Source organism: Denitromonas halophila, from assembly GCF_007625155.1.
Classification (GTDB): domain Bacteria; phylum Pseudomonadota; class Gammaproteobacteria; order Burkholderiales; family Rhodocyclaceae; genus Nitrogeniibacter; species Nitrogeniibacter halophilus.
Window position 1 is genome coordinate 338806 of sequence record NZ_VMNK01000006.1, and the last position, 110539, is coordinate 449344.

The 110539-nt window shown below is 65.9% G+C and carries 122 protein-coding genes and 1 riboswitch (1 of these 123 cut by a window edge); of the genes, 75 read left to right on the plus strand and 47 right to left on the minus strand.

Annotated elements, in window-relative coordinates:
• The 12 genes from urtB to FHP91_RS08690 form a co-directional block, all read left to right on the plus strand.
• Positions 1-1591, plus strand: the 3' portion of a protein-coding gene (gene urtB / locus FHP91_RS08635) for an urea ABC transporter permease subunit UrtB (protein WP_144309178.1). The gene continues 29 nt to the left of window position 1, outside the view; 1591 of the gene's 1620 nt are visible here — the last part of the coding sequence; its start codon lies beyond the left edge, outside the window; it ends in the stop codon at positions 1589-1591.
• A 168-nt stretch (positions 1592-1759) separates the two neighbouring features.
• Positions 1760-2920, plus strand: a complete 1161-nt coding sequence (urtC, locus tag FHP91_RS08640; RefSeq protein WP_144309179.1) for an urea ABC transporter permease subunit UrtC — start codon at positions 1760-1762, stop codon at positions 2918-2920.
• A gap of 8 nt (positions 2921-2928) precedes the next feature.
• Complete coding sequence (gene urtD / locus FHP91_RS08645; RefSeq protein ID WP_246116268.1) at positions 2929-3741, plus strand: urea ABC transporter ATP-binding protein UrtD; 813 nt, start codon at positions 2929-2931, stop codon at positions 3739-3741.
• Positions 3742-3966: 225 nt separating this feature from the next.
• Entirely contained in the window at positions 3967-4671 is a 705-nt protein-coding gene (gene urtE, locus FHP91_RS08650) for an urea ABC transporter ATP-binding subunit UrtE (RefSeq protein WP_144309181.1), read from the plus strand.
• 172 nt (positions 4672-4843) lie between these two features.
• Positions 4844-5707, plus strand: coding sequence for an urease accessory protein UreD (locus FHP91_RS08655; protein ID WP_144309182.1), 864 nt, complete (start codon positions 4844-4846; stop codon positions 5705-5707).
• A gap of 8 nt (positions 5708-5715) precedes the next feature.
• Positions 5716-6018: an urease subunit gamma gene (locus FHP91_RS08660; RefSeq protein WP_144309183.1), complete on the plus strand. Its 303-nt coding sequence runs from the start codon at positions 5716-5718 to the stop codon at positions 6016-6018.
• A gap of 13 nt (positions 6019-6031) precedes the next feature.
• Entirely contained in the window at positions 6032-6337 is a 306-nt protein-coding gene (locus FHP91_RS08665) for an urease subunit beta (RefSeq protein ID WP_144309184.1), read from the plus strand.
• On the plus strand, positions 6337-8040 hold the full coding sequence (gene ureC, locus FHP91_RS08670) for an urease subunit alpha (protein ID WP_144309185.1): 1704 nt from the start codon (positions 6337-6339) through the stop codon (positions 8038-8040). Before FHP91_RS08665 ends, ureC begins: the two co-directional genes overlap by 1 nt.
• Before the next feature lie 10 nt (positions 8041-8050).
• The gene (gene ureE / locus FHP91_RS08675; protein ID WP_144309186.1) at positions 8051-8560 is read left to right on the plus strand and encodes an urease accessory protein UreE; all 510 of its coding nucleotides are present in this window, start codon (positions 8051-8053) and stop codon (positions 8558-8560) included.
• The gene (locus tag FHP91_RS08680) at positions 8557-9240 is read left to right on the plus strand and encodes an urease accessory protein UreF (RefSeq protein WP_144309187.1); all 684 of its coding nucleotides are present in this window, start codon (positions 8557-8559) and stop codon (positions 9238-9240) included. Before ureE ends, FHP91_RS08680 begins: the two co-directional genes overlap by 4 nt.
• 11 nt (positions 9241-9251) lie before the next feature.
• Positions 9252-9887 (plus strand): urease accessory protein UreG, encoded by a 636-nt coding sequence (ureG, locus tag FHP91_RS08685; protein ID WP_144309188.1) that lies wholly within the window; start codon positions 9252-9254, stop codon positions 9885-9887.
• Positions 9888-9905: 18 nt separating this feature from the next.
• Positions 9906-10094: a hypothetical protein gene (locus FHP91_RS08690; protein ID WP_144309189.1), complete on the plus strand. Its 189-nt coding sequence runs from the start codon at positions 9906-9908 to the stop codon at positions 10092-10094.
• A gap of 86 nt (positions 10095-10180) precedes the next feature.
• Here FHP91_RS08690 and cobA read toward each other — a convergent pair whose 3' ends face one another.
• The 6 genes from cobA to btuB form a co-directional block, all read right to left on the minus strand.
• On the minus strand, positions 10181-10966 hold the full coding sequence (cobA, locus tag FHP91_RS08695; RefSeq protein ID WP_144309190.1) for a uroporphyrinogen-III C-methyltransferase: 786 nt from the start codon (positions 10964-10966) through the stop codon (positions 10181-10183).
• A gap of 82 nt (positions 10967-11048) precedes the next feature.
• A complete protein-coding gene (gene cobO, locus FHP91_RS08700) occupies positions 11049-11657 on the minus strand; it encodes a cob(I)yrinic acid a,c-diamide adenosyltransferase (RefSeq protein ID WP_144309191.1) in 609 nt (202 codons plus the stop codon).
• Entirely contained in the window at positions 11654-12466 is an 813-nt protein-coding gene (locus FHP91_RS08705) for an ABC transporter substrate-binding protein (RefSeq protein WP_144309192.1), read from the minus strand. Before FHP91_RS08705 ends, cobO begins: the two co-directional genes overlap by 4 nt.
• An 8-nt stretch (positions 12467-12474) precedes the next feature.
• Complete coding sequence (locus FHP91_RS08710) at positions 12475-13254, minus strand: ABC transporter ATP-binding protein (RefSeq protein WP_144309193.1); 780 nt, start codon at positions 13252-13254, stop codon at positions 12475-12477.
• Positions 13251-14231: a FecCD family ABC transporter permease gene (locus FHP91_RS08715; protein ID WP_144309194.1), complete on the minus strand. Its 981-nt coding sequence runs from the start codon at positions 14229-14231 to the stop codon at positions 13251-13253. Before FHP91_RS08715 ends, FHP91_RS08710 begins: the two co-directional genes overlap by 4 nt.
• Positions 14232-14344: 113 nt before the next feature.
• On the minus strand, positions 14345-16180 hold the full coding sequence (gene btuB / locus FHP91_RS08720; protein WP_222105150.1) for a TonB-dependent vitamin B12 receptor: 1836 nt from the start codon (positions 16178-16180) through the stop codon (positions 14345-14347).
• A gap of 117 nt (positions 16181-16297) precedes the next feature.
• Positions 16298-16546, minus strand: a riboswitch (cobalamin riboswitch).
• A 61-nt stretch (positions 16547-16607) separates the two neighbouring features.
• Between btuB and cobU the strand changes: the two genes are divergently transcribed.
• From cobU to msbA, 6 genes are all read left to right on the plus strand, one after another.
• The gene (gene cobU, locus FHP91_RS08725) at positions 16608-17165 is read left to right on the plus strand and encodes a bifunctional adenosylcobinamide kinase/adenosylcobinamide-phosphate guanylyltransferase (RefSeq protein WP_144309195.1); all 558 of its coding nucleotides are present in this window, start codon (positions 16608-16610) and stop codon (positions 17163-17165) included.
• Positions 17166-17214: 49 nt separating this feature from the next.
• Positions 17215-18249 (plus strand): nicotinate-nucleotide--dimethylbenzimidazole phosphoribosyltransferase, encoded by a 1035-nt coding sequence (gene cobT, locus FHP91_RS08730; protein ID WP_144309196.1) that lies wholly within the window; start codon positions 17215-17217, stop codon positions 18247-18249.
• Between the two features lie 293 nt (positions 18250-18542).
• Positions 18543-19313: an adenosylcobinamide-GDP ribazoletransferase gene (locus tag FHP91_RS08735; RefSeq protein WP_144309197.1), complete on the plus strand. Its 771-nt coding sequence runs from the start codon at positions 18543-18545 to the stop codon at positions 19311-19313.
• Positions 19298-19846, plus strand: a complete 549-nt coding sequence (gene cobC / locus FHP91_RS08740) for an alpha-ribazole phosphatase family protein (RefSeq protein ID WP_144309198.1) — start codon at positions 19298-19300, stop codon at positions 19844-19846. Before FHP91_RS08735 ends, cobC begins: the two co-directional genes overlap by 16 nt.
• 103 nt (positions 19847-19949) lie before the next feature.
• Positions 19950-20612, plus strand: coding sequence for a tyrosine-protein phosphatase (locus FHP91_RS08745; RefSeq protein WP_246116261.1), 663 nt, complete (start codon positions 19950-19952; stop codon positions 20610-20612).
• Positions 20609-22366: a lipid A export permease/ATP-binding protein MsbA gene (gene msbA, locus FHP91_RS08750; protein WP_144309199.1), complete on the plus strand. Its 1758-nt coding sequence runs from the start codon at positions 20609-20611 to the stop codon at positions 22364-22366. Before FHP91_RS08745 ends, msbA begins: the two co-directional genes overlap by 4 nt.
• A 188-nt stretch (positions 22367-22554) precedes the next feature.
• Here the strand turns inward: msbA and FHP91_RS08755 are convergent, their stop codons facing one another.
• The 4 genes from FHP91_RS08755 to FHP91_RS08770 are packed head-to-tail and all read right to left on the minus strand — an operon-like array spanning position 22555 to position 26569.
• Complete coding sequence (locus FHP91_RS08755) at positions 22555-23220, minus strand: sulfotransferase family 2 domain-containing protein (protein WP_144309200.1); 666 nt, start codon at positions 23218-23220, stop codon at positions 22555-22557.
• Complete coding sequence (locus FHP91_RS08760) at positions 23221-24354, minus strand: glycosyltransferase (protein WP_144309201.1); 1134 nt, start codon at positions 24352-24354, stop codon at positions 23221-23223.
• Positions 24351-25460: a glycosyltransferase gene (locus FHP91_RS08765; RefSeq protein WP_144309202.1), complete on the minus strand. Its 1110-nt coding sequence runs from the start codon at positions 25458-25460 to the stop codon at positions 24351-24353. The genes FHP91_RS08760 and FHP91_RS08765 overlap by 4 nt, the downstream gene beginning before the upstream one ends.
• Positions 25457-26569 (minus strand): glycosyltransferase, encoded by a 1113-nt coding sequence (locus FHP91_RS08770; protein WP_144309203.1) that lies wholly within the window; start codon positions 26567-26569, stop codon positions 25457-25459. Before FHP91_RS08770 ends, FHP91_RS08765 begins: the two co-directional genes overlap by 4 nt.
• Positions 26570-26692: 123 nt before the next feature.
• Here FHP91_RS08770 and FHP91_RS08775 point away from each other — a divergent pair, with 123 nt between their 5' ends.
• From FHP91_RS08775 to FHP91_RS08800, 6 genes are read left to right on the plus strand one after another with little or no spacing between them, the layout of a single operon-like run.
• Entirely contained in the window at positions 26693-27775 is a 1083-nt protein-coding gene (locus FHP91_RS08775; RefSeq protein ID WP_144309204.1) for a glycosyltransferase, read from the plus strand.
• Entirely contained in the window at positions 27772-29061 is a 1290-nt protein-coding gene (locus FHP91_RS08780) for an O-antigen ligase family protein (protein WP_144309205.1), read from the plus strand. The genes FHP91_RS08775 and FHP91_RS08780 overlap by 4 nt, the downstream gene beginning before the upstream one ends.
• The gene (locus FHP91_RS08785; protein ID WP_144309206.1) at positions 29058-30092 is read left to right on the plus strand and encodes a glycosyltransferase family 9 protein; all 1035 of its coding nucleotides are present in this window, start codon (positions 29058-29060) and stop codon (positions 30090-30092) included. The genes FHP91_RS08780 and FHP91_RS08785 overlap by 4 nt, the downstream gene beginning before the upstream one ends.
• A complete protein-coding gene (locus tag FHP91_RS08790; RefSeq protein WP_144309207.1) occupies positions 30089-31171 on the plus strand; it encodes a glycosyltransferase family 4 protein in 1083 nt (360 codons plus the stop codon). Before FHP91_RS08785 ends, FHP91_RS08790 begins: the two co-directional genes overlap by 4 nt.
• On the plus strand, positions 31168-32238 hold the full coding sequence (locus FHP91_RS08795) for a glycosyltransferase (RefSeq protein ID WP_144309208.1): 1071 nt from the start codon (positions 31168-31170) through the stop codon (positions 32236-32238). Before FHP91_RS08790 ends, FHP91_RS08795 begins: the two co-directional genes overlap by 4 nt.
• Position 32239: 1 nt before the next feature.
• Complete coding sequence (locus FHP91_RS08800) at positions 32240-33010, plus strand: polysaccharide deacetylase family protein (protein ID WP_144309209.1); 771 nt, start codon at positions 32240-32242, stop codon at positions 33008-33010.
• A 1-nt stretch (position 33011) separates the two neighbouring features.
• Here FHP91_RS08800 and FHP91_RS08805 read toward each other — a convergent pair whose 3' ends face one another.
• The 3 genes from FHP91_RS08805 to FHP91_RS08815 all read right to left on the minus strand — a co-directional run bounded on the left by FHP91_RS08805 (position 33012) and on the right by FHP91_RS08815 (position 35471).
• Positions 33012-33209: a zf-HC2 domain-containing protein gene (locus tag FHP91_RS08805; RefSeq protein ID WP_144309210.1), complete on the minus strand. Its 198-nt coding sequence runs from the start codon at positions 33207-33209 to the stop codon at positions 33012-33014.
• Between the two features lie 143 nt (positions 33210-33352).
• Positions 33353-34537 (minus strand): lytic murein transglycosylase, encoded by a 1185-nt coding sequence (locus tag FHP91_RS08810; protein ID WP_144309211.1) that lies wholly within the window; start codon positions 34535-34537, stop codon positions 33353-33355.
• 85 nt (positions 34538-34622) lie between these two features.
• Positions 34623-35471, minus strand: a complete 849-nt coding sequence (locus tag FHP91_RS08815) for a DNA ligase (RefSeq protein ID WP_144309212.1) — start codon at positions 35469-35471, stop codon at positions 34623-34625.
• Between the two features lie 234 nt (positions 35472-35705).
• On the opposite strand from FHP91_RS08815, the gene FHP91_RS08820 reads away from it, so the two are divergent.
• Both FHP91_RS08820 and FHP91_RS08825 read left to right on the plus strand, forming a co-directional pair.
• Positions 35706-36182: a bacteriohemerythrin gene (locus FHP91_RS08820; RefSeq protein WP_144309213.1), complete on the plus strand. Its 477-nt coding sequence runs from the start codon at positions 35706-35708 to the stop codon at positions 36180-36182.
• A gap of 123 nt (positions 36183-36305) precedes the next feature.
• Complete coding sequence (locus FHP91_RS08825; RefSeq protein ID WP_144309214.1) at positions 36306-36743, plus strand: DUF2721 domain-containing protein; 438 nt, start codon at positions 36306-36308, stop codon at positions 36741-36743.
• Between the two features lie 20 nt (positions 36744-36763).
• Here the strand turns inward: FHP91_RS08825 and FHP91_RS08830 are convergent, their stop codons facing one another.
• Together FHP91_RS08830 and FHP91_RS08835 are read right to left on the minus strand one after the other, a co-directional pair.
• On the minus strand, positions 36764-37705 hold the full coding sequence (locus FHP91_RS08830; RefSeq protein ID WP_144309215.1) for a sensor domain-containing diguanylate cyclase: 942 nt from the start codon (positions 37703-37705) through the stop codon (positions 36764-36766).
• Positions 37706-37864: 159 nt separating this feature from the next.
• Complete coding sequence (locus FHP91_RS08835) at positions 37865-39754, minus strand: putative bifunctional diguanylate cyclase/phosphodiesterase (protein WP_144309216.1); 1890 nt, start codon at positions 39752-39754, stop codon at positions 37865-37867.
• Between the two features lie 331 nt (positions 39755-40085).
• Here FHP91_RS08835 and FHP91_RS08840 point away from each other — a divergent pair, with 331 nt between their 5' ends.
• The 3 genes from FHP91_RS08840 to FHP91_RS08850 all read left to right on the plus strand — a co-directional run bounded on the left by FHP91_RS08840 (position 40086) and on the right by FHP91_RS08850 (position 42372).
• Positions 40086-41396, plus strand: coding sequence for a hypothetical protein (locus FHP91_RS08840; protein WP_144309217.1), 1311 nt, complete (start codon positions 40086-40088; stop codon positions 41394-41396).
• A gap of 146 nt (positions 41397-41542) precedes the next feature.
• A complete protein-coding gene (locus tag FHP91_RS08845; protein ID WP_222105151.1) occupies positions 41543-41995 on the plus strand; it encodes a type VI secretion system amidase effector protein Tae4 in 453 nt (150 codons plus the stop codon).
• Complete coding sequence (locus FHP91_RS08850) at positions 41992-42372, plus strand: T6SS amidase immunity protein Tai4 family protein (protein WP_144309219.1); 381 nt, start codon at positions 41992-41994, stop codon at positions 42370-42372. The genes FHP91_RS08845 and FHP91_RS08850 overlap by 4 nt, the downstream gene beginning before the upstream one ends.
• A 231-nt stretch (positions 42373-42603) precedes the next feature.
• Here FHP91_RS08850 and FHP91_RS08855 read toward each other — a convergent pair whose 3' ends face one another.
• Together FHP91_RS08855 and polA are read right to left on the minus strand one after the other, a co-directional pair.
• Positions 42604-43440: a hypothetical protein gene (locus FHP91_RS08855; RefSeq protein ID WP_144309220.1), complete on the minus strand. Its 837-nt coding sequence runs from the start codon at positions 43438-43440 to the stop codon at positions 42604-42606.
• 186 nt (positions 43441-43626) lie between these two features.
• Positions 43627-46359: a DNA polymerase I gene (gene polA, locus FHP91_RS08860; protein ID WP_144309221.1), complete on the minus strand. Its 2733-nt coding sequence runs from the start codon at positions 46357-46359 to the stop codon at positions 43627-43629.
• Positions 46360-46424: 65 nt separating this feature from the next.
• Here polA and FHP91_RS08865 point away from each other — a divergent pair, with 65 nt between their 5' ends.
• The 12 genes from FHP91_RS08865 to FHP91_RS08920 all read left to right on the plus strand — a co-directional run bounded on the left by FHP91_RS08865 (position 46425) and on the right by FHP91_RS08920 (position 55414).
• A complete protein-coding gene (locus FHP91_RS08865; RefSeq protein WP_144309222.1) occupies positions 46425-47150 on the plus strand; it encodes an LOG family protein in 726 nt (241 codons plus the stop codon).
• Positions 47147-47998 carry a fumarylacetoacetate hydrolase family protein gene (locus tag FHP91_RS08870; RefSeq protein ID WP_144309223.1) on the plus strand — a complete coding sequence of 284 codons (852 nt, stop codon included), beginning with the start codon at positions 47147-47149 and terminating at the stop codon, positions 47996-47998. The genes FHP91_RS08865 and FHP91_RS08870 overlap by 4 nt, the downstream gene beginning before the upstream one ends.
• 99 nt (positions 47999-48097) lie before the next feature.
• Entirely contained in the window at positions 48098-48442 is a 345-nt protein-coding gene (locus FHP91_RS08875; RefSeq protein WP_144309224.1) for a DUF2782 domain-containing protein, read from the plus strand.
• A 48-nt stretch (positions 48443-48490) separates the two neighbouring features.
• Entirely contained in the window at positions 48491-49438 is a 948-nt protein-coding gene (locus tag FHP91_RS08880) for a homoserine kinase (protein WP_144309225.1), read from the plus strand.
• Entirely contained in the window at positions 49438-50193 is a 756-nt protein-coding gene (locus FHP91_RS08885) for a BPSS1780 family membrane protein (protein ID WP_144309226.1), read from the plus strand. The genes FHP91_RS08880 and FHP91_RS08885 overlap by 1 nt, the downstream gene beginning before the upstream one ends.
• Position 50194: 1 nt before the next feature.
• Positions 50195-50968: a BPSS1780 family membrane protein gene (locus FHP91_RS08890; protein WP_144309227.1), complete on the plus strand. Its 774-nt coding sequence runs from the start codon at positions 50195-50197 to the stop codon at positions 50966-50968.
• Positions 50961-51623, plus strand: coding sequence for a nicotinate-nucleotide adenylyltransferase (nadD, locus tag FHP91_RS08895; RefSeq protein WP_144309228.1), 663 nt, complete (start codon positions 50961-50963; stop codon positions 51621-51623). The genes FHP91_RS08890 and nadD overlap by 8 nt, the downstream gene beginning before the upstream one ends.
• A 4-nt stretch (positions 51624-51627) precedes the next feature.
• Positions 51628-51981: a ribosome silencing factor gene (gene rsfS / locus FHP91_RS08900; RefSeq protein ID WP_144175050.1), complete on the plus strand. Its 354-nt coding sequence runs from the start codon at positions 51628-51630 to the stop codon at positions 51979-51981.
• A complete protein-coding gene (rlmH, locus tag FHP91_RS08905; protein WP_144309229.1) occupies positions 51978-52448 on the plus strand; it encodes a 23S rRNA (pseudouridine(1915)-N(3))-methyltransferase RlmH in 471 nt (156 codons plus the stop codon). The genes rsfS and rlmH overlap by 4 nt, the downstream gene beginning before the upstream one ends.
• Positions 52449-52545: 97 nt before the next feature.
• Positions 52546-53181, plus strand: coding sequence for a Maf family protein (locus FHP91_RS08910; RefSeq protein ID WP_246116263.1), 636 nt, complete (start codon positions 52546-52548; stop codon positions 53179-53181).
• 24 nt (positions 53182-53205) lie between these two features.
• Entirely contained in the window at positions 53206-54660 is a 1455-nt protein-coding gene (gene rng, locus FHP91_RS08915) for a ribonuclease G (protein ID WP_144309230.1), read from the plus strand.
• Positions 54661-54712: 52 nt separating this feature from the next.
• Positions 54713-55414 carry a VIT1/CCC1 transporter family protein gene (locus FHP91_RS08920; RefSeq protein ID WP_144309231.1) on the plus strand — a complete coding sequence of 234 codons (702 nt, stop codon included), beginning with the start codon at positions 54713-54715 and terminating at the stop codon, positions 55412-55414.
• Between the two features lie 11 nt (positions 55415-55425).
• Here the strand turns inward: FHP91_RS08920 and FHP91_RS08925 are convergent, their stop codons facing one another.
• From FHP91_RS08925 to atpD, 9 genes are read right to left on the minus strand one after another with little or no spacing between them, the layout of a single operon-like run.
• Positions 55426-56319, minus strand: coding sequence for a F0F1 ATP synthase subunit gamma (locus tag FHP91_RS08925; protein WP_144309232.1), 894 nt, complete (start codon positions 56317-56319; stop codon positions 55426-55428).
• Positions 56316-57863, minus strand: coding sequence for an alternate F1F0 ATPase, F1 subunit alpha (locus FHP91_RS08930; RefSeq protein ID WP_144309233.1), 1548 nt, complete (start codon positions 57861-57863; stop codon positions 56316-56318). The genes FHP91_RS08925 and FHP91_RS08930 overlap by 4 nt, the downstream gene beginning before the upstream one ends.
• Entirely contained in the window at positions 57853-58671 is an 819-nt protein-coding gene (locus FHP91_RS08935; protein WP_144309234.1) for a F0F1 ATP synthase subunit B family protein, read from the minus strand. Before FHP91_RS08935 ends, FHP91_RS08930 begins: the two co-directional genes overlap by 11 nt.
• 3 nt (positions 58672-58674) lie before the next feature.
• The gene (locus FHP91_RS08940) at positions 58675-58956 is read right to left on the minus strand and encodes a F0F1 ATP synthase subunit C (RefSeq protein ID WP_144175011.1); all 282 of its coding nucleotides are present in this window, start codon (positions 58954-58956) and stop codon (positions 58675-58677) included.
• A 9-nt stretch (positions 58957-58965) separates the two neighbouring features.
• Positions 58966-59682, minus strand: a complete 717-nt coding sequence (locus FHP91_RS08945; protein WP_144309235.1) for a F0F1 ATP synthase subunit A — start codon at positions 59680-59682, stop codon at positions 58966-58968.
• Positions 59672-59965, minus strand: coding sequence for an ATP synthase subunit I (locus tag FHP91_RS08950; protein ID WP_144309236.1), 294 nt, complete (start codon positions 59963-59965; stop codon positions 59672-59674). Before FHP91_RS08950 ends, FHP91_RS08945 begins: the two co-directional genes overlap by 11 nt.
• Entirely contained in the window at positions 59958-60293 is a 336-nt protein-coding gene (locus FHP91_RS08955) for an AtpZ/AtpI family protein (RefSeq protein ID WP_144309237.1), read from the minus strand. Before FHP91_RS08955 ends, FHP91_RS08950 begins: the two co-directional genes overlap by 8 nt.
• Positions 60286-60675, minus strand: a complete 390-nt coding sequence (locus FHP91_RS08960) for a F0F1 ATP synthase subunit epsilon (protein WP_144309238.1) — start codon at positions 60673-60675, stop codon at positions 60286-60288. Before FHP91_RS08960 ends, FHP91_RS08955 begins: the two co-directional genes overlap by 8 nt.
• Entirely contained in the window at positions 60672-62090 is a 1419-nt protein-coding gene (atpD, locus tag FHP91_RS08965; protein ID WP_144309239.1) for a F0F1 ATP synthase subunit beta, read from the minus strand. The genes FHP91_RS08960 and atpD overlap by 4 nt, the downstream gene beginning before the upstream one ends.
• Before the next feature lie 126 nt (positions 62091-62216).
• Between atpD and FHP91_RS21610 the strand changes: the two genes are divergently transcribed.
• The 12 genes from FHP91_RS21610 to FHP91_RS09020 all read left to right on the plus strand — a co-directional run bounded on the left by FHP91_RS21610 (position 62217) and on the right by FHP91_RS09020 (position 70416).
• The gene (locus FHP91_RS21610) at positions 62217-62342 is read left to right on the plus strand and encodes a hypothetical protein (protein WP_260851509.1); all 126 of its coding nucleotides are present in this window, start codon (positions 62217-62219) and stop codon (positions 62340-62342) included.
• 104 nt (positions 62343-62446) lie between these two features.
• Positions 62447-63118 carry an HAD family hydrolase gene (locus tag FHP91_RS08970; RefSeq protein ID WP_144309240.1) on the plus strand — a complete coding sequence of 224 codons (672 nt, stop codon included), beginning with the start codon at positions 62447-62449 and terminating at the stop codon, positions 63116-63118.
• A gap of 30 nt (positions 63119-63148) precedes the next feature.
• Positions 63149-63757 carry a glutathione S-transferase family protein gene (locus tag FHP91_RS08975; protein WP_144309241.1) on the plus strand — a complete coding sequence of 203 codons (609 nt, stop codon included), beginning with the start codon at positions 63149-63151 and terminating at the stop codon, positions 63755-63757.
• A gap of 3 nt (positions 63758-63760) precedes the next feature.
• Complete coding sequence (ruvA, locus tag FHP91_RS08980) at positions 63761-64360, plus strand: Holliday junction branch migration protein RuvA (protein ID WP_144309242.1); 600 nt, start codon at positions 63761-63763, stop codon at positions 64358-64360.
• Positions 64360-64872 carry a DUF4442 domain-containing protein gene (locus FHP91_RS08985; protein WP_144309243.1) on the plus strand — a complete coding sequence of 171 codons (513 nt, stop codon included), beginning with the start codon at positions 64360-64362 and terminating at the stop codon, positions 64870-64872. The genes ruvA and FHP91_RS08985 overlap by 1 nt, the downstream gene beginning before the upstream one ends.
• Positions 64869-65294: a hypothetical protein gene (locus FHP91_RS08990; protein ID WP_144309244.1), complete on the plus strand. Its 426-nt coding sequence runs from the start codon at positions 64869-64871 to the stop codon at positions 65292-65294. Before FHP91_RS08985 ends, FHP91_RS08990 begins: the two co-directional genes overlap by 4 nt.
• A 23-nt stretch (positions 65295-65317) precedes the next feature.
• The gene (gene ruvB, locus FHP91_RS08995; RefSeq protein ID WP_144174991.1) at positions 65318-66370 is read left to right on the plus strand and encodes a Holliday junction branch migration DNA helicase RuvB; all 1053 of its coding nucleotides are present in this window, start codon (positions 65318-65320) and stop codon (positions 66368-66370) included.
• Between the two features lie 13 nt (positions 66371-66383).
• Entirely contained in the window at positions 66384-67046 is a 663-nt protein-coding gene (locus FHP91_RS09000; RefSeq protein ID WP_246116264.1) for a glycine-rich domain-containing protein, read from the plus strand.
• Positions 67047-67067: 21 nt separating this feature from the next.
• A complete protein-coding gene (locus tag FHP91_RS09005; protein ID WP_144309245.1) occupies positions 67068-67727 on the plus strand; it encodes an SGNH/GDSL hydrolase family protein in 660 nt (219 codons plus the stop codon).
• Positions 67724-68128 (plus strand): hypothetical protein, encoded by a 405-nt coding sequence (locus FHP91_RS09010; RefSeq protein ID WP_144309246.1) that lies wholly within the window; start codon positions 67724-67726, stop codon positions 68126-68128. Before FHP91_RS09005 ends, FHP91_RS09010 begins: the two co-directional genes overlap by 4 nt.
• A 146-nt stretch (positions 68129-68274) precedes the next feature.
• The gene (locus FHP91_RS09015) at positions 68275-69297 is read left to right on the plus strand and encodes a hypothetical protein (protein WP_246116265.1); all 1023 of its coding nucleotides are present in this window, start codon (positions 68275-68277) and stop codon (positions 69295-69297) included.
• A 69-nt stretch (positions 69298-69366) separates the two neighbouring features.
• A complete protein-coding gene (locus tag FHP91_RS09020) occupies positions 69367-70416 on the plus strand; it encodes a 2Fe-2S iron-sulfur cluster-binding protein (protein WP_144309247.1) in 1050 nt (349 codons plus the stop codon).
• Between the two features lie 66 nt (positions 70417-70482).
• On the opposite strand, the gene FHP91_RS09025 is transcribed toward FHP91_RS09020, so the two are convergent.
• Entirely contained in the window at positions 70483-70815 is a 333-nt protein-coding gene (locus tag FHP91_RS09025; protein WP_144174981.1) for a DUF2249 domain-containing protein, read from the minus strand.
• 237 nt (positions 70816-71052) lie between these two features.
• On the opposite strand from FHP91_RS09025, the gene FHP91_RS09030 reads away from it, so the two are divergent.
• Entirely contained in the window at positions 71053-72531 is a 1479-nt protein-coding gene (locus FHP91_RS09030; protein WP_144309248.1) for a glutamate--cysteine ligase, read from the plus strand.
• A 5-nt stretch (positions 72532-72536) separates the two neighbouring features.
• A complete protein-coding gene (locus tag FHP91_RS09035; protein WP_222105152.1) occupies positions 72537-73619 on the plus strand; it encodes a succinylglutamate desuccinylase/aspartoacylase domain-containing protein in 1083 nt (360 codons plus the stop codon).
• A gap of 28 nt (positions 73620-73647) precedes the next feature.
• Here FHP91_RS09035 and FHP91_RS09040 read toward each other — a convergent pair whose 3' ends face one another.
• The 7 genes from FHP91_RS09040 to FHP91_RS09070 form a co-directional block, all read right to left on the minus strand.
• Positions 73648-74373, minus strand: coding sequence for a spermidine synthase (locus FHP91_RS09040; protein WP_144309249.1), 726 nt, complete (start codon positions 74371-74373; stop codon positions 73648-73650).
• Positions 74374-74418: 45 nt separating this feature from the next.
• A complete protein-coding gene (locus FHP91_RS09045; protein ID WP_144309250.1) occupies positions 74419-75072 on the minus strand; it encodes a YhcB family protein in 654 nt (217 codons plus the stop codon).
• Between the two features lie 144 nt (positions 75073-75216).
• Positions 75217-76404: a class I SAM-dependent rRNA methyltransferase gene (locus FHP91_RS09050; protein ID WP_144309251.1), complete on the minus strand. Its 1188-nt coding sequence runs from the start codon at positions 76402-76404 to the stop codon at positions 75217-75219.
• A gap of 720 nt (positions 76405-77124) precedes the next feature.
• Entirely contained in the window at positions 77125-78042 is a 918-nt protein-coding gene (gene xerC, locus FHP91_RS09055; RefSeq protein ID WP_144309252.1) for a tyrosine recombinase XerC, read from the minus strand.
• Between the two features lies 1 nt (position 78043).
• Positions 78044-78694, minus strand: a complete 651-nt coding sequence (locus tag FHP91_RS09060; protein WP_144174963.1) for a DUF484 family protein — start codon at positions 78692-78694, stop codon at positions 78044-78046.
• Positions 78695-78728: 34 nt separating this feature from the next.
• A complete protein-coding gene (gene dapF, locus FHP91_RS09065) occupies positions 78729-79562 on the minus strand; it encodes a diaminopimelate epimerase (RefSeq protein ID WP_144309253.1) in 834 nt (277 codons plus the stop codon).
• An 84-nt stretch (positions 79563-79646) separates the two neighbouring features.
• Entirely contained in the window at positions 79647-80105 is a 459-nt protein-coding gene (locus FHP91_RS09070) for an Lrp/AsnC family transcriptional regulator (RefSeq protein ID WP_144309254.1), read from the minus strand.
• 270 nt (positions 80106-80375) lie between these two features.
• Between FHP91_RS09070 and FHP91_RS09075 the strand changes: the two genes are divergently transcribed.
• Complete coding sequence (locus FHP91_RS09075) at positions 80376-81929, plus strand: sigma 54-interacting transcriptional regulator (RefSeq protein WP_144309255.1); 1554 nt, start codon at positions 80376-80378, stop codon at positions 81927-81929.
• Position 81930: 1 nt separating this feature from the next.
• On the plus strand, positions 81931-82176 hold the full coding sequence (locus FHP91_RS09080; protein WP_246116266.1) for a hypothetical protein: 246 nt from the start codon (positions 81931-81933) through the stop codon (positions 82174-82176).
• 131 nt (positions 82177-82307) lie between these two features.
• Here the strand turns inward: FHP91_RS09080 and FHP91_RS09085 are convergent, their stop codons facing one another.
• Together FHP91_RS09085 and FHP91_RS09090 are read right to left on the minus strand one after the other, a co-directional pair.
• On the minus strand, positions 82308-83180 hold the full coding sequence (locus tag FHP91_RS09085; protein WP_144309256.1) for a lysophospholipid acyltransferase family protein: 873 nt from the start codon (positions 83178-83180) through the stop codon (positions 82308-82310).
• Between the two features lie 141 nt (positions 83181-83321).
• Entirely contained in the window at positions 83322-84182 is an 861-nt protein-coding gene (locus FHP91_RS09090) for a lysophospholipid acyltransferase family protein (protein WP_144309257.1), read from the minus strand.
• Between the two features lie 232 nt (positions 84183-84414).
• On the opposite strand from FHP91_RS09090, the gene metK reads away from it, so the two are divergent.
• The 9 genes from metK to FHP91_RS09135 all read left to right on the plus strand — a co-directional run bounded on the left by metK (position 84415) and on the right by FHP91_RS09135 (position 91711).
• Positions 84415-85581: a methionine adenosyltransferase gene (gene metK, locus FHP91_RS09095; protein WP_144309258.1), complete on the plus strand. Its 1167-nt coding sequence runs from the start codon at positions 84415-84417 to the stop codon at positions 85579-85581.
• A gap of 120 nt (positions 85582-85701) precedes the next feature.
• The gene (locus tag FHP91_RS09100) at positions 85702-86577 is read left to right on the plus strand and encodes a DMT family transporter (RefSeq protein ID WP_144309259.1); all 876 of its coding nucleotides are present in this window, start codon (positions 85702-85704) and stop codon (positions 86575-86577) included.
• Between the two features lie 44 nt (positions 86578-86621).
• Complete coding sequence (locus FHP91_RS09105; protein WP_144309260.1) at positions 86622-87254, plus strand: histidine phosphatase family protein; 633 nt, start codon at positions 86622-86624, stop codon at positions 87252-87254.
• Positions 87255-87323: 69 nt separating this feature from the next.
• Positions 87324-87644 (plus strand): heavy metal-binding domain-containing protein, encoded by a 321-nt coding sequence (locus FHP91_RS09110; RefSeq protein WP_144309261.1) that lies wholly within the window; start codon positions 87324-87326, stop codon positions 87642-87644.
• Positions 87645-87656: 12 nt separating this feature from the next.
• The gene (locus FHP91_RS09115; RefSeq protein ID WP_144309262.1) at positions 87657-88214 is read left to right on the plus strand and encodes a DinB family protein; all 558 of its coding nucleotides are present in this window, start codon (positions 87657-87659) and stop codon (positions 88212-88214) included.
• Complete coding sequence (gene ruvC, locus FHP91_RS09120; protein ID WP_144309263.1) at positions 88211-88765, plus strand: crossover junction endodeoxyribonuclease RuvC; 555 nt, start codon at positions 88211-88213, stop codon at positions 88763-88765. Before FHP91_RS09115 ends, ruvC begins: the two co-directional genes overlap by 4 nt.
• Positions 88766-88881: 116 nt before the next feature.
• Positions 88882-89661 (plus strand): (Fe-S)-binding protein, encoded by a 780-nt coding sequence (locus FHP91_RS09125; RefSeq protein ID WP_144309264.1) that lies wholly within the window; start codon positions 88882-88884, stop codon positions 89659-89661.
• Entirely contained in the window at positions 89661-91070 is a 1410-nt protein-coding gene (locus FHP91_RS09130; protein ID WP_144309265.1) for a LutB/LldF family L-lactate oxidation iron-sulfur protein, read from the plus strand. Before FHP91_RS09125 ends, FHP91_RS09130 begins: the two co-directional genes overlap by 1 nt.
• Positions 91067-91711, plus strand: coding sequence for a LutC/YkgG family protein (locus FHP91_RS09135; protein WP_144309266.1), 645 nt, complete (start codon positions 91067-91069; stop codon positions 91709-91711). Before FHP91_RS09130 ends, FHP91_RS09135 begins: the two co-directional genes overlap by 4 nt.
• Positions 91712-91934: 223 nt before the next feature.
• Here the strand turns inward: FHP91_RS09135 and FHP91_RS09140 are convergent, their stop codons facing one another.
• Positions 91935-92834 carry a LysR family transcriptional regulator gene (locus FHP91_RS09140; RefSeq protein WP_144309267.1) on the minus strand — a complete coding sequence of 300 codons (900 nt, stop codon included), beginning with the start codon at positions 92832-92834 and terminating at the stop codon, positions 91935-91937.
• A 99-nt stretch (positions 92835-92933) separates the two neighbouring features.
• Here FHP91_RS09140 and FHP91_RS09145 point away from each other — a divergent pair, with 99 nt between their 5' ends.
• The 3 genes from FHP91_RS09145 to FHP91_RS09155 all read left to right on the plus strand — a co-directional run bounded on the left by FHP91_RS09145 (position 92934) and on the right by FHP91_RS09155 (position 95404).
• Positions 92934-93710: a GDSL-type esterase/lipase family protein gene (locus FHP91_RS09145; protein ID WP_186301488.1), complete on the plus strand. Its 777-nt coding sequence runs from the start codon at positions 92934-92936 to the stop codon at positions 93708-93710.
• On the plus strand, positions 93707-94699 hold the full coding sequence (locus tag FHP91_RS09150) for an aldo/keto reductase (protein WP_222105153.1): 993 nt from the start codon (positions 93707-93709) through the stop codon (positions 94697-94699). The genes FHP91_RS09145 and FHP91_RS09150 overlap by 4 nt, the downstream gene beginning before the upstream one ends.
• A 252-nt stretch (positions 94700-94951) precedes the next feature.
• Positions 94952-95404 carry an Lrp/AsnC family transcriptional regulator gene (locus tag FHP91_RS09155; protein WP_144309269.1) on the plus strand — a complete coding sequence of 151 codons (453 nt, stop codon included), beginning with the start codon at positions 94952-94954 and terminating at the stop codon, positions 95402-95404.
• A 51-nt stretch (positions 95405-95455) separates the two neighbouring features.
• Here FHP91_RS09155 and putA read toward each other — a convergent pair whose 3' ends face one another.
• From putA to acuR, 8 genes are all read right to left on the minus strand, one after another.
• Positions 95456-99133, minus strand: a complete 3678-nt coding sequence (gene putA, locus FHP91_RS09160; RefSeq protein WP_144309270.1) for a trifunctional transcriptional regulator/proline dehydrogenase/L-glutamate gamma-semialdehyde dehydrogenase — start codon at positions 99131-99133, stop codon at positions 95456-95458.
• A 71-nt stretch (positions 99134-99204) separates the two neighbouring features.
• Entirely contained in the window at positions 99205-100716 is a 1512-nt protein-coding gene (locus FHP91_RS09165; RefSeq protein ID WP_144309271.1) for an alanine/glycine:cation symporter family protein, read from the minus strand.
• 56 nt (positions 100717-100772) lie between these two features.
• Positions 100773-101204, minus strand: a complete 432-nt coding sequence (locus FHP91_RS09170) for a universal stress protein (RefSeq protein WP_144309272.1) — start codon at positions 101202-101204, stop codon at positions 100773-100775.
• Between the two features lie 386 nt (positions 101205-101590).
• Complete coding sequence (locus FHP91_RS09175) at positions 101591-102184, minus strand: acyl carrier protein phosphodiesterase (protein WP_144309273.1); 594 nt, start codon at positions 102182-102184, stop codon at positions 101591-101593.
• Entirely contained in the window at positions 102181-103068 is an 888-nt protein-coding gene (locus FHP91_RS09180) for a LysR substrate-binding domain-containing protein (RefSeq protein WP_246116267.1), read from the minus strand. Before FHP91_RS09180 ends, FHP91_RS09175 begins: the two co-directional genes overlap by 4 nt.
• 81 nt (positions 103069-103149) lie before the next feature.
• Positions 103150-103731 (minus strand): peroxidase-related enzyme, encoded by a 582-nt coding sequence (locus FHP91_RS09185; protein ID WP_144309274.1) that lies wholly within the window; start codon positions 103729-103731, stop codon positions 103150-103152.
• Between the two features lie 60 nt (positions 103732-103791).
• A complete protein-coding gene (gene acuI / locus FHP91_RS09190; RefSeq protein WP_144309275.1) occupies positions 103792-104775 on the minus strand; it encodes an acrylyl-CoA reductase (NADPH) in 984 nt (327 codons plus the stop codon).
• 79 nt (positions 104776-104854) lie between these two features.
• Entirely contained in the window at positions 104855-105490 is a 636-nt protein-coding gene (gene acuR / locus FHP91_RS09195; RefSeq protein WP_144309276.1) for an acrylate utilization transcriptional regulator AcuR, read from the minus strand.
• 246 nt (positions 105491-105736) lie between these two features.
• Here acuR and FHP91_RS09200 point away from each other — a divergent pair, with 246 nt between their 5' ends.
• Entirely contained in the window at positions 105737-106963 is a 1227-nt protein-coding gene (locus tag FHP91_RS09200; RefSeq protein WP_144309277.1) for a GGDEF domain-containing protein, read from the plus strand.
• A 111-nt stretch (positions 106964-107074) separates the two neighbouring features.
• The gene (locus tag FHP91_RS09205) at positions 107075-107749 is read left to right on the plus strand and encodes an FKBP-type peptidyl-prolyl cis-trans isomerase (RefSeq protein WP_222105154.1); all 675 of its coding nucleotides are present in this window, start codon (positions 107075-107077) and stop codon (positions 107747-107749) included.
• Between the two features lie 43 nt (positions 107750-107792).
• On the opposite strand, the gene FHP91_RS09210 is transcribed toward FHP91_RS09205, so the two are convergent.
• Positions 107793-108134, minus strand: coding sequence for a zinc ribbon domain-containing protein YjdM (locus FHP91_RS09210; protein WP_144309278.1), 342 nt, complete (start codon positions 108132-108134; stop codon positions 107793-107795).
• Between the two features lie 92 nt (positions 108135-108226).
• On the opposite strand from FHP91_RS09210, the gene FHP91_RS09215 reads away from it, so the two are divergent.
• The 4 genes from FHP91_RS09215 (at position 108227) to FHP91_RS09230 (ending at position 109687) form a co-directional block, all read left to right on the plus strand.
• The gene (locus FHP91_RS09215; protein WP_144309279.1) at positions 108227-108466 is read left to right on the plus strand and encodes a VF530 family protein; all 240 of its coding nucleotides are present in this window, start codon (positions 108227-108229) and stop codon (positions 108464-108466) included.
• Positions 108467-108478: 12 nt separating this feature from the next.
• The gene (locus FHP91_RS09220) at positions 108479-108676 is read left to right on the plus strand and encodes a hypothetical protein (protein ID WP_144174875.1); all 198 of its coding nucleotides are present in this window, start codon (positions 108479-108481) and stop codon (positions 108674-108676) included.
• Between the two features lie 360 nt (positions 108677-109036).
• Positions 109037-109399 carry an RNA recognition motif domain-containing protein gene (locus FHP91_RS09225; protein ID WP_144309280.1) on the plus strand — a complete coding sequence of 121 codons (363 nt, stop codon included), beginning with the start codon at positions 109037-109039 and terminating at the stop codon, positions 109397-109399.
• Positions 109400-109501: 102 nt separating this feature from the next.
• Positions 109502-109687 carry a hypothetical protein gene (locus FHP91_RS09230; RefSeq protein ID WP_144309281.1) on the plus strand — a complete coding sequence of 62 codons (186 nt, stop codon included), beginning with the start codon at positions 109502-109504 and terminating at the stop codon, positions 109685-109687.
• Between the two features lie 34 nt (positions 109688-109721).
• Here FHP91_RS09230 and FHP91_RS09235 read toward each other — a convergent pair whose 3' ends face one another.
• Positions 109722-110453, minus strand: coding sequence for a S1 family peptidase (locus FHP91_RS09235; protein ID WP_144309282.1), 732 nt, complete (start codon positions 110451-110453; stop codon positions 109722-109724).
• Positions 110454-110539 lie beyond the last annotated feature (86 nt).

Below are 110539 nucleotides of genomic sequence, written 5' to 3' on the forward strand. Positions count from 1 at the left end.
CGTGTTCTTGCTTGCCGTGTGCTGCACCCTCGGCAGCGCCCACGCCGCGCCCTCGACCGAGACGCTGGCCCGGCTGGCAGACGACGACTCCGACACCCGCATCGCCGCCATCGCCGAACTCGGCGCCGAGGGCAGCGCGCAGAGCGTCGCCCTGCTCGACGCGCTGGCCGACGAGGCCCTGGCGCTGACCGGCGACGGCCATCTGGTGATCCTCACCGACACCGGCGCACTCGACGCGGCCAGCGGCGAGGCAATTGAGCCCTACCCGGACGACGCCGATCCGCTGATGATCAACAACCGCGTGCGCAATGCCTTGCAAAGCGCCAAGGCAGCCACCAACATCCGCGCCAGCGACCGCAGCACCCGGCTGGCCGCTGCCCAGCTGCTGCGCGACAGCGCCAGCGAGCTGCTGATGCCGATCCTCGAGCCGGCACTGGCCACCGAGCAGGACAAGGAGATCCGATCCATCCTGGCGCTGGCCGTGGCGCGGGTGAACCTGGCCAGCGCGGAACCGGCCAAGCGCATCCTTGCCGCACAGCGCCTCGGCGACTCGTCCGACGCCTCGGTCAAGGCCATGCTCGCCACACTGCTGGACAAGGACGCCAAGGGCCAGTTTATCGAGCCCGACGCCGAGGTGCGCGCCGCCGCCAAGGCCTCCGTGCAGGCCATCGAGCGCCGGCTGGCCATGGCCGACCTGGCCAGCACCGCCTTCACCGGCCTGTCGCTCGGCTCCATCCTGCTGCTCGCCGCGCTCGGCCTGGCCATCACCTACGGCGTGATGGGCGTGATCAACATGGCGCATGGCGAGCTGCTGATGGTCGGCGCCTATGCCACCTATGTGGTGCAAGGCCTGTTCCGCAGCTACCTGCCGGACTATGTCGACAGTTATGTGCTGGCCGCCGTGCCAGTGGCCTTCCTCGCCGCGGCCGCGGTCGGCATGCTGATGGAGCGCACCGTGATCCGCTGGCTCTACGGCCGTCCGCTCGAAACCCTGCTCGCCACCTGGGGCCTGTCGCTGGTGCTGATCCAGACGGCGCGCGTGATCTTCGGCCCGCAGAACGTCGAGGTGGCCAACCCGGCATGGATGAGCGGCGGCGTCAGCACCTATGCCGACATCGTGCTGCCGTGGAACCGGCTGGTGATCATCGGCTTCGCCATCTTCGTGCTGTTGCTGGTGTGGCTGATGATGCAGAAGACCCGACTGGGCATGTTCGTGCGTGCGGTGACGCAGAACCGCGCCATGGCCGGCTGCGTCGGCGTACCCACCGCGCGCATCGACACCCTCGCCTTCGGCATCGGCGCCGGCATTGCCGGCCTGGGCGGCTGCGCGCTGTCGCAGGTGGCCAACGTCGGCCCGGCCATGGGTCAGGGCTACATCGTCGACTCCTTCATGGTGGTGGTGCTCGGCGGCGTCGGCCAGCTCGCCGGGGCGGTCACCGCAGCCATGGGCCTGGGCCTGATGACCAAGATCCTCGAAGGCTGGGCCGGCGCCGTGGTGGCCAAGATCCTGGTGCTGGTGTTCATCATCATCTTCATCCAGAAGCGCCCGCAGGGCCTGTTCGCCCTCAAGGGGCGGTTTGTGGAGGATTGAAGCCATGGCCAGCACCGCATGGCGGGTTTCAACCCGCCACATCCGACCCGCCAGCCGCGTAGGTTGGGCTGACGAAGGAAGCCCAACACCCAGCCGCCCGGTCTGGCACACCGCATGTTGGGCTTCGCTTCGCTCAACCCAACCTACGAACATCCACGGGGCCACCCAATGAGAACACCCCTATCCGTCCGCCTTTTCCAGAGCCTGCCGCGCACCGGCTGGCTGGCACTGGCGATCTTTGCCGCCATTGCCTGGATCGCCATCCCCGCTGCGCACCTGCTGCTGCCCGAGGGGCACGCGCTGTATGTGTCGGCCTACACCGTCACGCTCATGGGCAAGATCCTCTGCTACGCCGTGGTGGCAGTGGCGATGGATCTGATCTGGGGCTACGCCGGCATTTTGTCGCTCGGCCACGGGGTGTTCTTCGCGCTCGGCGGCTACGCTTTCGGCATGTATTTGATGCGCGGCATCGGTACCGACGGCAGCTACGGCGTCGCGCTGCCCGACTTCATGGTCTTCCTCGACTGGAAGGAGCTGCCGTGGTTCTGGGTCGGCTCCGACTCCTTCCTGTGGGCGCTGATCATGGTGGTGGCGGTGCCGGGGCTGCTGGCCTTCGTGTTTGGCTGGTTCGCCTTCCGCTCGCGCATCAAGGGCGTGTATTTCTCGATCATCACCCAGGCGCTGACCTACGCCACCATGCTGCTGTTCTTCCGCAACGAGACCGGTTTCGGCGGCAACAACGGCTTTACCGACTTCAAGCGCATCCTCGGTTACGACATCACCTCGCCGCAGATGCGCCTGGTGCTGTTCGGCCTGTCCGCCGCCTTGCTGATCGCGGTGCTGATCCTCGGCCGCTACCTGGTCACCTCCAAGTTCGGCCGCGTGCTGGCGGCGATTCGTGACGCCGAATCGCGGGTGCGCTTCATTGGCTACCAGCCGACGCAGTACAAGCTGGCCATCTGGACGCTGTCGGCCGTGCTGTGCGCGCTGGCCGGCGCGCTCTACGTGCCGCAGGTGGGCATCATCAACCCGTCCGAGATGAGCCCGGCCAACTCCATCGAGATCGCGGTGTGGGTGGCCGTGGGCGGGCGCGGCACACTGATCGGCGGCGTCATCGGCGCCTTCATCGTCAATCTGGCCAAGAGCTTCTTCACCGTCAGCTTCCCCGACTACTGGCTGTTCTTCCTCGGCTTTCTGTTCATCGGCGTGACCCTGTTTCTGCCCGATGGCGTGGTCGGCCTGTGGCGCAAGCTGCGTGGCCGCCGCCCGGCCGCCACCGAAACTGCAACCCCAACACCGGCCGCCACCCCCCAAGGAGCCAAGGCATGAGTACCACCATGCATGACGGCATCGCCTCTTCCGGGCGCGCCGGCGACAGCCATGTGCTGCGCCCCGGCGAGCTGGACCTGTCGCACAAGGTCATCCTTTATCTGGAAGACATCTCGGTCAGCTTCGATGGCTTCAAGGCGCTCAACAACTTGTCGCTGACCATCGACGCCGGCGAGCTGCGCGCCATCATCGGCCCCAACGGCGCCGGCAAGACCACCATGATGGATGTCATCACCGGCAAGACGCGGCCCGACAGCGGCAAGGCCTTCTTCGGCCAGACGCTGGACCTGACGCGCATGAACGAGCCCGAGATCGCCCATGCCGGCATCGGCCGCAAGTTCCAGAAGCCAACCATCTTCGAAAACCACAGCGTGTTCGAAAACCTCGAACTGGCGATGAAGACCGACAAGCGCGTGTGGAAGAGCCTCTTCGCCCAACTCAGCGGCGAGGAACGCGACCGCGTGTCCGACACCCTCAAGCGCATCCGCCTGCAGACGGAAGCCGACCGCCCGGCCGGTCTGCTCTCGCACGGCCAGAAGCAGTGGCTGGAGATCGGCATGCTGCTGATGCAAGAGCCCAGGCTGCTGCTGCTCGACGAGCCGGTTGCCGGCATGACCGACGAAGAAACCGAACGCACCGCCGAGCTCTTCGTCAGCCTCGCCGGCCAGCACTCGCTGGTGGTGGTCGAGCACGACATGAGCTTTGTCGAGGCCCTCGGCGGTCAGGTCACCGTGCTGCACGAAGGCTCGGTGCTGGCCGAAGGCAGCCTCGCCAAGGTGCAGGCCGACCCGCGCGTGATCGAGGTGTACCTTGGTCGATAAAACATGCCTCCGTGGGCCGGGCTTCAACCCGCCAACCGATCATCCCCGCGACCGATGGACGGATAAATTGGACACCACACACCGAGCACCGCGTAGGGCGGAAAACCCGAAGGCGCCTTCCGCCGGTCGTCCCTCTCAAGGCGCATGCGCCTTCAAATCATGCCAAGCGGTGGATGGCGCTTCGCTTATCCGCCCTACGACACCTCAAGCACCGCAGGCCTCCCCATGCTGACAGTCGACAATCTCAACCAGTACTACGGCGGCAGCCACATCCTGCGCAACCTCGGCTTCGAGGTGCCGATGGGCAAGGTCACCTGCCTGCTCGGGCGCAACGGCGTGGGCAAGACCACGCTGCTCAAGACGCTGATGGGTCTGGTGCCCAGCGCCACCGGCAGCATCCGGCTCGAGGCCGGCGGCACCACGCACGATCTCACCCGCACGCCGTCCTACGCCCGCGTCAAGGCCGGCATCGGCTATGTGCCACAAGGGCGCGAAATCTTTCCGCGGCTCACCGTTGAAGAGAACCTGCAGATGGGTCTGGCCACCTGCTCCGCCCGCACGCCCCTGCCCGACCGCATCTTCGAGATGTTCCCGGTGCTGCTGCAGATGATGCGCCGGCGCGGTGGCGACCTCTCCGGCGGCCAGCAGCAACAACTGGCCATTGGCCGCGCGCTGGCGATGGGACCGAAGCTGCTGATCCTCGACGAGCCCACCGAGGGCATTCAGCCGTCCATCATCAAGGACATCGAACGCGCCATCCGCACCCTCGCCGCCACCGGCGAAATGGCGATCCTGCTGGTCGAACAGTATTACGACTTCGCCGAATCGCTGGCCGACCACTACCTGCTCATGGAGCGCGGCGAAATCATCATGCGCGGGCGCGGCGACGAGATGGTGGCCCATGGCGTGCGCGAAGCGCTGTCGGTGTGAGCACCGTTGTGGACCGCACCACGATGGTGCGCACCGCAGCGGTGCATTCACCCGGCCGCCGCATCGCCGCCACCCGCTACGCGGATCGCACCAAACGGCGCCGGCCGCGGCCATCCCTCCCGATTTCTCCCCTGCCCACCCCAGCTGGCCCGCATGTTGCAATAGCTCTAGCATGAACGCCCCACTGCCCCGCATCGACCTGCCGCCCGACACCGCCGCACCGGCCTGGCAAGCCCGGCTGTCGCTGGCTTTCGCGCAGCGCGACGCACGCACCGTACTGACGCGGCGTGAGCATCTGGGCCCCTTGCGGCTGCAAAAAGCGCTCTACCCGGAAGGCGAGGCCATCTGCCACGGCATCGTGCTGCACCCGCCGGCCGGCATTGCCGGGGGCGACCAGCTGAGCATTGAGGTCGAGGTCGGCACCGGCGCCCACGCTCTGTTGACCACCCCCGGCGCCGGCAAGTGGTATCGCAGCAATGGCGCCGACGGCCGTCTGACCCAGCATCTGTCGGTGGCCGCCGGCGGCGTGCTCGAATGGCTGCCGCAGGAGAACATCGTCTTCGACCGCGCCCAGGCGCACATGGACACCACGGTCCGCCTGAGCACCGGCGCCACGCTGATCGCCATGGACATGACCGCCCTCGGCCGCCACGGCAGCGGCGAGCGTTTCGACGCCGGCACGCTGGCCCAGACCCTGCGCGTCGAGTGCGACGGCCGGCCGCTGTGGCTTGAGCAGATCCGCCTGCACGGCAGCGACCCGCTGCTGCACGCGGCCTGCGGCCTGGCCGGCCGACCGGTGTTCGGCAGCCTGATCGCCATCGGCAACGGTCTCGACGACGCCCTGCTCGCCGCCTGCCGCGCGCTGCCGGTGACCCACGGTGACGGCGTCATCACCCGCCTGCCCGAGCTGCTCGTCGCCCGCTATGTCGGCGCGCGCTGCGAAGCCGGTCGCGCCTGGTTCAGCCAGCTGTGGCAGTTGCTGCGCCCGGCGCTGACCGGCCGCGCCGCCCAAACCCCCCGTATCTGGAACACCTGAGGACGCCCATGGAACTGACGCCCCGCGAGAAGGACAAGCTGCTCATCTTCACCGCCGGCCTGCTGGCCGAACGCCGTCTGGCGCGCGGCCTGCGGCTGAACTACCCGGAAGCGGTCGCCTACCTGTCGGCCGCCATCCTCGAAGGCGCCCGCGACGGGCGCACGGTGGCCGAGCTGATGAGCCATGGCACCACGCTGCTGAACCGCGAGCAGGTGATGGACGGCGTGCCGGAGATGATTCCGGAGATCCAGGTCGAGGCGACCTTTCCCGACGGCACCAAGCTGGTGACCGTTCACCACCCGATCATCTAGAAAGGACGCGCCCATGATTCCCGGTGAAATCGACACCCAGCCCGGCGAGATCGACCTCAACGTCGGCCGCGAGACGCTCACCCTCGAAGTCACCAACACCGGCGACCGGCCGGTGCAGGTGGGCTCGCACTACCACTTTTTCGAGACCAATCCGGCGCTCAGTTTCGACCGCGCGGCGGCCCGCGGCTTCCGGCTGAACATCGCCGCCGGCACCGCGGTGCGCTTCGAGCCGGGGCAGCTGCGCACGGTCGAACTGGTGGCACTGGCCGGCGATCGCAAGGTGTTCGGTTTCAACGCTCAAGTGATGGGGGCGCTCTGATGACCGCAAAAATTTCCCGCCATGCCTACGCGGAAATGTTCGGCCCCACCGTGGGCGACCGGGTGCGTCTGGCCGACACCGAGCTGTGGATCGAGGTCGAGAAGGACTACACCATCCATGGCGAAGAGGTGAAATTCGGCGGCGGCAAGGTGATCCGCGACGGCATGGGCCAGAGCCAGCGCCTGTCGGCCGAGGTCGCCGACACGGTGATTACCAACGCGCTGATCCTCGACCACTGGGGCATCGTCAAGGCCGACATCGGCATCAAGGGCGGGCGCATCAGCGCCATCGGCAAGGCCGGCAACCCCGACATCCAGCCCGGCGTGACGATCCCCATCGGGCCGGGCACCGAGATCATCGCCGGCGAGGGCAACATCATCACCGCCGGCGGCATCGACGCGCACATCCACTTCATCTGCCCGCAGCAGATCGAAGAGGCGCTGATGAGCGGCGTCACCACCATGCTCGGCGGCGGCACCGGCCCTGCCACCGGCACCTACGCCACCACCTGCACGCCGGGGCCGTGGCATATCCAGAAAATGATGCAGGCGGCCGACGCCTTTCCGATGAACCTCGGTTTTCTCGGCAAGGGCAACGCCAGCCTGCCCGGCGCGCTCGAAGAGCAGGTCACCGCCGGGGCCATCGGCCTCAAGCTGCATGAAGACTGGGGCACCACCCCGGCGGCCATCGACACCTGCCTGTCAGTGGCCGAGGCGATGGACGTGCAGGTGGCGATCCACACCGACACGCTGAACGAATCGGGCTTTGTCGAACACACCGCCGCCGCCTTCAAGGACCGCTGCATCCACACCTTCCACACCGAGGGCGCGGGCGGCGGCCATGCGCCGGACATCATCAAGCTGGCGGGGCTCCCCAACGTGCTGCCCAGCTCGACCAACCCGACGCGGCCGTACACGGTCAACACCATCGACGAGCATCTCGACATGCTCATGGTCTGCCACCACCTCGACCCGGCCATTGCCGAGGACGTGGCCTTTGCCGAGTCGCGCATCCGCCGCGAGACCATCGCCGCCGAAGACATCCTGCACGACCTGGGCTGCTTCTCGATGATGAGTTCCGACAGCCAGGCCATGGGCCGGGTCGGCGAGGTGATCATCCGCACCTGGCAGACCGCCCACAAGATGAAGGTGCAGCGCGGCGCGCTCGCCGAGGACACCGCACGCCACGACAACTTCCGCGCCAAGCGCTACATCGCCAAATACACCATCAACCCGGCCATCAGCCACGGCATCAGCCACCTGGTCGGCTCCATCGAGCCGGGCAAGCTGGCCGATCTGGTGGTGTGGAAACCGGCCTTCTTTGGCGTCAAGCCCAGCCTGATTATCAAGGGCGGCATGATCGCCGCGGCCGCCATGGGCGACCCCAACGCCTCCATCCCGACCCCGCAGCCGGTGCACTACCGGCCGATGTTCGGCAGCTACGGCGGTGGTCTGAAAACCGCCGTCACCTTCACCTCGCAGGCCGCATTGGCGCAGGGCGCACTCGACGGCCTCGGGCTCACCCGCCCGCTCGAGGCGGTGCGCAACATCCGTGGCATGCGCAAGACCGACATGGTGCACAACGCCTGGATGCCTCAGCTGGAGGTCGACCCGGAAACCTATGAGGTGCGCGCCGACGGTCAGCTGCTCACCTGCGCGCCGGCCGACATCCTGCCCATGGCGCAACGCTACTTCCTGTTCTGAGGGCTCGCATATGCTGCTGATCGAACACCGTTACACCGGCACCGACGAGAGCACCAAGACGCTCACGCTGAACTTCGACCTCCGCACCAAGAGCCGGCTGCGCACCACCCTGGACAGCGGCGAAGACGCCGGCCTGTTCCTGCCGCGCGGCACCATCCTGCGCGGTGGTGACCGCCTGCTGGCCAGCGACGGCGACATCGTCGAAGTGTATTCATCGCCCGAGTCGCTGATCGAGGTGCGCTGCGAAAACCTGCTCGATCTGGCCCGCGCCGCCTACCACCTGGGCAACCGCCATGTGCCGGTGCAGGTCGGCGGCGACATGCGCGGCGGCTGGTTGCGCCTGGCCGATGACCATGTGCTGGCCGACATGCTGCGCGGCCTGGGCTGCATGCTGAGCCACCTCGAAGCACCGTTCGAACCCGAAGCCGGCGCCTACGGCGGCGGCCATTCGCACGCAGGCGACGACAGCTCGGCCGAGCGGCGCGGCCCGCGCATCCACGAATACCGCAGCCCGGCATGAGTCTGGCCCGCATCCGCCTCCTGCAGCTGAGCTCACCCACCCTGCCGGTGGGCGCCTACACCTATTCCCAAGGCCTGGAATGGGCGGCCGAGGCCGGCACGGTGACCGACGAGGCCAGCGCCAACGCGTGGATAGGCGGCCTCATGCACAGCGCGATGGCGCGCTTTGAAGCCCCGCTTGCCGCCCGCCTGCTGGCGGTCTGGAATGCCGGCGACGATGCCCGCGTCGCACAGCTCAATACCGACTTTCTGGCCAGCCGCGAAGCCGCCGAACTGCGAGCGGAAACCGTGCAGATGGGCTATTCGCTGGTGCGCCTGCTGCGCGACCTGCCCGCCTTCCGCGACCTGCCCGGCATGAACGACCGCCTTGCCGCCATCGACACCCCGGCCTTTCCCACCGCCTGGACCGCGGCCGCCAGCGCCTGGCAGATCCCGGCCCGCGAAGCGTTGCCCGCCTACCTGTGGGCCTGGCTGGAAAACCAGGTGATGGCCGCGATCAAGGTCGTGCCGCTGGGCCAGTCTGCCGGGCAACGCCTGCTGGCCGCGCTCGGCGACGACATCCCCGCCCTGGCCAGCACGGCGCTGACGCTCCCCGAAGCCGAATGGAGCAATTTCACCCCCGGACTCGCGCTGGCCAGTTGCCATCACGAGACCCAATATTCCCGACTCTTCCGATCCTGAAGCGAGACCTCATGAACCCTGCCAACAAGACCCCTCTACGCGTGGGCATCGGCGGCCCGGTCGGCTCCGGCAAGACCGCCCTCACCCTGGCCCTGTGCTGCGCCCTGCGCGAGCACTACAACATCGCCGTGGTCACCAACGACATCTACACCGCCGAAGACGCGCAGTTTCTGGTGCGCAATGACGCACTCGAGCCCGAGCGCATCATCGGCGTCGAGACCGGCGGCTGCCCGCACACCGCGATTCGCGAAGACGCCTCGATCAATCTCGAGGCGGTGGACCGGCTCAACCAGCGCTTTCCGGGGCTGGACGTGATCTTCGTCGAGTCCGGCGGCGACAATCTGGCCGCCACCTTCTCGCCCGAGCTGTCGGACCTCACGCTGTATGTGATCGACGTGTCGGCCGGCGACAAGATCCCGCGCAAGGGCGGGCCGGGCATCACCAAGAGCGACCTGCTGGTGATCAACAAGATCGACCTCGCCCCCCTGGTTGGCGCCAGCCTGGAGGTGATGGACCGCGATGCACGCAAGATGCGTGGCACCCGCCCCTTCATCTTCAGCAACCTCAAATCCGGCCAGGGGTTGGCCGAGATCATCGATTTCATCAAGACTGAAGGCCTGCTGCAGTCCCCTGCGGCCGCTGCCTGACCCTCACAGGAGACCGCCATGTTCCGCAAGATTCTCATGTCCGCCAGCCTCTTCGCGCTTAGCTGCGCACCGGCGCTGGCCCATCCCGGCCACGCCGATCAATCCATTCACTGGTCCGAATGGCTGGCCACCGCCGTGCTGCTCAGCGCCATCGGCGGTATCGCCATCGCGCGGCGCACCGCCCGGCGTCGTCAGTCCCGGCGGTGAACACCGCCCGGCACCCATCTGCCAGAACCATGAAAAACGCCCTGCAAGTGCAGGGCGTTTTGATTTGTGTCGGGCGCGATCAATGCTCAATCGGCGTCTACCGCGGCCCCCTGAAACCAGGCCAGCTTGTCGGCCAGCGTAATCACCGTCCCCACCAGCAGCAACGCGGGCGGCTTGATGTTGGCGGCGGCAGCCTTGTCCTCGAGGTCGGCCAGCGTGGCGGTGATGACCTGCTGGGCCGGCAGCGTGCCGTGGCGCACCATGGCGGCGGGGGTGTCGGGCGACAGCCCATGGCGGACGAGCTCGCGACAGATCTCGCCGATGCGCGACACACCCATGTAGATCACCACGGTCTGGTTCGGCCGCGCCAGCGCCGGCCAATCGAGATCAACCGCGCCTTCCTTGCCGTAACCGGTGGCGAACACCACGCTCTGCACATGTTCACGATGAGTGAGCGGAATGCCGGTGTAGGCCGACACGCCGGAGGCGGCCGTGATGCCCGGCACCACTTCAAACGGGATACCGGCCTCGACCAGCGCTTCGGCCTCTTCGCCACCGCGACCGAAGATATACGGATCGCCGCCCTTGAGCCGCACCACCCGTTTGCCTTCGCGCGCCAGCGACACCAGCAGGGCACAGATCTGCTCCTGCGGCAGCGCGTGATCGGCGGCCTTCTTGCCGACGTAACGCTGCTCGGCGGTGTCCGGCAACAAGGCCATGACCTCCGGGCCGACGAGGTTGTCGTAGACCACCACATCCGCTTCGGTCAGCAGGCGCGCCGCCCGCAAGGTCAGCAATTCGGCATCGCCAGGGCCGGCGCCCACCAGATAGACCCAGCCGGGACGCGCGGGATTGTCGATCACTTTACGCATGTGTTTCCAGAATTCGCTCAATGGAACGAAGTATGCCGACCCGCCGCCGCCGGCGCCAGTGCGGTGAGCTGCCGCGAGGGGTTCAAAACTCCATGCCGGCCATGGCCTGTATGCCAGCGGCAAAGGCGTGCTTGGTGAGGCCCATCTCGGTCACGGTGTCGGCAGCAGCCACCAGCTCGGGTGGGGCGGCACGGCCGGTGACCACCACATGCTGGTCGACGGGGCGGGCGAGCAGATCGGCCACCACGGTCGCCACGTCCAGATAACCGTACTTGAGTGCGATATTCAGTTCATCCAGCACCACCAGCCCGATCGCCGGGTCGGTGAGCAGCTGCTTTGCCACGGCCCAGGCCGCTTCAGCGCTGGCCACGTCGCGGGCGCGATCCTGGGTCTCCCAGGTGAAGCCGTCACCCATCACATGCCACTGGACCTGAGGCTGGCGGCGGAAGAAGGCCTCTTCGCCGGTGTCGGAGCGCCCCTTGATGAACTGCACCACGCCGACCTTCATGCCATGGCCGAGCGCCCGGGCCACCAGGCCGAAGCCGGCGCTGGACTTACCTTTACCGTTGCCGGTATTGACCAGCAGGACGCCGCGGGCGGTGTCGGCCGCGGCGATTTTTTCATCCACGACGGCCTTCTTTCGGGCCATGCGATCGTTGTGCCGCGCGTCGCGCTCGGAGTTATCGGTCATTGTGTGCGCTGTGCCCGCATGATGCGGGTCACTTCATCGAGGCCGTCGATCATGCGATGGCCGGGGTTGAGAAAATTGTCGCCATCGAGCGGGATGATCTTGACGCCGGGCTTCTCCTCCAGCACCACCTTGCATTCGGTGTCGGCGGCGCGGTTGAAGGTGAACACGATATCGGGCTGCGTCCTGGCGATCAGCGCGGCCAGATCGGGCACCGCCTCGCCGGCACGCACGGCGCGCACCCGTACGTCTTCCTCGACCACGTTGAAGCCGGCAGCGTAAAACAGATCGCCCAGCACATGCTTGCGACCATACGAGTACGGCGTACCGGAGCAGGCCGTCAGCAGCAGCACGCGTTCGCCGCGTGCGCCGGTGTTTTTGGCGCGGGTGAACCAGCCTCGGCGAAAGCTCGCCACCTTGCCGCCTTCGGATGATTGAATGAGCAAGGCGATGTCTTCGAGCATGGACTCGACCTCGAACATCGAGTTGAAGCCGCCCATCCGCGCCGCCTTGGCGCCCTTGGGCACGGCAGCGGCAAACGCCGCCTCGTCGGCCATGTCGGAACCGATCACCACATCGGGTTTGAGCGCAGCAATGGCCTTGGCATCCGGGTCCATCACCCCGCCAGTGCGCGGCAGTTTCGGCTTGAAACTGTCGTAGCGCGACACGCCGACAATGCACTCGCCCTGCCCCAGCCACTCGATGGCCATGGTGAGATAGGGCGACTGGCTGACGATGCGCGGGCACTCGGCGGCCTGCACACTCGCCATGGCCAGCAGCCAGACGGCAATCAATCGCGACACATAACGCATGAAACACCTCATTCGAGCAAGAAGGCCACCTGACCTTCGATCACATGACGGCGGAGCGGATGCCCGAACGCCGCACTCAATACATCGGCCTGCAAGACCTCGTCGGCCGTACCACAGACCATCTTGCCGCTGCCATCCAGCAGCACCACATGGTCGGCAAAGCGCGCCGCCAGATTCAGGTCGTGCAGCACCATCACCACCCCGGCGCCTCCCTGAGCGAGCGCGGAGAAGTGCGCCAGCACCGCCACCTGGTAATGCAGGTCAAGATGCGACAACGGTTCGTCGAGCAGATACAGGTCCGGCTGCTGCGCCAGCAAGCTGGCGATGGCCAGACGCTGCCGCTCACCGCCCGACAGGGTGAGGATATTACGCTCCCCCATGTGGTCGAGACCCATACAGATCAATGCTTCGTGCGCAATGCGCACATCGTCGCCACTTTCCCAGGCCCAGCGCCCCAGATGCGGATGACGCCCCACCAGCGCGGTTTCCATCACCGTGGCGGCGAACCAGTCCGGCTGCGACTGCGGCTGCACGCCGCGCACCTGCGCCAATTCGCGGCCCGGCCACTCCGCCAGCGCTCGGCCCTGCAAGCGCACCTCGCCACGCTGCACCTCACGCAAACCGGCCAGCGCATGCAGCAAGGTGGTCTTGCCGGCACCATTGGGGCCGAGCAAGACCAGCCGCTCACCAGGCATCAGCCGCATCGACAAGTCGCAGCAGATCCAGCGCTCGCCGATCTGCACCGCCAGATTGTCCGCTTCGAGCAGGGGCGTGGCGTCGGTTTTCATCGCGGGTGACGCACCAGCAAAAACAGGAAGACCGGCACGCCGATCATGGCGGTCAGCACGCCGACCGGCAGCTGGATCGGCGCCACCAGCGTACGCGCGGCGGTATCGGCCAGCGTCAGCATGGCCCCACCGGCCAGTGCCGAGGCGGGCAGCAGAATGCGCTGATCGTTGCCAGTGGCCAGACGCACCAGGTGCGGCACGATCAAGCCAACAAAACCGACCAGCCCGACCAGCGTTACCGCCGTGGCGGTGAGCAGCGAGGCCAGCAGATAGACCAGCAAACGGAGACGCTTGGTGCGCACACCCAGTGCCCGCGCGCTCAGCTCGCCACGCGCCAGCACGTTCAGGTCGCGCGCAAACGGCAGCGTCGCCAGCAGACCGGCCACCAGCACCGCCAACGCCGGCCACGGCCGCGATGCGCCGGACACATCGCCGGTGAGCCAGAACAGCATCGATTGAACTCGGGTGTCGGTCGCCATCACCAGCATGAACACCACCACGGCCCCACAGCCCGCAGCCACGATCACACCGGTGAGCAGCAAGCGGGTTTGCGTCCAGGAACCATCGCCACGCGACAGCCCGAACACCACCAGCATGGCCAGCGCCGCGCCGGCAAAGGCCGCGCCATCGATCAGCCAGGTCGCCGCGCCGAGCAGGATCGCCGACAGCGCGCCCACCGCCGCACCACCGGAGATCCCCAGCACATAGGGATCGGCCAGCGGATTGCGCAGCAAGACCTGCATCAGCGCCCCCGACAGCGCCAGCAACCCGCCGCTGGTAAAGGCGGCCACGGCACGTGGGAGGCGCAGCTCGCGGATGACGACACCGAGCGTGCCATCGACCTGACCGCCCAGCACGGCGAACACGTCGCCCCATGCCGCGTCCAGACTGCCCGCGCGCAAGGCGAGCAGAAAGGCGAACACGCTGACGACGAGCAAGCCGGCCAGGGTCAGGAAGGCGGATTTTCGGGCGAACATCCGGTTGTGCAAGGCTCGGGCAGTCAAAACCGCCCTAGTGTCGCCCGAAAACGGCACTGCCGCACGCGGATGAACCGCAGTGCCCGACGAGATCGGCAGCGCCTTGGTGCGCATCAGCGCTTGGGTTGGTACTTCAGGGTCACGAACACGCTGCGACCTTCCTGGTTGTAGAAGCGCGCGGTCTCGTATTCGTGGTCGAACGCGTTGCCGATCGTGCCCTGCAGACGCCAGTCGGCGGCGAGCTTGTATTCGGCACGCAGATCGAGCACCCCGTAACCGCCCAGACGATGGGTGTTGGCCACCTCGTCGTAGCGATGGCTGGCCGCCAGCAGCGAGGCCCCCACGCTGAACTTGCCGTAGTCGCGATCGGCATCGACACGCAAGGTCTGCTTGGCGCGACGCGGCAACAAGTTGCCATCGTTCTTGTCACCCGACTGATCACGTGGGTCGAGCAGGGTCACGCTGGTGCGCAAATCCCACTGGGCCAGGCGCGTACCGATCACGCCCTCGATGCCGCGAATGCGTGCTTCGCTGATGTTGTTGGCCAGAAAAATGCTGGCGTCGTAGCCAATCAGGTCTTCCACGTGCGTCTGGAACACATTGGCCGACCAGTACCCCCAGCCGCCCCGACCCGACAGACCGAACTCCACGGTGCGCGAACGCTCGGGCTCCAGATCGGTATTGCCATAGAACGGAAAGTACAACTCGTTGAAGGTCGGCGCTTTGTAGGCCGTGCCATAGCTCGCGGTCAGACGCAGCGCGTCGGACACGGTGTAGCCCCAGGCGATGGCACCAGTGTTGTGCCGTCCGTAGCGCTCGTCGTCGTCGCTGCGCAGGCTGACCTGATAGTCATGCTGGCCCAGCGCGCCCTGATAGAGCGCGAACACACCGTCGTTGGTGCGTGAAGTTTCCGGGTAGGCCGTGGTGCTGATGATCTCATCGTCCTGGTGATCCAGACCGAGGGTCAGCATCGTGTTGGCGCCCAGCGCGATATCGTTTTGCCACGACAGTGTGGTGCGCTCGGTGTCGAAGCTGCTCTTGAACAGGTCGTCCTTGTAATTATTCGAGTCGTCCGTGCTCACCCCGGCGCTGAACGACATCTTCCAGGCCGCAACCGGCGAGAACGAGAAACGGCCGCCAAACACTTCCTGCACCGTATCACTTTCATTCTGGGATGAACCGTCGAAGTCGGACTTGGCCTGAGTACGCATCCAGTTCACGTTGAGCTCGGCTCCGCCCGTAAAGCGGTAGCCCGCCCGAACCGAACCGGACAGATTCTGGTAGCCGTCGCGATCAGGTTCGTTGTTGAAACAACCGCCAAAACCGTCCGCCTCTGCCCGGCACGAATCGAAACCATCCGTCGCGTCATGCGACAGGTTCAGACTCACCCAACCCTGCTCGCCACCGCCATCCAGGCCGATGCTCGCCTTGCGCGCGCCCTTGCTGCCAAAGCCAATGCTGCCGCTGGGGCGAAACTCACCGCCACCACGCTTGGTGAAAATCTGGATCACACCGCCAATGGCTTCCGAGCCGTACAGGCTGGAGCGCGGGCCGCGGACAATTTCGATGCGCTCGATCATATCGACCGGCATGTCCTGGAAGGCCGCCGAACCGGAGGTTGCCGAGCCCACCTTGATGCCATCGATGAGCACCACCAGATGGTCCGACTCGGTGCCGCGCATGAACACCGAGGTCTGCTTGCCGCGACCGCCGTTGTTGGTTAGCGAAATCCCCGGCTGACCGCGCAGCAGATCGGGCACCGAGCGCGCCTGCAGGCGCTCGATATCGGCCTGGGTGATCACCGTCACTGCAGCCAGCGACTCATCGACCGTACGCGCCGTGCGCGTCGCGGTCACCACCACCGTATCGCCAACCGAATCGGCCGCCATCGAAACCAAAGGAAAAGCACAGAACACCGCCAGCGCGGCGGCAGACAAACGAAGTCGCACGAGAACACTCCCAGGCACGCCGGACGACCCCGTCCAAACATGCCAACGCAAAGAAAATGGCGTACCGAAGAGAGTGAAACAGGCGTGCTGCACCCGTGACCGCCCCCCGCGGCACTTCCGCTTGTGCAGTTCCGGGCCGGTATCCGGGCTCATGGTTGGCGCGCAGTATTGCTTGCGCCGGGGGCATCGCCTTCCCAGATCCGAAGATCCAGTGGCGGTTGGATGCACCTTGTCACCACTTACCGTTGCGGGGGCAGCACAGGCCTTGCGACCGTTCCAGAGGAACGTTTGATATCGTCGCGCACCTGTTTCCCGTTTATCCCGCGAATGGATGCATTCGCAGGCACCTGAAACATGCGTTTGCCCGCAGCAGCGGGCAGTCGTGAATAATACACCGGTTATCACTGCTTGTGCGACGCACCATCCCATGCCCACCGAACTCATCCTAGGCGGCGCCCGCTCCGGCAAGAGCCGGCTTGCCGAACGACGCGCGCTGGACCACGGCGGCCCGGTCACCGTCATCGCCACCGCCGAAGCCGGCGACGCCGAGATGGCCGCGCGCATTGCCCGCCACCGCGCCGACCGACCCGAGCACTGGCACACCATCGAAGCGCCCACCGCGCTGGCCGACACACTACAAGACGCGGCCCGCGCTAATGGCTGCGTGATCGTCGACTGCCTCACCCTGTGGCTGTCGAATCTGCTGATGCAAGACGCGGCCGAGCTGCGCGCACCGCATGTCGCCAACGCCCTGCCCGACTGGCAGCGAGAACACGCCGCGCTGCTCGCCAGCCTGCCCGAACTGCCCGGGCTGACGATCCTGGTGGCCAACGAGGTCGGCCTTGGTCTGGTGCCCGACTCGCCGCTGGGCCGGCTGTTTCGCGACGAAGCGGGCCGGCTCAACCAGTCGGTCGCCGCCGTGTGCGACCGCGTCACTTTCGTCGCCGCCGGCCTGCCGCTGACGCTCAAGGCGCCCCCGGCCTGAGCCGGGCTGCGTGCTACCATCCGCCCGACTTTTGACGGATTTTTCTCCCATGTCCTACGACATCGCCCCACTCGACACCGCCTTGGTTGACGCCCTGCAAGCCAAGGTCGATGGCAAAACCAAACCCCTCGGCGCACTCGGCCGGCTGGAGCTGCTGGCCATGCAGATCGGGCGCATCCAGCAGACACTGACGCCGTCACTGACCCAGCCGCACGTGCTGGTATTTGCCGGCGACCACGGCGCCGCCAAGGCCGGCGTGTCGGCCTACCCGCAGGACGTGACCTGGCAGATGGTCGAGAACTTCCTCGCTGGCGGTGCGGCCATCAACGTGTTCGCGCGCCAGATGCGCCTCGGCCTGCGGATTGTGGACGCCGGCGTAGCACATGACTTCGGCCCGCGCGAGGGGCTGATCAACGGCAAGATCGCCGCCGGCACCGCCAACTACATCGAACAGCCGGCCATGACGCCGGCGCAATGCGACAAAGCGATCCGAACCGGGCGCAAGCTGGCGCACAGCCTCGCCGAACGCGGTTGCAACGCGGTCGGCTTTGGCGAAATGGGCATCGGCAACACCGCTTCGGCCTCGCTCATCACCCATGGCATCACCGGCGTTCCGCTGCCGCAGTTGGTCGGCCGCGGCACCGGGCTGGACGACGCCGGCCTCGACCGCAAGCAGGCGCTGCTCGGCACCGCCCTGGCCCGCGGCGGCCGGCCGAGCGACCCGCTGGACGTGCTCGCCGAATACGGTGGTTTCGAAATCGCCATGATGGTTGGCGCCATGCTCGGCGCCGCCGAGAAGCGCATGGTGCTGGTGATCGACGGTTTCATCGTCACCGCCGCCCTGCTGGTCGCCCATGCGATGAGCCCCGCTGTGCTCGACTACTGCGTGTTCGCCCATCGCTCGGAAGAGGCCGGCCACCGCGCCCAGCTGGCCCACCTCGACGCCGCCCCGTTATACGACCTGGGCCTGCGCCTGGGCGAAGGCACGGGCGCGGCGCTGGCTTGGCCGCTGCTCCAGGCGGCGGTGAACTTCCTCAACGAGATGGCCAGTTTCGAATCTGCCGGCGTCAGCGGTAAAGAGTGATGAGCCCCCACGCTCACTACCGTTCTCTGCCCCCCGGGGGGGCCGCGCCCTCCTTGGGGCGGCCCGGAGGGTGGAGCCCCCACGCTCACATCCGTTCGCTGCCCCCCGAGGGGGCCGCGCCCTCCTTGGGACGGCCCGGAGGGTGGAGCCCCCACGCTCACATCCGCTCGCTGCCCCCCGAGGGGGCCGCGCCCTCCTTGGGACGGCCCGGCGGATGGCGGTGGGCCGCGTGTGCCGTTCGCGGTGGCGTTCATCGCCATGGCGCCGCCCGGTGACCCGGAGACGCTGACCTCGTGCGCTATCAGCTCGAACTCTTCTTCACCGCGCTCGGCTTCTTCACCCGCATTCCGGTGCCAGGCTGGGTGCCGTATTCGCCCGAGCGGCTCAACCATGCCGCGCGCTACTTTCCCTGGGTCGGCCTCGTTGTCGGCGCGGCGGGCGCGGCGGTGTTCTGGTTTGCCCGCCAGTGGCTGCCCGCCAGCCTGTCGGTGATCCTGTCGATGGCGGCCACCATCCGCCTCACCGGCGCCTTCCATGAAGACGGCTGGGCCGACGCCTGCGACGGCCTCGGCGGCGGTTGGGAGAAGTCGCAGGTGCTCAGCATCATGAAAGACTCGCGCATCGGCAGCTATGGGGCGACCGGTCTGGTGCTGATGCTGCTGGCCAAGGCGGCCGCGCTGGTCGAGATCGCCGCCCATGGCATTCCGCATGCCATCGTCGCCATGATCGTCGCCCACACCCTCTCGCGCCTCGCTTCCACCAGCCTGATCCACACCCTGAGCTATGTGCGCGAGGACGACACCAGCAAGTCCAAGCCGCTGGCCAAGCAGCTGAGCAGCATGGAGCTGTCGATTGCCGGCGCCGGCGGTCTGCTGCCCCTGCTACTGCTCGGCCCGGCCGAAGCGCTCGGCGCCGTAGTCGCGGTCCTCATCGTCACCGCCTGGGCGGCGCGCCTCTTCGTGCGCCGCATCGGCGGTTATACCGGCGACTGCCTCGGCGCGGTACAGCAAGTCAGTGAACTGGCCACTTATCTTGGAATATTGATCGCATGGAACTCTATCTGATCCGCCACCCGCGGCCGGACGTGGCGCAAGGCGTGTGCTACGGCCAGACCGATGTCGGCCTCGCCGAATCCGCCACCGAGGTGGCAGAACGCCTCAAGCCCCTGTTGCCAGCAGACTACACGCTGCACAGCAGCCCGCTGCAACGTGCCCACCGTCTGGCCACCGAACTGGGCGCGCCGGCGGTCGATGCGCGCCTGCAAGAGATCAGCTTCGGTCAGTGGGAAGGGCAGACATTCGAATCCCTGGGCAGCGCGATCGATGACTGGTCGAAAGACCCGATGAATTTCCGCCCACCCGGCGGCGAAACCCCGCTGGAGATGGCCGCCCGCGTGCGCGACTGGATGGCGGCCGCGCTCGACCCGGAGGCCGCCGCGCATGTGGTGGTCGGCCACGGCGGCCCGTTGCGAGTCATCGCCGGGCAGTTGCTGGGGCTGGCGCCCGAGCGTTGGCTGGGGCTCGATTTCGCCTGCGGCCAGGCCACCCGACTGGACATCCATGCCTGGGGCGTGACGCTCAAGTGGTTCAACCGGTAGGCGATCCGCCACGGGCGTCCGGTATACTCCGCCCCTGATCCGCGCCGATTGCCGGCGCCACGCGGCCAGCGCTGTCGCGTGCCAAACGCCTTTTGAGCACCGAGTGGCTAAAGATATTTCCACCCCGATGGGTCGTTTCCTCGCCTGGCTCGACATGCATGTGGTCGACCACGGCTTCGTCCGTGCGATTTACAACAACTTTCACGACCTCGGCGGCGGCATGTTCCGCAGCAGCCAGCCCAGCCCGGCGCAGATCCGCCGCTACCACCGAAAATACGGCCTGCGCACCATCCTCAATCTGCGCGGCGAGAGCGAGTTCGGCTCCTACACGCTGGAGCGCCAGGTCTGCGACGAGCTCGGCATTGCCTTCATCGACGCCAAACTGTTCTCGCGTGGCGCCCCGAGCCGGGCGCGCATTCACATGCTCAAAGACCTGTTCGCCTCCATCGAGTACCCGGCGCTGATGCACTGCAAGTCCGGCGCCGACCGCGCGGGCATCGCCGCCGCGCTATACCGCATCCTCCATCTCGGCCACCCCGTCGCCGACACCATGAGCGAGCTGCACTGGCGCTACGGTCACTCCAAAAAGGCGCGCACCGGCGTGCTGGACTTCTTCCTCGCCAGCTATGTGGCCTACAACGCCCACACACCGATCGACTTCATGGCATGGGTCGATACGGTGTATGAAGATGAGGCACTCAAGCAGCAATTCCGCTCGGATGGCTGGTCGAGCCTGATCGTCGATAAGGTTTTGCATAGAGAATGAAAGAAGGCATCGCCCTCTACCGCCGCCTGCTCGGCAGCATCCTGCCCTACCGCAAGGTGGTGGCGCTGTCGGTGATCGCCATGATCGCCGCCGCCTCGCTCGAGCCGGTGCTGCCCGCGCTGCTCAAGCCGCTGATCGACGAGAGCCTGATCGGCAAGAGCGAAAGCGCACAGTGGAAGGTGCCGCTGCTGCTGATGCTGGCCTTCCTGGGCAAGGGCATTGCCGAGTACCTGTCGAGCGTATCCAGCCAGTGGGTGGCCAACAAGGCCATCACCGATCTGCGCCAGCAGGTGTTCCGCCATCAGATGCATCTGCCGGTGTCGGCGCATCAGGCCGAGGCGCAGGGGCGCATGCTCTCGCGCATCTTGTACGACATCCCGCAGGTCGGCAGCGCGCTGTCCAACGCCTGGATCATCGTGGTGCGCGACACCCTGGTGGTGATCGGTCTGACCGGTTACCTGGTGTGGACCGCCTGGGAGCTGACCCTGCTGCTGCTGATCGTCGCGCCAGTCATGGCGATCATCATCCGCCAGGCCAGCCGCAAGCTGCGCGGCGGCAACCGCGCCATGCAGGCCACCACCGGCCACATGACCGGTGCGGTTGAAGAGAGCCTGAACGGCGTGCGAGAAATCAAGATCTTCGGCGCACACGATCACGAAAACAGCCGCTTCGCCGAAATCTCCGAGCGCCTGCGCAAGGAAACCATGCGCACCGTGCGCGTGTCCGCGGCCAACGTGCCCATTGTGCAGATCGTCGCCGCCACGGCGGTGTCGCTGGTCATCTGGGCCGCCTCCGCACTGTCGGCCGAAGACCGCCTCACGCCCGGCACCTTCGTCTCGTTTGTGGCCGCCATGGCCATGCTCTTCGAGCCGATCCGCCGGCTCACCAACGTGAACAACGTCATCCAGAAAGGTCTGGCCGGCGCGCAAAGCATCTTCGAACTGCTCGACAGCCCGGCCGAGCCGGACACCGCCGTCGGTACCGTCGAGCGCGGACGCGGTGCGCTGCGTTTCGAGTCGGTCGGCTTCCGCTATACCGGCCAGAGCCAGCCGGCGGTCAGCGACTTCACGCTCGACATCCCGCCCGGCAAGACAGTCGCCCTGGTGGGTGCCTCGGGCAGCGGCAAGACCACCATCATTCAGCTCATCGCGCGCTTCTTCGACCCCGCCAGCGGCCGCATCCTGCTCGACGGCACGCCGCTGCCGGAATTGCCTCTGGCTGCGCTACGCGCGCAGATCGGCTGGGTTGGTCAGCAAGTCGTGCTGTTCGACGACACCATTGCCGCCAACATTGCCTACGGCCGGCCGGATATCTCCGCCGACGACATTGAAACCGCCGCCCGCCATGCCCACGCCATGGAGTTCATCGCCAAGCTGCCCGACGGCCTGGCCACCCGCGTCGGCGCCAACGGCAGCCAGCTCTCCGGCGGCCAGCGCCAGCGCGTCGCCATCGCCCGCGCCTTCCTCAAGGACGCGCCGATTCTGCTGCTCGATGAAGCCACCTCGGCCCTCGACAACGAGTCCGAACGCGCCGTCAAGGACGCCCTTGCCGAACTGCGCCAGAACCGCACCGTGCTGGTCGTGGCGCACCGCCTGTCGACGATTCGTGACGCGGATTTGATTGTGGTGATGGAGCACGGCCGCATCGTCGAACAAGGCACCCACGCCGAACTCGCCAACGCGGGCGGCGCCTATGCGCGGCTGCTGGCGAGTGGTGAAGGGGTGGTGGTCGACGAGGACACGCCGGCGTCGTAGGGCGGGCTTTAACCCGCCAACAACCTTAATGCGAACACCGCTGGCGGGTTGAAACCCGCCCTACGCAAGGTCGTAGCCCGGATGCAGCGCAGCGGAATCCGGGAGCAGTGGTAGATCACACAAGAGGCCGCGTTGTTCCATCGACGCGCCCCACCCCGGATTTCGCTGCGCTGCATCCGGGCTACGGCTCACGCCGCCGGATCGAAGGTATACCCGAAAATCTCGATATCCCGCGCAAAGTGCTTGGCCACCGCCTCGGCGATCTCGTCGGTGTAATAACTGCGGTAGTCCTTCTTGCGATCCTTGGCCTGGCGCTTGTGCTGCAGTTCCGGCGCGCGCACGCCGATGCGGCGGCAGGCTTCTTCGAAATCCTCGTGCAGGTTCTCGTAGCGCCCCATGAAATCGACCAGCACCTTGCCGTGCAGATCGACCACGTAGTCGCTCTGCAACTCGATGCTGGTGTCCACATGAAACTGGTAGGGGCGCTCGGGGTCGAGCTTCCAGCGGATGAACTCGTCGAAGGTTTCGATGTGGCTCATCAGGTGCGGCCGCTCGCGGCGGATGTGGTGGAAGGAGCTGACCTGCAGGTCCCAAGGGTTGCGCACGAAAACAAACTTGAACAGATTGTCAAAAGTCTCGGCCGGCAGCATTTCCTTGGCGGCGATGATCTTGGAGTGGCGCGGAAACTTGATGCCCAGCCGATGCCCGGACAGCGACGACAGCCGCGAGCACAGAAACTGCGCGACAAACCACGGGTCGCGCAGGCGCAGCGGGCGCAGCGAATCGCGCACCGAGGTGCCGCCGGTCTTGGCGATGTGTACGAACAGAAAGTTGTGTTTCAAAGACAGCAGCATTCAGGTTTCTCCTCGGCCGCTATTGTCGCCCGCTTCGGCATTCAGGCCCAGCGCGGCGAGATAGGCGCTGGCCGAGGCCTCGCGCGAATACTCAGCCACTGCCGATTTGAGCACCTCGGCCGGCAACGGCGCGGCCAGCGTGTCGATCATGGCCTGCCCCAGCCCGGCCGCGTCGCCGACCGGCACCAGCGCACCAAAACGCCCGGCTGCCAGCACCTCGCGTGGGCCACTCGGGCAGTCCGTCGCCACGCTTGGTACGCCCAGCGCCAGCGCTTCGGTCAGCACATTCGGCGAGCCCTCCCAGGCGGAGCTGAGCACAAACAGATTGGCCTTGGCCATCCAGGCATAGGGGTTGGGCGTGAAGCCCGGCAGGTCGATATCGTCGGCCACGCCGAGTTCGGCGGCCAAGGCTTCGAGCTTTTTGCGTTGTCGGCCGTCGCCGAGAATCACCAGGCGAGCGGGTTGTGCGCGGCGCAGCACGGCAAAGGCGCGCACCAGGGTGGGGAAGTCTTTTTGCTCGGTGAGCCGGCCAGCGGCCAGCACCAGCGGCACCGAGGGGTCGGCAAGCCACGGATGCGCCACCGGCTCGGCGGCCATCGCACTCAGGCGCGGCGTCACCACCGGGTTGCGAATCACCTGCAGTTGCTCGCGCGGCAGGCCAGTGAGGTGCACGGTGTCGTCGAGCACGCCTTGCGACACGCACACCACGCGATCCACCGACGGATAAAACCAGCGCATCGGCGCCACCCGCAGCCAGCGCGACAGGCCGGCGCGATCTTCCAGCGCGGCCGACAGATTGGTCCCCAGCCGCCCGACGATGCGTACCGGCACCCGCGCCAGCGCCCGCGCCAGCACGGCGGCGCGAATGGCCCGATCCTTGGCCACCAGCATGGCTTGCGGCCGATGCTTGCGCAAATAACGCATCAGCGGCCACACCGCCAGACCGCTATGGCGAACGCCCAGATCAATCAGCCGCACGCCCTCGGGCAGGCTGCCGAGATGGGCGCTGTCGGCACGGATCGCCAGCAGATCGACCCCAAAGCCCTGCGCGGCGAAGCCTTCAACCAGATTGAGCACCATGCGCTCGACCCCGCCTTCGCCGGAAAAAGAGATGAATACCGCAAGCCGGGTCATTGAAATGCCTTGAAACCGAGCGCCGCCAGATAGGCGCGCGCGCTCGCTGAATCGGAATAGCCCGCCACCGCCGCACGCGACTGCGCGCCCGGCACAGGTTGCTCGAGTTGCCGACACAGGCCGTCCGCCAGTGCCGCCACATCGCCTACCGGCACCAGCGGGCCGACCGCGCCACCGGCGAGCACCTCGCGTGGGCCGCTCGGGCAGTCGCAGGCCACCGAGGGCGCGCCCAGCGCCAGCGCTTCGATCAGCACCACCGGCATGCCTTCCCAGCGCGAACACAGCGCAAACACCGCGGCGCGCGCCATGTAGGGATAGGGGTTGGCCGTGAAGCCTGGCAGCGCCACATCATCGGCCACACCCAACTCGGCGGCGAGGCGTTCCAGCTCGCCACGACGACGCCCTTCGCCGAGGATCATCAATCGACACGACCGCGCCCCACGCACCTGCGCGAAGGCGCGCAGCAGCGTCGCAAAGTCCTTGCGCTCCGACAGCTCTCCAACACCGAGGATCACGGGCACCTGCCCCTCGGCAAACCACGGATGATCCAGCGGCTGGGCGGCGCGTATCGACAGCGCGTCGGTAAGAATCGGGCTGGGCACCACATGAATACGCGCTCGCGGCAGCCGGGCGAAGGCGGCCAGATCGTCCGCCGCGCCAGCCGAAGGTACCAGCAGCGCGTCGGCCGCCGGGTAGCACCAACGCATCGACAGCGTCTGCACCCAGCGATCCATCACCCCGCGACTGGCCAGATTGACCGACACCGTCGTGCCCTGACGCAGGCCGATGCGCGTCGGCACCCGCGCCACGACACGTGCCAGCAAGGCCGCGCGATTGACCCGGTCCTTGTCCGACAGCATGGCCTGCGGACGCTCGCGGCGCAGGTAGCGGATCAGCGCCGGGATGGCCGAATTGACATGGTGAGCGCCCAGCGGCAGATGTCGCGCGCCCTCGGGGAGTTGATCGAAATGCGGGCCGTGGCCCTCGATGCCAAGCACATCCACCGTTACGCCCAGACGCGCGATCGCCGGCACCAGATTGCGCAGCACCCGGTCGACGCCGCTGTGTCCGGAGGTGGCGGCAAAGATGGCCAGATCGGTGCTCATGGGCTCGCCTCGGCCAGCAGGGTGTCGAACAGCGCGTGATAGCGCTCGGCGCAGGTAGCGGCGGAATACTCTTGCACCGCCTCACGCCGGCGGTCGGCATCGCCCGGCGCATCCAGCGTCGCCAGCATCGCCGCCGCCATGGCCTCGGCGTCATCCACCGGCACCAGCGGCGCCACTTCGCCGCCGCGCAGCACCTCGCGCGGCCCGGCCGGGCAGTCCGTCGCCACCACCGGCACACCGAGCGCCAGCGCTTCGGTCAGCGCATTGGGCGAACCTTCGCGCCGGGACGAGAGCACGAACAAGGCCGCGCGGGCCAGGTAGCGATAGGGGTTGGCGTCGAAGCCCGGCAGGGCGATATCCTCAGCGACGCCAAGGCGCGACGCCTGCGCTTCGAGCTCGCCGCGCAGACGCCCCTCGCCCAGAATCATCAGCCGCGCCGGGCGCTCGGCACGCACACGGGCAAAGGCATCGAGCAGCACATCAAATCCCTTGACCTGCCCAAGCCGGCCGACGCCGAGAATGACCGGCGGCTGGCCCGGCGCAAACCACGGATAATCGAGCGGCGCCTCGGCCTGCGACAGGAGTTGCGGCGTCACCACCGGATTGCGGATCAGGTGCATGCGGCTGGCGGGCAGACCGGCAGCGGTCGCCACATCGGCCACCACCTCGGCCGAATTGCCGACCACCGCGTCGGCGCCCTGATACACCCGACGCACCCGCGCCCGGGCACGCCAGCGGCTGAAGGGGCGCAGCTCGGCAAAACGCGCGCTGTAGCTGGTGCCCGGCCGCATGACGATGCGCAGCGGCACGCCGGACAGCCGGCGGGCGAGTTGCATCGACAGGCCGGCGCGGTCCTTGCCACACAGCACGACATCGGGCCGTTCGCCGCGCAGGTACCGCCGTAACTGAAGCTGCTCCGCGAACGCACCGCCGCGTGATGTCTCAATCAATCGCACGGCGGGCGCAAGGCTGTCCACATACGGCGCCTCGCGGCTGCGGGTCAGGAAATCCACCGACACCCCGCGCGCGCTCAGTGCACTGGCCAGATTCACGAGCATCCGCTCGGCACCGCCGTCACCGAACGAAGGAATGAAAATGGCAACACGCATGCAGGGCTCCGGAACAAGGCTGCGAGTATAGCCGAGGCCGGCGCCAGCCCCGAAGCATGGCGGGCCGGCGATCACGCCATCAGAGCGCGATATACTTGCCGCTTTCATTGCACACCGGGCGTCATGCCGGACTTCATCTACCTCGCCCGCGGCCGCCCACAGCGCCCCCGAGCCAACCTGATCCAGACCCTGCACACGGTCGAGGCCATCGCCAAAGCCGGCGTCTCGGCACGTCTGTACGTCCCGCCACTGCCGCGCGGCTTCGACACCGCCGGCTTTCTGGCCGGCATGGGCATCCGCCACCCCATCGACTTGCGCGGGGCGCTGACCCTGCATAGCAAATGGAAGGGCTGGCCCTTCGTGCTCACCCACCGCCGCGAGCTGCGCGAGGCGAAAACCGTTTACACCCGGGTGCCTGATTTCTCGGTACTGCTCGCCCGCACCGGCCTGCGCCATTTTCTCGAAGTGCATGACACCGAATCGCTGATCGCCGACGGGCTGATGACGCCCTTGCTGCAGGCCCACCAGCACGGCCTGCTGCGCGGCCTGGCCGCCATCACCGCCGCCGGGCGCGATGCGCTGGTCGAGGCCGGCTTCGACCCCGCGCGCATCGTCGTCCTGCCCAGCGGGGTCGACCTGCCGGCCTTCTCCGCCGTGCCAACCGCCACCGAGGCCGACTTGGCCCAGCCGCACGCACTCTACGTCGGGCGCATCAGCCGCGATCGTGGCCTGCCACTGTTCGAGGCCATCGCCGCGGCCGGTTTCCAGGTCACCCTGATCGGTCCGCGCGATCACGAGCCCGTCCTGCCGCACGAAAACCTCCGCGTAGAGAATGCCGTGCCGCACGCCGAGGTGCCCGCGGCGCTGGCCCACGGCGCCGTCGCGCTGATGCCCTACCAGGCCGATCTGCGCCACGCGGCGACGATCAGCCCGATCAAGCTGTTTGAAGCCATGGCCGCCGGCCGGCTGGTGATTGCCTCGGATCTGGCCCCCATCCGCGAGGTGGTGCGCCACGGCGAAAACGGCCTGCTCGTCCCTGCCGGCGATTCTGCCGCCTGGCTTGCAGCCATGCGCCAGGTACAAAGCGACCCGGCAGCTGCGCTGGCCATGGCCGAGGCCGGCCGAATCACCGCCCGCGACTACGGCTGGGACGCACGCGCCGCCAAGCTGCTTGCCTTTGCTCACAACACGGACGCGCACGCATGAACTGGGTTCACCGGATCGGCGTCTTCGGCCTCGGCCTGTTCGCCCTCACCAGCGTCTGGAAAACCGCGCCCGGCCATATCGGTATCGCCCTGTGCCTGCCCGCCATCGCGCTCGCCCTGTGGCAGCGCCGCCGTGTTCCCTGGGATACCGCCAGCGCGCTCGCCGCCGCCGTGGCCCTGTGGCTGTGCGCCCGCTACGCGCTGCAAAGCTGGGGCGGCCTGGCCGAACCGGGGCTACTCACACCCAAAGAGGTCTTCATCGACTGGCTGTTCGTGCCCATGTTCGCGCTGCTGGCAATCCTGCCCTGCGAGGACCCAGTGCGCCGGCTGCGACGGCTATGGATGCTGGCCATGCTCGGTTTTACGCTCGGCGTCATCAGCTTCCTCTGGCAGCGCGGCCTCGCCGTGTTGTGGTCAGGCGAGCGGCTCGGCTTTCATCTGAATCGCGCGCTGGGTGTCGGTCTCTACGCCGGCGCCTTCGCCGTGGCACTGACCGCCACCGCACGCCTGTGGTGGTCGGTCACCGGCGCGCTGCGCTGGCCGGCGCGTATCACCGGCATCGCACTGATCGCGCTGAACCTCGAAGTGCTGCTGACCGCCCAGAACCGCAGCACCTATCTGGCCTTGGCCCTCGTCGCCGCCGGCGCCGTCGCCAGCGCCGTGTGGCGCACCCTGCGCAACCGCAACGCCCGACCGGGCCAGCGTCGCCTGGCGCTGGGGCTGATCGGCGCGCTGGTCGCTGGCTTGCTGCTGGCGGGCAATCTGGATGCCGTGCAGCAACGCATCGAGGCCGAGCGCGCCACGATCGAAACCGTCCTCACCGAGGGGCTGGATGCCGCCCCCGCCGCCTCGGTCACCGTCCGACTGCGCCTGTGGCGCTACGTGCTGCAGCGCATCCCCGACGCCCCCTGGATCGGCCATGGTTTTGGCGACGTCAAAGACATCATCGACCGCGATGTACGCCCGCATGCCGCGCTGCTCGAAGGCGAGCGCTACGACCAGGTGCATAACAGCTACCTGCAAACCCTGTGGGGTCAGGGCCTGATCGGCACCGCGCTGTGGATCGCGCTGTCGCTGGTGCTGATCCGCGATGCCGTGCGCGCAGCCCGCACCGATCACCAGCGCCAACTGCTGCTGCCGGCGATGTGGGCGGTGCTGGCCTTCACCGCCGTGTGGGCCATTTTTGACTACCGCCTCTCGCACCCCGACATGCGCTTCTTCTCGATCCTGCTGCTGCTCTCGCTGCGCCTGCTCGGCCAGCGCCCATCAACGGCGGTGCGCGCATGAAACGCATCCTCATCGTCCGCGCCTCGGCCATCGGCGACGTGGTCTTCGCCTCGCCCTTCGCCGCTGCGCTCAAGGCCACCTGGCCGGATGCTCACGTCGCCTGGCTGGTGGAACCGGGCATCCACACCCTGCTCGAAGCCGATCCGTGCATCGATGAGCTGATTCTGTGGCCCAAGGGCGAGTGGAAAAAACTCTGGCAGGCCAAGCGTTTCGGCGCCTTCTTCAGCGCGGTGCGGGCCTTCTCGCGCGAACTGAAGTCACGCCGGTTCGACACCGCCATCGACATGCAGAGCCTGCTCAAGAGCGGGCTGCTGACCTGGCTGTCGGGCGCGCCGCGGCGCATCGGGTTGGGCTCGCGCGAGGGCAGTCAGCATCTGATGACCGAGGTGGTGCCCAAGGGCGGTGACGCCGGGCGGATCAGCTCCGAATACCTGTATCTCGCGCAGCAACTCGGCCTCGACACCGGCGAATTCCTGCCGCGCCTGTGCGTGGCCAGCGAAACGGCTGCGCGGGTCGACGCCCTGCTCGCCGAGCGTGGCCTGACGCGTGGTGGCTATGCCGTGTTCGCACCCTTCACCACCCGGCCGCAAAAGCACTGGTTCGAAGACGCCTGGGTGGCGCTCGGCCCGCAGGTGCAGGGCGAGCTCGGCCTCACGCCCGTGATTCTCGGCGGCCCGGCGGAGCGCGACACCGCCGAACGCATGGCCGCCGCCATCCCCGGTGCGGTGTCGCTGGCGGGGCAAACCGGCCTCGCCGACGCGGCGGCGATCATCGAGCGTGCCGGCCTGCTCATCGGCGTCGACACCGGCCTGACGCACATGGGCATCGCCTTCAGCACGCCGACCGTGGCGCTGTTCGGCTCGACCCGCCCCTATCTCGACACCGGCCGCGCCAACGCCAAAGTGATCTGGCTGGGGCTCGAATGCTCGCCCTGCCGCCGCCGTCCGACCTGCAACGGCGCCTTCACCTGTTTGCGCGACATCCGGCCTGACCGCGTCATGAGCGTCGCCCGCGAGGTGCTTTCCCGATGAAGGTGCTGCACATCGAAGCCGGCCGCCATCTTTACGGCGGCGCCAAACAAGTGCTCTACATCATGCAGGGGCTGGCCGCGCGCGGCGTGAACAATCTGCTCGCCTGCCCCACCGACGCGCATATCGCCGCCGAAGCGCGCGCCTTTGCCGAGGTGCTCGAGATGCCCATGGGCGGCGACGCGGATCCAGGCATGGTCTTGCGACTCAAGCAGGCGATTCGCACCCACCAGCCGGACATCGTGCACATCCACAGCCGCCGCGGCGCCGATATCTGGGGTGGGCTCGCAGCGAGGCTCGCCGGTGTGCCCTGCGTGCTCTCGCGCCGGGTGGACAACCCCGAGGCGCGCTGGGCGGTGTCGCTCAAATACCGCTTGTTCGACCATGTCATCACCATCTCCGAAGGCATCCGTCAGGTGCTGCTGGCCGAGGGGCTGGCCCCCGAAAAGGTGAGCTGCGTGCGCAGCGCGGTCGACCCCGCGCCCTATCTGCACGATTACGACAAGGCCGCCTTCCGGGCCGACCTCGGCTTTGAGGCCGACACGCCCATCGTCGGCATGGTCGCCCAGCTCATCCAGCGCAAGGGCCATCGCTACCTGCTGGCAGCGCTGCCCGCCGTGCTGGCCGAGCACCCAACACTTCAAGTGCTGATCTACGGCCGCGGTCCGCTGGAGGCCGAGCTGCGCCAGGCGGTTGCCGATCAGGGGCTGGCCGACAATGTGCAACTCATGGGTTTTGCCGACGACCTGCCCGCCCAGCTCGGCTGCCTCGATCTGCTGGTGCACCCGGCCGACATGGAAGGCCTGGGCGTGTCGCTGCTGCAAGCCTCGGCCGCGCGGGTGCCGATCATCGCCAGCCGCGCCGGCGGCATGCCCGAGGCGGTCATCGATGGCGAAAACGGTTTGCTGATTGACGTGGGTGATGTCGCCGGCCTGGCCGCCGCCATGAACCGCCTGCTCGGCGACACCGATGAACGCAAGCGCATGGGTGACGCAGGTTGGACCATGGTGATGCACGCGTTCTCGATCGACACGATGTGCGAGGGCAATCTCGCCATCTACGAAAAGGTGCTGGCGCAATGAAGTCGCTACACATCCTCGGCAGCAAGGAGATGGGCGGCGCCGAACGCTGGCTGGTGCGCTTCGTGCGCGCCATGGCCCGCCACGGCGAATCGGTGGAAGTCATCGTACGCCGCGACTCCGACCTCGCCCGCCATCATCTCGACGGCGTCGACATGCGCGAATCGCCCATGCGCACGGTGTGGGACCCGCTCTCGCGCTGGGAGCTCTCGCGCCTGATCGCCGCGAGCGGCGCGCCCATCGTGCAGACCTACATGGGCCGCGCCACCCGCCTCACCCACCTCAAGCGCGGTCGCGGCAAGGTGCATCTGTCGCGCCTGGGCGGCTATTACAAGCTGACGCCCTTCCGCCACGCCCACGCCTGGATCGGCAACACCAAGGGCCTGTGCGACTGGATGATCCAGGGCGGCCTGCCGGCCGAGCGGGTACATCACATCACCAATTTTGCCGACCCGGCCAAGCCACTCGACCCCGAGGAGCAGCACGCGCTGCGCCAGCAACTCATGCTGCTGCCCGAGGACTGGCTGATCGTCACCGCCGGCCGGCTGATCGACGTCAAAGGCCAGGCCACGCTCATCGACGCCTTCAGCCAGTTACCGGCCGAACTCGCCGGCAAACGCCTGCGCCTGGCCATTCTCGGCGATGGGCCGCTACGCGAGGCGCTCGAGACGCAAGCACGCCAACTCGGCATAGCTGATCGGGTGCATTTCGCCGGCTGGCAACACGACCCGGCGCCGTGGTTCCATCTCGCCGACATGGTGGCCTTCCCCTCGCGCGATGCCGAAACACTCGGCAATGTGATTCTCGAAGCCTGGGCCTATGGCAAACCGCTGGCCTGCACGGCATTTCGCGGCGCGCGCGAGATTGCCCACCACGGGCAGGACGCCTGGGTGTCGCCCTGCGACGATGCCGACGCACTGGCGGCGGGCATGCGCGAGATCATCACCAACGACGACTTGCAACGCGACATGATCCGCGCCGGCGCCGGGCGCATCGAGGCCGAGTTTGGCGAGGCCGCGGTGATCGGCCAATATCGTGCGCTCTACGCCCAATTGCTGGACAATCGCTGACATGAGCACCGGCATCAACATCCTGATGTATCACCAGGTCGGCGACTTTGCGCCGATGAAGGGACATCGCTCGACCTACTGCCATCACAAGCGCTTTGCGCGCCAGATGGCCTACCTCGCCCGCTTTGGCTACACCGTATTGTCGATGGACCAGGTGCTCGCCTGTCTGCGAGGCGAGATGCCGATGCCGCCCAAGGCCGTGGCGCTGACCTTCGATGACGGTTACGAGAATTTCTACGAATACGCCTGGCCGGTGCTGCAAAAGCATGGCTTTCCGGCGCTGGTGTATCTGATCTCCGACCTGCTCGGCCAGCCATCCAGCTGGTTCGCTGCCGACGGCCGTGACACCCCGCCGCTGATGAGCGCGGCGCGGGTGCGTCAGCTGCACGGCGAGGGCGTCATCTTCGGCTCGCACACGGCCACGCACGCCAAACTCTCCGAGCAGGAAACCCCGCGCATTCGCGAGGAGGTCACCCGCTCCAAGGCCACGCTCGAAGACGTGCTGGGCGCGCCGGTCCATCACTTCTGCTACCCCTTCGGCAGCCACGACCGCCGGGCGGTGGACGCCGTGGCCGATGCCGGCTACCTCAGCGCCACCACCTGCATCCGGGCGCCGGCTACGGTGGCCGACGACCCGCTCACCCTGCCGCGCAAGGCGATTTCCTACGGCGACAACCTGCTGGGCTACTTCTGGCGCCTGCACGTCAAGAACGCGCCCAAGCGCGCGTCCATTCGCCGAGCGGGCGAAACCTTCGACGCGCTCACGGCCTGAGTCAACGATCCTCCCGGTCGGGTGTCTCGCCACGCGAGAACCGCGACATCGCCGTGCGCATGAACTGCATCTGCGCATCAAAACGGCTGCACGCCGCGCACATCATCAAGTGCATCCGAAACGACAAGCGCTCGCGCAGGCTCAAGGAGCGATCGCGTTTTTCTGACGCCAGTCGCGTCACCTGCTTGCAGCTCAACATTGCCCCTCCTTCGATCCGATCGCTTCTCCGATCGCAGGCGTGAAAGCCCGCCCTATTGCGCACGCTCGCCAGCCACGGTGAACCGCGGCTGCACCTGCGTGTGATGCATAGACGTTCGAAGCTCGGCTGTTCTTACAGGTGAATCATCGCCCCGCCTTCAAGGCGTCCAGAATCTTGCGCCCGGCGCGGCCGTTGGCCTCGAAGCCGAGGCGTGTCTGCTCGTCGGCAATGGCCGCACGGCTGCGGCTGCCGATCATGCCGTCCACCTCGCCGATATCGTGGCCGCGATCGAGCAGCAATTGCTGCAGCTCGCGCCGCTCGTTGCGGCCGATGCCGGGGTCGTCGGTCGGCCAGGCGGCGACAAAGGGCGCACCGCCACGCAGCCGGTCGGACAGGTGCGCAATCGCCAGCGCGTAACTCTCCGCCGCGTTGTAGCTGTAGATGGCGTTGAAGTTGCGGAAGACGAGAAAGGCCGGCCCCTCAGCCCCCGCCGGCAACAGCACCGCCGCCGAGCTGTCGTCGGGCGTGATCGCACTGCCGTCGATTCGCTTGAGGCCCATACGCACCCACTCGGTCAGCGGACGACGCGCCTTGCGCCCGGCAATGCCCTCGTCAAACCCGGCCGGCAGGCGGATCTCGTAGCCCCAGGTCTCGCCGGTGCGCCAGCCGGCGCGCTTGAGGTAGTTGGCCGTCGAGGCCAGCGCGTCGGGCACACTGTCGATCAGATCGCGGCGACCGTCGCCATCAAAATCTACCGCCACGCGCATGAAGGTCGAGGGCATGAATTGCGTGTGGCCAAAAGCGCCTGCCCACGAGCCGGTCAACCGGTCTGCCGCGATATGCCCTTCCTGCACGATGCGCAAGGTGGTGAAGAACTCGCCCTTGAAGTAGCTCTGCCGCCGCCCCTCGCAGGACAGCGTCGCCAAGGAGGCGATCAGCGGCCGGCTGCCAAAATTGCGCCCGAAGTTGCTCTCCACGCCCCACACCGCGACCACCGTGGCCGGATCGACGCTGTATTCGGCGGACACTTGCTCCAGCACCTCGGCCCATTCCTTGAGCCGGGCCGTACCGTCGTCGATGCGCTCCTGATCAACCAGCGCGGCGAGGTAGTCCCAGATCGGAGTGACGAACTCGGGCTGACGGTCCAGCGCTTCGAGCACCGTCGGGTCGGGCACGAGACCGGCGGTGAGGCGGTCGAAGGTGTCGGTCGACACTTGCTTTGACGCCGCCTCGCCGCGCAAGCGCGCAAGGCAGGCGTCAAAATCGGCATCGGCATGAGCGGTCGGGGCAGCGACCAGCAAAAACAGGGGCAGGAGCAGTTTTTTCATGGCGCCATTCTATTCACTGGCGGCTCACAAAGCAGTAACGAATCGTAGGGCGGGTTTCAACCCGCCAGCGCCACGCCCGCCAAGCCTACAGCGGCTCGCGCACCCGCCAGAAACTGGCGAAGCGCGGCAAGCCGGTCGCCGTCAGGCCGCGATAGCGGAAGCTGATCTGCGCGCCGATGGCCGGTGGCGCGCGCCGCTCGTCATCGGAGAGTCCCGTCCCGATGCGGAATTTCCGCCCGTCTGCCATACGCACTTCCAGCGCCCCGAGCATGCCGACAAACCGCCCCTGCCCCGGCACATGCGCAGTCACGATCGCCTCAGCGTCCTGCCAGGGCTTGAGCTTGAGCAGCGCATCGCTGCGCCCCGTAAGATAAGGCGCGTCGGCCCGGTGCAGCATCAGCCCCTCACCCCCGGCCGCGAGCACCTCGGCGAGCTGAGCCGTCAGCACCGCACGGTTGGGCACCCGCGCTTGCGCCACGACGCCAAGCCACGGCACATCGGCCGAGGCCACCAACGCCCGCATCGCGCTCACCCGCTGCGAAAAGTCGCCCGGCGCATCGGGCAATTCGAAAATCATGTAGCGCACCCGCCGCCACTCGGCATCGACCGGCATCTGCTTGCGCACTAGCCCCGACAGCTCGGCAAAACGTCCGCGCCCCAGCCACAACTCGCCATCCATGGCCTGCGCCGGCAGCGCCTGTACGAACCAATCGGGTGCGTGCACCGGTCGACCACTGCGAAAACGCAGCGCGCGGCCATCCCAGATTGCCCGCACGCCGTCGAGCTTTTCGCTCACCCAGTAGGGCGCCGGATCGATGTCCTCGGTCGCCTCGCGCGCCAGGACCACCGGCGGCACCACCGGATCAAGCGCAACCCCGCCAGCGCAAACAGCCTGGCTCAACCACAAAAACAGCACAACACATGTCTTTTGCATAAAACAAGTATAGGGCGTTCTGCGCCATTCCGTGTACAGCCCTCTCGCAGCGCGGCTGACGTTCGGGCGATCATGCTTTTCTCATACGCCCCGCACGGGACCGAAGCCGGACCATTAAAGTTCGGCAACCCGGGTGACGTTGACCAACTCGGACATCCACGGCAACTATCACGTTGTCGTCGCGGCCCCGATCAGCCAGCTGCGTATCATTGAATCAATTCGAAGGAAGCCAACATGAGCGAAACCTCAGACAAAAGACCCGCATTCGTCGTCGAATGGCGCGACGGCTTCAAGATCAACGTTGATCAGGTCGACAGCGAACACAAACATCTTTTCACTCTGGTCAAGCAACTCGACCTGGCGACGGTCAATGAAACACTCGACGAATTGCTCGACTACGTCGTGACCCATTTTTCCAACGAGCAACAGCTGATGGAAAATAGCGGCTACCCCGGCTTTTCAGATCACCTGAAGCTACACGAAGCGTTCAGCTCGACGGTCGCCGACTTCCTGAGCGCAGAAGACTCCTGGGACGACGAACGCATCCAGCAACTTCGGAAGTTCCTGAACAAATGGCTCATCGGTCACATCATGACCCACGATCTGCGCTTCGGAAACTGGTACCGGGAGCACCACGGCGAAACACCGGCCGCGGCGGTCACCGCGAACAAAAAAGTGGGCTGGTTCGATCGCTTGCTCGGCCGCGGCTGACCTGCACAGGTGGCGTTCGCTGCGGAGCGGCACCGCCGCGGTAGCGCCAACATCCGGCGGATCACGCTTCGCTGATCCGCCCTGCGGGCGCTATGCTATCCGTCCACTCAGCGGATCCGTGCCATGCCCGAACACCTCACCGACCTCTCCCACGCTATTCAGCTCGCCGTCGCCCCAGTGTTCCTGCTCACCGCGCTGGCCACGCTGATCAACGCCATGAGCGGGCGCCTCGCGCGCGTGGTGGACCGCCGTCGCGTCGTCCGCCGTCGCCTGCAAGAAAAAGCCGCGCCCGACCAAAAAGAGGCGCTCGAACGCGAACTGAGCCTGCTCGCCCGCCGCGGCACCCAGATCTACCAGGCCATTTTCTTTCAGGTGCTCAGCGCCTTGCTGGTCTGTCTGGTGGTGGCCGGCGCCTTTGTCGGCACCCTCATTCGCGTCGACCTCACCGCCACCATTGCGACACTATTCATTCTTGCCATGCTGTCGATGATCTGCGGGCTCGGCCTGTTCTTGCGTGAGGTGTATATCGCGGTGCGCCGGCCCACGCATTGGGAGCCGTAACCCGGCCAGCGCCCGACCGGTCAGAGCGCACCAACGATGCAATTGCGACCGCGTTGCTTGGCTTGGTAGAGGCGCTGATCGACCATCTCGACAAAGTCGATGGCCGTCTCGTGACGCGCGGGAATGGTCGTGCCCACGCCAAGGCTGATCGTCAGCAGCTGGCCCACCGGTGAGGCGTCGTGCGGGATCTGCGCCTTGAAGATCAAACTTCGACAGCGCTCGGCCACCGTCAATGCTGACGCGGCATCGGTACCCGGCAGGATCAGAACGAACTCTTCCCCGCCAAACCGGGCAAAGCCGTCCCGGCTTCGGGTCGCCGCACTGGCGAGCACCTGAGCCACCTGCTTGAGGCAGGTATCGCCCTGAATGTGGCCATAGCAGTCGTTGTACTGTTTGAAGTAGTCGATATCGATCAGGATCAACGACAGCGCCTGGCCCATGCGCCGCGCCTCGACCCATTCGGCGTCGAGGATGGAATCGAACATGCGCCGGTTGGACACTCCGGTCAGCCCGTCCTTGAACGACAGCGATTCGAGCTCCTCTTGCAACGCGAGCAGTTTCTGCTCGGCTGCCTTGCGCTCACTGATATCGAACATGAAGCCGATCAGCGACTCCACGTCACCGGCCTCGTTGCGTTTCACGTGCACAACATCCCGAATCCACACGGCCTCGCCATCCTTGGTCAGCGCACGATAGTCGGCCTCGTGGTCGGTGCCGGCCTGCGACTGCGCCACGCAGAAATCAACCACCCGTTCGCGGTCTTCCGGGTGCATGCGATCAGCCCAATCCTGCACCGTCACCCAGCTCGATGGCGTCCAGCCGAGCAGCTGCTCGATCTGCGGGCCAATATAGGTGAACTGCAGGGTCTTCCAGTCGATCTGCCAGGGAATGGCCTTGGTCGATTCAAGCAAGGTTTTGTAGACCGTACTGTCAGCCGGGACATCATCGGCGGCGTGAGTCATGAAGGGATCCGTTGAAAACAATGGCAAAGGGGGCCGGCGCATCACATGCGGCGGGCTGGCGGGCCGGGGTTTCGCAAACACGGGTCAGCGCATGGGCGGCCACTTCACCCAACGATACCGCAAAGCCAGGGGGCGTTCATCTCCCATTGCAACGCCTGTTCACCGCAGCTCACGAGTCGGCGCGATATCCTGCGCCGGCTTGATCGCCAGGCAATGGTCTGCAAAATCCTCGGCAGCAAGCGGCGGGCTGAACAGGTAGCCCTGGCACACATCACACGACAGCGCCTGCAAGGCCGCCAGTTGCGAGGGCCGCTCGACCCCTTCGGCCACCACCTGCATGTCGAAGGCGCGCGACATGGCGATCGTCGCCTTCAGGATCGCGTCGCCGCGCGCATCATCTGGTGCATCGACGGTCGCAACGAAACTGCGGTCGATCTTCAGCGTATCGAAGGGCAGCACGCCCAGATAGGACAGCGATGAATAGCCGGTGCCAAAATCGTCCAGTGCGAGCCGGATACCGCGTCGGTGCAACTGGCGCAACTCGCCCAGCGCAGCAGCTTCCGGATGCAGGAAAATCGACTCGGTCACCTCCACCTCCAGCACCTCGGCTGGCAGTGCGCGCTGGGCCAGCGCCGCCAGCACCATGGCCGCAAAACCCGGCTGGACCAGCTGGCGTGCCGACACGTTGATGGCCACCCGCGGCGGCGCCAAGCCGTCGGCCCGCCAGGCGGCAATGTGATCGAGCGCCCGGCCGACCACCCACTCACCAATCGGCAGAATCTGGCCGGACGCCTCCGCCACCGGGATGAAACGATCCGGCGGCACGCAGCGCCCCTCGCCGTCACGCCAGCGCAGCAGCGCCTCGCAGCCGACCAGCGCGCCCGTGGCAATACTTAACTGTGGCTGGAAATGCAGCGACAACTCCTCACGCGCAATGGCCTGACGCAAGCCGCTCTCGATCGCCACCCGCTGACACACCGCATCGTTCATCTCGCGGGTATAGAAACGCGCCACGTTGCCCCCCGAACGCTTGGCGTCATACATCGCCGTATCGGCATTGCGCAGCAATGTCTGTGCATCGGCCGCATCATCCGGAAACAGGCTCACCCCGATACTGGCACTCACGCACAACTCCACCTCACCGGCGGTGAGCGGCTGGCGCACGGCCTCAAGCAGTTTGGCCACCACCGGCGGCACGGTCGTTGCCGCATCAACAGCCGACATCACCATGATGAACTCGTCCCCGCCCTGGCGCACCAGCGTATCGGACTCGCGCACACAGCCGTGCAGGCGCCTGGCCAGTTCAACCAGCAACACGTCGCCAGTGGCATGACCATGCACATCGTTCACATCCTTGAAGCGATCGATATCGATGAACAACACCGCCACACCGGCAGGTTTTCCCCGGGATGCCTGGGCAATGGCCAGATCCAGGCGATCGTTCAGCAACGCCCGATTGGCCAGGCCGGTAAGCTGATCGTGATACGCCAGATAATGAATACGCGCCTCGGTCTCCTTGCGCTTGGTAATGTCCGACACCGACCCGGCCATCAGCACCGCACGACCGCGCCGGTTACGCACCGCCTCGCCGCGCGAGGCAATCCAGCGGTAACTGCCATCGCGCGCGCGAACCCGGTACTCGAAGTAGAAAAACGGCGTCTCGCCCTTGAGATGCCGAGCCACCGCCTGGTTGTAGCCGGCCCGATCATCCGGATGCACCAGGTCCAGCCAGCCGTGCGTATCGACCAGGAAATTGCTCGAATACCCGAGAATCGCCAATAACCGGTCACCCACCCACAGCCGCTTGCTCACTGGGTCCCACGACCACAGCCCATCGTGTGCCCCGCGCATCGCCAAGCCGTGCGCACGAAAGATCTCGTGCAGACGGCGCAACTCCTGCCAGCCGAGCATCAAAGTCACCGCCAACAGGGCCAATCCTGCCATCAAGGCCACATCGGACGCCCACTGCGCACCGACCGCGAGGCAAGCCGCCGCCCCCAGCCCAACCACCAGCAGCCGCATCCGGTTATCCCGCAGGACCTTCTTCACCGACACCACTCGATCGCCTCTCCACAACCCCACCACTGGCTATCCACCTACTACGAACGATCTACGGCGGAATCTAGACAGTCTTGAAGTCCCAAGCGTCCAAACGCCAACAAGTACCGCAAATCGGCGGGTGAAGCAGCGGGGCAGACCGTCGCTGCAACGACGGCGTGCGGCAGATTCATGACACGATTCGTGGGCGCCCACCCCGGTGCAGGCCGAAGGCCGAAGTTCGCGATGTGTGCTTGAGCCACCGACAATTCCCGGATTCCACTGCACTGCAGCCGGGCTGCAATTGCTAGACTCAAACTCCGGAAGCCATCGGAGTCCCCGCATGGAAACGCCAGCGCCGCCCGCCCCCGACAGTCCGGTGCGCCGCAGCCGCCGACGCGCGGCAGGCGTGGCGTGTTACGTCCTCGGCTGCCTGCTCGGTGTGGTGTCGGTGGCCGTTGCGTTTGCCGCCTTTGGTCAGGCACTCCACTGGCTCGCCGGCGCGATTATCGCCACCGTGCTGCTGCTGATGGCGGTCGCCTCGCTGGTCGCGGCCGAACACTTTTTCGTGCCCAGCGTCGCCGACGTACTCGCACGCGACCCCCGCCCACCGGTGGTCTATCTGCGCCCCTTCGGCGAAGACCAGGCGCTCACCTACGACATCGTCAGCACCGGCGAAACCACCACCGCCATCACCGCCAAAGCCGAAGACTTTCTGCTCGCGCTCAACGCCATCGGCCCGCTGGTCTCCATCGCCGAACCCAATCGCTGGGCACGCGTCGGCATACACCCGCACGGCGCCTACCGCGACTTCATCGGCGAGGGCGACTGGCAGGCGCGTGTCCAGACCTGGCTCGACCAGGCCGGCATGGTGGTGCTGGCCATGGGCGACTCGCCCGGTATCGAATGGGAAATACAGCAAGTGCGCCAACGCGTCGCGCCGCAGTCGCTGCTGCTCTACCTGCCCCCACGCCCCGCCGACGCCTTCACCCGCAAGGGGCGGCACAAAAAAGAACAAGCCATCTACGAACACTTCAGCCCGCTGGTCGAAAAACACTTCGGCCTCGCCATGCCGCCCTTCAGCGCATCGACCTACCTCATCGGCTTCGCCGCCGACGGCACTCCGGTCATGGCGCCCGACGCGCCGCGCAAGCGTTGGGTATTTACCGAACACGGCCGCGTCGCCAACGCCATCCGCAGCCAACTCGGCGCCGTGCTCGCCAAGGTCCGCCCCGACGCCCAACTCGACACCTACCAAATCGCCGGCCGCCCCGGCCTGTGGACACGCGCCATCGCCGCCACCACCACGCTCATCCTGGCCAGCATCGGTATCGGCCTGCTCGGCGGGCCGACCGGTGCAGTCGCGAGCCTCGCGCTGCAAGCCTTCCCCGGCCTCATGCTCACGGCCGGCTGGGTGCTGCTCGCGCGTTATTTTGGAACACGGTGGGTGTGGATCGTGCCGATCGCGCTCGGGATCTCCGTCGCGCTCAACATTGGCGTCCAGGTTTATGTGCAGATTGATCCGGCCGCTGGATTCATGCTTCTGCGCTCGCCGTGGCACCAACTGGCCGGATCGCTGGTGAATTGGATCTACGCGGGGGCCGTGCTGGCGATCGGGGTGGCGTTGGCGGGACGGCGGGCGGGGAATTGTTGAGCTACGCTGATCGGCAGTCCGGATACAACGCAGCAACCGGGGAAAAGCATCGCTTTTTTCGATTGCACGGATTATGATTTCGTCATTTTTAACACACCCCCATTTCCATGCAAAGACCATCATTCCAAAGCGCCTGGGCAAGCTTCATGGCAGTCCGCCTCTCCGTCAAGGCCGTCGGAAAGAAGATCGGAGGCCGGGTCCAGGAAAACATCGAACTGCCCGTAGGCGGATTCGAGAACGCCTGCCCAATCCGGATGAGCTATGTTCTTAACAAAACGGGCTTCCCCATCCCCAAGAGCAGCCGGTACGCCATGGTGAGCGGTGGCGACCGGATGCAATACATCTACCGGGTGCGCGACATGATGCGCTACCTCGATGACAGCTTCGGCGCCCCAGACAAGAACGCCTCCGCACCGACGCCGGATGACTTCAAGCACATGCAGGGCATCGTCGTCATCAAAGGCCACGGCTGGGGCAATGCAAGCGGGCATGTGACCTTGTGGGATGGCACACTATGCGCTGATAGCTGCCATCTGCTGGGCGACCCAGACAACGGCAGCTTCGTGCCCGAATCGGGCGCCCTCTGGGTACTGCCATGAAATACGCTGCCATCGTGCTCGCCGCGCTCGCCCTCCCCGCCTGCGCCACCGACACCTCGTCGGAAGCCATGCCCCAAACAGCCCGCTATTCGCAGCGGGAACTGCTCAAGAACTGGGCCCTGAGCGCCTGCCTGGCGACGATCGCCAAGAGCCCGGCGGACCGCGACGACGCCAACGCCACCGCCAGCGCCTACCTCGAATTTGGCAACCAGCCCATCGAGGCCTACGAGACGCTTGGCAAGTTGGCGAAGCAATACGCGGGGCGCACGTACTCGGGCTCCATTGCATCGAAATTCAACACGATGAAGTGCATTGACCTCTACCACAGCGAGGCGCTTGAGAGCTTGGTCGAGACTTGGGTGAAACAGGCGCCGTAGCCCGGCCGAGCGAAGCAACGCCGGGGTCAGCGTTGTCAGTCGGGCACGTTTCCCCGGCGTCGGGCCTGCGGCCCTCGGCCGGGCTACGCTTGCTGCGGACGACTCGTCGGCATGACACCGCATCGCATCTGCGGGCGGCAAGCCATGTAGGGCGGATAAGCCGAAGGCGCCATCCGCCATATCGGCTTACCGAACGAACACATACGGCGGATGGCGCTTCGCTTATCCGCCCTACGAGTTCTGACCGAGTCTTACGGCGTAGATCGCGAGTTGCCTCAGATGGGCACTACCAGTCGACAAAACGTAAACGGCCAGATCTTCGCTAGGGGCCACCGGCTCAATAGCTGCCTGCCCGTGACGGTAAAGATGGAGAGCATTGACCCACTCCCCAAGCCCATCGAAGAAACCACGTACTACTTTCTGCTCTGTCTCGTCACCCCCCGCTACATTCAAGCACACTTCCTTTAGCGTGTTCTTGGCAAGCCATTGGTTCAAATTTTTGGCATCAGGGACGCAAAGCCGTGAAAGTATTTCCATAGCTTCAAATATCGAACGAACCGACGCTTTCGTGTCTTGTGGCTCGCTGTCGAGATGTCGGTATGCGTCCTCGAACGCTGCGCGAACAGCAGCGAACTGAGGCAATTGAAGGACGGCCAGCGTGGCGGCCCTATTACGCTCAAACTCTTGATCAACATGAAAGTGCACGACCCCTGCATCATCGATCGCGTACCCCATATTCTCTTCATGCATTGCGCGTCGGACAAAGCTCAGCCAAGCATCACGGGCTAAATGATCGTAAGCCTCAGCAAGTACGCATTGAACAAACGTCACCGCATCCAATACGTCTCTCAATTCGGACTGACGAAATACTTCTGCAAAGACTTGATGGACGCCGCGAAACGGCACACGTGTTCCAGTCTCGGCCTCGAATATTTTGATAGCTCTATGGCTGTAGGCAGGGCGTAGGTTGTCCCAAACGTAGGCCGCCAGTCGATTCCGGAAGCGCTCACTATCCCGTGAGGGCACCCCACGCTCAAGATATAGCTGGCTAAAACGTTGAGATGTCACCACCACTCCAATATGCAAAATGCTTCCACATAGTGCGTCCAAAGCTCAAAATCTTCAAGATGGCATTTTGGATGAAATCGACACTCACTGAGCGCAGTTTGTGTGGGTGGGTGGGCTCTTTCCAGCCCCCCCACCGGGCGAAAATTTGCATTGCAATTGCCAAATGAAGAGCCTCCCCCTGCGGGATCAATGCGCCTCATCCCAATTCGCCCCATCCCCCACTTCGGCCACCAGCGGCACCGACAGCTTGGCCACGCCGGCCATCAGCTTCGGTAGCTGTTCGCGTACCAGGGCCAACTCCGCATCCGGCACTTCGAGCACCAGTTCGTCATGCACCTGCAGGATCAGCTTTGATTTGAGCTGTTCTTTCTTGAGCCAGGCGGAGACGGCGATCATGGCTTTTTTGATGAGGTCGGCGGCGGTGCCCTGCATGGGGGCGTTGATGGCGGCGCGTTCGGCGCCCTGGCGGCGGCCGGCCTGGCTGGCGTAGATGTCGGGCAGATGCAGGCGGCGGCCGAAGGCGGTTTCGACATAGCCCTTGTCGGCCACTTCGGCGCGGGTGCGGGCCATGTAGTCGGCGACGCCGGGGTAGCGGGCGAAGTAGCGGTCGATGTAGCTGGCGGCGGCGCTGCGGTCGATGCCGAGGTTTTTGGCGAGGCCGTGGGCGCTCATGCCGTAGATGAGGCCGAAGTTGATGACCTTGGCGTAGCGGCGCTGCTCCTTGTCGACTTCGAGCGGGGTGAGCCCGAAGATTTCGGCGGCGGTGGCGCGGTGCACGTCTTCGCCGTCGGCAAAGGCTTGCAGCAGGCGCTTGTCGCCCGACAGGTGGGCCATGATGCGCAGCTCGATCTGCGAGTAGTCGGCGCTGACCAGGCGGTGCCCTTTGGGCGCAATGAAGGCGGCGCGGATGCGGCGGCCCTCTTCGCTGCGGATAGGGATGTTCTGCAGGTTGGGGTCCGAGCTGGCGAGACGGCCGGTGACGGCGACGGCCTGCGAGAAGCTGGTGTGCACCCGGCCGGTGTGGCGATTGACCATCAGCGGCAGCTTGTCGGCGTAGGTGTTCTTGAGCTTGGCGAGGCCGCGGTAGTCGAGCAGCAGCTTGGGCAGGGGGTAGTCTTCGGCCAGCTTTTGCAGCACTTCTTCGTCCGTCGAGGGCTGGCCGGTGGCGGTCTTTTTGACCACCGGCAGGCCGAGCTTGCCGAACAACAACTCACCGAGTTGCTTGGGGGAGTTGAGGTTGAAGGGTTGCTCGGCGAGCTTGTGGGCCTCGGCTTCGAGTTCGACCAAGCGGCGGCCGAGCTCTTCGCTGTGCTGAGCGAGCAGGAAGTCATCGATGAGCACGCCGTTGCGTTCCATCTCGAACAGCACTTCCATGCTCGGCAACTCGATGTCGCGATACAGCGCCTCGAGTTTCGGCTCGGCGGCAAGCTGGCCGGCAAAGTGTTGCTGCAGGCGCAGGGTGATGTCGGCGTCTTCGGCGGCGTATTCGGCGGCTTGCTCCAGCGCTACCTGGTCGAAGCCAATCTGCTTGGCGCCCTTGCCGCAGATGGCGGTGTAGGGAATGGTCTCCAGGCCGAGGTGGCGCTTGGCGAGGCTGTCCATGTCGTGCGACTTGTCGGACTCGAGTACATAGGAGGCGAGCATGGTGTCGTCGGCGACGCCGCGCAGGCGCACGTCGTAGTTGGCCAGCACATGTTTGTCGTACTTGAGGTTCTGACCGACCTTTTTGTATTTGTCGCTCTCCAGCCAGGGGCGCAGGGCGAGCAGCACGGCGTCGATGCTGAGCTGATCGGGCGCGCCAGCATAGTTGTGGGCGACGGGCACATAGGCGGCGCCCCCGCCCGGCACGGCAAAGGACAGGCCGACCAGCGTGGCGGCCATCGGGTCGAGACTGGTGGTTTCGGTGTCGAAGGCGGCGATCGGTGCGGTGCGCAGCTTGACCACCCAGGCGGCCAGCGATTCGGCGTCGAGCACGGTGTCGTAGCCCTGACGGTGCATGGTCGGGTCGTCGGGGTGTTCGACGGCGGCAGGCGCGGCGGGGGTGGCGGTCGCACCTTTGGCGGGCGCGGCGCCAGCTTGCTGCACTTCGCGCAGCCAGCTCTTGAATTCGAGATGCGAGAACAGCTCGATCAGCTTTTCGCGGTCTTCTTCGCGCGGGGCGAGATCGGTGGGGCCGAGGCCGAGGTCGAGGTCGGTGGCCACGGTCACCAGCTTGCGACCCAGCGGCAGAAAATCGAGATGTTTGCGCAGGTTCTCGCCGACCTTGCCGCCCACTTCGTCTGCGTGGGCGACGATCTCGTCCAGCGAACCGAACTGGTTGAGCCATTTCACCGCCGTCTTGGGGCCGCATTTGTCCACGCCGGGGATGTTGTCGACCGTGTCGCCAACCAGCGCGAGGTAGTCGATGATGCGCTCGGGCGGCACGCCGAACTTGGCTTCGACGCCGGCCGGGTCGAGCACTTCGTTGCTCATGGTATTCACCCAGCGCACGCGCTCGTCGACCAGCTGGGTGAGGTCCTTGTCGCCGGTGGAGATGACCACGTCCATGCCGGCGGCGCTGGCCTGGCGGGCGAGCGTGCCGATCACGTCGTCGGCCTCGACGCCCTCGACCATCAGCAGCGGCCAGCCGCGCGCCTGCACGGCGGCATGCAGCGGCGCGATCTGCACCGCGAGGTCTTCAGGCATGGGCGGGCGATGCGATTTGTAATCGGGGAACCAGTCGTCGCGGAAGGTCTTGCCCTTGGCGTCGAAAATGCAGGCGCGGTACTCTGCCTTGTAGTCGGCATCGAGCCGACGTAGCATGTTCAGAACCCCATATACCGCGCCGGTTGGCTCGCCTGCGGCATTTCGCAGATCGGGCATGGCATGGAAGGCGCGGAAGAGATAACTCGAACCATCAACGAGCAAAAGCGTGGGCATGGGGATGTCACCGGCAAAGGTTGTCGGAAGGCGGACCCGCCACTACGCACTGCACACGAGGCCACATGAACGTCAAGGACAAACTCCCCGCCGACCTGCCCAATGCCGCCGTGCCGCAGTACAACGCGCGCGAATCCTGGCGAATCTTCGGAATTATGTCAGAGTTCTTCGAGGCCACCGAACGGCTCAGCGCGATCCGCCCGGCGGTCTCCATCTTCGGCAGCGCCCGCACGCCGGCGGACCACCCCTATTACATGCTCGCCGAACAGATCGCCCGCAAGCTGTCGGACGCTGGCTTTTCGGTCATCTCGGGCGGCGGCCCGGGCATCATGGAAGCGGTCAACAAGGGCGCCTTTTTCGGCAAGAGCCCGTCCATCGGGCTGAACATCCAGCTGCCGCACGAGCAGCAGGCCAACCCCTATCAGGACATCTCGCAGACCTTCCAGCACTTCTTCGCGCGCAAGTTCATGTTCGTGAAGTTCGCCTCGGCCTACGTGGTGATGCCCGGCGGTTTCGGCACGCTCGACGAGTTGCTCGAAGCGATGACGCTGATGCAGACCGGCAAGACCCGCAACATTCCGATCATTCTGGTGCACACGCCTTTCTGGGAAGGGCTGCTGGCGTGGTTCAAGGAGCGGCTGGTGAGCGAGCGCATGATCAACCCCGAAGACCTCGACCTGATCCAGCTCATTGACGATCCGGATCAGGTGGTCGAGGCGATCTTCAAGCATTACGAAACCCGCGGCTTCCTGCCGCTGCCCGATGAACACGAGTTGATGCTCAATCTATGAAACTGCTGCGCTACGGCCCCGCAGGCGAAGAGCGCCCCGGACTGCTCGACGCGCAGGGCGAGCTGCGCGATCTGTCTGGCGTGATCGGTGACATCACGCCGGCCACGCTCGCCCCCGAGGCGCTGGCCGCGCTATGCGCACTCGACATCAGCAGCTTGCCCGTCGTGCCCGGCACCCCGCGCCTTGGCGTGCCATGGGCGGGCTGCGGCAAGTTCGTGGCCATCGGCCTCAATTATTCCGATCACGCCGCCGAAGCCGGCCTGCCCGAGCCGGCCGAGCCGGTGATGTTCCCCAAATGGACCAGCTGCCTGTGCGGCGCCAACGACGACATCGTGCCGCCACCGGACTTCACCCGGCTCGACTGGGAGGTGGAGTTGGGCATCGTCATCGGCCGGCAGGCGCGCTCGGTGAGCGAGGCCGAGGCGTTGGACCATGTGGCCGGCTATTGCGTGGCCAACGACGTCTCGGAGCGCAGCTACCAGTTCGACCGCTCCGGCGGCCAGTGGGGCAAGGGCAAGGGCTTCGACACCTTCGGCCCGGTCGGCCCCTGGCTGGTCACCGCCGACGAAGTGCCCGACCCGCAGGCCCTCGGTCTGTGGCTGAGCGTCAACGGCGAGCGCATGCAAAACGGCCACACCGCCACCATGATCTTCTCCTGCGCGCGCCTGGTGGCCGAGTGCAGCCGGGTGATGACGCTGGAACCCGGCGACCTGATCATCACCGGCACGCCACCCGGCGTCGGCATGGGTCAGAAGCCGCCGCGCTACCTGCAGGCAGGCGATGTGGTCGAAGCCGGCATCGACGGGCTGGGGGTGCAGGTGCAGCGGGTGCGGGCGCCGGCCACTTGAACCACAGGTCTGGCCGCGGCAGCAATGTAAGCAAACGCTAAAACCAAGCGATGGCGCAGAGGTCAAACTGCTAGAATCGCGCCAATCAAGGAGAACCCCATGCGCAAGACGACCTTTGCCCTGCTGATTGCCGCCCCGCTGTTTGCCTTCACCCTGTCCGCCAGCGCGCAGGATCGACCGGCCAAGCTCGAAGACGTCCCCGCGCCGCCGCCGATTCCGGCCGGCGTGACCGAGGAAGACTTCGAACCGCAGGTCACCATCGTCAAGCGCGGCGAAGACGTGGTCGAGGAGTATCGTTCCCACGGCAAGCTCTACATGGTCAAGGTCACGCCGCCGCATGGCACGCCCTACTACATGATCGACCGCCGCGGCGACGGCACCTTCGAGCATGTCACCGGCGAAAAGCCGTTGTCCGTGCCGATGTGGATCGTCAAGTCCTGGTAAGTTCAATTCTCTCGCCGGCCGGGCCACGGTCCGGTCGGTGATATCACTATGTCTGTTTTCACGCCCGTCACACCCGACGCCCTCGATGAGTGGCTGTCCAACTACGCCATCGGTCACTTGATCGAGTTGCGCGGCATCTCCGAAGGGGTGCAGAACAGCAATTTCTTCGTCACCACCAGCCTCGGCCGCTATGTGCTGACGCTGTTCGAAACCCTGTCGCACGCCGAGCTGCCCTTCTATCTGCACCTGATGGCGCATCTGGCGCGCCACGGTCTGCCCGTGCCGGCGCCGATTGCCGACCTCGACAATGAATACCTCGGCACCCTCTCGGGCAAGCCCGCTGCGCTGGTGCGTCGCCTCTCGGGCGCCTCCGACATGTCGCCGAATGCTGCCCGCTGCACCAAGGTCGGCACCATGATGGCCGGGCTGCATCTGGCCGGGCAGCGTTTCGGCCGCCGTCAGGAGAACCCACGCGGCCCCGAGTGGCGCGCCCGCACCGCGCAAGCCGTGCGCCCCTATCTGAGCGCCGACGAGCAAGCCCTGCTCGACGCCGAGCTCGCCTTCCAGGCCAGCATCGACGTCGCAGCGCTGCCCAGCGGCGCCATCCACGCCGACCTGTTCCGCGACAATCTGCTGTGGGACGGCGACGAGGTCGGCGGTGTGATCGACTTCTACTTTGCCGGCAACGACGCGCTGCTCTTCGATCTGGCCGTCACGGTCAACGACTGGTGCGCCGACGCCACCGGCGGGCTCGACCCGGTCCGCACCCGCGCCCTGCTCACCGGCTACCATACCGAGCGTCCGCTGACCGACGCCGAACACGCCGCCTGGCCGGCCATGCTGCGCGCTGCGGCGCTGCGCTTCTGGCTGTCGCGCGCCGAAGACTTCCACCTGCCGCGCGACGGCGAAATGGTGCTGGTCAAAGACCCCAACGAATACCGCGACATCCTCCGCCAGCGCATCGTCGCGGGTGACACGCTGCCCTGGCACGACTGATGACCGACACCCGCCCCGACCTCCCGCCCGCGCACGCCCTGCGCCCCGGCGCCTGCCTGGGCTGGCTGGCCCATGGCTGGCGCCTGTTTTTGCGCGACCCGGCACGCTGGGCGGTGATCGCGCTTATTTTTGTGCTGATCCTGGCTGCGCTCGGCTTCGTGCCGCTGGTCGGCTGGGCGTTCAGCCTGGTCGGGCTGCCGGTGCTCACCGCCGGCCTGCTGATGGTCGCCGACGACGCAGCGGCCGGCCGGGCAGTGCGCATCGACGGCCTGTTCGACGGCCTGCGCCGCGACGCCGGCAAGCATGTGATGGTCGGCATCTGCTATCTGGTCGGCGGTTTGCTGTCGGCCTTCATCGCCGCGGCCATTGGTGGCAGCGCCGCGCTCACCGGCGCGTTGATCGGCCCGCTGGCGGCCGCCGGACTCACCGCCGGCGGCGTGATGATTGCCAGCATCGTCTTCATGGCGCTGTGGATCGGCCTGATGATGGCGCTGTGGTACGCCCCGGCGCTGGTGGTGTTTCACCAGGCCGAGCCGGTCGCCGCCCTGCGCCACTCGGCCAGTGCCTGCCTGCACAACCTGCCGGTGTTCTTCGTGCTGGCCCTGTGCCTGTATGTGCTCGGCTGGCTGGCCATGCTGCCGGCCGGTCTGGGCATGCTGGTGCTGGTGCCGGTCGTCGCCGGTGCGCAGCACGCCGCCTACCTCGAAACCTTTGGCGATCGCCCCGCGCTGCCGCCCCCCACCGAGTCTGTCTGACATGCAAGCGTACAAACGCAGCCCCACCCGCGGCTTTGCCTGGATCGCCGAAGGCTTCCGCCTGTGGAAGCGCAGCCCGGCCCTGATCACCTATCTGACCTTCGGCTATCTGCTGATTCTGGTGGTGCTCAGCGTCATCCCGCTGGTTGGTCAGGCCGTCGCCTCGCTGATTCTGCCGATCATCTCGCTCGGCGTGCTCAACGGCACCCTGGCCGTGCACGAAGGCCGCAAGGTCGGGCCGGATGTGCTGCTGTCGGGCTTCAAGAGCAATGTCGCCGGTCTGATCACGGTCGGCGGCCTGTACCTCACCGGCACCCTGCTGGCGCTGGGCGCCACGGCGCTGTTCGACGGCGGCATGCTGCTCAAGATCATGGTCGGCAACCACCCCCTCAATGAAGAAGCCATGGCCACCCCGGGCCTGATGAACGCCTCGCTGTTCGGTACGCTGCTGACCACCCCGCTGATGATGGCCTACTGGTTTGCCGCCATGCTGGTCGGCTGGCACGGGCTGTCGGCGCCCAAAGCCATGTTCTTCAGCCTGATCGCCTGCTGGCGCAGTTTCGGCGCCTTCAGCATGTATTTGCTGGGGATCTTTTTCCTGGTCGTCGGCGGCCCCGCGCTACTGGTGGCGACCATCGCCCAAAGTTCACCGGCGCTGGCCAGTCTGCTCACCGTGCCGCTGCCGCTGATCACCATCCCGATCGTGTTCGCCTCCTTCCTGCCCAATGTGCTCGACATCTTCGGCCACGAACCGCCGCCCGCCGCCCATGGCTGAGGGACCGATCGGGCTGCTCGGCGGCACCTTCGACCCCATCCACATCGGCCACCTGCGTCTGGCCGAAGAAGCGCGCGAAACCCTCGGCCTGGCCGAGCTGCGACTGATACCGGCCGGCGAACCGCCGCACCGAGGCACGCCGCGCTGCCCCGGCGAGCATCGTCTGGCCATGGTCCGACGAGCGGTCGCCGACAATCCGCAATTGACGGTCGACGACAGCGAGGTGCACAGCGACGGCCCCAGCTACACCGTGCTCACCCTCGAGCGACTGCGCGCCCGCCTCGGCCCCGCCCGGCCATTGGTGTTGATCCTCGGCGCCGATGCCTTCGAAGGCCTGCCGCTCTGGCATCGCTGGGAAGAATTATTCACGCTGGCGCACATCGCCGTCGCCAACCGGCCCGGCTACGCGCCGCACGGCCGGCGCTGGCCGTCGGTTTTATCACCCGAACTCGACGCCGCCTGCCAGGGTCGCCGGCTGAGCCACCCCGATCAGCTGAGCGCCGCGCCAGCCGGTGGTCTACTGCCTTTTGACATGACCCCGCTGGCCATTTCGGCCACCCACATTCGGGAACTGCTGGCGCAAGGGCACAGTGCCCGATATTTGCTCCCCGCTCCGGTTCTCGACTATATTGCCGCGCATTCCCTCTATAGCTGACCCCATGGAACTCGACCAACTCCAACAGATCGTTATCAACGCACTCGAAGATGTCAAAGCGATCGACATCGAAGTCATCGACACCACGAAACTCACCGCGCTGTTTGATCGCATGATCATCGCCAGCGGTAATTCGGGTCGTCAGACCCGCGCCCTCGCGCGCAACGTGCAGGACGAGGTCAAGAAGGCCGGCGGCACCGTGGCCAGCGTCGAAGGCGAAGACAGTGGTGACTGGGTGCTGGTCGACCTCGGCGGCATCGTGGTGCACGTCATGCAGCCCGCCGTGCGCGCCTACTACAACCTCGAAGAGCTCTGGAAGGCCACCCCCAAAAATCCGAAGCCCGCGCCCAAAGCGTGAAGCTGCTGATTGTCGCCGTTGGCACGCGCATGCCCGACTGGGTCAGCGCGGGCTACGACGACTACGCCCGCCGCATGCCGCGCGAGGCAAGCATCGAACTGATTGAAGTCAAGGCCGAGCCGCGCACCACCGGCAAGACGGTGCCGGCCATGATGGCCGCCGAAGCCGCGCGCATTGAAGCCGCGCTGCCCGAGCGCTGCCACCGCGTCATTCTCGACGAGCGCGGCACTGAGCTGACCACCCGAAAGCTGGCCGAGCGCTTCGAGCGCTGGTTGGGCGACGGGCAGGATGTGGCCTTCATCGTCGGTGGCCCCGACGGTCTCGACCCGACGATCAAAGCCACCGCAAACGATACCGTGCGTCTGTCCGGCCTCACGCTGCCGCACGCGCTGGTGCGCCCCTTGCTGGCCGAGGCGCTCTACCGCGCCTGGAGCCTCACCCGCAACCACCCCTACCATCGCGAGTAGGGCGGCTTTCAAGCCGCCACCCCCCTCACAAGACATCTTGCCGGCAAAGGCCGGCCCGACGAAGCCCATCGGCCGTGCGGGGACCGAATCCCGTAAAATGGCGCAGATCCCACCCGACGCCGCCATGCAAAACGCCATCTACCTCGCCTCGAACAGCCCCCGCCGCCGCGAACTGCTCCGCCAGATTGGTGTGCGTTTCGACGTGCTGCTGTTCCGCGACATGGCCCGCGGCGACCACGATATAGACGAAACCCCGCTGCCGGACGAGATCCCGGCCGACTACGTGCAGCGCATCGCACTGGCCAAGGCCGAGGGCGGCATGGGGCGCGTGCAGTGGCGTCACCTGCCGCACCGCCCTGTGCTGGCGGCAGACACCACGCTGGAAGTCGACGGCCAGATCATCGGCAAGCCCGACGACGCCGAACACGCCACCCAGATCCTGCGCACACTGTCAGGGCGCGAACACGTGGTGCACACCGCCATCGCACTGACCGACGGCCAGCGCACCGAACATCGACTGAATACCAACCGGGTGCGTTTCCGCACCCTGAGCAACGCCGACATCCGCCGCTACATCGCCACCGGCGAGCCCATGGACAAAGCCGGCGCGTACGGCATCCAGGGCCGCGCCGCGATGTTTGTCGAACACATCGAGGGCAGCTACACCGGCATCATGGGCCTGCCCCTGTTCGACACCGCTGCGCTGCTCGAGCGCTTCGGCCTCGCCCCCTGAATTCTCACTCTTGCCGACCCGTCCATGACCGAAGACTTTCTGATCAATTTCACCCCGCAGGAAACCCGCGCCGCACTCATGCAGCAAGGCGTGGTCCAGGAGCTCCACGTGGAGCGCACCGCCAGCCGCGGAATCGTCGGCAATGTGTATCAGGGCCGCGTCGTGCGCGTGCTGCCGGGCATGCAGTCGGCCTTCATCGACATCGGCCTGGAGCGCACCGCCTTCTTGCATGTGGCCGATATCTGGAGCGATCGCCACAACGGCGACCACGCCCGCCCGATCGAAAAGATTCTGGTCGAGGGCCAGAGCCTGATGGTGCAAGTGCTCAAGGACCCGATCGGCACCAAGGGCGCGCGCCTGTCCACACAGGTCAGCATCGCTGGCCGCCTGCTGGTGTATCTGCCTCAGGAAAAGCACATCGGCATCTCCCAGCGCATCGAGGACGAAGCGGGCCGAGAGGCCCTGCGCGAGCGTCTCGCCCGCCTGATGGGCGAAGACGAAACCGGCGGTTTCATTGTGCGCACCATGGCTGAACAAGCCAGTGACGCGGAACTGGCCGCCGACATCGCCTACCTGCGCAAGCTGTGGCAAGAAATCATGAGCCGTGCCAGTGGCGCCAAGCCCCCGCTGGTGCTGTACCAGGATCTGACGCTCGGCCAGCGCGTGCTGCGCGACCTGGTGACCGACTCGACCTCACGCATCATCGTCGACTCGCGCGAAAACTTCCTCAAGCTCACCGCCTTCGCCAAGGAATACATGCCGCGGGTGCTGCCGCTGATCCACCACTACACCGGCGAGCGGCCGCTGTTCGACCTGCACAACGTCGAAGACGAAATCGAAAAAGCACTGGCCCGTCGGGTCGATCTGAAGAGCGGTGGCTACCTGATCATCGACCAGACCGAGGCGATGACGACCATCGATGTGAACACCGGCGGCTTCGTCGGCGCCCGCAGCTTTGATGACACCATCTTCAAGACCAACCTCGAGGCTGCGCAGACCATCGCCCGCCAATTGCGCATGCGCAACCTCGGCGGCATCATCATCATCGACTTCATCGACATGGAAACGATGGAGCACCGCGAGGCCGTGCTCGGCGAGTTCAAGCGCTCGCTGGAGCGCGACCACACCAAGATGACCGTCAACGGCTTCACCGCGCTTGGCCTGGTCGAGATGACCCGCAAGCGCACCCGCGAGTCACTGGCCCACACCCTGTGCGAACCCTGCCCGACCTGCGACGGCCGTGGCGAGGTGCAGACCGCCCGCACCGTGTGCTACGAGATCCTGCGCGAACTGCTGCGCGAAGCCCGCCAATACAACGCCCGCGAGTTCCGCGTACTCGCCGCGCCGAATGTCTGCGACCTCTTCCTCGACGAAGAATCGCAGTCACTGGCCATGCTCTCGGACTTCATCGACAAGACCATCTCACTGCATCCGGAAGCCAGCTACACTCAGGAACAGTACGACATTGTTCTGCTCTGAAGAAACCAGCCAGCGCCGTTCCGACCACATCGTCCCCAGGCCAACGCACCGCATGCCACACACGCGCCACACTTCGGAAGTGCATCACTCCCATCGCGCCGGCTGGCTGCGTGCGGCGGTGCTCGGCGCCAATGACGGCATCGTGTCGACCGCCAGCCTGATGCTCGGCGTGGCTGCGTCCGACGCCGGACACAGCGCACTGCTGATCGCCGGCGTGGCCGGACTGGTGGCCGGCGCCATGTCGATGGCTGCAGGAGAATATGTTTCTGTCAGTTCCCAGGCCGACACCGAACAGGCCGACCTGCGCCGTGAGCGCGCCGAACTGGATGCCCACCCGATCTACGAACACCAGGAGCTGGCCGCCATCTACGTCAAACGCGGCCTGAGCCCGGCGCTGGCCGACCAGGTGGCGCACCAACTGATGGACCACGACGCCCTCGGCGCCCATGCCCGCGACGAGCTGGGCATTACCGACACCTTGAGTGCCCGCCCCGTTCAAGCGGCACTGACCTCGGCAGCCACCTTCGCCGTTGGTGCAGCGCTGCCGCTGGCGGTGGCGCTGATCGCACCAGCCGCACACCTCGTACCAACGGTATCCGGGGCATCGCTGGTAGTGCTTACGGCTCTGGGCGGGCTGGCCGCACGCGCCGGCGGGGCGCCGGTCCCCCGCGCAGCGCTGCGGGTGGCCTTATGGGGGGCGCTGGCCATGGCACTCACCGCAGGCGTCGGTCATCTGTTCGGGACGGTGCTCTGACCCCTCGCCGATCAGCGCTCGCCGCGCCCCTCGGCCAAAGCCTCAAAGCCCGCAACCACATCAAACAGCTCGGCGTCGATGCCGCTCTGGCGCAGGCGGTGGAAGCGGCGCCGCAAGACGTCCAGCAGCTCACCGATGTTTTTCTCGGCCCGCTGCATGGCCGCCAGCCGGCTGGCGTTTTCACTGGCCAGCGATTCGGCACAGGCACGAAACAACGAGATGAACAGATATTCGCGCACGAAGGCCGGTAGCGTCCGGGCCGGCCCGTTCATCAGCTCGGGCAAGTTGCGGGTGGGCCAAGGCGTCTGCGCCCATTGCTGCCGCCACGCCGCATCCAGCGGCAGCAGACGCTGACCGACGGGCCGGTACAGTGCACCCGGCTTCGGCTGGTTGTGGAACAGCCAGACAGCACCGACCTCGCCCGCGTCACGCCGTTGCTCCAGCGCGATCAGAACGCGCCCCACCAGTGCGGTGATGGCCGCGATGCCATTGGGCAGCGCAAAGGGCGCGCCCGCCGCCAGCCCGACGTCGGCCAGACGCGCCTGAATGCGCTCGCCCACCGCCCACACCACGGCCCCGTCCGGCGGCGCGCCCAGTGTTTCGACCACATACGACAGCATGACCTCGTTGAAACGGCCAACCAGCCCCTGATCGGAACCGAACACCACGGCGCCGATCGGCGCGTCGCGCCCCGACGCGGGCGCGAGCAGCGCGGTGGTGTCGAGCGGGCGCAAACTGGCGGCCAGCCCCAGTTGCACGGTGCGGGCGTATTCGTCGAGCGAACGCACTGCGTTCTCGTACTGACCGATGCTGGAAGCCGCCATGGCCTTCATGGTGCGCACCACCGTGGCCAGCTCGCCGGCCCCGGCAATCTGGTGGCGCAGGCCGGCGACGCCGTCGCTCACCCGCCGGCTCCCTGTTCGTCGGTCGCGACAAACCCGGCCAGCGCCTCACGGGCCCGGGCCACGATGTCTGCACGGTCGGCGTCGCTCAAGGTATCGGCCGCATCGAGCCGCGCACACAGCGCATCGGGCAGCGCCACCGCGACCGCGCGCACGGCGGCCTCGGCGGTGGGCATGTCAGACAAGGGCACCGCGTCAAACAAGCCATCGCTCAAGGCGAGCAGCACGGCAATCTGCGCGGGCATGGGGATCGGCGCGCCATCGGGCTGCTTGAGGCAGGCGCGGATGCGTCGGCCATGGTCGATCATGCGCACGGTGTCCTCGTCCAGCCGGGCACCAAAACGGGTAAAACTCTCCAGCTCTTCGAACTGGGCATAGGCCAGCTTCAGGTCGCCGGCCACTGCGCGGTAGGCAGCACGTTGCGCCTTGCCGCCGACGCGCGACACCGACATGCCCACATCGACCGCCGGCAGCACGCCCAACTCGAACAGGGTCGGCGACAGGTAGATCTGCCCGTCGGTGATCGAAATCAGATTGGTCGGGATGTAGGCTGAAATGTCCTGCGCCTCGGTCTCGATGATCGGCAGCGCGGTCAGCGAGCCGCCACCGAGGTCTTCGCGCAAGTGGGTGGCGCGTTCGAGCAGGCGCGAGTGAATATAGAAAATGTCGCCCGGAAAGGCCTCCCGCCCCGGCGGCCGACGCAACAGCAAGGACAACTCGCGATAGGCGCGCGCATGGTGGGTGAGGTCGTCGTACACCACCAGCACATCCCGCCCCTGGGCCATGAAATGCTCGGCAATGCTGGTGGCTGCATAGGGCGCGATATAGCTCAGCCCGGGCGCGTCATTACCCTCGGTGACCACTGCCACGGTGTAGGCCATGGCCTCGTGCTCACGCAGCATGGCGACCACCTTGGCCACCCCGGCGGCGCGCTGGCCGATGGCGCAATACACGCACAGGACGTTCTTGCCGCGCTGGTTGAGGATGGTGTCGACGGCAATGGCTGTCTTGCCGCTTTGCCGGTCGCCGAGAATCAGCTCGCGCTGACCGCGCCCGATCGGGATCAGCGCATCGATGACCTTGATGCCGGTCTGCAGCGGCACGGTCACCGGCGCGCGGTCCATGATGTGCGCCGCCGGGCGTTCGACCGGCAATCGCGCATCGCTCAGCAGCGGCGGGCCACCATCCAGCACCCGCCCGGTGGGGTCGATGAGCCGGCCGATCAGGGCATCGCCCACCGGCACGTCGACCACATGCCCCAGCCGCGTCACCCGGTCGCCGGCACGAAGTGGCCAGTAGTCACCCAGCAGCACCACACCGATCTCGTCTTCGTCCACATTGAAGGCGATGCCAGTCAGCCCGCCGGGGAAGGCCAGCACCTCCTCGAAGGCTACGCCGGGCAGGCCCGAGACGCGTGCGACGCCGGCGGCGACATGCGTCACCGTGCCGGTTTCTTTCGGCGCAAGCGGCGGCGCAAAAGCCTCGCGCGCCTGGGCGACGATGTCTAAGCGCTGCGCGAGGGCCGAGGCGAGGCTGTCACCCGGCATCGGTCGGGACCTTGAGTTTGATGCTGGGCTTTGCCTCGCCCGCCGGGGGCGCCGGCGCCGCCAGCAGTTCGGACACACTCGCCTGCAGCGCATCGAGGTAGTCTGCAATGCTCCAGCCCAGCGTCTGGCCGGCCGAGGCGATTTCGATCCCGGCCACCCGATCGGACGCAATCTCGAATTGCGGCGCCTGGGCGATGCCCAAATCGTCCTTCAAGGCAGCCTGCACGGCGGCGCGATCCGCGTCGGACAAGGCGAAGGCGCTGCGCACCACCAGGGGCGCGGCCGACGCCTTGAAGTCCGCCAGCAGCGTCGCCTCGTCCGCCGCACGGGCCGCCTGTAGCCGACGCACGAAGGTGGCCACCATGCGCGACTCCAGCCCGGCATCGGCCAGGTCGCCCAGGGCCTTGCGGCACACTGCAAACACTTCGTGTTGCGTGCGCTCGGCGAGCGCCTGCCTGAGCGCCGTCGCCTGCGTGGCCAGTCGCTGCGTCTGGTGGGCCTCCAGTTCGGTCGCACGCTGACGCGCAGCCTCGATCAGGCGCTTTCCTTCGGCATCGGCCTCGGCCGTCGCGGTGGCGAGCAGTGCCTCGCGCTGTGCGTCCAGCGCCGCCTGCTGCTCACGAAAATGCGTCTGCTCGGCCTGGGCCGCATCGCGCGTGGCATCGGCCTGCGCCAGTTCCTTGGCAATGCGCTGCTCGCGCGCGTCGATTGCGTCGAGCACCGGCTGATACAGGAAGCGCTTGAGCAACCACACCAGAATCAGAAAATTGAGCAACTGCGCGACAACGGTAAACCAGTCGATGAGCATGGCTCAACTTCCTGCACTCTGGGCAATGGCGTGCGACCAGAACGGGTTGGCAAAGAGCAGGATCATCGACACCACGAAGCAGTAGATCGCCACCGACTCGACCATCGCCAGGCCAACGAACAGGGTGCGGGTGATGGTGGCTGCGGCGTCGGGCTGCTGGGCCAGCGAAGTGAGCGCCGACGACACCGCCCGCCCCTCGCCCAGCGCCGGCCCGATGCTGCCGATCGCGATGGTGAGTCCGGCGGTGATGATCGACACCACAGCAATGATGGTTTGACTATCCATGATGACTCCTCAGGGGGTATTTGCAGACGCTGTGTCAGCCGCAGCGCCGCCCGGGAGCGGGGGGCGAATGCGCGTGGCGGCGGCGATATACACCGCCGCCAGGACACTGAAAATATAGGCTTGCACCATCCCGGTCAGCAGCCCGAGGGCGCTGAGCATGATGGGGAAGATGAAGGGGGTGATGGTAAGCAAAATGGCCAGGATCATGGTCCCGCTCATCATGTTGCCAAACAGGCGGGCCGCCAACGCCAGGGTGCGCGACAGCTCGCTGATGATATTGAATGGCAGCATGATGACGGTCGGTTTCACATAGGCAGCGAGGTATTCGCGCAATCCGCATTCGGCAATGCCGAACATCGGCACCGCGACGAACACCGCCAGCGCCAGCGCAGTGGTGGTCGACAGCGAGCCGGTGGGCGGCTCGTAGCCGGGCACGATGGTGAACAGGCTGGCCGTGGCAACGAACAGGAACAAGGTGCCGAGAAAGCCCACATAGTTGCGCGGCGCGACCAGGCCGATATCGGCAATCTGCGTTTCGATGCCGGTGACGATGATCTCGAGCAGGTTCTGCCAGCGCGAGCGGGCCAGACCGCGCGACAGCCGCCGCGTGACCGCCCAGGCACCCACCGTCAGCACCGCCATCAGCGCCCAGGTGAAGGCGATGGTGGCGTTGATCTTGAAGAGGCCAAACTGCCACAAAATGATGTCGTCGGGGCTAAGGTGCATGGCTCGTCTCCGCATCTGCCGATCGGGTCAGCCGAGTGACCGCCACACGCGCCAGCACAAAGCCGACCAGTGCGGCCAGCCAGCGCCGCCAGTCGCTGCCACACACGGCAAAGAACCCGGCCAGCACGATCCCCATGCGCAGCACCAGACTGCCGAAAAACCACAGCGCCACCCGCGGCGATGAGACCGCCCGGCGCACGGTCCACCACAGGCCACCGAAAAAGATCGCGCCCAGCACACCGCCCACCCCCAGCGGCAGCATCAGCGCCAGCGCTTCATGCATCATCATCATCCTCCCGATCGCGGATTTCCTGCCCCTCGCGCAGCACCCAGTGCCAGGCGCTGAAGCAGCCCAGCACCAGCCCGATCGGCATCAACACCAGCACCCAGGAGTGCCCGGCCGGATGGCGGGCGTCGAGCCACCAGCCGATGCCCACCGCCACCAGGGTTGGCATGGCCACCGACCAGCCCACCAGGCCCATCATCCCCAGCCCGAACCAGATGGTGTGATTCACCTGCCGCTGGGCCTTGAGCTTGCGCGCCGCCTTGCGGCCGACCTCACGGCTGAATTCGCTCTCAGGCGACGGGCGTTCCTGGCGCGGCTCAGTCATGGCTGAACTCCGCCAGCCGCCGCACCAGCGTACCTTCGAGCTTGTTCAGCGCGTCGCGCAGGGTCTTTTCCTGCGCGTCGAGCGCGAGAAACTCCCGATCCACCGCCTCGCGCAAGCTGCCCAGATCGGTTCCAGCCATGGCGTTGCGCACCGACACCCGCACCTCGGCACCGGCCTTGACCAGCACCCCCTGATCCACCGCCACACACACCTCCCCGTCGGCCTCGGTCTCGTACAACAAAATGCCCGGCGCCAGCGCCACCGCGCAATCGAGCCGACGCGGCAACAGGCCAAACGCGCCATCGACCGATTCGGCCACGATGCGCGACACCCCGCCGATGTCGGCGAAGATGCGATCGGGGAGGAGGATCTTCAGCTTCATGGGGCCGTCGCCGTTTCCGGCGCCGGAACGGTCTTGCGCCGGGCCTCGTCGATGGCACCGATCATGTACAGCGAGCGCTCCGGCACGTCGGCGAACTCGTCATTGAGAATCCGTTCGCAGCCGTCGAGCGCGTCGGCCAGGCTGACCAGCCGCCCCTTGAGCCCCGAGAACTGCTCGGTGGTGAAGAAGGGTTGGGTCAGAAAGCGCTCCAGCCGGCGTGCGCGCGCCACCACTTTTCGGTCTGCCACCGACAGCTGCTCCAGCCCGAGCATGGCGATGATGTCTTTCAGGTCGGCGTATTGCGCCAGCGTGCGGCGAATGGCCTGCGCCAGCGCATAGTGACGCTCGCCGACGACGCCCGGCGTGGCCATGCGCGAGCTCGACTGCAAGGGATCGATGGCCGGATACAAGCCCTCGCTGGCGCGCTTGCGCGACAAGACAATCGAGGCAGACAGATGAGAAAAGGTGTGCACCGCAGCCGGATCGGTGAAGTCATCGGCCGGCACATACACCGCCTGGATCGAGGTGATCGCACCGCGATCGGTGTTGGCGATGCGCTCCTCGAGCTGCGACAACTCGGTGCCCATGGTCGGCTGATAGCCCAGGCGCGAGGGCATCTGGCCGAGCATGCCGGAGATCTCCATGCCGGCCTGGATGAAACGGAAGATATTGTCGACCAGCAGCAACACGTCGCGATGCGTGTCGTCACGAAAATACTCGGCCATGGTCAGCGCCGCATGGCCCACCCGAAAGCGCGCGCCCGGCGGCTCGTTCATCTGGCCGAACACCATCACCATGTTGTCCAGCACGCCGGCCGCCTTCATGTCGCGGTAGAGCTCCTCGCCCTCGCGACAGCGCTCGCCGATGCCGCAGAAGATGCTCACCCCGGCGTGCTGGCCGACCATGTTGTGAATCATCTCGGTCAGCAGCACCGTCTTGCCCACGCCGGCGCCGCCGAACAGCCCCGCCTTGCCCCCACGCTCCAGCGGCATCAGCACGTCGATCATCTTGATGCCGGTCTCGAACACCTCCGAACGGGTCGAACGCTGCGCCAGCGCCGGTGGCGCCCGATGCACGCTGCGCCAGCTCACTTCGGGTGGCGCCTGGCGATCAATCGCCTGACCGAACACATCGAACATCCGCGACAAAATGCCCGGCCCGACAGGTGCCTGCAAGGGCGCCCCGGTGTCGGTCACCGGCATGCCGCGCGCCAGCCCCTGGGTCGGGGTCAGCGCAATGCAGCGCACACGATGGGCATCCAGGTGCGCCATCACCTCGATGGCAATCTCGCTGGACGCGCCCGAGCGCAACAGCGTCCGAATGGGCGGCACGCCGCCCTCAAAACGCACGTCGACCACGCTCCCCCGCACCGCCAATACGGCGCCGGACATGCTGAATGCTGATTGAATCTGCATACGCGGCCCTCCAAAGCACCATCGTACGCCCCCCGGCCAATTGATGTCGTCGGGCGGCACCCGACGTCGGGACGGCCTATACTGAACCAGCAGCGGCATTTGCCGACGCGTCTCGGGAGTACGATCATGGGCAAGATAAAGCAGAGCAACAAAGAACAGCGAAAACAGCCGCTGCTCAGCCCCAAGGAAAAGAAAGCCGCCAAGCAAGCCAAAAAGCATGCCGTTGGTCACACACCGATCATCCCTCACTGAATAGACACTGCCACCTGCGCCACCACGGCGCAGGTGGCGCATCCCGCGGGCGCAAATCGCCCCCTCGGCCGCCACACCCCGCCCGAGCGAGCTCAGCTTCCACAATGAACCCCTTCAATCCGACCGACCTTCATGCCGTCGTCTTCGACATGGACGGCCTGCTGCTCGACAGCGAACGCATTGCCTACGACATTGGTCGCCAGGTCAGCCTCGATCTGAACATCCCCTGGACGCACGAAGTGGCCATGCAGATGATCGGCCTCAACTCGCGCGAACACGAATCCCTGCTCAAAGGCGCCTTCGGCGACGACTACCCGCTCGACGCCCATCGCGCCGAGTTCGGCCTGCGCTACGAAGCGGTCATCGCCGCCGGCACCATCCCGCTCAAACCCGGCGTGCTTGAATTGTTTGATGCGCTGGAGGCCGCCGGCCTGCCGCGCGCCGTCGCCACCTCCACCCGGCGCAGCCGCGCGCTGCCCAAGCTCGACGCCGTCGGCCTGCTCGACCGGGTGCACATCGTGGTCGCCGGCGACGAGGTCGCCCGCGGCAAACCCGCGCCCGATATCTTTCTCGCCGCCGCCGAACGCCTCGGCCAGCGCCCGGCCGACTGCCTCGCGCTCGAAGATTCCAACGCCGGTGTACGCGCCGCCCGTGACGCCGGCATGCGCGTGGTGATGGTGCCCGACCTGCTCACCCCTGCCGACGATATCCTCAGCGCTGGCATCCCGATTGCCAAAAGCCTGCTTGACATCGCCACCCGGTTCACGCGCCAATAAACGCCCGTTTGATTTAGCCCCCTGCCCGTCATGAAACTCATCGGCATGCTCGACTCGCCCTTTGTCCGCCGCACCGTCGTCTCGGCGCACCTGATGCATCTGTCGCTGGACCACGAACAGATCTCGGTGTTTCGCCAATACGAACAGTTCCGCGCGATCAACCCGCTGGTCAAGGCACCGACGCTGGTCTTTGACGACGGCACGGTGATGGTCGAGTCCCAGATCATCCTGCAATACCTCGAAACCCTCGCCGCGCCCAAAAACCGCCTCACGCCAAGCGATCCAGTGGCGCGCCAGCGCTGCCTGCGGCTGACCAGCCTGGCGCTGGCCGCCTGCGACCGCTCCGTCCAGCGCTACTACGAAACCAGCATCCGCCCCGAAGCGCACCGCTGGCTCGACTGGTCCGGCCGCCTGACCGAACAGCTACGTGCCAGCTACGACCTGCTCGAAGCCGAGTTTGGCGATAGCGACTGGCTGTGTGGCGACGACCTCACCCAGGCCGACGTCAGCACCGCCGTCGCCTGGCGCTTTACGCAAAGCAAACTCCCCGGCGTGATTGACCCCGCCGATTACCCCCGCCTCGCCGCCCACGCCGCGGCAGCCGAGGCACTGCCGGCCTTCCAGGCTGCGGATTTCTAGACAATGATCGGACGCCTCACGGGCACCCTGCTCGAAAAGAACCCGCCACAAATCCTCATCGACGCTGGCGGCGTCGGCTATGAAGTTGACGTGCCCATGAGCACCTTCTACCACCTGCCCGCCACCGGCCAGGCGGTCAGCCTGCACACCCACCTCGCGGTGCGCGAGGACGGCCATTTTCTGTACGGCTTTGGCAGCCATGAAGAACGCACCGCCTTCCGCCAGCTGATCAAGGTCTCCGGCATCGGCGCACGCACCGCGCTGGCCGTGCTCTCGGGCCTGTCGGTTACCGACCTCGCCCAGGCCATCGCGCTGCAGGAAACCGGCCGGCTGGTGAAGATCCCCGGCATTGGCAAAAAAACCGCCGAGCGCCTGCTGCTCGAACTCAAGGACAAGCTCGGCAAAGCCCTGCCCACCGTCTCCGCCAACCTCGCCACCAGTGGCGCTAACACCCCGCCCGACGCACGCAGCGATATCCTCAACGCCCTGATGGCGCTGGGCTACAACGAGAAAGAAGCCCTCGGCGCCATGAAAGGCCTGGCCGACGACGCCACCGTCTCCGACGGCATCCGCGCGGCCCTCAAGCTCCTCGCGAAAGCCTGATGCCACGCGCGGCAACGCCGACCCCGAAACAAGGCTTTCTACGCAGCATCCGCCTCGGCCCCGGCCTGCTCAAATGGGGCATCAGCCTGTGGCCGCCCTTTCTCGGCGCCGGCATCCGCGTGCAGCACATCGCCCCCGACTTCAGCGAGATCGTGGTCGCTCTCAAGATGGGCCTGTTCAACCGAAACTATGTCGGCACCCACTTCGGCGGCTCGCTGTTCTCCATGACAGACCCGTTCTACATGCTGATGCTGATGCACCGCCTCGGCAAAGGCTATGTGGTGTGGGACCGCGCCGCGAAGATCGACTTCCTGCACCCCGCCAAAGGCACGGTCACCGCCCGCTTCATGCTCAATGAAGCGCAGATCGACGCCATACGCGCCGCTACCGCCGACGGAGAAAAACACCTGCCGACCTATACGGTCGAGGTGATCAATGCCGACGGCGAGGTGTGTGCGCGGGTGGAGAAGACGGTCTATATCCGAAAGCTCGCCCCCAAACAGCCCGAATGAAGGACGTCGCGGGCCGCGTTGGCAGCATCGTGCTCGTGTTGCTTGGCTTTGCCGCCATCGCCCCGACGGCATTCGTTACGCTGTTTGGGCTGTTTGTTACAGGGGGTCTGGCTTTCAAGGATGGCCTGAATGCCACCATGCTTTGGACCGCCATCGCACTGCTCGTGCCCACCGCGTCGCTTGCGTGCCTTCTCTGGCTCACGACCCGACACCGCAGCCTCCGCTTGTCGGAGGTTCCGGCACTCGTATGGACAGGCTTGGCGGCGGGGGTTCTCGCGGGTCTTTATATGACGGCCAAGCTCCCACCGGCGTCGATCAACACTGCGAGCACCTGGTTCAAGATCGGCGGTGGGCCATTGCTGCTCGCCCCTGTCGTAGTCTTTATCATCTGGTATCGCGGCCGGAACACGAATCCGGAATAGCGCCCTTCAGTTAAACTGCCGCCATGATCGAAACCGACAAACTCCAGGCGAGCACCGAGCGGCTGATTGCGCCGCAGACGGCCAACCGGCAGGAAGACGCCATCGAGCGCGCGCTGCGGCCGAAGCGGCTGGCGGATTACGTTGGGCAGGAGAAGATTCGAGAGCAGCTGGAGATTTTCATCCAGGCCGCGCGGCGACGCTCGGAGGCGCTTGATCATGTACTGCTATTCGGGCCGCCGGGGCTGGGCAAGACCACGCTGGCGCATATCGTGGCCGCCGAGATGGGCGTCAATCTGCGCCAGACCTCGGGCCCGGTGCTCGAGCGCGCGGGCGATCTGGCGGCGCTGCTGACCAATCTCGAGCCGAACGATGTGCTGTTCATCGACGAGATCCATCGCCTGTCGCCGGTGGTTGAAGAGATCCTCTACCCGGCGCTGGAAGACTTTCAGATCGACATCATGATCGGCGAGGGGCCGGCGGCGCGCTCGGTCAAGCTGGACCTGCCGCCCTTCACGCTGGTGGGCGCCACCACCCGCGCCGGCATGCTCACCAATCCGCTGCGCGACCGCTTCGGCATCGTGTCGCGGCTGGAGTTCTATACCGCGGACGAGTTGCGCACCATCGTCAGCCGCTCCTCCGGCCTGCTCAATGTGGACATCGACGACGCTGGCGCGCTGGAGATCGCCCGCCGCGCCCGCGGCACACCGCGCATTGCCAACCGCCTGCTGCGCCGGGTGCGCGACTATGCCGAGGTGCGCGCCGACGGGCATATTTCGTCGCCGGTGGCGGATGCCGCACTCGTCATGCTCGATGTCGACTCGCTCGGACTCGACCTGATGGACCGCAAGCTGCTCAGCGCGGTGCTCGAGAAATTCGGCGGCGGCCCGGTGGGGCTGGATAACATCGCCGCGGCAATTGGCGAGTCGCCCGACACCATCGAGGATGTGCTCGAACCCTATCTCATCCAGCAAGGCTATCTGCAGCGCACGCCGCGCGGGCGCATCGCCACGCATGCGATCTGGCAGCATTTCGGCCTCACGCCGCCAGGCAAGGCAGGCGACATGTTCGGCGGTTGATCGGGTGGCGGGCGTGAGTGTCTCGCTGCTGGTCGCTGGCGCGGCGGCCATGCTCGCCGGTGGCGTACTGTGGCGCAAGCGCGTGGCCCGCGAGCGCGGGCAGTTTCTCCAGCACTACGATTTCAGCCGCCTGCTCGACAAACGCCTCGCCAGCCGCCGGCCCGAACTAAGCCCGGCGCAACGCAAAACCGTCTTTCACGGCCTGCGCGACTGGTTCGAAATCAACCACCGCGCCGGCCGACGCAAGCTATCAATGCCCTCACAGGCGGTCGATGACGCGTGGCACGAGTTCATCCTGTTCACCCGCAATTATCAGGATTTCTGCCGCCGGGGGCTGGGGCGTTTTCTGCACCATGTACCCGCCGAGGCGATGACCCGCCCGACGCAGGCGCAAGACGGCCTCAAGCGCAGCTGGCGGCACGCCTGCGCCCATGAGGGTATCGATCCCAAGTCGCCCTCCCGCCTGCCCCGCCTGTTTGCCATCGACGCAACGCTCGGTCTGAGCGACGGTTTCAGCTACCAGCTCGACTGCCGCAAAGCGGGTACAGCCGCCAGCGGCGCATACTGTGCGAGCCACATCGGTTGTGGCGGCGGCTGCAGCAGTTGCAGCAGCGACTCGGGCAGCTCGGATGGGGGTTGTGGCAGCGGCTGCGGCGGAGGTTGTGGCGGCGACTGATCCACACACAAGGGGATAAAGATGCAACAGATTCTGGTATACGGCGATTCATTGTCCTGGGGCATCATCCCCAACACCCGACAACGCCACCCATTCCCGGTGCGCTGGCCCGGCCGGCTGGAGATCGCACTGCGCGACGCAGGGCAGGATGTGCGCATCATCGAAGACTGCTTGAACGGCCGGCGCACGGTGTGGGACGACCCCTTCAAGGCCGGTCGCAAAGGCATCGACGGCCTGGCCCAGCGCATCGAGGTGAACAGCCCCCTGGCGCTGGTGATCCTGATGCTCGGCAATAACGACTTTCAATCCATGCACCCCCACAACGCGTGGCACGCAGCCGAGGGCGTTGCCGCGCTGATCGACGCGATCCGCCGTGCACCGATCGAGCCGGGCATGCCGGTTCCGCCCATCTTAATTGTCGCCCCGCCGCCGATCGGCATGCCGGCGGGCACGATGGCGCAGAAGTTTCATGAAGGCGATCTGAAATGCACCGGCCTGTCCGCTGCCCTCGAACGCGTCGCCAAGGACCATGGCTGCGCGTTCTTCAATGCCGCCAGCGTCATCCACTGCAGCGCCGCCGATGGCGTGCATCTGGACGCGCAAGCACACGAACAACTCGGTGATGCACTGATCGCGCCGGTCACCGCCGCCCTCACCAATGGAGGCGCCGCCGCCCCATGATGCGCACGCTGTCGCTGTTCGTGGTGCTGCTCAGCGGGCTGGCCGGGGCATGGTTGTTCACACGCGGCGAGTTCTATCTGCCCAACCGCTTTGATCTGTCGCTGGCCACGCATTTCAGCGGCATCTCGGCCCGCCTGCTGGCCGGCGCCCTGCTGTGCCTGAGCGCGGCGGGGCTCAGTTTCATGCAACGCATGGCCATGGGCACCCGTGCTGGCGCGGATCGCGCCTGGCAGATTCGGCACTTCGTGATCCTCTCGTTGTGCATCATGTTGTTCACCGCTGCCTTCATCAAATCCGAAGTCGTGCTCAACCCCGACTACCGCGCACCGGCTCACAGCACAAACACGCTGACGCCGATCTGCGGCGGGCTTCGCCTACCGTTCGTCATTGCTCGAATTTAAACATTGACCGACCGGTCGGTTAATGTTTAATCTCTTGACCTGTATCAAAAACACGTTTTTGCGCGCCTTCTACTGTTGTCTGCAGGGCGCGCACAGCACAGGACGCCGCCCGTGGCGACGCCCGGATACTCAGGAGGAGACAGACAGTGAATAAAGAAAAAATTGCCCACACCATGGACCTGCCGCCGGTTACGGCGCAGCCCAATGTGTTCCCGCTGTCGTGGAACGCGCAGACCGCCAAGATGGAAGAAGTCTGGGACGCCGCGCAGCGCGAAAACTGGGACCCCAAGCAACTGGCCTGGGACACCTTCGATGTCGAGAGCTATAGCTGGGAAGAGCGCGAGTCCATCGCCTACTGGTGGACCCTGCTGTCCTGTTTCGACGCCTCGGCACCCCCGGTTTTCGCCGAGGCGCTGATCAAGTGCTACGAGGACCATGAAGAAGACCCGGTGCGCCGCTGCTTCTTCTCGGTGACCCGCGACGAGCAGAACCATGAGCAGATGTGCGGCCTGGCCATCACCCGCCTGCTCGAGCACCCGGACCCGCTCACCTACACACCCAAGACCGAGCTGGGCAAGAAGCTGCAGCGCAATGCCCACTGGCTGTACTACAACGGCGGCCGCTACTGGACGGGCTACAAGAAGGCCGTGCCCAAATACAGCCTGGCCGTGCTGTTCAGCTCCTTCCTGATGGGCGAGATCGCCGCCGCGACGATCTTCAAGCAGATGCATGACAACACCCGCGAGCTGGTGTTCAAGGAAGCCTTCCGCAACATCGGTCGTGACGAAGGGCGCCACATGGCCATCTGCATGGCGTTGATGGAGCGCGATTACCCGAAGCTGCCGGACGAGGACCGCGCCATCGTCACCAAGCAGATCCGCGCCGGCTACCTGTTCCTGTCGGCCGTGCTGTTCGAGCCGCCGATGGACTTCTGGGACCTCCCGGCCGACTTCATCGATGTGCAACGCGAGGCCGAGGAAGTGGCCCGCGGCGCCGGCTTCGGCATCCCGACCTACGAGGCCAAGAAGGAAAACTGGAAGAACGCCATGCTCAACCTGAAGGGCGTGCTCGACCGCTACGACATTCCCTTCCCGGCGATTCCCGAAGTCGGCATCTCCGGCCAGGAGATTTCCGAGATCGAGATGGACGACATCATTCCGGTATTCTGATCGTCATCACGCCGCGTCCGGGTCGCCACGCAGGTGGCGGCCCGTTTTTGCCTCAACAGGAGAACAACAATGAGCCGAATCCGCCTGCATCCCTCCGGTCGCGAAGTGGAGTGTGCCAGCGGTGACACCGTCCTCGGTGCCCTCGAAAAAGCCGGTTACGCGCTGCCCAACAACTGCCGCGCCGGCGCCTGTGGCGAATGCAAGGTCAAGGTCGTGTCCGGCAACTTCGACCAGGGCATGGTACTCGACATGGCCTTGTCGCAAGATGAGCGCACGCAGGGCTTCGGCCTGATGTGCATGGCCAAGCCGCTGTCCGAAGAGATGGTCATCGAGTGGGGCACGGAAGACGCCAAGCCCAAGTTGTTTCCACCGCGCGAGAACCAGCGCTTCGTGGTCACCGACCGCATCCCGCGCACGCCGCGCATCGTCGAGCTGCGCCTGCGCCCGGTTGGCCCGCCCATGCGCTTCTGGCCCGGGCAGTACATCACCCTCGGCAACGAGCGCGACGGCGCCCCCGCGCGCTGCTACTCGATCGCCAACGCCCCGCGACCCGACGGCGAAATCGTGTTGCAAGTGACCCGCGTTGATGAAGGCCAGACCAGCCTGTGGGTGCACGACAAGCTCGGCATCGGCGAGCTCGTCAAACTCTCCGGCCCTTACGGCACCTTCATTGGCGACCCCGCGGTCGAATCCCCGGTGCTGTGTCTCGCCGCCGGATCGGGCCTCGCGCCGATTCTTTCGCTGGCCGAAGCGGCGCTGCGCCGCGGTTACCGCAAGCCGGTCGACCTCGTGTTTTCAGCCCGCGAACGCTCCGACCTCTACGATGGCGGGCTGATGAAGTACTGGGAAACCAAGCACCGCAACTTCACCTATCGCCCCACGCTCACCCGCGAGACCTGCGATGGCCTGCTGCACGGCCGGATTCCCGAGGTGCTCGCCAAGCAGTTTCCCGACCTGTCCAGGCACAGCGTGTTCATCGCCGGCAGCCCGGCCTTCGTCGCCGACTGCGTAGCGGCGGCCAAAGCCCTGGGTGCCACCGACGAGATGATCCACACCGAGGGCTACTTCGGTCAGGCCCAGCCGCAAACCGCACCGCAAAGCCATCTCACGCCGTACTGATCACCCCGCAGTGGACGAAAAAGCGCGCCTCGAGGGGCGCGCTCTTCTGCGTTTCGGAAACGACGATCAGCCGCCCGAGCAGCCGCAACCACCGCCGCCGCCACCGCAACCGCCGCCACCTTGCTCAGGCGCCGATTCCGCCGGCGCGCCATTGGCCACGCCGAGCTGGATGGTGAAATCGATGACGATTTCGCCGGCTTCGCGGGTCACATAGTTGATGCCGACCTGGTTGCCATAACGCTGCTGGATCTGGCCCAGCAGGGGCAGCGGATCGTGGTCATTCACAAAACGCATGGTCTCGCCGTCGGCGAGGGACTCCAGCGCACCGAAAATCGACGCATGGCGGAAGCGCTTGGCCACGCCGCGGGCGTCGAACGGAAAGACGTTGCTATCGTTCATGTTGGTTTCACTCTTGGGGTTTGCGGATACGGCCAGCGCTGACGCTGACCTCGTGCGCCGATGATCCCGATTTGCCCGCCCTAACGCCTTGAGTTGGCGCAAATTTCCGTCACCCCGACGAACGGCACGGCCCGCGAACCGGCCGGCCACCATGCCGGTCACACGGAAAATCCTTGACGGCACGCCATGGCGTGTCCGCAAAATAGCCCCGACACCGCCTAGGGGAGGACACCAGGCATGGGTATCGAAATTTCGGAAACCGGCTTTACGCCGCAGATGGAGCAGGCCTTCGCGCAGCGGCTGCAGGACAATCTTGCGGCCTTGAAGCAGGTCTTGGCGCGTCGCGGGTTTGGTCAGGGCGAGACCTCACTCGGCGCCGAACTGGAGATGTACATCATCGACGCCGACGGCCGGCCCCTGTGTGTCAATCAGCAGATTCTCGACGCCGCACACGACCCGCAGCTCACCCTGGAGCTGAACCGCTACAACCTCGAATACAACCTGTCGCCCTACCCGATTTCGGCGCAAGCGTTTCGCACCACCGAACAGGAGATGCTCGACAAACTCGAGCATTTTCGCCAATGCACGGCCGAGTTCGGCGGGCGCATCGTGCTGATCGGCATTTTGCCGACGCTGACGCCCGGCGACTTCGGCCCGCAGCAGATGACCGAGCGAAAGCGCTATCAGGTGCTGGTCGATCGCCTCAAGCAAAGCCGTGGCGAGCAGTTCCGGGTGAACATCGACGGGCGCGATCCGCTGCAGCTGACCATGGATGACGTGACGCTGGAGGGCGCCAACACCTCCTTCCAGATTCACTACCGGGTCAGGCCCGAGGCCTATGCCGACACCTTCAACGCGATGCAGCTGATCACCCCGCTGGTGCTTGCCGTGTCGGCCAACTCGCCCGGGCTATTTGGTCATGAGCTATGGCACGAGACGCGGGTGCCGCTGTTCAAGCAGTCGATCGACACCCGCATCAAGGATCGTTACCGCTGGCACCAGAGCCCGCGCGTCGGCTTCGGCCACGGCTGGGTGCGTCAGGGCGCCTACGAGCTGTTCGCCGAGTCGGTACTGCTGTATCCGCCCTTCTTCCCAATCTGCGGCGAGCATGATCCGCTCGAAGAGCTCGTCCAGGGCCGCACGCCGGCGCTCGAAGAATTGCGCCTGCACCAAAGCTCGGTGTGGCTGTGGAACCGCCCGGTGTATGACGATGCCGGCGGCGGCCATCTGCGCATTGAGATCCGCGCCCTGCCGGCCGGGCCGACGCCCATCGACATGGTCGCCAACGCCGCCCTGTGCATTGGCCTGGCCGAAGGCCTGCGCCCGCAAATCGACAGCTTGTTGCCGGCGCTGCCCTTCGCCTTGGCCGAGTACAATTTCTACCGGGCGGCGCAGGACGGCCTCGCGGCCCGGCTGGTGTGGCCCGATCCGCAACAGAGCAGCTGTCACGAACACAGCGCCGCCGACCTGCTCAAGCGCTACCTGCCATTCGCTTACGACGGCCTGCGCGCCATCGGGGTCGCGGATGATGAAGCCAGCGGCTATCTCGCGGTGATCGAGCAGCGTCTGGCCAGCCGACAAACCGGCGCCGTCTGGCAGCGCGACGCCCTGCATCGGCTCGAAACGAAACTTCCGCCCGAGCGCGCCGCACGCGAGATGCTGGCCCGCTACCATGAGCACAGTCTGTCGAACACGCCGGTCGGCGAATGGAACTGAACGCAATGCCCCTGTCTGATCTGCCCGCCGCCCTGGCGCCGCATTTTTACACTCTGCAAAACCCCATGCCCGAGGCTTTGGGGGACACGCCGGAAGCCTTTCTGGCCGCCCTCGACGGCCCCACCTGTATCGTCCTGACCGGCGCCGACCCCAGCCGCTGTCGTGCGCTGGTCACACTGCTCCACGGCAACGAGCCCTCGGGCGTACGCGCGCTGCACCGCTGGCTGCACGCCGGCATTCAGCCCGCAGTCACCATCGTGTGCGTGATCGCGGCGGTCGAGGCGGCGCAACACCCGCCGGTGTTCAGCCACCGCGTGCTCTCCGGTCGGCGCGATCTGAACCGCTGCTTTCGCGCGCCCTTCGACATCGACGCGCAAGGCATGCTGGCGCAGCGCATTCTCGAGTTGCTGGTGCACTTCACGCCCGAGGCGGTGATCGACCTGCACAACACCTCCGGCTCGGGCCCCTCGTTTGGCGTGTCGATCTGCGCTGACGACGCCCACCTCGCCCTCACCACACTGTTCACCCGGCGCCTGGTGCACACCGATCTGCGCCTCGGCTCGCTGATGGAAATCAGCGAGCACCTCGTGCCGACGGTGACGATTGAATGCGGCGGCCGGACCGACGACGCCGCCCACACCGTGGCCTGGGCCGGCATCGATCACTTCTTTCGCCGCCCCGACGTACTGACCCGCCGCGCCGACATCGACGTCGACGTCATGCGCAACCCCGTGCGCCTCGAACTCACTCCCGCGTGCTCACTGGCTTATGCCGATGCGCCGCGGGACGATGTGCACCTGACCTTGCGGCCCGACATCGAGCACTACAACTTCGGTGTGACGGCCGCCGGCACCTCGCTGGGCTGGGTGCGCGGCGCGCAGCTGGAGGAGCTGTTTGTCGCAAAAAATACCGCCCGCAACTGCCTGCTCAAGGACGTGCTCATGCTGACCGACGGCGAGTTGATCACCCGACAGCCGCTCAAGCTGTTCATGATCACCACCCAGCCGGCCATCGCCAAAATGGACTGTCTTTGCTATGCCGTGCAGGCGGATGGGCGCGAGCTGATCGCGGGGCAACGGCCCGTGTAGCCAAGGCCGGATTCAAGCGATCGGAACCTCAGGCGTGGGTGCGCGCCAGATACACCGAACACGACGACTCGCCGCCGGTGTAGAAATTGGGAAAAGGCACCACATGCGCCTCGCTCGAGGCAAACACACGCCCGAGCAACTGCATGAAGGCATCGTCCGGCGGATCGTTGGACCATAGCGCGAACACGCCGCCAGGATGAATCTTGTCGGCCAGCATGCCCAGCGTTTCATCGGTATAGAACAGGCAGTTCCCGCTGTTCAGCCAGTGGCTGGGCGAATGGTCGATGTCGAGCAGCACCGCATGCACGCGTTGGTCGCTCGTGCCCTCACCAAAGCCCTTGCCCGGTGCGCCGGCGCGCGCAAAGAAATCGGCTTCGACCAGCGAACAGCGCGGATCGCCCGTCAGCGTCGGGCCCAGCGGCACCAGGCCACGCCGGTGCCAATCGATGACCGGGGCCATCACGTCAATCACCGTCAGTGATCGGACGGCCGGGTTGGCCAGCGCCTCGACCGCGGTATAGCCCAACCCCAGCCCGCCGACCACCACATCCAGCGCATCGCCCTCAAGCGCCGCCAGCCCCATCCGGGCGAGCTGGATTTCAGACTCGGTGAACAGACTCGACATGAGAAAGTCGTCGTTCAGCTTCACCTCATACACGATCCGCCCGGCCAGACGCGGCTCGGCACGCCGCCGCAGGCTGATATCGCCCAGCGGAGTCGTCTGAAAATCGAGTTCCTCAAAAGCAAAGGCCATCCGTGCCTCCCGTTCGGTCGCGGCCCGGACGGCGGGCCAGTGTGTTTAGCCGGGTTTCTGACGCTCGGCGTCCGACTCGACATCCGACTCGGCGCTATCCGCATCCGCTTCCGGCAACGTCGCCGTCGCGGCCTCCTCGGCGCCTTCAGCCGCGTTCGCGGCGGGCGCTTCGTCAGCCACCTCCCCCATCGGCGCGGGCGCATCCGGGGCTTCGGGCGCTTGCGCCACATCCGTGGCGTCATCCGCCGGCTCGGCTACTGACGCTTTGGCGTCGGCAGCCAAGGCATCGCCCTCCTCGGCGTCATCCGCATCGGCCAGCGCCGCCCCCGTCACCGCTGCGGCGGCAACACCGCTGGTCAGCTGCTTGGTGTCCGCAGCCTCGCCGAGCAGCATCGCATCGACCCGCTCACGGAAGCGCTTGCGCGCCGGCCCGGCCGAAATCCGCTCGGAGCCTGACGACAGATGATCAAACAAGTCCTTGTAGGAGCCGGCCATGGACACGAATAGCGACGCGGTCTTGTCGAAATGCGCCTCGACATCCTGTTTGTAATCGGCCAGCTCGGTCTGCACGCGATCCAGTTCCATCTGCAACTCGACCATGCGGCTCTTGTTGCCGCTGAAGATGCGCCCGAGCATGAAGCCCAGCACCAGCGTCACCAACCCCACTCCAACCACAATCATCCACATTTCATATTCCATCACACCCCCCTTTGTCGTACTCAGCCAATGCCGGACGACACACGTCTCAGCATGGGTTAGCTGACGCCCGACCAGTATACCGGCGCCACTGCCCGCTCATGCCCACCCAGGCTGTGGAAAAACGTAACGCCCGGCCAAACGCACTCAACCCACCTGGCAGGTCAGTCCTTTCAGGTACTCGCCTTCAGGCACCGACAGGCCCACCGGATGATCCGGTGACGCACCCAGGCGATGCAGGATGCGGCCGTCCACGCCGGCATCGGAGGCAGCGCCCGCGATGATCTTGTGGAACAACTCGATACCAATCCCGCCCGAACACGAGTAGGTCATCAGCAAGCCGCCCGGATTAAGCAGGCGGAAGCCATACATATTGATGTCTTTATAGGCACGCGCCGCGCGCTCGGCATGCGCCGCCGAGGGCGCAAACTTGGGCGGATCGAGAATGATCATGTCGAAACGCTCGCCGGCCTCGCGCAATTCGCGCAGCGCGGCAAACACATCGGCCTCACGCCACTCGGCGCGGCCGGCATCGAGCTGCGGATTCATTGCCAGATTGGCCGCCGCGGTCACCAGCGCCGGACCGGACGAGTCGATCGACAGCGTCGACGTCGCGCCGCCCGCCAGCGCCTGCAACGAAAAGCCGCCGGTGTAGCAAAAACAGTTGAGCACCCGCCGCCCGGCCGCCAACTCACCGGTCAGCCGGCGATTGTCGCGCTGGTCGAGGTAAAAACCGGTCTTGTGGCCACCGACCACATCCACCGCCATGCGCACGCCATTCTCGATGATCGACAGATCGGACGGCAGCTCGCCATACACACAGCCGGTCACCGGCTCCAGCCCTTCGCGTCCACGCACATCGGAGTCGGAGCGCTCGTACACCGCCGCGCAGCCGGTCGCCTGCACCAGCGCCGCCACAATCGCATCGCGCCACTTGTCGGCGCCCGCGCTGGTCAGCTGCATCACCACCACCGGTCCGTAACGATCCACCACCACGCCGGGCAGGCCATCGGACTCACCGTGAATCAGCCGCAGTCCGTCCTGTCCCGCCAATGCCGGATGCGTCTGCCGACGCGCCACCGAGGCCGCCACCGCGCGCTTGAAGAAGGCGTGATCCACCGTCTCGTCGGGATCAAAGGTCCACATCCGCGCCCGAATCTTCGACTCCGGCGACCACGACGCCTTGCCCAGCACCTTGCCGCTATCGGCCAGCACCGTGACCGTATCACCCGGCCGGGCACGACCATCGAGCTGCGCCACGGCAGAGTCGTAGATCCAGGGGTGGCGCCGGATCAAGGCGCGATCCTTGCCGGACTTGAGAATGAGCTGTGCCATGGGTGCGTTGTGAGATTCGAAAGCCTGCGAGTGTACGCGGGGGGAGGACTTGTGACCAGTTGGTCGTTTGGCAACGGCGGTGCGTGCTTCGTCTGGGCATTGGCCGGGTCTCGCCCCGGCGGGCGACTTACTTTCTTGCTTGTGCAAGAAAGGTAAGCAAAGAAGCACACCCCGCTGTCGTGGCCCTTCGGGCTCCCCTCCCTCCGCAAGCCCGGGGCGGGCAGCTTCGCAAACTCGCCCTGCGGGCTCAAACAGCGAAGCCGCTCTTTCCGCCCCACACTTGCTGCACTCGGCACGACAGAGGGGAGAAGAGATGCCAGCCTGAAACAGCGGGGCCACAGCCTCTCTTGAGGCTGGTTTCACCTCACCAATGGCCTACGAAAAACGCTGATGACAATTAAAACCCGCCCTACGGGGTGGCGCTTTTACGCACGGGCGATGGCGAAGCCGAACCCGCGAGCCCCTCCCCTTCTGTGCCGCCGAACGGAGAACGTGACCGGCGGGAATTGTCGTGTCGCTTGTCTGAGCCCGCAGGGCGAGTTTGCGACACGACCCGCCGGGCGCGGGCGCAGAGAGGGCACCGGCGAAGCCGGCGGCACAGCGGGGGCGCTTCTTTGGTGACTTTCTTGTCGCTACAAGAAAGTTACTCGCCCGCCGGGGCGAAACCCGGCCAACGAATCATCGAAGTAGCACTGGCCGGAAAGCGCCCACCGGAAGGCGTCAGTCCTTCCCCCGCTTCCGTGCTCTCGGATGCGCCGCGTCATACACCTTGGCCAGGTGCTGAAAATCGAGATGGGTATACACCTGCGTACTGCGGATGCTGGCATGGCCGAGCATCTCCTGCACCGCGCGCAGGTCGCCACTCGATTGCAGCACATGGCTGGCAAAGCTGTGGCGGAGCATGTGCGGATGAACATGCGTGCCGTCGCCGTGCACTTTGCCCCAGCGATCAAGCCGGCTGCGCACGGCCGCCTGCGACGGGCGGGTGCCCTGCCGGGTAACGAACAGGGCTTTTTCGTGGGCCGGGGCGATGTCGGCGCGGACCGCCAGCCAGGCGTCGAGCGCGGCCAAGGCAGCGCGGCCGACCGGCACGATGCGCGTCTTGCCGCGCTTGCCGGTCACGGTGACTTCGCCGGCCGCCACATCCACCCCGCGATCCACGTCCAGCGACAACAGCTCGGCCAGCCGCAGACCGGCGCTGTAGAGCAGCTCGAACATGGCGTGATCGCGCACTTCCAGCGGGTCGGCGGGCGGCGCATTGAGCAGGCCGACCATGGCGTCGGGGCTGAGGTTTTTAGGCAAGGTTCGCGGCGCACGCGGCGGACGCACGCCCTCGGCGGGGTTGTCGGCCGCACCGTGATGGCGCACCCGCCAGCGAAAGAAGCCGCGCCAGGCCGACAGCGCCCGCGCCACCGAGCGCGGCGACAGACCCCCGCCATGCAGGCGGGCGGCGAAGCGCCGGATCTGGGCGGTGGTGATGGCGTCAGGACTTGCACCGTCGGCTAACGCGACCAGCTTGAGCAGCTCGCGACGGTAACTGGTGAGGGTGTGTGCGCTGGCCCGGCGCTGGCTGGCAAGGTAGCCGAGGTAAGCGTCGATCAGCGGATCGAAGGGCGAGACGGCGCGCCCCTCGGTCATGTCAGCCCAGGCGACGCTGAACCGCGGCGCTGACCATCTCGCCGATGCGGCTCACATACAAGGTGCCCATTTCGGCATAGAAACGCTCGGGATCTTCGCTGCCCATGGCCAACAGGCCCAGCAGGCGACCGTCCTGCTTGAGCGGCACCAGCGCGACGGAGCGCACATGCGGCGCGGCTTCGCCAAACCAGTCGGTGATTTCGACATGTGCGGGGCTGCCGCAGAAGGGGCGGCGCATGTCGCCGGCAAAGAACCGGATGTCTTCGGAGACCGGCGTGAACTCGGCGGTATCGCGACGCAGCACGCTGTTCCAGATGCGGATGGCCACATGCGGCACCGAAAAGTCTTCGCGCAGATGGCTGAACACCGCATCGCGCACGCCTTCGAAGCTGTCGGCGTCGAGCAGGGCAAGCACCATGCGGTGCACTTTTTCACTGATTTCGTCGTTTTCTTCGCCGAAGCGGATCAGTTCGGTGAGTTTGACTTCAAGTTGGCGGATTTTTTCGCGCAGGGCATGCAGTTGCCGCTCGGCCAGCGAAATCGCCTGCCCGTTATGCGGATGCGCCACGGTGAGGGAATCGAGCAGTTCCCCGTTCTGTTCGAAGAAATCGGGGTTGTCCTTGAGAAACTGGACGATGTCATCGGTCTTCATCTACGCATGTCTCCTCGCGCCTGTCGCGACGCTGTTAGTCCAGTTCAATCTCGGCCTCGAATACCGTTACCGCCGGCCCGGTCATCAGCACGGGCGTACCCGGCCCATCCCAGGCAATGCTCAATGCGCCGCCGCGCGTCTCCACCTGCACCGGGCTGACCAGCAACTCGCGCAAAATACCGGCCACCACGGCCGCGCAGGCGCCAGTGCCGCAGGCCAGGGTTTCGCCCGCACCACGCTCCCACACCCGCAAGCGGATATGGTGCTCGTCCACCACCTGCATGAATCCGGCATTGACCCGCGCCGGAAAGCGCGCATGCGTTTCGATGGACGGCCCCTGCGTGGTCACCAGGGCAGCATCGACATCAGCCACCACCTGCACGGCATGCGGGTTGCCCATGCTGACGGCGGTGATCAGGACGCGCACATCACCCAGCGACAAGGGCTGGACAACCGCATCGCTGTCGGAATCAAAGGGGACATCGTCGGGATCGAGTCGCGGCTCGCCCATATCGACCGTCACCTGCCCGTCCGCCTCAAGGCGCGGTTCGATCAGGCCGGATTGGGTTTCGACCCGGATGTGGGTTTTGTCGGTCAGGCCGCGATCATGCACAAAGCGCACGAAGCAGCGCGCGCCATTGCCGCACTGCTCGACCTCGCCACCATCGGCATTAAAGATGCGGTAACGGAAATCAACGCCGGGCTGGGTCGGGGCTTCGACCACCAGCAGTTGATCGCAACCAACGCCAAAGTGGCGATCCGCCAGAAAGCGGACCCGCTCAGGAGTCAGGTCAATAGGCGCACGCGTGGCGTCGAGCACGACGAAGTCGTTGCCCAGCCCGTGCATCTTGGTAAAGCGCAGTCGCATTGCCGCATCCCGCCATGTCTACTGGGATGGCATTGTCCCGCAGCGGCGCGGGCGCGTCCACTTCGCACACGCCCCTCTGATGCCTCAAATCGGCAAGGCGGTGTCGTGCTTGACTTCGCGCAGCGCAACAACCGAACGCACCGTCGCCACTTCGGGCAGTTTGAGCAAAAAACTGTGCATGAACATGGCGTAGCTCTCGACGTCCGGCAGGAAGACCTTGAGCATGTAATCGCTATCGCCCGACAAGGCATAGCACTCGACAATCTCGCGGCGCGAGTGGATGTGCCGCTCGACCTGATCGGTCACCCGCGCGTCGTGCGTCTTGAGCTGCAAATTGACCAGCACACAGGTACCCAGGCCGAGTTTACGACGATCAAGCACCGCCACGTAGCGCTTGATCAGGCCGGAGGTTTCCAGGTCGCGCACCCGCCGCCAGCATGGTGACACCGACAAGCCGACGCGATCCGCCAACTCCTGGTTGCTGACACGTGCATTGAGTTGCAGCTCGCTGAGCAACTGTCGCTGAACACGATCGATCTTCATGACGGGGGTCTCCTCCCTGCGATCCGGTGATGTCCGGCTTGGCAAGAGCAGATCCTATGCAAGCGTCGTGCCACACGCAAAAATCCGCGACTTTATTGGCTTGCAGAGGAATCAACTGATCGTCTGCGCGCGGCAATCGTAAACAATTATTTACACCGGCCTGTCTTTTATCGCCGGCAAGCGTCGAACTTGCGCGCTGAATCAAGCGCTTGCGCCAGCCGTAAACAAATCGATACACTGTAGCCCTTCGTTTACACCGCGAACCCGAGCATGCGTCTTGTCGTCACCTTCAAGGATCGAGTCGGTATCGCCCAGGAGATCCTCGCCCAGATGGCGCGGCGCCAGCTGAGCGTGGTGAATGTGGAGGTGGACATGTCCCACGTCTACATCGACGCCCCCGACCTGCACGAGCCCTACTTTCTCGAGACACGCGCGGCGCTGTTCAGCGTGCCCGGCGTGGTCGCGGTCGAGGCGATCGACATGCTGCCCGGCATGCGCCAGCGCCTGCACCTGGAGGCGCTGCTGGCGGCCATGGCCGACCCGGTGCTGGCGGTTGATGCTGGCGGCGGGCTGATCAATACCAACCCGGCCGCCACGCCGCTGGCCGATGGCAGTCGAGACGCCGGAGGGCAGGTGACGCTGCACCAACTGCTCGACGACCGCGCACTCGCCGACGAGCTGCTGCGCCAGGGCTTCCGCGTGCCGGCGCGCGAAATTTCGGTCCGCGGCAAACCGTTTCTGCTCGACGTACGGCCTATCCACGACCCGGCCTATGGCGCCGACGCGCCGCCGGTCGGCGGGCTGATCACCCTTCACGCGCCGCAGCGCATCGGCGAGCGTCTGCACGCCTTGCAACACCCGGACGATCACGGCTTTGACGCCATTCTCGGCAGCTCGACGGCGCTGCGCGCGGTCAAGGAGCGCGCCGTACGCATGGCCGGCACTGACAGCCCCTTGATGCTGCTGGGCGAAACCGGCACCGGCAAGGAGCTGATCGCGCTGGCCTGCCATCAGGCGAGTGGCCGGCACGAAGCGCCGTTTCTGGCGCTCAACTGCGCCGCGCTGCCCGAGAGCCTGGCTGAGAGCGAACTCTTCGGCTACGCCCCCGGTGCCTTCAGTGGCGCCCAGCGCGGCGGCAAGCCCGGTCTGCTGGAGATGGCCGACGGCGGCTCGGTGTTTCTCGACGAAGTCGGCGAAATGTCGCCCTACCTGCAGGCCAAACTGCTGCGCTTTCTGAACGACGGGCGCTTTCGCCGCGTCGGCGGCTCACGCGAAACGCAGGTCGATGTGCGCATCATCAGCGCCACCCATCGCAATCTCGAACGCATGGTGGCCGAGGGCGATTTCCGCGAGGATCTGTATTACCGCTTGAACGTGCTGACCCTGCAGGTGCCACCGCTGCGCGAGCGCCGCGACGACATCCCGCTGCTCGCCCAGCACTTCATCCGCCGCGCCTGCACTCAGTCAGGCCGGCCGCCGGTGCGCCTGTCGGGCGCCGCGCTGGACAAGCTCACCGCCAACGACTGGCCGGGCAATGTGCGTCAATTGCAGAACGTGATCTTCCGCACCGTTACCATGCAGGACCGCCCGCTGATTGATGCCGAGGATGTGGACCTGGCCGGCGCCGCCGGCCCCGCCGACGACACGCTGCAGCCCGAGCAGATCACCGACTGGACCGCCGCCATTGACGACTTCGAGCGCGTGTTGCTGACCCGGCTGTATCCGCACTACCCGTCGAGCCGACGCCTCGCCACCCGGTTGAACACCTCGCACACCATGATTGCCAACAAACTGCGCAAACACCGCATCCGCCGGAGCCCCTGAGATGACCGAAGCGCGCCCAAAATCACCCCCCGTGCTCGCGTCGCTGATGATCGCGATCGGCGCCTTGTGCACCATCTTTGGATTAGCGCTGACGGCCGGTCTGGGCGCCGACTGGCATCCGCTGCTGGCCACAGACGGCGCCGGCATCGTCATGCTCGTATCGGGCATTGCGCTGGCGGGCAGCGGCGCCTTCCCGCTGGTATTCGCGCGGCTGGCCGCGCGCGACGACACGCCTCAGAAGTTGTGAAGAAATCGTAGCGAGCGCCGGCAGGTCGGGGGCGGCCGGCGCGCGGCAAGCGGAATGAGCTCAATACCATGAGCATTGCGAGCACCGCCCAAGCCGGAGATGCCAAACCCCGTCGATTTATTCACAATTTCTCAATAGAAGCGCCGCTCGCCCTCGGGCCGGGTCTTGAAACGGCGATGCACCCAGTAGTACTGCTCGGGGGCCTCGCGCACCATGCGTTCGATCTCGGCGTTCATATGCGCCACATCGGCGGCAACATCGCCCGTCGGGTAGTCGGCCCAGGGTTCGCCCAGCGTCACTTCATAACCCGCGCCGCCCGGCAGCATGCGGGTCTGGCAAGGCACCACCGCCGCACCGGCCATGCGGGCAAAGCGCGGCAGGCCGGTGATGGTGGCGGTCTGAATGCCGAAGAAGGGAACGAAGATCGACTCCTTGCGCCCGTGATCCATGTCCGGCAGGTAGTAAAACGGCCGCCCCGCCTTCATCGCCCGCACCGTGCTGCGGATGCTCTCATCGCGCGGCAGCAGGTGCTGGTCACCGAAACGGCTGCGGCCGTGATGGAGCCAGCGGTCGATCACCTTGTCGCGCTGGCGCGCGTAGATGCTGACGATATCGAAGGCCATGGTCACCCGCGTGCCGCCCATGTCGAGACCGACGAAGTGCGGCGCCATGAGAATCACCGGCGTGCCGGCATCGAGCAAGGCCTGCACCCGCTCCACTCCCGAGATGCGGATGATGCGCTCCAGCCGCTCGCGCGGCGCCCACCACAGCAAGCCGCGCTCAAACAGACTGCGCCCCAGCAAACGGAAGTGCCGGCGGGCGACCTGCTGGCATTCGCCCTCCGACCACTCGGGGAAGCAATGCCGCAGATTGGTCAGCACCACCTTGCGACGCGCACTCACCACCCGATAGAGCAGCAGCCCCAGTGCCTCGCCCAGCGGCGCCAGCACCGCCAGCGGCAACCAGTGCAGCAGCCACAGCAAGGCGACCAGCAGACGGCTCACTGGACGGCCCGCCTGTCGCAGACGTGCAATCGTTGCAAAGGCCGCTGTGCGGTCGTGCTCATGGGACGCCCCTCCAGTCGCTATCGCGACGTCCTCCCCGCGGGAAGATCGCGCGCCCTTCGGGCGGCCGTGCGGCCGCGCTCATGCCTCCCCCTCCGGCGGTGCCACCTTCGACGGCCGCTTGTAGCGGTGATAACCCCACAGATACTGGGTCGGGCAGGCGCGGATCATCGCCTCCATCTGTCGGTTGATCGCCGCCACCCGGGCGGCGGTGTCGCCCTCAACAGGCTCGGTCGGCGCCTGAAAGCGAATATGGTAGCCCCGCCCGCCGGGCAGTCGCTCGGCCCAGCAGCAGATCACCTGCACACCTTTGACTTCACTGAGCCGCGCGGCCAGCGTCATGGTCCACGCCGGGCGATCAAAAAACGGCGCCCACATGCCCTCGCCCACATCGGGCGTCTGGTCGGGCAGCATGCCGATCGCCTCGCCGCTGCGCAGCGCCTTGATCAGCTTGCGTACGCCGCTCAACTCGGCGGGCGCGATGCTCATGCCGCCGCGCTGACGACCGGACGTGATCAGCGGCATCAGTTCAGCAAAATTGGGGGGGCGGTAGAGTACGGTGATCTTGCCGCGCGACGCGTAGTACTGGGCCGTGACCTCGAACCCCCCCAGGTGCGGCACCAGAAACAGCATGCCCGCCCCCTCGGCCTTGGCCGCCTCGACCACGTCCCAACCCGTCACCTGCACCACCTTGGCCACCACCTCGGCATGCGGGCGCAGCAAGATCCACGGCAATTCCAGCGCCTGCTTGCCCGACTCGGCAATCACGCTGGCGCGCAGACGATTCGCCGCCGGCCCCATTGCCTGCGCCAGATTGCCCTTCAGGCGTGCCCGGTACTTGGGCGACAGCGCATAGGTCAGCCACCCGACCAGCGCACCGAGACGATGCACGAACGAGAGCGGCAGGGCAGCAAGAAGGCGGAACAAAACCTGAGCGGGCACGAGCGCGTTTATAACCGATTCCGCCGTTCAGCGGGCGCACCCGTGCAGCGATTTTGCATGCGCTGCAAGTTGTCCTATAATCCGCGGCTACCGCCGAGTTAAAGACAACTTGCAGGGCGGCAGGCTGCTTCGGCGGCCAAATACTGCTAAAGCGTCGCCGCTCGACAGAAATCCCCGGAGCTGGCCTCGCCAGCGATGTTCGGGGATTTTTTGTTTTTGGAGCTGCTCACTCATGGCTAATGCCTTCCTGTTTACTTCGGAATCCGTGTCCGAAGGCCATCCCGACAAAGTCGCCGACCAGGTCTCGGACGCGATCCTCGACGCCATCCTGACCGACGACCCGAACGGCCGCGTGGCCTGCGAGACGCTGGTGTCCACCGGTCTGGTCGTCATCTCGGGCGAGATCACCACCAGCACCCACATCAACTACCGCGAAGTTGCGCAGGACACCATCCGCCGCATCGGTTACGACGACTCGTCCTCGGGCTTCGACTACAAGTCCTGCGCCATCCTCACCGCCATCAACCGCCAGTCGGCCGACATTGCCCAGGGCGTGAATGAAGGCGAAGGCCTGGATCTCGACCAGGGCGCCGGCGACCAGGGCCTGATGTTTGGCTACGCCTGCAACGAAACCCCCTCGCTGATGCCGCTGCCGATCTACTACGCGCACCGCGTCATGCAGCGCCAGGCCGAGCTGCGCAAGGACGGCCGCCTGCCGTGGCTGCGCCCCGACGCCAAGTGCCAGCTCACCGTCAAGTACGTGGACGGCAAGCCGGTGGGCATCGACACCGTGGTGGTATCCACCCAGCACCACCCGGACATCTCCCACGCCCAGCTCTCCGAAGCCGTGATCGAAGAGATCATCAAGCCGGTGCTGCCGAGCGAGATGGTCGGTGACAAAGTGCGCTACCTGATCAACCCCACCGGCCGCTTCGTGGTTGGCGGCCCGCACGGCGACTGCGGCCTGACCGGTCGCAAGATCATCGTCGACACCTACGGTGGCGCAGCCCACCACGGTGGTGGCGCGTTCTCCGGCAAGGACCCGTCCAAGGTTGACCGCTCGGCCGCCTACGCCGGCCGTTACGTGGCCAAAAATATCGTCGCCGCCGGCCTGGCCGACAAGTGCGAGGTGCAGATCGCCTACGCCATCGGCGTGGCCCAGCCGGTGTCGCTGATGGTCAACACCTTCGGCACCGGCAAGATCGAGGAAGACCACATCGAAGCCCTGGTGCGCCGCCACTTCGACTTGCGTCCGAAAGGCATCATCCAGACGCTCAACCTGCTGCGCCCGATCTACGGCAAGACGGCTGCCTACGGCCACTTCGGCCGCGACGAGCCCGAGTTCACCTGGGAAGCCACCGACAAGGCCGCCCAGCTGCGCGCCGACGCCGGCCTGTAAGCGACTTACCCGCATCACGAAAAACCCCGTCCGTGTGGCGGGGTTTTTCGTTGACTGGCCCGGCTTGCCCCGCACAATGCGTTCCGGGTCAAACCACAGACTTTGGGCGACAATGCCGACATGAATCCGCGCGCCCAAGCCCTCCTCCCGGTGTTTTTCGTCCTGCTCTGGAGCACCGGCTTCATCGGCGCCAAGCTGGGGCTACCCTATGCCGAACCGCTCACCTTTCTGAGTGTGCGCTACGTGCTGGTCATCGCCGTGATGCTGCTGGTGGCACTTGTCAGCCGCGCGCCCTGGCCGAGCAGCTGGACCATGGCCGGCCACATCGCCGCCAACGGCTTTCTGCTCCACGGCCTTTACCTTGGCGGCGTTTTCGTCTCCATCAAGCACGGCCTGCCAGCGGGCGTGGCCGCGCTGGTCGTTGGCATGCAGCCGCTCCTCACCGCCGTCGGCGCCGGCTGGTTTCTGGGTGAACGCGTGACCGCCCGGCAATGGCTCGGCCTGGCGCTCGGCTTTGTCGGCGTCGCCCTGGTGGTCGGCGGTCGTGCGCAGATCGACACCGTCACCACGAGCAGCCTGTGGCACATGCTCTGGCCCGCCCTTATCGCCCTGATGGGCATCACCGTCGGCACGCTGTACCAGAAACGCTTTTGCCCCAGCTTCGATCTGCGCACCGGCAGCGTCATCCAGTTCCTGCCCGCCCTGCTCGTCACCGGCCTGGTCGCCGCGCAAACTGAAACCCTGCAGATCGAGTGGGACGGCCGCTTCATCTTCGCGCTGTTATGGCTCGTGCTGGTGCTCTCGGTCGGCGCCATCAGCCTGCTCAACCTCCTCATCCGCCAAGGCAGCGCCACCAACGTCGCCAGCCTGTTCTACCTCACCCCGCCGGTCACCGCGGTCATCGCCTGGGCGTTGTTCGACGAAACGCTCTCGCCGATGGCGATTGCCGGCATGGGGGTGGCGGTGGGAGGGGTGTGGCTGGCGCGTCGCGCCTGAACCTTCGCCCGCCCAAGCAGTCTGCCGATGAGAGGTAGCCTGCCATGACCGATCCTGATGTTCGCTCCCAACATTTCGTGTCCATCGGCCAATGGGCCAGCCTTTGGGCACTACTACTCTGCTTTCTGAGCCCACATGCCGCCGCGCTCAATGACGCGCGCCTGGTCGATGCCTTGCGCTCCGGCGGCCTTGTCGTGCTGATCCGGCATGCCGCGACCGAATCCGGCACCGGTGATCCCCCCGGCTTCCGACTCGACGACTGCACCACTCAGCGGAATCTGTCGGCCGCCGGACGCGACCAGGCCCGCGCACTGGGCGCGTGGTTCGGTGCGCAGCGCATCCCCGTCGGCGAAGTGCGCAGCAGCCGATGGTGTCGTTGCCTCGACACTGCGAAGCTGGCCTTCCCGCCACAGACGACGATGATCCCATGGCCGCCACTGGACTCCTTCTTCGATGCCCGCCATCGCGCCGACGCTGCCACCGCCGCCGCCCTGGCCGGGCTGGCCAACCCGATCGCTGGCAACCGGATCTGGGTCACGCATCAGGTCAACATCACCGCCTTGAGCGGCATTTATCCGGCGCCTGGCGAACTGGTCGTCATGCAGCCGCGCGCCCGTCCCGATGGCGGATATCGACTTGAGCTCATGGGTCGTCTGACGCCGAGCACGGCGTCCTGACGCATCGCACCGGCACGGCTTGCCGAGCGCGGCGTTAGAATGCCGGCATCCCCTCGACGGAGTATCGCCATGCTGATGAGCACTACCCCCACTCTCGAAGGCCAGACCATCACCCGCTATCTCGGCGTGGTCAATGGCGAGGCCATCATTGGCGCCAACATCTTCAAGGACATGTTCGCCGCCGTGCGCAACGTGGTCGGCGGTCGCGCCGGGGCGTATGAACGCACGCTGGCCGATGCACGCAATATCGCCTTCGAAGAAGCCGCCGAGGCCGCGTCCAAGCTCGGTGCCAACGCCGTGGTCGGCATCGATGTCGACTACGAAGTACTCGGCTCCGACAACGGCATGTTGATGGTGTGCGTGAGCGGCACGGCCGTGGTTGTCGGTTAACCGGTCGTCGCCATGGACCGGATCGCTCATGTGCGCGCAATGGCGCATTACAACCGCTGGATGAACGAGCGCCTGTACGCGGCCGCGGCCACGCTCGACCACGACGCGCTGCATGCCGACCGCGGTGCCTTTTTCGGCTCGCTGTTTGGCACGCTCAACCATATCGTGGTCGCCGACACGGTCTGGCTCAAGCGCTTCGCCACGCTGCCGGCCTGCCTCACCACGCTGGCCCCCCTGCGCGACGAGCCGCAACCCGCGGCCCTCGACGCGCCGCGCTGCCCCAACCTGCCGGCACTCACCGCGCATCGCGAAAAACTCGACGCCCTGATTACCGACTGGGCGAGCACGCTCACCGATGCCGATCTCGACGCCGTGTTGCCCTATCAGAACATGCGCGGCATCCCGGCCACGCGCAATGTCTTCGCGCTGCTGATGCATTTCTTCAACCACCAGACCCACCACCGCGGTCAGGCCACCACGCTGCTGTCGCAGTCCGGCGTCGACATGGGCGCCACCGATCTGTTGCTGCTCATCCCCGACCTCAACGACCCGCCGGTCGCCACGCCGTGAGCGGCACCGCCTCGGCCATCACCGCCACCCGCATCCTCGGGCTCGACCCCGGCCTGCGGGTGACCGGCTTCGGCGTCATCGACACGCTCGGCCAGCAGCTGCGCTATGTGGCCAGCGGCTGCATCAAGACCCAGGACGGCGAGCTGCCCGGCCGGCTCAAGACCCTGCTCGACGGCGTGCGCGAGGTGATCGCCACCTACCAGCCCGATCAGGTCGCGGTCGAAAAAGTCTTTGTGAACGTGAACCCGCAATCGACCCTGCTGCTCGGTCAGGCGCGCGGCGCAGTCATTTGTGGCGCGGTGTCCTGCGATTTGCCGGTGCTCGAATACACCGCGCTGCAGGTCAAGCAGGCCGTGGTTGGCCATGGCAAGGCGCACAAGGACCAGGTACAGCACATGGTGCAGCGCCTGCTCGAACTGGCCGCCGCACCGCAGGCCGACGCCGCCGACGCGCTGGCCTGCGCCATCTGCCATGCCCACGGCGGCCTCGGCATGGGCGCGCTGGCCACCGCCGGCATGCGGCGCCGGGGCGGGCGGATCAGCGCGCGTTGAATCTGCTTCACCCCCGCCCTGAAAAGCTTTCGCTTGTGGCGGGCGGCACGCACTGACTACTATCAGACTCACGATGCGAGCGCCAAGCAGCGGCTCGCGCACTTTGGAGGCAAGCAATGTCCGATTCCCCCGTCAAGCCGCGCCCCCGCGTTGGCCTGTTCGCCACCTGCGTGATGAACGCCTTCCGCCCGAGTATCGGCTTTGCCAGCGCCAAACTGCTCGAAGACGCCGGCTGCCATGTGAGTGTGCCCGCCGCACAAACCTGTTGCGGCCAGCCCGGCCTCAACAGCGGTGACGAAGACAGCGCCCGTGCACTGGCCAAACAAGTCATCGAAGCCTTCGAAGAATTCGACTACGTGGTCGGCCCCTCCGGCTCGTGCATGGCCACCATCCGCCACGACTACCCCAATCTGTTCGCCGACATAGCCGACTGGCGCAAGCGCGCCGAGGCGCTGGCAGCCAAGAGCTACGAGCTGCTGTCCTTCCTCACCGACGTAATGGGCGTGACCGCGGTCGATGCCGAATACCAGGGCACCATCACCTACCACGATTCCTGTAGCGGCCTGCGCAGCATGGGCGTCAAGGGGCAGCCGCGCCAGCTGCTCGGCACGGTGAAAGGCCTGACCATCAAGGAGATGGAAGACACCGACGTGTGCTGCGGCTTCGGCGGCACCTTCTGCGTCAAATACCCCGAAATCTCCGAAAAGATGGCCGACGACAAGCTCGCCAACGCGGCCGCCACCGGCGCCGACACGCTGCTCGGTGGCGACCTCGGCTGCCTGCTGCATCTGGCCGGACGCTTGCGCCGCAAGGGCTCGCCGGTCAAGGTCTATCACACCGCCGAAGTGCTGGCCGGCCTGGCCGATGGCCCGAGTCTGGGCGAGGAGAACCGATAATGGAATTCCGCTCCCCCGAGTTCAAGACCCGCGCGGTGCATGCCCTGCATGACGCCAACCTGCAAAAGGCGCTGAGCAACACCAAGGCCGGCTTTGTGGTCAAGCGTGCCCAGGCCGCCGCCGAGATGCCCGAGTTCGAGGCGCTGCGCGACACCGCCGCCGAGATCAAGGACCACGTCCTCAACAACCTCGACCACTACCTCGAAAAGTACGAAGCCGCGGTCACCGCCGCCGGCGGCCATGTGCACTTCGCCACCGATGCCGAAGACGCCCGCCGCATCATCCTCGGCATCTGCAAAAAAGCCAACGCCAAGCGGATCACCAAGGGCAAGTCGATGGTCTCCGAAGAGATGAGCCTCAACGAGGCGCTGATCGGCGAAGGCTACGAAGTGGTCGAGACCGACCTGGGCGAGTACATCATCCAGCTCGCCGACGAGCCGCCCTCGCACATCATCGCGCCGGCCATCCACAAGACCAAGGACCAGGTCGCCGACCTGTTCGCCGCCGCCCACAACAAGCCGCGCAAGACCGACCGCGCCGCGCTGGTGGCCGAAGCGCGCGAAGTGCTGCGCGAGAAGTACTTCACCGCCGAGGTCGGCATCACCGGCGGCAACTTCCTGGTGGCCGAAACCGGCTCGTCCGTCATCGTCACCAACGAAGGCAACGGCGACCTCACCCAGACGCTGGCCAAGGTACACATCGTCACCAGCGGCATCGAGCGCGTGATTCCCTCGCTCGACGACCTCTCCGTGTTCCTGCGCATTCTGGCGCGCAGCGCCACCGGCCAGGAGACCGAGAGCTACACCACTTTCTCGACCGGTCCGCGCCGCGACGGCGACATCGACGGCCCCGAGGAATACCACGTGGTGCTGCTCGACAACGGCCGCTCCAAGATGCTCGGCAGCCGCTTCCAGGACATGCTGCGCTGCATCCGCTGCGGCGCCTGCATGAACCACTGCCCGGTGTACGGCTCGATCGGCGGCCACGCCTACGGCTGGGTCTACCCCGGCCCGATGGGCTCGGTGCTCACCCCGCTGATCAAGGGCATGGACGGCACCTACGACCTGCCCAACGCCTGCACGCTCAACGGCCGCTGCAAGTCGGTGTGCCCGGTGCGCATTCCGCTACCCGACCTGCTGCGCGAAATCCGCCACAACCAGTTCCGCCAGGACATGACGCCCAAACGCCAGAAACAGGCGCTCAAACTATGGCGCTACGTGGCTGAGCGACCCAAGCTCTACCACTTTGCCGAGCGCATCGGCGTGCGCATCCTGGCCAGCATGGCCAACGGCAAGGGCAAGCTGCGCAGCCTGCCCTTCGACCCCGGCTGGACCGGCGCGCGCGACCTGCCCGCCCCCACCGGCCGCACCTTCCTCGAACTGTGGCAAGCCAAGCGGGGTGACAAATGAGCAGCCGCGACACCATCTTCAAGGCCATCCGACAAGGCCTCGGCCGCGGCCCGCTCGACGACGCCGCACGCAAGCAACTCGACGCGCGCATCGCCAATCCGCCGCAGCACATCCGTGCCACGGTGGACGACGCCGATCTGGTCGCCCGCTTCGCCCAGCGTTTCGAATCGCGCTCCGGCACCACCGAGCGTATCGCCAGCCTGGCCGACGTGCCCGCCGCCGTCGCCGCGCTGGCCGAAAGCTATGCCATCGCGCCATCGGCCGTCGTCGGCACCGCCCTGGGCGAACTCGCCTGGCCGGAGGGCTGGCAGATCGACCACGGCGCCGCCACCATCGACGTCATGCTCGGCGTCTCGCTGGCCTGGCGCGGCATCGCCGAGACCGGCAGCATCCTCATGCTCTCCGGCCCCGACCGCCCGATCACCCACAACTTCGTGCCCGAAACTCATGTCGTCGTGCTGCCGGTCGAACACCTCGTCCGCCACTACGAAGACTGCTGGGTCGCCCTGCGCGAACGCGGCCAGGGCGCCCCGCGCGCCATGAACTTCATCTCCGGCCCCTCACGCACCGGCGACGTCGAGCAGACCATCGAACTCGGCGCCCACGGCCCACGGCGGATGCATGTGTTGATTCTGGGGTAAAGCCGCCCCCACGTCGGGTGGGCAGTTCACCGCCCATCCGCACTATTTGCCGTGAGGCACGATGGTGGGCAGCGAAGCTGACCACCCTACGAAGTCGCACCATCGCGCCTGAACACGCACCGATGCCTGCGCTCGATGGCTTCACTGCGGGCAGCGGCGTCACGGCCATCGTAGGGCGGATAGGCCGCATGCGCATCCGCCGCGCCCCTTGGATGCGCTGCGCTTATCCGCCCTGCGACAGCTCACGGGCGAGGTCGATGAAGGCGCGCAGCGGTGCCGGCATCTGGCGACGGCTCGAGGTGTAGAGGTAGAAGTGTTCGGCCGGCGGCATCCAGTCGGCCAGCACCGGCACCAGGGTGCCCGCGTCGATGGCATCGGCTACCAGCGAAGCGAGCCCATAGGCCAGGCCCAGGCCGGCCTGAGCGGCGTTTAGCGCCATGGCGTGATCATTCACGATGAGGGCGGCCTTCACCTCCACCGCGCGGCTCACGCCAGCCCGTTCGAATTCCCAGCGATACACCACACCACTCGGAAAGCGCTGGCCGATGCAGGCATGCGCCAGCACATCTTCCGGCGTGCGCGGCGCCGGATGGGTCGCCAGATAACTCGGCGAGGCAACTGCCGTGAAGCGCTGCGGCAGACCGATCGGCAGCGCGACGCGGTCGGCGGCGAGACGCTCGCCAAAGCGGATGCCTGCATCGAAACCCTCGGCCACGATATCGACCAGCCCGTCGTCGGCCACCACCTCGACCGCCACCTCCGGGTAGCGCACCCGGAACGCACTCAAAATCGGCAGCAGCACGGCGTGCATGGCAATCCGCGGCACCGTCAGGCGCAAGCTCCCGCGCGGCGTGTCGCGAAAAGCGTTGAGCTCGTCGAGCGCCAGCGCGATATCGCTCAGCGCCGGATCGAGCCGGTCGAGCAGACGCGCACCGGCCTCGGTCGGCATCACGCTGCGGGTGCTGCGATTGAGCAGGCGCACCCCCAGCCGTTCTTCGAGCCCGCGCACCGCATGGCTCAGCGCCGAGGCCGACACGCCCATCTCGTCGGCCGCGCGCCGAAAGCTGCGCTGCCGCGCCACGCTGGCAAAGGCCGCCAGCTCGCCGTAGTCACTTCGTTTCATTGCTGAATTCTACTCATGACGACATCAAGCAAGCATCGGATTGTCTGAACAATCGATCCGCGCGATCCTGCTCCACATCCCCTTATGCCGGAGTACCCGATGTCTCAGCTTCTCTCCCGCGCAGCCAAAGCGCTGTGCTGCCTCGCTCTGCTGGCCATAGCACACGCCGCCCAGGCCGAGCGCCTGCCCCGCGTTCTGGTGTTTGGAGATTCCAACAGCTGGGGCTGGATCGCCTCGCCACAGGGCTTCCCCGCACAACGGCTGAACGACGCCGCACGCTGGCCGGGCGTCCTCGGCGCCGCCCTCGCAGGCCAGGCCACCGTCCTCGTCGATGGACTCTCCGGCCGCACGGTGGATGTCGACTACCCCAAACCGCTGGTCGGCCTGCCCGGCGCCCTGTTCAACGGCAGCCGCAGCCTGCCCGAAGCCCTGGCGCGCGAGACGCCGCTCGACCTGCTGATCGTGATGCTCGGCACCAACGATCTGCGCAGCGATCTCGGCCGCACGCCGGACGCCATCGCCCACGGCCTGCGCACACTTGTCGCGCAGGCGCGCCGCTTCGGTCACGGCGTGGCCACCCCTTACGCACCGCCGGCCGTGCTGGTGGTGGTTCCCCCACCGCTGGGCGATGTCTCGCGCACACCGCTACGCGCCTTCTTTGCCGGCATGGAAGCCAAGTCGCGTGCCCTCGCCCCCACCGTGCAGCGTGCGCTGACCGGCACGCCCATCTTCGACGCGGCCGAGACCACCGGCCCCCTCGCCGGTATCGACGGCGTCCACCTCAGCGCCGCCCAGCATGCGATGCTGGGCCAGGCGCTGGCGCCAGCCGTGCGCCGCGCGCTCATCCTCCCCACCGCTCAGGAGACTGCACGATGATCCCCACTCGCACGCTCGGCCCCAAAGGGCCCACGCTCTCCGCCCTCGGCTTCGGCTGCATGGGCATGTCGGAGTTCTACGGCCCGAGCGACGACGCCGAATCACGGCGCGTGCTCGAAGCCGCCGTCGAGGCCGGCATCCAGATGTTCGACACCGCCGACACCTACGGCCTCGGCCACAACGAACGCCTGCTGGCGCCCCTGATCGCCGCCCATGGCGCGCGCATCTGCGTGGCCACCAAGTTCGGCATTGCCCGCGAGCCGGGGCAATACGCGCGCAGCATCAACAACCAGCCCGACTACATCCGCCGCGCCTGCGACGCCTCGCGCCAGCGGCTCGGTGTCGACACCATCGACCTCTACTACTGCCACCGCCGCGACCCGGCCGTGCCCATTGAAGCGCTGATGGAGACCCTGGCCGCACTGGTGTCCGAAGGCAAGGTGCGCGCCATCGGCCTGTCGGAGGTGAGCGCCGACACCCTGCGCCGCGCCGCCGCCATCCACCCGGTGGCCGCGGTGCAGAGCGAATACTCGCTGTGGAGCCGTGAGCCCGAGCACGGCCTGCTCGAGGCCTGCCGCGAGCTGGGCACCACGCTGGTCGCCTACAGTCCGCTCGGGCGCGGCTTCCTGACCGGCGCGCTGGCGTCCACCGAATCTCTGGCCGAAGACGACTTCCGCCGCCGCAGCCCGCGTTTCGCCGACGACGCCATGGCGCACAACCAGCGGCTGGTCGACGCGCTTACCGCCTTCGCTACCGTGCGCGACGCCACGCCGGCACAGATTGCGCTGGCCTGGCTGATCAACAAGCACCCGAACGTGATGCCCATCCCCGGCACGCGCAAGATCTCGCGCTTGCACGAAAACCTGGCCGGCGCTGCTTTGACGCTCAATACCGCCGAGATCGCCGAGCTCGACACGCTGTTTGATCCCGACGCCGTGGCGGGCGAGCGCTATCCGGAAGCCGGCTGGTCGGGTATCGAACGCACGTAGGAGAATGCATCGGCAATCGTTATGCCACCGACGGGACGCTCGCCGGCTGGGCGGCTTGCCGCCCACCTTTACCGTGCGGCACGATGGTGGGCAGCGAAGTTGGTCACTCTACGGTGAGCCGGCCCCGCCACCGGCGTCGGCTCAATGTCGAATGAAGGTGCACTGGCGCTTGAAGTGAATCCCACTTCGGTCTAAAAGACGAATAGCCCACGTCAAACAGGAGAGCCAGGCGAAACGCCTGCACTGCCCCCAATGGACCGAATTGATCTGAAAATTCTTGCCGAGCTGCAAAACGATGCCCGGCTGTCGGTGGTGGAGATCTCGCGCCGCGTCGGCCTGACCAAGACACCCTGCGCCGAGCGCATTCGCCGACTGGAAAAGAGTGGGGTAATCCGAGGCTACCACGCCGAGCTCGACCCCGACGCCCTGAACGTCGGCCATGTGGTGATGGTGCAGGTGTTATTGAGCAGCACCACCGGCCATGATCTCAAGCGCTTTAACGAGGCTGCCCGCGAGATCCCGGAAATTGAGTCCTGCCATATGATCGCGGGCGATTTCGACTATCTGCTGAAGGTCCGCACCCGCGACATTGCGGCGTATCGCGAAGTGATGGGCGACAAGATTTCCGCGCTGCCCTGTGTCCGCCAGACACACACTTATGTGGTGATGGAAATGGTCAAGGACGCACACACGCTGCCGCTTTAACGTCACCATCACTCAGCGGGCAAGCGGCCCCTCGGCCGCCTGCCCGTCGTCTCAGGCACCCATCGTCATCAGACTGGCATTGCCGCCGGCCGCGGCCGTGTTGACGCTCAATGTGCGCTCATGCACCAGCCGGGCCAGGTCATACTCCGGCTCGGCACGCACCAGCGGGGTGATCGGCGCGTCGCGCTCGGCGAGGCGCTGCCGCCAGGCGTCGGCATCGGCATCCTTGCCGTCGAAGAGCACGGCATCGACACCGGCGCCGAGCCAGTCGTCCTCGACCGACACCCAGGCCGTCAGCGTCTTGGGCAACAAGCCGAGCAGCGCCTGGGCGCTGGCATTGGCGGCAAAAACGATGCGGTTGCCGCTGGCGAGCGCCGCCAATAGCTGATGCACCCGCGCCACCTGGTTGCTGGCCACGCCGGCCACCCGACCTCGGGGGACGAAGCGCAGGCTGTTGTCCTCACCGGTTGGCCCGGGCAGATCGAGCTTGAGCCCCGACAGCCGGCGCACGCGGTAGGCATCGGCGCGGTCCCGCAGCACCTGCACGTCATCGCCTTCCAGAATCGCGCGCCCGCCCCCGTCGATCCAGTCGAGCAGCGCCTGGAAGGGCGCCGGATCGTCGATAAGCGCTGCATTCTGGTTGAGCACGGCACCCGGCGTGCGGCGCAGCAGCCGGTGCAGGTAGAGCGGCCCGCCGGCTTTCGGCCCCGTGCCGGAGCGCCCCTCGCCGCCGAAAGGCTGAACGCCCACCACCGCGCCGATCATGTTGCGGTTCACATACATGTTGCCCACATGGGCGCGCTCGGCAATGCGCTCGATGCATTCATCGATGCGCGAATGCACGCCCAGCGTCAGGCCATAGCCGGAGGCGTTGATCTGCTCAACCACTTTGTCGATATCCCGCGCCTTGAAGCGCAGCACATGCAGGATCGGGCCGAACTGCTCACGGGTCAGCTCGGCCAGCGCGCCAATCTCGATCACCGTCGGCGCCACGAAGGTGCCCTTGGCGCAGGCGTCGCCGAGCGGCATGCGGGTCACGCGGGCGCCTTTTGTCTGCATGTCGGCCACATGGCGTTCCAGATTGGCCTGCGCCTCGGCATCGATCACCGGACCGATATCCATCCTCACATCAGCGGTGTTGCCAATCGACAGCTCGCGGGTTGCGCCGGCGAGCATCTCGAGCACATGGTCGGCAATGTCGGCCTGCAGGCACAGCACGCGCAGCGCCGAGCAGCGCTGGCCGGCGGAATCGAAGCTGGAGGCGACCACGTCGGCCACCACTTGCTCGGGCAAGGCGGTGGAGTCGACGATCATCACGTTCTGACCCCCGGTTTCGGCGATCAGCGGCACATCGCCACCACGGGCGGCCACGGTGCGGTTGATGATGTTGGCCACTTCGGTGGAGCCGGTGAACATCACGCCGCGCACCCGCGCATCGCCCACCAGCGCGGCGCCCACGGTTTCGCCGGGGCCGGGCAAGAGTTGCAACGCGGCATCCGGCACGCCGGCTTCGCGGAACAGGCGCACCGCGGCAGCCGCAATCAGCGGCGTCTGCTCGGCCGGTTTGGCGAGCACCGGGTTGCCGGCGGCCAGCGCCGCCGCCACCTGGCCAGAGAAGATCGCGAGCGGGAAATTCCACGGGCTGATGCACAGCACCGGCCCGACCGGGCGATGGGCGCCATTGTCGAACTCGGCCGCCTCGGCGGCGTAGTAGCGGCAGAAGTCGACCGCCTCGCGCAGCTCGGCCACGGCGTTCGGCCACGATTTGCCGGCTTCGCGCACGGCCAGCGCAATCAGGGCCGGGCCGTCGCGCTCCATCAGGTCGCCCGCTCGCGCGATGATCGCCGCGCGCTCGGCGGGCGCACGCATGGCCCAGGGGTCGGCCACCGCGTCGGCCGCAGCGAGCGCGACATCCACATCGGCGAGCGTTGCTTCGAGCACACGCCCAACGGTGTCCGAGTGATCCGCCGGATTCAGCACCGGACGCGCCGCATCGGCGGACGCGCTCGGCAAGGCGTCGGCCAGCATGGGGGCGGCTTCAAATCGCCGGCCGGCGCTCTTGGCCAGCGCCTCGGCAAGACGCGCACGCACGCCTTCGTTCGACAGGTCATAGCCAGCCGAATTCGTGCGCGCGGCACCATACAGCTCGGCCGGCAGGGGAATTTTCGGATGTGGCGCACCGTTCAGTCGGGCGGCCTCTTCAACCGGATCGGCAATCAGCTCTTCGATGGGCACATTCTCATCGACGATACGATTCACAAAACTGGTGTTGGCGCCATTTTCGAGCAAGCGGCGCACCAGATAGGCGAGCAGCGTCTCGTGGCTGCCGACCGGCGCGTAAATGCGCACCAGCCGGGCAATCTCGCGGCTGCTCACGACCTGGTCGTAGAGTGGCTCGCCCATGCCGTGCAGGCACTGGAACTCGTAACTGCCCTTCTGCCAGTCGGGGCCGGCCATGTGCATGATCGCCGCCATGCTCTGGGCGTTATGAGTGGCAAACTGCGGGTAGATGCGCGCGCGCGCATCGAGCAGCTTCCTGGCGCAGGCGAGGTAGGACACATCGGTGAACACCTTGCGGGTGAACACCGGGTAGCCCTCAAGGCCATCAATCTGGGCGCGCTTGATCTCGGCGTCCCAGTAGGCGCCTTTCACCAGGCGCACCATTAGCCGCTGACCACTGCGTTCGGCCAGATCAATGATGTAGTCGAGCACGAATGGCGCCCGCTTCTGGTAGGCCTGAACCACAAAGCCCAGCCCGGACCAACCGGCCAGTTCCTCATCCATTGCGAGGGCTTCTAGCAGGTCGAGCGAGAGCTCAAGGCGGTCGGCCTCTTCGGCATCGATATTCAGACCGATATCGAAGGAGCGCGCCAGCAGGCACAGCGCTTTGACCCGCGGCAGCAGTTCGGCCATGACGCGGTCGGGCTGCGACCACACATAGCGCGGGTGTAGCGCCGAGAGCTTGATCGAGATGCCGTTGCCGTCGACCACGCCGCGGCCCTTTGAATCCTTGCCGATGGCCTCGATGGCACCAATGTAGGCGTCGAGATAGCGCTGCGCGTCTTCGGCCGTCATGGCTGCCTCGCCCAGCATGTCGAAGGAGTAGCGGTAGCCGCGCTTCTCGGTGGCCTTGCCGCGCGTCAGCGCTTCGTCGATATCGCGACCGGTCACGAACTGCTCGCCCAGCATGCGCATGGCCAGATCCATGCCTTTGCGGATCAGCGGTTCGCCGCCACGTTGCATCAGCTTGCTCAGCGCGCTGCCCAGGCTTGCCTCGCTGCGGGTGGCGACCAGCCGGCCCGTCACCAGCAGCCCCCAGGTGGCCGCGTTGACGAACAGCGAGGGGCTGTTGCCGAGGTGGGCACGCCAGTCACCGTCCGACAGCTTGTCGCGGATCAGCCGGTCGGCGGTGGCCTTGTCGGGCACACGAAGCAGCGCTTCGGCCAGACACATCAGAGCCACGCCTTCCTGGCTCGACAGCGAAAATTCCTTCATGAGCGCATCGACGCCGCTGGAGCGACTGCGGTCGCCCCGCAGGCCGGCGACCAGCCGGCCGGCCAGCGCATGGACCTTGCCTTGCAACTCGGGCGCCAGACGCGCGGCCTCAACCAGCGGCGGCACACATTCGGGCTCGGGGCTGCGGTAGTGGGCGGTGATGCGCTCGCGCAGCGCGTTGCGCGGCGTGCTCGGCAGCGCGGCGGCCGCCGGGTTCATCATAGCGATAGTCATGGATCAGAACTCCAATCTTGCCCGGCCGGGGCGGGGTGCACCGGCCGGGAGGTATCGAAAGGCCAGTGGATTCAGTGGAAACGCTTGATCTCGCCGGACGCCAGCTTGGCCTGGTATTGCGCCAGTTCGCGCTTGACCACGGGCATCAGCAGGTAAAGGCCGATCACGTTGGGGATGGCCATGGCGAAGATCATCGAGTCGGAGAAGTCGATGACCGGGCCGAGGCTCATGCTCGCGCCGATCACCACGCAGATGCAGAAGAACAGCTTGTAGATGTTCTCGACCGTCTTGTTCTCGCCGAACAGATAGGTCGTCGCCTTCAAGCCATAGTAGGACCACGAGATCATGGTCGAGAAGGCAAACAGCACCACCGCCACCGCCAGCACCACCGGGAACCACGGGAAGGCGGTCGCAAACGCGGCCGAGGTCAGCTCGACACCGGTCAGGCCGGAATCCAGCGTACCGCTGACCACGATCACAACGGCGGTCATGGTGCAGATCACCACGGTGTCGATGAAGGGCTCGAGCAGCGCGACGAAGCCTTCGGTGACTGGCTCCTTGGTGCGCACCGCCGAGTGGGCGATGGCCGCCGAGCCGATGCCGGCCTCGTTCGAGAACGCCGCCCGTTTGAAGCCCTGGATCAGCGCGCCGAGCACGCCGCCGGCCACCCCTTCGCCGGTAAACGCGCCGGAGACAATCTGGCCGAAGGCCCAACCGATCTTGTCGTAGTTGGAGATCATGATGACGATGCCGGCGCCGACATAGATGGCCGCCATGAAGGGCACGATTTTCTCGGTGACATGGGCGATCGACTTCAGACCGCCGATGATCACCATGCCCACCACCACCGCCAGCACCAGACCGATCAACCAGCCCTTGTCCGCAAAGAAGCTCTCCGCACCGCCGGTGACGTTGGCAATTTGCTGCGCCGCCTGGTTGGCCTGGAACATGTTGCCGCCACCGATCGCGCCGCCGATGCAACACACCGAGAAGATCGCTGCCAGTGCACGCCCGAGGCCCGGCTTGCCGAGGTCGGCAAAGCCACGCGACAGGTAATACATCGGGCCGCCGGAAATGGTGCCATCGGCGTTCTCGCGCCGAAACTTCACGCCCAGCGTGCATTCAGTGAACTTGGAGGCCATGCCGAGCAGGCCGGCCAGAATCATCCAGAAAGTCGCGCCGGCGCCGCCGATGGACACGGCCACCGCCACACCAGCGATATTGCCCAGGCCGACTGTTGCCGACAGCGCGGTGGTCAGGGCCTGAAAGTGCGACACCTCGCCCGCATCATTGGGGTCGGCATAGCGCCCACGCACCAGATCGAGTGAGTGTTTGACCCCACGAAACTGGATAAAGCCAAAGTAGATCGAGCACACCGCCGCCGCGGTAATCAACCAGCCGACAATCAGCGGAAACGACACCTCGCCGATCTGGACCGAGTAAAAAATGATGCTCACGATGAAGTTGGATACGGGGGCCACCGCAGCATTGATCGCCGCGTCGATGCCGCCGCCTTCTTGCGCCAGCGCGAGCGCGGGCGTCAGCGCGGCCACGATGGCGGCGCCCAGCTTGAAAATGGACATGGATTGTCTCCTGCGTATTTTTATAATGGGGTGCGCGTCGATCGGACGCACGAGACTCAGGGAACGACCGTGACCGGCACCGGCGAGGCCTGAATCAGCGAGATGCCCAGCGTGCCCATGAAGCGTGACGCCAGGTTCGAGGTGCCCTTGCGGCCGACGACAATGATCGAGTCAGGGTACTTGCCCGCGATCTCGCACATGATCTCGGCCGGGTCGCCATAGCGCACTTCGCTGCTCACACTCAGCCCGTCGGTGCGCAGCCGCTCGCACACCGGATCGACCACCGCTCTGGCGCGGATCACCTCTTTTTCGCGCAGCTTGTGCCGCTCGGCGATCTCTTCCATGGTCAGAAAGCTGTAGGGCGACCACTCCAGCACATGGACCACCAGCACCGCAGCGCCCCGCCCCTTGGCCGCCTTGGAGGCAAACTCGAGCGCGCGCTCTGAGGGTTTGGTTCCGTCGTATCCGACGATGAATGTCTTGATCATGGTTCGGCTCCTCCTCTTGAGTGAGTGCCGGCCCCGGTTTTTCTGAACAGGCCGACGAACCAATTATGGTTCGATAATCGCAGCCAATGGCTCCATAATCGCCATTTATAAGTCCATATAGTTTTGTATTTTCTAAAAATTAAGGCGTTTCGCCTGCAATGCGCAACAGGCACAGCGCTCATCGCCAGCCCCACCGCGGGGCGGCACTGAGCCCACCGCCGATCACCCGGTCGGACACGTCCAACCATCAGGGGCGAAAGCACAACGGAGAACACACAGGGCCAGGCGCCCGTCAGGCCGCACCGCGCCAAACGCAGGGCGGATAAGCGCTGCGCATCCGCCGAACAACGCTACGACGCGGCACCGATGGCGAATGCGCCTGCGGCTTATCCGCCCGACGGAGTCTTGAAACGTCTGGCGAACGCCTGCGCGTCGGCCAGGAATACGCCGGCATCCTCGCCAAAGCCGGCGTAATGCGTCCGCAGCACCTCGCCGCAGCCGAGAAAGGCGTCAGGGCGTTTGAGGCGGCGGGCGATACGGTCGAGCGCGTAGACGATGGTGTCCACCTCGCGGTAGGAACTCAGCCAGTCGTGCTCGACCATGCGGGCGACCACTGGCGCGGCGCGCGGGGGCAGCCGATGGCGGTGCGCGGCGAGCAAGGCGTACTGCCGGGCGGCGTAGTCGGGCAGCGCTTCATCGGGATGCCAGGCGGGCCACTCGGCGGCCAGAAAATGATCGTAGAACATATCGACCATTACCCCGGCAAAGCGCCGGTGCGGGCCGGTCACGCGCTCGCGGGAGCGCTGGAAGGCCGGATGAGTGTCGGCGAAGGCATCGATCCCACGGTGCAGCGCGACGCCGCCAGCGATGTCGGCCGGCAGATCGCCGGGCAGCATGCCTTTCACAAAGTCGCCCGCCACCGCGCCCAGCCGCGCGCCTTCGTCCGGCCCGGCCAGCCACAGGTGGGCGAGAAAATTCACTCTGCCAGCCCCTCGCGCAGCCAGTCCATGAACTCGGCCACTTCGGGGCGAGCCTGGTCGGCGGTGGCGCAGGTGACGTAGTAACTGAGGGGCGAGACGGTGGTCACCTCGGTGATCGGCACCAGTCGGCCCGAATCGAGCCACGCCGCCGCCAGGCGGCGCGGGCTGATCGCCACGCCGAGGCCGGCACTGGCCGCTTCGAGCAGCATGCCCAGGTCGTTGAAGACCGCGCCGCGCTCGGGCTCGGACGGTGGCAAGCCGGCCGCCTGCAGCCACGCGCCCCATGGCAACAGTGGCGAACGCAGCAAGGTGGCACCGGCCACGTCGGCCACGCTGCGCAGCCCGTGGGCGGTGATGTAGGTGGGGGCGGCCAGCGGGCCGAGACGGTCTTCGAACAGACGATGAACCACGCCGCTCAGCTCCTTGCCATCGCTCCAGCGAATCGCCACATCGGCCGGCTCCGTGACTTCGGCAAGTAAGGGGTTGCCGACGTGGACTTCCAGATCGATGTCGTCACGGTCCTGCAAAAAGGCAGGCAGGCGCGGCATGAGCAACTGACGGGCGAAGGTCGGCGGCGCGGACACCCGCAGGCGCACCCGGCCCGCGGTGGTGCGCCCGCCCGAGTGGGCCAGCGCAGCGAAGGCTTCGCGCACCTGGGCGAGGTACATGCGCCCGCCGGTGGTCAGGCGCACGCCAGTCGAGCTGCGCTCAAACAGCTGCATCGCCAGTTGCTGCTCAAGCTGACGGATGCGATGGCTGACCGCGCTGGGCGTCACGCACAACTCTTCAGCCGCCGGCGCAAAACCGCCCAGACGCGCCGCGGCCTCGAAAGCGGCCAGGGCATGCATGGGCGGTACGCGGCGAAACAGGGGGTCGGTGCTCACGGCAGGACTCGTCTGACGGAATCCGGCCATTGCACCACAAATTGCCGGCGCGGACGATGTGCGGCCGGCGCCAGCGACCGATCAACTGCCCTTTGGCAGGCGCCCCATCAAATAGAAAGGCTCGTTCGGCGGGGTGCCGGTGAGGTGCACCAGGCGGTTGCTCATGGCAAAGAAGGCGGTGATGGCACCGATGTCCCAGATCGCCTCGTCGTCAAAGCCGTGCTCGCGCAATACGGCCATGTCGGCGTCCTCAACCGCGCCGCCGTTGGTCGACAGCTTCATGGCGAAGTCGAGCATCGCGCGCTGACGCTCAGTGATTTCGGCCTTGCGATAGTTGGTGGCGAGCTGGTCGGCCACCCGTGCATTCTTGGCGCGGATGCGCAGCACAGCACCGTGCGCCACCACGCAGTACAGGCAGTTACCGGCGCCCGAGGTGGCCACCACGATCATCTCGCGCTCAGCCTTGGTCAGGCCCTCGTTCTTTTCCATCAACGCATCGTGGTAGTCAAAAAACGCGCGAAACTCGGCCGGGCGATGCGCCAGCATCAGGAACACATTGGGGATGAAGCCGGCCTTCTCCTGAACACCGAGGATGCGCTCGCGCACATCGTCGGCCAGGTCGGTGAGTTCGGGCACGGGAAAACGGCTGATACGGTCGGTCATTGAAACACTCCTGGAAATGCCACGGACAGCCGGGCGAGCGCCGCTCGCCCGGCAAAGGGATCAGCGATTCACATCCACCACGACACGGCCGCGGATGGTGCCGGCCATCAACTCGCCGGCGGCGTCGATCGCGTCGGACAGTGCAATCTCGCGGGTAATGAGCGCCAGCTTGCTCACATCCAGGTCGGTCGCCAGGCGATTCCACGCCTCGATACGCTCCGCCTTGGGCGCCATCACGCTGTCGATACCCGCCAGGGTCACACCACGCAAAATGAAGGGCGCGACCGACGACGGAAAATCCATGCCCTGCGCCAGACCGCAGCAGGTGACCACACCGCGATACTTGGTGGTGGCGCAGACATTGGCCAGGGTGTGGCTGCCCACCGTATCCACAGCACCGGCCCAACGCTCCTTGCCCAGCGGACGGCCCGGTTCGGTGAACATGGCGCGGTCCACAATCTCGGCTGCGCCCAGGGTTTTCAGATACTCGCCCTCGGCCGGGCGACCGGTCGAAGCCACCACGGTGTAGCCCAGCTTGGCCAGAATCGCCACCGCCACGCTGCCCACGCCACCGGCTGCGCCAGTGACCAGAATCTCGCCCTTGTCCGGCGTCACGCCATGGCGCTCGAGCGCCATCACGCACAGCATCGCCGTGTAGCCGGCGGTGCCGATCGCCATAGCCTGCGCGGGAGAGAACGCTGCGGGCAGCGGCACCAGCCAGTCGCCCTTCAAGCGCGCCTTCTGAGCCAGGCCGCCCGGATGGACTTCACCCACGCCCCAGCCGTTCAGCACCACCGCGTCGCCGACCTTGAAATCACCGTGCGAACTGGCCATCACCGAACCGGCCAGATCCACGCCCGGCACCATCGGAAACCGGCGTACCACCGGCCCCTTGCCGGTAATCGCCAGGCCATCCTTGTAGTTAAGCGTCGAAAAGGCGACCTTCACCGTCACATCGCCCTCGGGCAAATCCTCGTCGTTCTGGTCCTTCAGTTCGGCGCGATAGCCGGCCTCGTCCTTGTTGATCACGATGGCTTTATACATAGTGTTCTCCTCTCTCTTCGCGACCCATCGTTGGGGCCAAACCAATTAGACCGACCGTCTAGCGTCGGTCAAAAAAATGTCACCGCGTGACTGCGGTGAAGAAGCCTTCGGTAAAACAGCGCAGCGGCTTGTCGCTACGCATCAGACGCGCGCGCAGCACCGCGCCTTCCCAACCCACCCAGAAAAACGCCGCCCAGTGTTCGCAATCCAGCTCCGGCGCCAGCGTGCCTTCCGCCTGCGCCGTGCGCAAACACTGCGCCAACCGCGCCTGCCAGTCAGCAAACACCGCCTCCAGCCGATCGCGATACGACTCCGGCAAGGCGCTCACCTCCTGCCCCAGATTGCCGATCAGACAGCCGCGACGAAAGCCATGCCGCGCAATCCCCGCCGCCGCGTCATCCACAAAATCTGCAATCCGCAACAAAGCCGGTCGATCCGCCGCCAGAAACCAGCGGTCCAGCTTGCGTGCAAAGTAGTCTGCGTAGGCCGCGATCACCGCATGGCCAAAAGCTTCCTTGCTCTCAAAGTAATGATAGAACGAGCCCTTGGGCACGCCCACCTTCTTCAAGACTTCTTCAATCCCGGTCGCCGAAAACCCTTTCTCCGTCAGCGTCGCCATACCACAACGCACCAGCGCATCGCGGGTGTCGAACTGCTCATCCTGGCGCTTCGGCGGGCGTCCGCGACGGCGCGGCTCGGTGTGGGCTTCGGTCATGAAGTAGACATTAGACCGATCGTCTACAAAAGTAAATCATATCTATCAAGCCATGCCATCGACCAACCCGACGGTCATTGGCATATTTGCTAAAATCAGCCTAGCTCAACATTCGCGGCCGACGCACTCTTCTGCGAGCAGTCGCCGTATCGTCATCGCCTCTCCATTCATAAAGCCAACCGGATGAACCCGCGCACTTAAATGAGTGCCGATGGCCGTGATCCCTGATTTGAACGAGCGTCGACAATGGAACCACATGTCCCAACAATGTTCCTGATGACCATGGTGGTCGCGGCAACAATGTCCGTGGCCGTTGCCGCAGGCGCCTCCACGACACGTCGAGATGGCAGCTTTCTTTGGGCGCTGGCAATCGCACTCTACGTGCTCGCCTACGCGCTGTTCTCCTTCAGAAACCACATTGATGCCGTTAGCTCCATCATCGTTGCCAATGCGGTTTTTTCTTCCATATTTGCGACCTTTACCGAAGCACTCTATCAATTCCAGAGGCGCCCGGCCCCGCATTTCTGGATTTGGACGCCGGTCGCGATAACACTCCTTAGCTTTACTATCTTCCTCGACAGTTTTTCCGCCAGAACAATCCTCAACGGAGCAATCAGCATCGCGCAAATCGTGCCGCTATTGCTGCTCTTGAACCAAGGACGGAAGGTCACACCTGGCCGGGGCCAGTACTTTGTCGCGACCGGCTTCATACTGTTAGTACCGTTGTACATACTTCGCGTCGCGCTGACCGCCATGGGAAAGGTGGGAGCGACATCAATGCTTGAATCCGATAGCCTGCAGACCATTTCCTACCTATCGGCGGCGATTTCACTTCCCCTGCTTGGCGTCGGCTTTCTTGTCATGACGAAAGAAAGGGCTGAGGAACAAAATCATGTTCTAGCGACACTGGATCAACTGACCGGCCTCGCCAACCGACGGAGTATGGACGAGGCGCTGGATAAAGAGTGGCGGCGAGCAAAGCGCTCCGGACGCCCCCTTACGCTGACCATGATCGATGTAGATCTATTCAAGCACTATAACGATCGCTACGGCCATCAAGCAGGTGACAACTGCCTGAAGACGTTTGCTCAAATCATCCAGCAAGGGCTGCGGCGAGCGAGCGACTTCCCCGCGCGATACGGAGGCGAAGAATTCATGCTAATCCTGCCGGACACGGATACGAGCTCTGCAAATAAGCTTGTCGAAAAGCTAAGAAAATCCTTGGCATCGCAAAACATACCGCACGAACTTTCTCCTACCGGACGCGTGACTTTCAGCGCGGGCCTGGCCGCTCTGGAGAACGACACCTATCCGGATTTGGCGAGCTTAATACGAGCCGCCGACGATGCAATGTATCAAGCCAAGCAGAACGGACGAGATCAGGTGCGGACCGCGTCGGGCAGCCCTTCACCCCCGGAATCCAACCCGGCCATTTCGACGCAGCCACCGCAACCGTCTGCGGCACTGACATAAGAAACCCAACCCGCGCACCAATGTTGCCGCCCGACTTGGCCCACCTCAAAGCCCCCAAGCGCCAATCTCGGCTAACATCCGCCGCTGATCAAACCACTCTCAGGAACCCCGATGAAACGCACCCTGCTTTCCGCTGCACTGATGACCCTGTCCCTGGCTGCCCATGCGGGCGATCCCATCGAACTGAAAACGCTTGAGCAGAAAATCGGCTACGGCGCCGGCATGCAGATGGGCCAGACGCTGGTGCAGAGCGGGATGGACATGGACGAGGCGGCGGTGATTCAGGGTTTGAAAGATGCGCTGGCTGGGCGCGACCCGCGCCTGTCGGGACGTGACATGCGCGAGGCCTTTGTGATCGGGCAGGAGAAGGCCGATCAGAAGAAGATCATGCGCGGCCAGGCGAACCTGGACGAAGGCCTGGCCTACCTGGCGAAAAACGGCAAGGAAAAGGGCGTGATCACCACGAAGAGCGGCCTGCAGTACAAGGTGCTCAAGGCGGGTACGGGCAAGACGCCGAGCAAGGATGATACGGTGGTGACGCATTACACTGGCAAGCTGCTCGACGGCACCGTGTTCGACAGCTCGCGCGAGCGCGGCGAACCGGCAAGCTTCCAGGTAAGCCAGGTGATTTCCGGCTGGACCGAAGTACTGCAGCTGATGAAGGAAGGCGCGCGCTACGAGGTGGTGATTCCGTCCGAGCTGGCCTATGGCACCTCGGGCGCAGGCGGCAAGATCGGCCCGAATGCGGCGCTGATCTTCGACGTCGAGCTGATTTCGGTAAAGTAATCCCGGTGGCCGTCCGTCGTGGACGGGCGGCCATTCAATGATTTCAGGCTTTGCGCAGGTAGCAGGCCTTGAGCATGAAGCTGCCGGCGTCGGTTTTGCAGTCGACTTCATGATCGCCGCCGACGAGGCGGATTTTTTTGATCTTGGTGCCGACCTTGAGCGTGGTGGAGGAGCCCTTCACCTTCAAATCCTTGATCAGCACCACCGAGTCGCCATCGGCCAGCACGGTGCCGTTGGCATCCTTGACCTCGCCATCGCCGCTGGCCTCGGCCGTTGCGGCCTCATCCGGCGACCATTCGTGGCCGCACTCGGGACAGACCAGAAACTCGCGATCAGGGTAGGTATGCGCGCTGGCGCATTGCGGGCAAGGGGGCAGTTCGTTCATGGCGGCGTCCGGCGAAAAGGTAGAATTGGCCGACAGGGTAGGCGCTGGCACGGCACAGGGCAAGCGCCACCCGCCCTTGAAGAGTAAGCACAATGGCAAACACCCAGGCCAACAACCCGCTGCACGGCATCACCCTCGAACGCATCGTGACCGAACTGGAGGCCTATTATGGCTGGGCCCAGCTCGGCCGGGCGGTGAGCATCCGATGCTTTACGCACGACCCGAGCATTGCGTCGAGCCTGAAATTTTTGCGCCGTACGCCATGGGCGCGCGAGCAGGTCGAGGCGCTGTATGTGGATATGCTGCGCGACCAGAACACCCCGGACAGATAAGAGACTGACGGCATGACCTACGAAGAACACCTGGATGAAGTCACGACGCTGATCGTCGAAAAGTACGAACTCGAAGACGAGGCGGCCATCGCGATGGTGATGCGCGCCCAGGACGACGAATTCTTTGTCGGCCATGACGACGATGAATCGATATGCACGCTGGACCGCGCACACCAGGACGCCAAAGCCATCTTCGCCAAGTATCAATAGGGTCAGCACCGGCCAACCGTAGCGGGCCGAACCCATCCGGCGCCTGAGGCGACGACTCCCCATACCGCACCGCTGCGCTCGCGCCATGTCGGCCAGCGGGACCCAAGCCCGCACATGGGCGAGACGTTCGCCAAGCGGCTCGCCTTGCCAAAGCCCGGCCCCTCTGATCCAATGACTGCTCCGAGGTGTAGCACCAAGGCCAGAACCGGTTTCATGTTCCAGCCTGGCGCAAAAGAACGAGGCATGTGACACCGCCCCGCGCGGCCCTCGAGTGCTTGACCTTTGTCGTGCCATTCGCCCGCGGGAATCCTCCCATGGTCAAGCCGGGTGTCATGCCTTTTCTATTTGTGGAGAACTCCCTTGAGCAAGAAGCTTTATGTCGGCAACCTGGCCTACTCGGTCACCAATAGCGACCTCGAAGAAATGTTTGCGCCCTTTGGCGCCACCAGCTCGGCCCAGGTCATCATGGATCGTGACTCCGGCCGCTCCAAGGGCTTCGGCTTCGTCGAAATGAATTCGGACCAGGAAGCGGAAGCGGCGATTGCGGCGCTCAACGGCAAGGATGCCGGCGGCCGCAGCCTGATCGTAAACGAAGCGCGCCCGCAAGCGCCGCGTACCGGCGGTGGCGGCGGCTTTGGTGGCCGTGGCCCGGGTGGCGGTGGTGGCGGTCGCAACGGCGGTGGTGGCTTTGGCCGCAGCGGTGGCGGTGGCAACCGCTACTGAGCCTGACGGGCTGGCGGTCTCGGTGCGCCGAGCAGCCGCCAGCGTGTGTTCTGATTCCCTATCACTCACCGGCCATCCAGCCGACACAAGGAGAATGATCTCTTGGCAAAACCCAATTATCAATTCGAAAAGCGCCAGCGCGATCTGGCCAAGAAGCGCAAGCAAGACGAAAAGCGTCAGGCAAAACTGGCCAACAAGGCCGCCGCCGACGGTAACAACAACGATCAGAATGGCCCGGATAACAACGCCGACGCCAACGCAGGCGACACGAATCCGCCGAACGCCTGAACCTGACTCGCGGCGCGCGCGTGGCGAGCGGCGCTCAGTCTTGGGTCAGCGTCATCAGGATGTCGGCGTACCAGGCGCAGTTGAGCCCGAGCGCCTCGTCCACTTCGAGATCACGCTCACCCACGTCGAGCCGGGCCGAGTGCACGCCGAGCAGCATCCACGGCAGATCGCCGAGGTCGGCTGAGGGCTTGGCCACCCGCATGACGACCGGCGCGCCGCTGGTGCCGCGATGGGTGCGGGCATCGGTCAAAAAATAGCCCTTGCCCTGAAAGCGCAAGCCGAAGGACGAGGCGATGATCGCCTGGCGCACCACCGGCATGTGGTTCAACGTGTCGTGAAAGCCCAGCGGAAACCCCACCACCAGCAAGGATGAGCCGACCTCGACCTGATCGAGCTGGCTCAGCAGGTGTTTGGGCGTAAAGGCTCTGAACGAGGTGGTTTTCGGTAGGGCGGCGCGGTCGATTTCAAGCACCGCCACATCCACCTCCCCGGCCGAGTCCTCGGCCTGCCGCCAGGCGCTCTTGCCATCGCGGTACAACAGCATCGAAAAGCCGGTCGACTCCGCGTTGTTGGCCGTATTGGTGTGCAGTTCGATCTCGATGCGGTTCGGAAAATGCCCGCTCGGCTCATCGAACATCACATGGCGGCTGGTCACCAGGAACAGGCGGTCATCGCGTTCGAAGTAGAAGCCGGTGGCGTTGGTCAGGCCGCGATCGCCGTCGAACGTCAGAATTCGCGGGGTGGTCAGAAGAATGGTTTCGATCATGGTGGCACCCGAAAGAACGTCCTGCGTCCGGCCCGGACAACGCGCCGTCGAAGCAACCCATGCAATGCAGGACGCATCGCATGGCG

Excerpts from the sequence above, each read along its gene's own strand:
- urtC (WP_144309179.1), top strand. The coding sequence starts at position 1,760 with ATGAGAACACCCCTATCCGTCCGCCTTTTCCAGAGCCTGCCGCGCACC.
- urtD (WP_246116268.1), top strand. The coding sequence starts at position 2,929 with ATGCATGACGGCATCGCCTCTTCCGGGCGCGCCGGCGACAGCCATGTG.
- urtE (WP_144309181.1), top strand. The coding sequence starts at position 3,967 with ATGCTGACAGTCGACAATCTCAACCAGTACTACGGCGGCAGCCACATC.
- FHP91_RS08655 (WP_144309182.1), top strand. The coding sequence starts at position 4,844 with ATGAACGCCCCACTGCCCCGCATCGACCTGCCGCCCGACACCGCCGCA.
- FHP91_RS08660 (WP_144309183.1), top strand. The coding sequence starts at position 5,716 with ATGGAACTGACGCCCCGCGAGAAGGACAAGCTGCTCATCTTCACCGCC.
- FHP91_RS08665 (WP_144309184.1), top strand. The coding sequence starts at position 6,032 with ATGATTCCCGGTGAAATCGACACCCAGCCCGGCGAGATCGACCTCAAC.
- ureC (WP_144309185.1), top strand. The coding sequence starts at position 6,337 with ATGACCGCAAAAATTTCCCGCCATGCCTACGCGGAAATGTTCGGCCCC.
- ureE (WP_144309186.1), top strand. The coding sequence starts at position 8,051 with ATGCTGCTGATCGAACACCGTTACACCGGCACCGACGAGAGCACCAAG.
- FHP91_RS08680 (WP_144309187.1), top strand. The coding sequence starts at position 8,557 with ATGAGTCTGGCCCGCATCCGCCTCCTGCAGCTGAGCTCACCCACCCTG.
- ureG (WP_144309188.1), top strand. The coding sequence starts at position 9,252 with ATGAACCCTGCCAACAAGACCCCTCTACGCGTGGGCATCGGCGGCCCG.
- FHP91_RS08690 (WP_144309189.1), top strand. The coding sequence starts at position 9,906 with ATGTTCCGCAAGATTCTCATGTCCGCCAGCCTCTTCGCGCTTAGCTGC.
- cobA (WP_144309190.1), bottom strand. The coding sequence starts at position 10,966 with ATGCGTAAAGTGATCGACAATCCCGCGCGTCCCGGCTGGGTCTATCTG.
- cobO (WP_144309191.1), bottom strand. The coding sequence starts at position 11,657 with ATGACCGATAACTCCGAGCGCGACGCGCGGCACAACGATCGCATGGCC.
- FHP91_RS08705 (WP_144309192.1), bottom strand. The coding sequence starts at position 12,466 with ATGCGTTATGTGTCGCGATTGATTGCCGTCTGGCTGCTGGCCATGGCG.
- FHP91_RS08710 (WP_144309193.1), bottom strand. The coding sequence starts at position 13,254 with ATGAAAACCGACGCCACGCCCCTGCTCGAAGCGGACAATCTGGCGGTG.
- FHP91_RS08715 (WP_144309194.1), bottom strand. The coding sequence starts at position 14,231 with ATGTTCGCCCGAAAATCCGCCTTCCTGACCCTGGCCGGCTTGCTCGTC.
- cobU (WP_144309195.1), top strand. The coding sequence starts at position 16,608 with ATGCCCACCGAACTCATCCTAGGCGGCGCCCGCTCCGGCAAGAGCCGG.
- cobT (WP_144309196.1), top strand. The coding sequence starts at position 17,215 with ATGTCCTACGACATCGCCCCACTCGACACCGCCTTGGTTGACGCCCTG.
- cobC (WP_144309198.1), top strand. The coding sequence starts at position 19,298 with ATGGAACTCTATCTGATCCGCCACCCGCGGCCGGACGTGGCGCAAGGC.
- msbA (WP_144309199.1), top strand. The coding sequence starts at position 20,609 with ATGAAAGAAGGCATCGCCCTCTACCGCCGCCTGCTCGGCAGCATCCTG.
- FHP91_RS08755 (WP_144309200.1), bottom strand. The coding sequence starts at position 23,220 with ATGCTGCTGTCTTTGAAACACAACTTTCTGTTCGTACACATCGCCAAG.
- FHP91_RS08760 (WP_144309201.1), bottom strand. The coding sequence starts at position 24,354 with ATGACCCGGCTTGCGGTATTCATCTCTTTTTCCGGCGAAGGCGGGGTC.
- FHP91_RS08765 (WP_144309202.1), bottom strand. The coding sequence starts at position 25,460 with ATGAGCACCGATCTGGCCATCTTTGCCGCCACCTCCGGACACAGCGGC.
- FHP91_RS08770 (WP_144309203.1), bottom strand. The coding sequence starts at position 26,569 with ATGCGTGTTGCCATTTTCATTCCTTCGTTCGGTGACGGCGGTGCCGAG.
- FHP91_RS08775 (WP_144309204.1), top strand. The coding sequence starts at position 26,693 with ATGCCGGACTTCATCTACCTCGCCCGCGGCCGCCCACAGCGCCCCCGA.
- FHP91_RS08780 (WP_144309205.1), top strand. The coding sequence starts at position 27,772 with ATGAACTGGGTTCACCGGATCGGCGTCTTCGGCCTCGGCCTGTTCGCC.
- FHP91_RS08785 (WP_144309206.1), top strand. The coding sequence starts at position 29,058 with ATGAAACGCATCCTCATCGTCCGCGCCTCGGCCATCGGCGACGTGGTC.
- FHP91_RS08790 (WP_144309207.1), top strand. The coding sequence starts at position 30,089 with ATGAAGGTGCTGCACATCGAAGCCGGCCGCCATCTTTACGGCGGCGCC.
- FHP91_RS08795 (WP_144309208.1), top strand. The coding sequence starts at position 31,168 with ATGAAGTCGCTACACATCCTCGGCAGCAAGGAGATGGGCGGCGCCGAA.
- FHP91_RS08800 (WP_144309209.1), top strand. The coding sequence starts at position 32,240 with ATGAGCACCGGCATCAACATCCTGATGTATCACCAGGTCGGCGACTTT.
- FHP91_RS08805 (WP_144309210.1), bottom strand. The coding sequence starts at position 33,209 with ATGTTGAGCTGCAAGCAGGTGACGCGACTGGCGTCAGAAAAACGCGAT.
- FHP91_RS08810 (WP_144309211.1), bottom strand. The coding sequence starts at position 34,537 with ATGAAAAAACTGCTCCTGCCCCTGTTTTTGCTGGTCGCTGCCCCGACC.
- FHP91_RS08815 (WP_144309212.1), bottom strand. The coding sequence starts at position 35,471 with ATGCAAAAGACATGTGTTGTGCTGTTTTTGTGGTTGAGCCAGGCTGTT.
- FHP91_RS08820 (WP_144309213.1), top strand. The coding sequence starts at position 35,706 with ATGAGCGAAACCTCAGACAAAAGACCCGCATTCGTCGTCGAATGGCGC.
- FHP91_RS08825 (WP_144309214.1), top strand. The coding sequence starts at position 36,306 with ATGCCCGAACACCTCACCGACCTCTCCCACGCTATTCAGCTCGCCGTC.
- FHP91_RS08830 (WP_144309215.1), bottom strand. The coding sequence starts at position 37,705 with ATGACTCACGCCGCCGATGATGTCCCGGCTGACAGTACGGTCTACAAA.
- FHP91_RS08840 (WP_144309217.1), top strand. The coding sequence starts at position 40,086 with ATGGAAACGCCAGCGCCGCCCGCCCCCGACAGTCCGGTGCGCCGCAGC.
- FHP91_RS08845 (WP_222105151.1), top strand. The coding sequence starts at position 41,543 with ATGGCAGTCCGCCTCTCCGTCAAGGCCGTCGGAAAGAAGATCGGAGGC.
- FHP91_RS08850 (WP_144309219.1), top strand. The coding sequence starts at position 41,992 with ATGAAATACGCTGCCATCGTGCTCGCCGCGCTCGCCCTCCCCGCCTGC.
- polA (WP_144309221.1), bottom strand. The coding sequence starts at position 46,359 with ATGCCCACGCTTTTGCTCGTTGATGGTTCGAGTTATCTCTTCCGCGCC.
- FHP91_RS08865 (WP_144309222.1), top strand. The coding sequence starts at position 46,425 with ATGAACGTCAAGGACAAACTCCCCGCCGACCTGCCCAATGCCGCCGTG.
- FHP91_RS08870 (WP_144309223.1), top strand. The coding sequence starts at position 47,147 with ATGAAACTGCTGCGCTACGGCCCCGCAGGCGAAGAGCGCCCCGGACTG.
- FHP91_RS08875 (WP_144309224.1), top strand. The coding sequence starts at position 48,098 with ATGCGCAAGACGACCTTTGCCCTGCTGATTGCCGCCCCGCTGTTTGCC.
- FHP91_RS08880 (WP_144309225.1), top strand. The coding sequence starts at position 48,491 with ATGTCTGTTTTCACGCCCGTCACACCCGACGCCCTCGATGAGTGGCTG.
- FHP91_RS08885 (WP_144309226.1), top strand. The coding sequence starts at position 49,438 with ATGACCGACACCCGCCCCGACCTCCCGCCCGCGCACGCCCTGCGCCCC.
- FHP91_RS08890 (WP_144309227.1), top strand. The coding sequence starts at position 50,195 with ATGCAAGCGTACAAACGCAGCCCCACCCGCGGCTTTGCCTGGATCGCC.
- nadD (WP_144309228.1), top strand. The coding sequence starts at position 50,961 with ATGGCTGAGGGACCGATCGGGCTGCTCGGCGGCACCTTCGACCCCATC.
- rsfS (WP_144175050.1), top strand. The coding sequence starts at position 51,628 with ATGGAACTCGACCAACTCCAACAGATCGTTATCAACGCACTCGAAGAT.
- FHP91_RS08910 (WP_246116263.1), top strand. The coding sequence starts at position 52,546 with ATGGCGCAGATCCCACCCGACGCCGCCATGCAAAACGCCATCTACCTC.
- rng (WP_144309230.1), top strand. The coding sequence starts at position 53,206 with ATGACCGAAGACTTTCTGATCAATTTCACCCCGCAGGAAACCCGCGCC.
- FHP91_RS08920 (WP_144309231.1), top strand. The coding sequence starts at position 54,713 with ATGCCACACACGCGCCACACTTCGGAAGTGCATCACTCCCATCGCGCC.
- FHP91_RS08930 (WP_144309233.1), bottom strand. The coding sequence starts at position 57,863 with ATGCCGGGTGACAGCCTCGCCTCGGCCCTCGCGCAGCGCTTAGACATC.
- FHP91_RS08935 (WP_144309234.1), bottom strand. The coding sequence starts at position 58,671 with ATGCTCATCGACTGGTTTACCGTTGTCGCGCAGTTGCTCAATTTTCTG.
- FHP91_RS08940 (WP_144175011.1), bottom strand. The coding sequence starts at position 58,956 with ATGGATAGTCAAACCATCATTGCTGTGGTGTCGATCATCACCGCCGGA.
- FHP91_RS08945 (WP_144309235.1), bottom strand. The coding sequence starts at position 59,682 with ATGCACCTTAGCCCCGACGACATCATTTTGTGGCAGTTTGGCCTCTTC.
- FHP91_RS08950 (WP_144309236.1), bottom strand. The coding sequence starts at position 59,965 with ATGCATGAAGCGCTGGCGCTGATGCTGCCGCTGGGGGTGGGCGGTGTG.
- FHP91_RS08955 (WP_144309237.1), bottom strand. The coding sequence starts at position 60,293 with ATGACTGAGCCGCGCCAGGAACGCCCGTCGCCTGAGAGCGAATTCAGC.
- FHP91_RS08960 (WP_144309238.1), bottom strand. The coding sequence starts at position 60,675 with ATGAAGCTGAAGATCCTCCTCCCCGATCGCATCTTCGCCGACATCGGC.
- atpD (WP_144309239.1), bottom strand. The coding sequence starts at position 62,090 with ATGCAGATTCAATCAGCATTCAGCATGTCCGGCGCCGTATTGGCGGTG.
- FHP91_RS21610 (WP_260851509.1), top strand. The coding sequence starts at position 62,217 with ATGGGCAAGATAAAGCAGAGCAACAAAGAACAGCGAAAACAGCCGCTG.
- FHP91_RS08970 (WP_144309240.1), top strand. The coding sequence starts at position 62,447 with ATGAACCCCTTCAATCCGACCGACCTTCATGCCGTCGTCTTCGACATG.
- FHP91_RS08975 (WP_144309241.1), top strand. The coding sequence starts at position 63,149 with ATGAAACTCATCGGCATGCTCGACTCGCCCTTTGTCCGCCGCACCGTC.
- ruvA (WP_144309242.1), top strand. The coding sequence starts at position 63,761 with ATGATCGGACGCCTCACGGGCACCCTGCTCGAAAAGAACCCGCCACAA.
- FHP91_RS08985 (WP_144309243.1), top strand. The coding sequence starts at position 64,360 with ATGCCACGCGCGGCAACGCCGACCCCGAAACAAGGCTTTCTACGCAGC.
- FHP91_RS08990 (WP_144309244.1), top strand. The coding sequence starts at position 64,869 with ATGAAGGACGTCGCGGGCCGCGTTGGCAGCATCGTGCTCGTGTTGCTT.
- ruvB (WP_144174991.1), top strand. The coding sequence starts at position 65,318 with ATGATCGAAACCGACAAACTCCAGGCGAGCACCGAGCGGCTGATTGCG.
- FHP91_RS09005 (WP_144309245.1), top strand. The coding sequence starts at position 67,068 with ATGCAACAGATTCTGGTATACGGCGATTCATTGTCCTGGGGCATCATC.
- FHP91_RS09010 (WP_144309246.1), top strand. The coding sequence starts at position 67,724 with ATGATGCGCACGCTGTCGCTGTTCGTGGTGCTGCTCAGCGGGCTGGCC.
- FHP91_RS09020 (WP_144309247.1), top strand. The coding sequence starts at position 69,367 with ATGAGCCGAATCCGCCTGCATCCCTCCGGTCGCGAAGTGGAGTGTGCC.
- FHP91_RS09025 (WP_144174981.1), bottom strand. The coding sequence starts at position 70,815 with ATGAACGATAGCAACGTCTTTCCGTTCGACGCCCGCGGCGTGGCCAAG.
- FHP91_RS09030 (WP_144309248.1), top strand. The coding sequence starts at position 71,053 with ATGGGTATCGAAATTTCGGAAACCGGCTTTACGCCGCAGATGGAGCAG.
- FHP91_RS09035 (WP_222105152.1), top strand. The coding sequence starts at position 72,537 with ATGCCCCTGTCTGATCTGCCCGCCGCCCTGGCGCCGCATTTTTACACT.
- FHP91_RS09040 (WP_144309249.1), bottom strand. The coding sequence starts at position 74,373 with ATGGCCTTTGCTTTTGAGGAACTCGATTTTCAGACGACTCCGCTGGGC.
- FHP91_RS09045 (WP_144309250.1), bottom strand. The coding sequence starts at position 75,072 with ATGGAATATGAAATGTGGATGATTGTGGTTGGAGTGGGGTTGGTGACG.
- FHP91_RS09050 (WP_144309251.1), bottom strand. The coding sequence starts at position 76,404 with ATGGCACAGCTCATTCTCAAGTCCGGCAAGGATCGCGCCTTGATCCGG.
- xerC (WP_144309252.1), bottom strand. The coding sequence starts at position 78,042 with ATGACCGAGGGGCGCGCCGTCTCGCCCTTCGATCCGCTGATCGACGCT.
- FHP91_RS09060 (WP_144174963.1), bottom strand. The coding sequence starts at position 78,694 with ATGAAGACCGATGACATCGTCCAGTTTCTCAAGGACAACCCCGATTTC.
- dapF (WP_144309253.1), bottom strand. The coding sequence starts at position 79,562 with ATGCGACTGCGCTTTACCAAGATGCACGGGCTGGGCAACGACTTCGTC.
- FHP91_RS09070 (WP_144309254.1), bottom strand. The coding sequence starts at position 80,105 with ATGAAGATCGATCGTGTTCAGCGACAGTTGCTCAGCGAGCTGCAACTC.
- FHP91_RS09075 (WP_144309255.1), top strand. The coding sequence starts at position 80,376 with ATGCGTCTTGTCGTCACCTTCAAGGATCGAGTCGGTATCGCCCAGGAG.
- FHP91_RS09080 (WP_246116266.1), top strand. The coding sequence starts at position 81,931 with ATGACCGAAGCGCGCCCAAAATCACCCCCCGTGCTCGCGTCGCTGATG.
- metK (WP_144309258.1), top strand. The coding sequence starts at position 84,415 with ATGGCTAATGCCTTCCTGTTTACTTCGGAATCCGTGTCCGAAGGCCAT.
- FHP91_RS09100 (WP_144309259.1), top strand. The coding sequence starts at position 85,702 with ATGAATCCGCGCGCCCAAGCCCTCCTCCCGGTGTTTTTCGTCCTGCTC.
- FHP91_RS09105 (WP_144309260.1), top strand. The coding sequence starts at position 86,622 with ATGACCGATCCTGATGTTCGCTCCCAACATTTCGTGTCCATCGGCCAA.
- FHP91_RS09110 (WP_144309261.1), top strand. The coding sequence starts at position 87,324 with ATGCTGATGAGCACTACCCCCACTCTCGAAGGCCAGACCATCACCCGC.
- FHP91_RS09115 (WP_144309262.1), top strand. The coding sequence starts at position 87,657 with ATGGACCGGATCGCTCATGTGCGCGCAATGGCGCATTACAACCGCTGG.
- FHP91_RS09125 (WP_144309264.1), top strand. The coding sequence starts at position 88,882 with ATGTCCGATTCCCCCGTCAAGCCGCGCCCCCGCGTTGGCCTGTTCGCC.
- FHP91_RS09130 (WP_144309265.1), top strand. The coding sequence starts at position 89,661 with ATGGAATTCCGCTCCCCCGAGTTCAAGACCCGCGCGGTGCATGCCCTG.
- FHP91_RS09135 (WP_144309266.1), top strand. The coding sequence starts at position 91,067 with ATGAGCAGCCGCGACACCATCTTCAAGGCCATCCGACAAGGCCTCGGC.
- FHP91_RS09140 (WP_144309267.1), bottom strand. The coding sequence starts at position 92,834 with ATGAAACGAAGTGACTACGGCGAGCTGGCGGCCTTTGCCAGCGTGGCG.
- FHP91_RS09145 (WP_186301488.1), top strand. The coding sequence starts at position 92,934 with ATGTCTCAGCTTCTCTCCCGCGCAGCCAAAGCGCTGTGCTGCCTCGCT.
- FHP91_RS09150 (WP_222105153.1), top strand. The coding sequence starts at position 93,707 with ATGATCCCCACTCGCACGCTCGGCCCCAAAGGGCCCACGCTCTCCGCC.
- FHP91_RS09155 (WP_144309269.1), top strand. The coding sequence starts at position 94,952 with ATGGACCGAATTGATCTGAAAATTCTTGCCGAGCTGCAAAACGATGCC.
- putA (WP_144309270.1), bottom strand. The coding sequence starts at position 99,133 with ATGACTATCGCTATGATGAACCCGGCGGCCGCCGCGCTGCCGAGCACG.
- FHP91_RS09165 (WP_144309271.1), bottom strand. The coding sequence starts at position 100,716 with ATGTCCATTTTCAAGCTGGGCGCCGCCATCGTGGCCGCGCTGACGCCC.
- FHP91_RS09170 (WP_144309272.1), bottom strand. The coding sequence starts at position 101,204 with ATGATCAAGACATTCATCGTCGGATACGACGGAACCAAACCCTCAGAG.
- FHP91_RS09185 (WP_144309274.1), bottom strand. The coding sequence starts at position 103,731 with ATGACCGACCGTATCAGCCGTTTTCCCGTGCCCGAACTCACCGACCTG.
- acuI (WP_144309275.1), bottom strand. The coding sequence starts at position 104,775 with ATGTATAAAGCCATCGTGATCAACAAGGACGAGGCCGGCTATCGCGCC.
- acuR (WP_144309276.1), bottom strand. The coding sequence starts at position 105,490 with ATGACCGAAGCCCACACCGAGCCGCGCCGTCGCGGACGCCCGCCGAAG.
- FHP91_RS09200 (WP_144309277.1), top strand. The coding sequence starts at position 105,737 with ATGGAACCACATGTCCCAACAATGTTCCTGATGACCATGGTGGTCGCG.
- FHP91_RS09205 (WP_222105154.1), top strand. The coding sequence starts at position 107,075 with ATGAAACGCACCCTGCTTTCCGCTGCACTGATGACCCTGTCCCTGGCT.
- FHP91_RS09210 (WP_144309278.1), bottom strand. The coding sequence starts at position 108,134 with ATGAACGAACTGCCCCCTTGCCCGCAATGCGCCAGCGCGCATACCTAC.
- FHP91_RS09215 (WP_144309279.1), top strand. The coding sequence starts at position 108,227 with ATGGCAAACACCCAGGCCAACAACCCGCTGCACGGCATCACCCTCGAA.
- FHP91_RS09220 (WP_144174875.1), top strand. The coding sequence starts at position 108,479 with ATGACCTACGAAGAACACCTGGATGAAGTCACGACGCTGATCGTCGAA.
- FHP91_RS09235 (WP_144309282.1), bottom strand. The coding sequence starts at position 110,453 with ATGATCGAAACCATTCTTCTGACCACCCCGCGAATTCTGACGTTCGAC.